Here is a 93,569-nt window from a genome sequence, read left to right on the forward strand (position 1 = left end):
AGAAAGCGGCAAGATCAATAGGATGCACGGCGACAGCAGGGACAGGTGAAGGGTGTGTTTGGCGACTGCCAATTTACCTGCTTCCCTGACTGTCAACTCGCTCTTCCCCCAGACTCCGCGAAGAACCATAAAAAAGCCCCGGTATCAACCGAGGCTTTGAAATTTGGCTCCGCGACCTGGACTCGAACCAGGGACCCAATGATTAACAGTCATTTGCTCTACCGACTGAGCTATCGCGGAACAACGGTGCGTATCCTACTGTTTGCAAAAGAGAAGTCAACCCTTTGCGCCGCTAGGAACGACGCCGCGCCCGGGGTCTGAGAGGGCCCCGGGCGGCTGGAGTCAGAGCACCTGAACGATAGCGTCAGTGACGTGACCGATGTTGTTGCGGTTCAGTGCGGCGGCGCAGATTCGACCGGTGCTGATGGCGTAGACGCCGAACTCGACACGCAGTCGCTCGACCTGCTCGGCCGTGAGGCCGGAGTAGGAGAACATGCCGCGCTGGGCGGCAACGAAACTGAAGTCCGTCTTCGCGCCTTTGGCCGCCAATTGCTCGACCATGCTCAGACGCAGCTCGCGGATGCGGCTGCGCATCTCGCCCAGCTCGGCTTCCCACATGGCGCGCAGTTCCGGGCTGTTGAGCACCGCGGAGACGATCGTGGCGCCGTGGGTCGGCGGGTTGGAATAGTTGGTGCGGATCACGCGCTTGACCTGCGACAGTACGCGAGCCGACTCCTCGCGGCTCTGGGTGACCATCGACAGCGCGCCGACGCGTTCGCCGTACAGCGAGAAGGACTTGGAGAACGAGCTGGAAACGAAGAAGGTCATGCCCGACTCGGCGAAAAGGCGCACGGCGGCGGCGTCCTCTTCGATGCTGTCGCCGAAGCCCTGGTAGGCGATGTCGATGAACGGCACGTGATCCTGGGCACGCAGCACGTCGAGAATCTGCTTCCAGTCATCCAGGTTCAGATCGACGCCGGTCGGGTTGTGGCAGCAGGCGTGCAGCACGACGATGGAGCGGGGTGGCAGGTTCTTCAGGTCCTGCAGTAGGCCGGGGCGATCGATGCCGTGATTGCTCGCGTCATAGTAGCTGTAGTTCTGGACCGGGAAGCCGGCCGACTCGAACAGCGCGCGATGGTTTTCCCAGCTCGGGTTGCTGATGGCTACCACGGCGTCCGGCAGCAGGCGCTTGAGGAAGTCTGCGCCGACTTTGAGTGCGCCGGTTCCGCCGAGCGCCTGGGTAGTTACCACCCGGCCTTCGGCGATCAGCGGAGAATCGTTGCCGAACAGCAGCTTCTGTACGGCAGCATCGTAAGCGGCAATGCCCTCGATCGGCAGATAGCCGCGGGGCGCGTGGGCAGCGATGCGGGCATGCTCCGCTTCGACCACGGCGCGCAGCAGTGGAATGCGACCTTCTTCGTTGTAGTAGACACCGACACCGAGGTTGACCTTGTTCGGCCGCGTGTCGGCGTTGAAGGCTTCATTGAGGCCGAGGATAGGATCGCGCGGCGCCATTTCGACAGCAGAGAACAAACTCATGGTGAGGGGGCTCGAAAGAGAAGAGTGACTAGATTCACCACCCTCGCGTCGGCGCGCAGGGTGATGCGCAAACGGGGCGGTAGTATAGCGGTCAAGCCTGTTGCCTGCGATATGCTACCGAGGTTTTCTGATCACTTTCGGTGCGTTTTGCGTACTGGAAAGATGGGCGGTTTCTCGGCTCTGCGCGCCCATCGCTTGTGGCGGATTTCAGGATCCGCTGGCTGTCGCGCCAAACCGCTGGATGGCTGTTAGAAAGTCCGGCTGCCAAGCTCGCACATGTTACCTAGAGAGGCGAAATGTCCAAGTTCGAACTGGTCACCCGTTTCAAGCCGGCCGGCGATCAACCGGAGGCTATTCGGCAGATGATCGAAGGCATCGAGGCGGGGTTGTCGCACCAGACGCTGCTGGGCGTTACGGGCTCGGGCAAGACCTTCAGCGTCGCCAACGTCATCGCCCATGTGCAGCGGCCTACGCTGGTGCTGGCGCCGAACAAGACGCTGGCCGCGCAGCTCTATGGTGAGTTCAAGGCGTTCTTCCCGAACAATGCGGTCGAGTATTTCGTTTCCTACTACGACTACTATCAGCCGGAAGCCTATGTGCCGTCGTCGGACACCTTCATCGAGAAGGATGCATCGATCAACGATCACATCGAGCAGATGCGTCTGTCGGCAACCAAGGCGCTGCTGGAGCGCCCGGATGCGATCATCGTCACCACTGTGTCGTGCATCTACGGTCTGGGTGATCCGCAGTCATACCTGAAGATGGTCCTGCACGTCGATCGTGGTGATCGGCTCGATCAGCGCGAGCTGCTGCGACGGCTGACTGGCCTGCAGTACACCCGCAACGACATGGATTTCGCTCGTGCGACCTTCCGTGTGCGCGGCGACGTGATCGACATCTTCCCGGCGGAATCGGATCTCGAAGCGGTGCGCATCGAGCTGTTCGATGATGAGGTGGAGAGCCTGTCGGCCTTCGATCCGCTGACTGGGGAGGTGATCCGCAAGCTGCCGCGCTTCACCTTCTATCCCAAGAGCCACTACGTGACGCCGCGGGAAACCCTGCTCGACGCGATAGAGAAGATCAAGGACGAGCTGCGCGAGCGGCTCGATTACCTGCGCAGTCAGAACAAGCTGGTGGAGGCGCAGCGGCTGGAGCAGCGCACGCGTTTCGATCTGGAAATGATCATGGAGCTGGGTTACTGCAACGGCATCGAAAACTACTCGCGCTATCTGTCCGGGCGCGATGCTGGCGAGCCGCCTCCGACGCTGTTCGACTACCTGCCGGCCGATGCCCTGCTGGTGATCGATGAATCCCACGTTTCGGTGCCGCAGGTCGGCGCGATGTACAAGGGCGACCGCTCGCGCAAGGAAACCCTGGTGGAGTATGGCTTCCGCCTGCCATCGGCGCTGGATAACCGGCCGATGCGCTTCGACGAATGGGAGGCGATCTGCCCGCAGACCATCTTCGTCTCCGCGACACCCGGACCTTACGAGGCCGAACATGCTGGCCGCGTGGTGGAGCAGGTTGTGCGTCCGACGGGCCTGGTCGATCCACAGATCGAGGTGCGTCCTGCACTGACCCAGGTCGACGATCTGCTGTCGGAGATTCGCAAGTGCGTGGTCAAGGAGGAGCGGGTGCTGGTCACCACGCTGACCAAGCGCATGGCCGAGGACTTGACCGACTACCTGAGTGATCACGATGTGCGCGTGCGCTACCTGCATTCGGACATCGATACCGTGGAGCGGGTCGAGATCATCCGCGACCTGCGGCTGGGCACTTTCGATGTGCTGGTGGGCATCAACCTGCTGCGCGAAGGCCTGGATATGCCTGAGGTGTCGCTGGTGGCGATCCTCGATGCGGACAAGGAAGGCTTCCTGCGTTCAGAGCGCTCGCTGATCCAGACCATCGGCCGCGCGGCACGCAACCTCAACGGTCGCGCGATTTTGTATGCCGACAACATCACCGGGTCCATGCAGCGCGCCATGGACGAAACCGAGCGGCGGCGCAACAAGCAGATTGCCTTCAACGAGGCCAACGGCATCGTGCCCAAGGGCGTGAAGAAGGACGTGCAGGACATCCTCGAAGGCGCAACCGTGCCGGGCTCGCGCAGCAAGAAGCGGCGCGGCGAGGCGAAAGCGGCGGAGGAGAGTGCGCGTTACGAGAACGAACTGCGTTCGCCGAGCGAGATCACCAAGCGGATTCGTCAGCTGGAAGAGAAGATGCTGAGTCTGGCGCGCGATCTGGAGTTCGAGGCGGCCGCCGAGGCGCGCGACGAGATTCACAAGCTGCGCGAGCGCTTGTTGCAGGTCTAGCAGCTACTGGCGGATCGACCGTTTCGGCCTGTCCCGGAGCGTCTCCTTCGGGACGCTCTCGCTCTGCTTCCCGGTGTTCGGCTGGAGCCGGCTGCGCAGCGCCTGCTAACATTCGTCCCTTTCCGTATGTCCTACCGTCCGAGAGCATTCATGACCACGGTTCGCACCCGCATCGCGCCATCTCCGACCGGCGATCCCCACGTCGGTACTGCCTACATCGCGCTGTTCAACCTGTGCTTCGCCCGACAGCACGGTGGCCAGTTCATCTTGCGCATCGAGGATACCGATCAGGTGCGCTCGACCCGTGAATCCGAGCAGCAGATCTACGATGCGCTGCGCTGGCTGGGCATCGAATGGGACGAGGGTCCGGACGTTGGCGGTCCGCATGGCCCGTACCGGCAGAGCGAGCGCGGCGAGATCTACAGGAAGTACTCGGACGAGCTGGTCAGCAAGGGCCATGCGTTCCCGTGCTTCTGCAGCAGCGAGCGCCTGGATCAGGTGCGTGCCGAGCAGATGGCGAACAAGGAAACGCCGCGTTATGACGGCCATTGCATGCACCTCGATCCCGCCGAGGCTCAGCGTCGCATCGCTGCTGGTGAATCGCATGTGATCCGGATGAAGGTTCCGAGCGAAGGCGTGTGTCAGGTCAACGACATGCTGCGCGGCACCGTCGAGATCGGCTGGGACCGCATGGACATGCAGGTGCTGATGAAGGCCGATGGCCTGCCGACCTACTTCCTCGCCAACGTGGTCGATGACCACCTGATGGGCATCACTCATGTGTTGCGTGGCGAGGAGTGGCTGCCGTCGGCGCCCAAGCTGATCAAGCTGTACGAGTACTTCGGCTGGGAGCAGCCGCAGCTGTGCTACATGCCGCTGCTGCGCAATCCCGACAAGAGCAAGCTCTCCAAGCGCAAGAATCCGACCTCGGTGACCTTCTACGAGCGCATGGGTTTTCTGCCGCAGGCGATGCTCAACTATCTCGGGCGCATGGGTTGGTCGATGCCTGACGAGCGTGAGAAATTCACGCTGAACGAGATGATTGAGCACTTCGACATCAATCGCGTATCGCTCGGCGGACCGATCTTCGATCTGGAGAAGCTTTCCTGGCTGAACGGCCAGTGGTTGCGCGAACTGCCGGTCGAGCAGTTCGCTGCCGAAGTGCAGAAGTGGGCATTCAATCCGCAGTACATGATGCAGATCGCGCCGCACGTGCAGCAGCGCGTGGAAACCTTCAGCCAGATTGCGCCATTGGCTGGCTTCTTCTTCTCCGGTGCATTGCCGCTCGATCCCGCATTGTTCGCGCACAAGAAGCTCGATGCGACGCAGGTGCGCCAGGTCATGCAGCTAATTCTGTGGAAGTTGGAAGCACTGCGCCAGTGGGAAAAGGAGCGCATCACCGCGTGCATCACCCTGGTGGCGGAACATCTTGGCTTCAAGCTGCGCGATGTGATGCCGCTGATGTTCGCCGCCATCACCGGGCAGGCCAGTTCGGTATCGGTACTCGATGCCATGGAGATTCTCGGCCCGGATCTGACGCGCTTCCGCCTGCGCAACGCACTCGAGTTGCTCGGTGGCGCGTCGAAGAAGGAAGCCAAGGAGTGGGAGAAGCTCGCGGCGACGATTGTCTGAGTGCGGGGCAGGGGCGGTGCTTGTGACCAGCATCGCCCCGAGGTGGTGGCGTTACCATTCGTCGGTGGTAAGTAGTTGTTCCTAATGCCAAAAAAACTTCGGCCCGTTCGAAATTGTTGTTGACACTACTTGGGGGCGCCCCTAATATGCGCCCCGTCCTCGAGATGGGGCTATAGCTCAGCTGGGAGAGCGCTTGCATGGCATGCAAGAGGTCGACGGTTCGATCCCGTCTAGCTCCACCAATCTCGAAGAGCAGAATTTGCCACCAGCTTGTATTCGCCGCATAAGCGATACAGGTTGCGCTTGAAGGGTTTGCGTCCCCTTCGTCTAGTGGCCTAGGACACCGCCCTTTCACGGCGGTAACAGGGGTTCGAGTCCCCTAGGGGACGCCATTATTAAGCGATGTTTGACATAGCGCGTCGAGAGACGATAAATCCGGGGCTATAGCTCAGCTGGGAGAGCGCTTGCATGGCATGCAAGAGGTCGACGGTTCGATCCCGTCTAGCTCCACCAATCACGGCTTGTCGCTTGATTGTTCGGCAGGTTTGCGAAGGTTTCGTCCCCTTCGTCTAGTGGCCTAGGACACCGCCCTTTCACGGCGGTAACAGGGGTTCGAGTCCCCTAGGGGACGCCATTTTTATTGCCCGTTTTGGGCTTCAAGGGGTCATCTTTCATGAGATGGCCCTTTTTGTTTTGCGTGGTCGAAAAGTCGGTTGAGTCGCACTGCGCTGAATGTCTTGTCATTGCTCGCAGCAACAGGCGTGACTCGTCGCGGCTGCTGCGGTTTCATAGGTCATCGCAAACGGCCAACGAGGCTTGCAACGAATGAGCTGGGATCAGGCGGACGCGTTTACCATCGACCTGCAGGTGCAGTCCGAGCATATCGACGAGCTGGGCCATGCCAACAATGCGGTCTATGTAACCTGGCTGGAGCGGTGTGCCTGGCAGCATTCACAGAGTCTGGGATTGGGCATCGACGACTATCGCCGCTTGGATCGGGCGATGGCGGTGCTGCGGCATGAGATCGATTATCTGGCCGCGGCCTACGAAGGCGATCTGCTGCAGTTGGGAACCTGGATTTCCGAATCCGATCAGCGTTTGAAGATGAAACGCAATTTCCAGCTGATCCGACCGGCCGACGGCGCGACGCTGCTGCGCGCGCAGACGACTTTCGTTTGCATCGAGCTCTCCAGCGGGAAACCCAAGCGCATGCCGCCTGAGTTCATCGACGGCTACGGCAAAGCGCTGGTGCAGCCGTACCCGCTGGAGCTTTGACGAAGCTGATTGCTCAGCCGCGCTGCTCGGGTTTCATGACGTCGCTCTCGCGGCGTTTCTCGGCATCCTCGCGCCAGTCCTCCTGGATTTCCTCTTTCATCTTCGGGTCGGCGCCGTCATCTTCGTTCTCGCGAACCATTCCCTCGCCTTTCTTTTCCTGCTGGATATTGGTGCCTTGCGGCTGAGTGTTCATCATGTCCTGGTCGGCCAGCGCAACCGCGGAAAACAAGCTGCCCAGTGCGATGATGCCTGCGTACAAGAATTTCATCTGAACCTCCGGCTATCGGGTGATAAAGGACTTAACATCTCAATAACCGACCTGCTGCGCTGAAGATTCGTTCACTCCTGCCCGGTGCCCCGTTTTCCGTGAGTCAGTCCACCCTTCGCAAGATCATCCATATTGATTGCGACTGCTTTTACGCCGCGATCGAGATGCGCGACGACCCCAGTCTGGCTCGGCGGCCGATCGCAGTTGGCGGCGCTGCGGATCGGCGCGGGGTCATTGCCACGTGCAACTACGAGGCGCGTGCATATGGTGTTCGCTCGGCCATGGCGTCCGGGCACGCACTGAAGTTGTGTCCTGATCTGCTGATCCTGCGGCCCCGCATGGATGCCTACCGGGAGGCTTCGCGTGAGATCCATAACATCTTTCGCACCTACACCGAGCAGATCGAGCCGCTGTCGCTGGACGAGGCTTATCTGGACGTCACTGCCTGCGAGCATTTTTCCGGTAGCGCCACGCGTATTGCCGAGGACATCCGGCGTCGGGTCTGGCAGCAGCTGCGCATCACGGTGTCGGCGGGTGTTGCTCCGAACAAGTTTCTCGCCAAGATTGCCAGCGAATGGAATAAGCCCGACGGCCTATTCGTCATTACCCCGGCACAGGTCGACGATTTCGTACAGGCGCTGGAGGTCAAGCGGCTGCATGGTGTGGGTCGCGTCACCGCTGAGAAGCTCGGCCGGCTCGGCATCCGCACCTGTAGCGACCTGCGCGAGTGGCACAGATTGGACCTGGTCCGCGAGTTCGGTGCGTTCGGTGAGCGGCTCTGGGGGCTGGCGCGCGGCGTCGATGAGCGGTCGGTGCAGGTGGAGAGTCGGCGCCAGTCGGTGAGCGTCGAGCAGACCTACGACAAGGATCTGCCGGACCTGGCGGCGTGCCTGGAGCGTCTGCCGGAGCTGCTGCAGCAGTTGGCTACCCGCATGGCGCGCCTCGACAACGGCTATCGACCCGGCAAGCCCTTCGTAAAGCTCAAATTCCATGACTTCACCCAGACCACAATGGAGCAGGCTGGCGCCGGACTCGAAATCGACGACTACGCCGATCTGCTCGCCATCGCCTTCTCCCGTGGTGCGCGGCCGGTTCGGTTGATTGGCGTCGGCGTGCGGTTGGTCGATCTGCGCGGTGGTTTCGAGCAGCTCACTCTGTTCTAAGAGCGCCAGTTTCCTTTTCCTGCATCCATCGCGTGCTCATTCCGCTGACTACCGTTCGTCAGATGCGCAGTTTGTGATGACCTCGCGCGACGAAAGGGCTTAAGCCGATATAGCGCGAGCTAATTAATTAACCCAGAATGCGCGCGATCTTTGACGTCCTTGGATTGACGGTTTTCTGTTGCGCGATTGATTCACGACAATATTTGGACGCACCCATCGGATATTGTTAGAGTCACGCCAGATGGCAATATGCTATCTATTGACGCCCTCAGTATCGATTCTCTGCTTTTTGGCAGTTGAGCACCGACGTCTTGGCGAGGGAGCCAGTGGTGGGTCTGTTTTCCAAAACCAAGAAATCAAAACCAGCCGGCATGCTCGGCATTGAGACTGGTCCGCAAGGTATCGCGTTGGCGCACGTCGTTCGGGTGCCCGGTGCGCGGCCGCTGCTGCCGTACTGCGAACACCTGGAAGGCAGCGTCGACGCGCAGGCCGCTCTGCTGGAGAAGGCCGTGAGCGAGCGTGCCTTGCAGGGCTTGCCGACGAACGTGCTGCTGCATCCTTCCGAATACCAGATGTTCCTTCTCGAAGCGCCTGAGGTGCCATCGCAAGAGCTGCGTGACGCCATGCGCTGGCGCATCAAGGACATGATCAGCCAGCCGCTGGACGATGTGGTGATCGACTGTTTCGCACTGCCCGAGGACGCCTATCGCGGGCGCACGCGCATGGTCTATTGCGTCGTTCTCGAGAAAACCCGGATGCAGCATTACGCCCAGCTCGTGCGTCAGGCCGGTCTGCACATGGCGAGCATCGACATCACCGAGATGGCGTTTCGCAACCTGGGCTCGCTCGCCGGCACCGAAGGCATGAATCTCGCACTGCTGCGCCTGCGCACCAGCGAAGGCCTGATCTGCATCCAGAACGGCGCCGACCTTTACATGGCGCGGCGTATAGAGCAGGGGCTGGCCCGTGCCGCCCAGGATTTGAGCAGTACGACACTGGAGATCCAGCGCTCGCTTGACTACTTCGAGAGCCAACTCGGCAAGGGCTATATCAATCGCTTGATGTTGCTGCCCATGAAGCAAGATGGCGAGCGCGCCTATCAGGGGCTGGCCAGTGGCCTGGCGGTGAACCTGCAACGCCTCGACCTGCGCGAGCTCTTCCCCGGCCAGCCGGGTGCCGAGCTGTCCGAAGCGCAGCAGGCGTTCTGCATTGGCGCCGTCGGTGCCGCCCTGCGTCAGGACGCCGTCTGATGCAGAACGTCAATCTCTATCAGCGCGAACGTCGTCAGCAGGGTGGCCCGCGTCCGCGGCAACTGCTGCTTGGCGCATGTGTACTGGCGCTTGCCCTGGCGTTGCATGCTGCCTGGCAGGGCTGGAACCTCAAGCAGCGCGCCTCGGACCGTCAGTTGGCCGAGGCGCAGGCGGTTTCTGCAGAGGCGCAGCTGGCCGCCTTCAAGGCCAACTACCGGGAACCGACGCTGGATACCCGGCTGCCTGCGCAACTGGCGGAGCGGGAAGCGGAGAACCGCCAGCTGCAACGTCTCGCAACGCATCTGCGCGCGCTCGATGGCCAGCTGCGTAGCGGCTTCGCGCCAGTGCTGACGGCCCTGGCCGATCGGCACCCGCCGCTCGGGCTCTGGCTGACCCGCATCCGCCTGCAGGCTGGCGGCAGCGACATGCTGTTGCGCGGGTTGAGCCAGGATCAGGAACTGCTTCCGCTTTATCTGGAAAGCCTCGGGCGCAGCAAGACGTTGCAGGGGCGCGAGTTCGGCAGCTTCGATCTGCAGCGCGACGACAGTGGCCTGCTGGCGTTCCGCCTGGCATCCCGTGCGGCGGAGGAGGGCGACGATGAATAACGCCATGCAAAGCCTGCGGCAGCGCTGGCAGGCGCTGGCACCGCGCGAACAGTGGCTGAGCGTGCTGGTCGGTGCTTCCCTGCTGGGCATGCTTTATCTGCTGCTGGTGGCTGAGCCGCTCGCCGAGCGCATCGCCCAGCAGGACAGCCAGCTGCGTCTCGCCGAAGCCCGTCAGCTGGAGGCGAACAATGCATTGCTCGAACTTCAGGCCAAGCTCGCGGCCGACCCCAATCGTCCCTATCGAGACGCCCTCGATGTGGCGCGCACCAATCGCGAACAGATTCTGCGCAGCATCGACGAGGAGACCCGCTCACTGGTTTCACCTGCACGCATGAAAGCGCTGCTGCAGGACCTGCTGCGCCGGCAGCCTCATCTGCAGATGGTCGCGCTGCAGAGTTTCAGCGAGCCGCTGGAGTTGCCGGCCAGCGCGACGGATGCGGCGAAGGATGCGCCGCCAGCGGCGGTCAGCTTTTATCGGCACGGTCTGCGTCTGACCCTGCAAGGCGGCTACTTCGACCTGCTCGATTACCTGCAGGCGGTGCAGAACAGTGGCTGGCGTCTGCATTGGGACAGCCTGGACTATCACATCGATGAGGCCGGGCCGGACAAGGCGCGGATCACGCTGGAGCTGCATACCTTGAGTCGCGAAGCGGGGTGGGTTGGTGTCTGATTTTTCTCGTGCGTTTTGCTTGCTCCTTTTGCTGCCCGCTTCGGCCTACGCGCTCGACCCCACGCGCCCGCCCGCGGCGTTCGTGACCGCTGCAGCGGAGCGCCAGGCACCGGCGACGCTGCACCTGCAGGCCATTTTTCGCGGTGCGCAGAGCGCCCGGGCGGTGCTCAACGGCCAATCGCTGAGAGTCGGCGACACCCTGGCCGATGCCAGAGTCCTGGCCATCAACACGAATTCCGTCCTGATCGAGCGCGACGGCCAGCAGCAGACGCTGCGTCTGGTTGCCCCGATCATTACTCCGAGCCAAGTCCGACCATGATGCCGACCCTTTTTCCACGTCTCGGCTTGCTGAGCCTGTTCTGCCTGCTGGCCGCCTGCCAGACATTCGAGGACGGCGACAAGCGCCTCTACGAGCAGAGCAACCGTCTGTTCGAGGAAAGCCTGCAGCAGACCCAGGCCAAGGCGCTGCCGCCGCCGTCGGTGCAGGCTGCGCTGATTCCGCCGCTGAGCGTCGACGGCAGTTCGGCTGTCAGTGGCCCGCGCTTCGATGTGGTCGCCAACGACATGCCGGCCCGCGAATTCTTCCTCAGCCTGATGGACAACGCCGGGCAGAACCTGCTGGTGCACCCAGAGGTGACGGGCAACATCACCTTCAGCCTGCGCAACGTGACGCTGGAAGAGGTGCTCGCTGCAGTGCGCGACAGCTACGGTTACGATTTTCGACGCACCAGCTATGGCTATCAGGTGCTGCCAAATAGGATTTTTGTAAAGACATACGATTTGAATTATTTGGATCTTGAGCGGGAAGGGGTCGCAGAAACTAGAGTTAGTTCTGGACAGGTTATTTCTTCGGAAGATGACATAACAAATAACAGCCGTTCTAGGAGCTCAAGAACTTCAAGTACTCAGGACGCGAGCAGAGTTACCACCCGATCAAGAACGGAACTTTGGAAAAGTGTTCTTGATGCGGTATCTATGATAGTTGGAGTAGATAAGCCGAAGCTTGAGGTGGATGATCTTAAAATTCAGAAGGTTAGCTCTAAAGTAACACCGGCAGCAGTTGACACCGAGATCAAGTACAGGGAGGCGACGTGCCGCTCCGGATATGAAGGGGCCAGCGTTTGTTATAGCTCAATGTCTGGCGTGCTAACTGTAAGGGCTACGTCAGAAGATCATGCAGTAGTTTCTGAGTTTCTCTCGCTCATCCAGCGTAATCTACAGCGTCAGGTCATCTTGGAAGCGAAAATTCTTGAGGTGAATCTGTCTGATGGGTATCAGGCAGGCATCAACTGGTCGCAGCTGGGCAGCTTCGGCAACGCCGACATTACGCTTGGCCTGCAGGGCGATGCACTTGCGGGTGCGCAAGGCATTGGCGGCGTGTTCAGCGCGATCGTTCGGAACGGTGACTTCTCCGGGGTACTGCAATTGCTTGAGACCCAAGGAGATGTGCGGGTGCTATCCAGTCCGCGGGTGTCGACACTGAACAATCAAAAGGCGGTAATCAAAGTCGGTACCGATGAGTTTTTTGTCACCGATGTTTCTACTACCACGACCACTCTAGCCGGCGGCACCACCGCGCCGGATCTGGACATTACGTTGACGCCGTTCTTCTCTGGTATTTCCCTGGACGTCACGCCGCAGATCGACGAACACGACAATGTAACGTTGCACGTGCGCCCGACCGTTAGCCGTGTTCAAGACCAGAACAAAAGCATTCAGCTGGGCGGCTCCGATAACGTCTTCAACCTGCCGCTCGCTCTGTCCACTACTCGCCAATCAGACTCCATCGTGCGCGCGCGCAGCGGCCAGGTGGTGGTGATCGGCGGGCTGATGGAAAATCGAAACACCAACAGTGATGCCAATGTGCCATGGGCGTCAAAGCTGCCGGTGCTCGGTGCCCTGTTTCAACAGCAGCGCAAGTCCCTCCAGCAGACAGAGCTGGTCATCCTTCTGCGGCCGCAGGTGATCGATGAGCGCGTCTGGCTTGATGACTTACGTAAGAGCGCCGATTCGTTCCGGCAGGTCAGGTAGGCGCCGGTATGTACGAAGCATTCTTCGGCCTGCAGGAAAAGCCATTCGCATTGACGCCGAATACCGGCTTCATGGTTCGCCTGCCGCCTTACCAGGCCTGCCTGAACCTGCTGCGCGTGGCTCTGGCCGAAGGCGAGGGCTTCATCAAGGTGACCGGCGAAGTGGGCACCGGCAAGACCCTGCTCTGCCGCGCGCTGCTCAAGCAACTGGATGCCGAACACTACCAGCTCGCCTGGTTGCCGAACCCAGCGCTCGGACCCATGGCGCTGCGCCAGGCGCTGGCCCATGAGCTGCATGTGCCGCGGGTCGAGCAACTGGACAATCACGGGTTGCTGACGGCACTGCATCGCCGGCTGATCGAGCTGGCCGGCCAGGGCAAGAGCACCGTGCTGTTGATCGATGAGGCGCAGGCGCTGCCACCGGCCACGCTGGAGGCCCTGCGACTATTGACCAATCTGGAAACCGAGCAGCGCAAGCTGCTACAGGTGGTGCTGTTCGGCCAGCCTGAGCTGGACGCTACGCTGGCCAGCGAGAATTTCCGGCAATTGCGCCAGCGCATCACGTTCTCCTATCGCCTGCGCCCGCTGGATGTCAGCGATACCAGGCGCTACCTGCATGAACGCCTGGCGGTTGCCGGTTATCAAGGTGAACCGCTGTTCAAGCCGGCCGCGATTCGCCTGCTGGTCAAGGGCAGCGGTGGCATCCCGCGGTTGCTCAACATCCTGGCCAACAAGTGCCTGATGGCGGCGTTTGGCGAAGGCCAGCGACGGGTCGGCCGCCGCCACGTACGCCGTGCCCTGGCCGATACCGAGGGCGCGCGACCGTTCCTGCGTGCAGCCCTTCCGTTGCGTTGGGCATTGCTGGCGGGTGCGGCAACCCTGAGCCTGCTGCTGAGTGCATTGCCGTGGCTGTCGCAGCTGGCCGAGGTGCGGCCATGAGCCTGGTCAACGACATGCTGCGCGATCTCGAAGCGCGCGGCGCGGCATCCGGCGGTCAGAGCCCATTCCTCGACATGCAGGCCGTCGATGAAACAGCCGCAACGCGGCGTCAGCGATCGGCACGGCTGCGGCGCTGGTTGTTGCCGCTGGCTATCGGAGCGTTGGTCGTCGCGGCATCGGTGGTGCTGTTCGAACGTTTCGCGCAAGCCCCCGCTGTGCAGGAGTTACCTGCTGCCGCTCCGGTGGTCGCTGCGGTGCCTGCAACTCAGCTCCTCGACGTCTTGCCGCAGCAAGACGGTGGCCGTTTCGTGCTGCAGTTGCTGCTGGATCGCTCGATCAGCTATCAGCGCACCGACGAAGGCGGCGCGATCAGTCTGCTCCTGCCGGATGTGGCGCTCGCCGGTGGCCCGCGAAACGGCCGTGTGGAGAGCAATGGCCTAAGCCTGTCCTGGCGAGTGGAACAGCAGGGCGACCAGGTGCAGGTGCTGCTGCTTGGCATAACCGATCGCCTCGATGTGCGTGATCGGCTCGAGCCGGCCGCTGGCCATGCGCAGCTCTGGCTGGAAGTCCGCATGGATGGCGCACCAGTCCCCGTCCCTGAAGACTTGGACCTGCCTTTCGCCGAGCCGGCGCTGGACGAAGCGAGCCTGCCGGACTGGGTCACCCGCACCGCGCCAGACGCGCAAACCGCGCCGCCCGTCGCGCCGGATGTGCAACCGGTCGCCGAGCCGGCCCCGGCGCCGGTTGCCAGACCCCAGGTTGCCACCACGCCCACCGTGCAGATCGGCAGTCATCGACCGGACCCGCTGGCCCAGGCGCGCGATGCCCTGCAACAGCAGAACTTCCCCCGTGCCATTGAGCTGCTGCAGGCGCTCCATGCCGCGCAGCCGGACAACGCCGAGGCGGCCCGCTGGTTGGCTCGTGCTTACCTGGCGGCTGGACAGATCGAGCCATTGCTCGAGTGGCTGCCGGCCCAGCTGCAGAGGCGGCCGTTCGATGCCGAGCTGCGTATGCTGCTCGCCCGTGGCCAGCTGCAGGGCGGCGACAAACAGACGGCGCTCGCCACCCTGGTGCAGAACGCGCCGTCGCTGGCCAGCGATCCCGGCTATCACGCGTTGCTGGCAGCTCTGCAGCAGCAGGTCGGCGACTGGGCCGGCAGCGCTGCGGTTTATCGCCAGCTGGTGGCTCTTCAGCCGCAGCAGGCGGCCTGGCAGCTGGGCTTGGCCATCGCGCTGGAACAGATCGATCAACCCGCCCGGGCGGCGCGCCACTACCGTCTGGCCGCGCAAGGGCAGGGGCTCGATGACAACTCGCGGCGCTTCGCCGCCGAACGTGCCGGCGTACTCGGAGGTGCCCGATGACCGCGCAAGACATGCGCCAGCGCAAGATTCGTCTCGGCGATCTGCTGGTCCAGGCCGGCCTGATCAGCGAGGCGCAGCTGCAGCAGGCGTTGCAGGACCAGAAGCGCACCGGCTCCAAGCTCGGACGCACGGTACTCGACCTCGGCTTCATCGACGAAGGCCGCCTGCTGCGTGCGCTGTCCGAGCAGCTGCAGATTCCCTTCGTCGAACTCAAGCACTACAAGTTCGACAACCAGCTGACCCAGAGCCTGCCCGAGGCGGTCGCCCGGCGCTTCCGGGTGATCGTGCTGTCCCGCCAGGGCGATGGTTTGCTGGTGGGCATGACCGACCCGCTGGACATCTTCGCTCAGGACGAGATCGAGCGCCTGCTGGGCAAGCGCGTCCACCCGGCAGTGGTGCGGGAAAGCGAGCTGCTCGGCGCGCTCGATCAGCTCTACCGCCGCACCAGCGAAATCGCCTCGCTGGCCGGCGAGCTGGAAGGTGAGCTGCAGGAAAGTGATTTCGACCTCTCGCGCCTCGGCGAAAGCAACAGCGATGCGCCGGTGGTGCGCCTGCTGCAGACGCTGTTCGAGGACGCCGTGCAGATGAAGGCCTCGGACATTCACATCGAACCGGACGAAGGCGTGGTGCGGATTCGCCAGCGTATCGACGGCGTGCTCAACGAACAGGTGATGAAGGAGCACCGCGTCGCTTCGGCGCTGGTCATGCGCCTGAAGATCATGTCCGGCCTGGATATCTCGGAAAAGCGCCTGCCGCAGGACGGCCGTTTCAACATCCGCGTGAAGAACCGCAACCTCGATGTGCGGGTTTCCACCATGCCGGTGCAGTTCGGCGAGTCGGTGGTCATGCGTCTGCTCGACCAGAGCGGCGCGATGTTCAAGCTCGAAGGCACCGGCATGCCGCCAGCGATGCTCGAGCGCTTCCGACGCCTGTTGCAGCGTCCGCACGGCATGGTGCTGGTCACCGGCCCTACCGGCTCGGGCAAGACCACCACGCTCTACGCCGGGCTTTCCGAGCTGAACAGCCCGGAGAAGAAGATCATCACCGTCGAGGACCCGGTGGAGTACCGCCTGCCGCGGGTCAACCAGGTGCAGGTCAACGCCAAGATCGAGTTGACCTTCGCCCGCGTGCTGCGCGCCGCCTTGCGTCAGGACCCGGACATCGTCCTGGTCGGCGAGATCCGTGATCAGGAAACCGCCGAGATCGGCCTGCGCGCCGCACTGACAGGCCACCTAGTACTCTCGACGCTGCACACCAACGATGCCTTGACCTCGGCCATGCGCCTGATCGACATGGGCGTCGAGCCCTTCCTCGTCGCCACCGCGCTCAATGCGGTGCTGGCCCAGCGTCTGATACGCCGCGTGTGCGAAAACTGCATGGAGGACGATCAGCCCGATCCTCGGCAACTGGCCTGGCTGGAGGCGCTGCACGGCGGCTCGCTGCGCGACAACCGCTTCAAGCGCGGCAGTGGTTGCCATCAATGCCACAACAGTGGCTATGCCGGCCGTGTCGGTGTGTACGAGCTGCTGGAACTGGACGAGCCGATGATCGCCGCCCTGCGCCGCGGCGACCCGCAAGGCTTCGCCGAGGCCGCGCGCCAGCAGGCGCACTATCGACCACTGGCGGCTTGCGCGCTGGATTACGCCATCGCCGGCGTCACCAGTATCGAAGAGGTGCTGAAGGTCTGCGCCACCCTGGCGGACGATGAGGTGATCGCGTGATCGCCGCTAGTCTCCTGCCTATCGCGGCCGTAGGCGCCAGCGCCACGGGCGCCGTCCGGTCGCTTCGCGGGGAGCCTGCCGATGCCTAGCTTCCGCTATACCGGCCGCGATATGCGCGGCGCACGGGTCAGCGGCGCGCTCGATGGCGCCAGCGCTGACGCCGTGGCCAGCGAGCTGGTGTCGCGCCAGATCACCCCGCTGACCATCGATGCGGAGCGTGCCCAGGCCGATAGCGTCGACGTGTTTGCCGTGCTGCGCGAAAAGCTGCGGCGTAAACGTGTCGATCTGGACGAACTGATCATCTTCAGCCGCCAGATGTACAGCCTGAACAAGGCCGGCGTGCCGATCATTCGCGCCATCGGCGGTCTGGCCGAGTCCAATCGCAACCTGTATTTCCGCGGCATCCTGCAGGACGTGCGCGCCAGCCTCGAAAGTGGCCAGTCCATGGCGGTGGCGCTGAATGCGCATCCCAAGGTGTTCAACAATCTGTTTGTCAGTATGGTCAGCGTCGGCGAGAACACCGGCCAGCTCGATCAGGCGTTCAAGCAGCTGTCTGCCTATCTCGAGCTGGAGCGCGAGACCCGCAAGCGCATCAAGCAGGCCACGCGTTATCCGATCTTCGTGCTGGTGGCCATGGGGGTGGCGCTGGGTGTCATCAACCTCCTGGTGATCCCGGCGTTCGCCAAGGTCTTCGCCCAGTTCCACGCGCAACTGCCGTGGGCCACCCGCGTGCTGATCGGCACCTCCAACTTCATGCGCGATTGGTGGTGGCTGCTGTTGCTCGGCATCGTCGGTGGCCTCTACGCCTTCTTCAAATGGGTGGAAACCGACGCCGGCGCGCGCAAGTGGGACCGTATCAAGCTGCGCTTGCCCATCGTCGGCGGCATCTTCGAGCGCATCGCCCTGGCGCGCTTCACCCGCACCTTCGCGATGATGTACCGCGCCGGCGTGCCGCTGCTGCAAACCCTGTCCATCAACAGCGCCAGCGTCGGCAATCGCCATATCGGCGAAGCGATTCTCGCCATCCGCGAAAACGTCGAGCGCGGCGAAGCGCTCACCCGATCGGCTCACAACAGCGGCCTGTTCACTCCCCTGGTGCTGCAGATGATGGCTGTCGGCGAGGAAACCGGCGCGCTGGATGACCTCTTCGTCGAAGTGGCCGATTTCTACGAACAGGAAGTCGACTACGACCTCAAGCAACTGGCCGACGCCATCGAGCCGATCCTCATCGTCTGTATGGGTGTGATGGTGCTGGTCCTCGCGCTGGGCGTGTTCCTGCCCATGTGGGAGCTGGGCAGCGCGGCGCAAGGGAGGGGGTGATGACTGAAGCAGCGAACAACGAAACGCGAAGGGCAGGGCGGTACGCCTGTGCCGACACGAGAGGTGAGCAGATGAATGAAAACCAGCAGCGAGCGCATGTAATGCAGAAGAACCAGGGCTTCACCATGATTGAGCTGGTGGTGGTCATCGCCATCCTCGGCATCCTCGCCGCGGTGGCGCTACCGCACTTCATCGACTCGGCCAAGGACGCCCACCGCGCCACCGTACGCAGCGCCGGCGGCGCCTTCACGTCGGCCGTCTCTCTGGTGCGCGGCCAGTACGAACTCAACCGCAACGGCGGCAGCAACAGTTGCGTGGCCGGCAACTGCCAGATCGACGTCGCCGGTTACGGCAACGGCACGGTCGACGTCAACGCCGCCGGCTGGCCGGTTGGCACCGAACGCAGCGGCAACCCCGGCGCCAGCACCAGCATGAGCCAGCAGGAATGCATGAACCTCTGGGCCAACCTGCTGCAAGCCTCGGCAGCCAGCGTCACCGGCGCCAACCCTACCTTCCGCGCCGAGGCCCAGGGCCACCGCTGCCTCTATCGCTACACCCTTGATGGAAACAACGATTTCATCGAGTACAACAGCAACACCGGCGAAGTCGCCGTCACTTTTGAATAAGGCAAAAAGGAGCAACACCATGAAAAAGCAACAAAGCGGCTTCACCATGATCGAGTTGATTATGGTTATCGTGATTTTGGGGATTTTGGCGGCGTTTGCGTTGCCGAGGTTTGCGGATTTTGGAAGGGATGCCCGTATAGCTGCAGTTGAAGGTTTGGCTGGCTCTATGCGCTCTGCTGCTGCGATTGCTCACTCAGCACAGCTTGCACGGAACTTAGGTGCTGCTGCATCCGTAACGCTTGAAGGAAACGTTACCGTGACAATGGTTGATGGCTACCCAACCGCCAACGATGCAGGTATAGGTGCTGCTATGGAAGTTGAAGGATTTACTTCTGCAGGCGGCGGAACCACCGCCACGAGCACTATTACATACACTCCCAATGGCTTTACTCCGGCTGCTGGGACTCAATGCAATGTAACCTATACACCCGTGCCTGCTACTGGGGAGCGTGTCGTAAGCAACACTGATGGGTGCTGATTGATAGGCATTGTAAGACAGCCCCAACCCACCGCTGCCTGAAATCCACTACCGGGGAATGGCTAGCGGGTCTCACCCGTTCTGGGCTGCATCGCAACCCGGCTTTTGGCCGGGTTGCCACAAATTCCCGGAGGCGGGTCGATTCCCGCCTCCAACCCGCTTCTATAAGAAGGGCAGGCCAATGGTTGAACAACGCGGTTTTACAATCGTCGAGTTGATCATGGTGATCGTCATCATCGGCATCCTCGCCGCCGTTGTTGGGCCGCGCTTCTTTAGCAAAAGCAGTTTCGATGAACGCTTCTATTTTGAAGAGGTTCTTTCGTCTGTTCGTTATGCGCAGAAACTGGCAGTAGCCAGTGGATGTTATATAAAGGTTCAGGTTAGTGCGTCTGGGGCTGTATTGAGTCATTTCAATACTTGTGGTGATAAGGGGGCGGATGAAACTGTATCTGGTGATTATGCAGTTGATAATCCGAAGCAGGTCAAAAAACTTGGCTCTGCTCCATTTACGGCTGTTTTCAATTCTCTAGGCTGTGTTTCTACTACAAAATTTTGCCCAACGCAGGGTGTTGATGAGCTGGAAATTGGTGAATCCGGTTTCAAGATGAAGATCCACGCCGCCACCGGCTTTATCGAGGTCACCCCATGACCGCCCGGCCAATCACCTGCCCAACCAGGCCGACCGGCAAACCAATTGGCCGCAAACCCCGTAGGGTGGATGACGCTTCACCCGTCCACCAACGCACCAACCACCTGAGTCGCAGCGGAAAACCCTGTGCGGCTTTCCACGGGATGGCCATTTACCCTACACAAAGGGCTGGCCGAAGGGGCAGGCAAACCGGCTTCACCCTGATTGAACTGATCATGGTCATCATCATCCTCGGCATCCTCTCGGCCTTCGCCTTGCCACGCTTTTTCGATGTATCGGCAGAAGCTCGCGCCGCACGGGTCAATGCCGGGCTGGGCGCGGCCAAGAGTGCGTTGGCCATCGTCAATGCCAAGGCCCGGCTGTCGGGAATCGGTATGGGTGAAGTGGAGCAGCAAATATTTCTGGAAGGGCAGGCCATAACCGTGAAGTTCGGTTATCCCGCGCAAGCTTATTCCCTGTTGATCGCCGCCGGAATGGAGGCGGATTTTAGCGGGGCGGGGGCTGAGGGAAACATCACGCATATTGACCATATGGGCGTGGTAGGAGGGAAATGCGGATTCAGGTATATCCCTCCCAGCAAACTAGGTGATGCACCGCAGTTTCTCCCGCTGAGCAACAGCGGCAGCCTGCCCGTCACCGCCGCCGACTGCAGAAGGAACTGACCATGCCGCCGCTTGCAGCCCGCCACCCCAGCCCGGCTCTTGCCACGCCCCGCAAGCAGCACGGCATGACCCTCGTCGAACTGGTTATCACCATTGTCATCATCGGCATCGCCGCCGCCGCACTCTTCTCCGCCATGGCCACCATCACCGCCCGCTCCGCCGACCCGATGTTGCGGCAGCAGAGCCTGTCGATTGCCGAGGCCTATATGGAAGAAATCCTGTTGCAGAATTTCATGCAGACGCCTCAACCGGCAGGCTGCGGGCGTGCCTGTTTCAATGATGTGCGTGACTATCATGGCCTCGACCAGAGCCCTCGTGACCCTAACGACAATGCGCTGCAAGCACTTTCGAGCTACCGGGTTGCGGTGGCAGTGAGCGGACCGGCACCGCTCAATGAAGTCAGCATGCTACGAGTGCGCGTAACCGTGGCGGACCCGGCAGGGCAGCCACTGGTGCTTGAAGGTTATCGCAGTTGTTATGGTGAGGCAGGTTGCCCATGAGCGGATATTCCGGCACTAGGGCTCGGTGCATGAATGCATACCGCTACGCCGCATTCACCTTGGTTGAACTGGTGATAGTCATCGCTATCGCGGGTACCGTTGCGGTGATGGTTGGCGTGGTGATGTCCCGCCCGTTACAGGGTTTTGCCGATCTCAGTAGACGGGCCGAACTGGTCGATTTGGCCTCGGGCGCGCTCAATCGCATGGTTCGTGATATCCGCATGGCAGTGCCCAACTCGGTACGGGTGACTGGCGCCGGGCAACTTGAGCTGCTGCGCAGCCCGGTGAGTGGCCGCTACCGAGCCAATTTGAATGACGGTACGCGCAGCGATCCGCCTGTATGCAGCGTCTCGCCGTGTAGCATTCAGGTACTCAACCCACTCAGTTCGCAAGAAAGCGACCGAATCGCAAGTATGAACTGGATGGTGATCTACAACATCGGCGGTACCGGGGCAGGCAACACCATCTGGCCGCTACAGGACAATACCTCTTCGGTTATCACGCCCAGGGCGACCTTCGGTTATGCGGGAGACGACCTGACTCTGACCGGTGCGGCGATCGCCGGCTTCGGTTTCCGTTATGCCTCGCCGCAGCGCCGCTTTTATTTGGCAGATGCGGTGGTTGGCTATCGTTGCGCGAACGGGCGCATCGTGCGCAAGGAGTTCAGCGAGCTCAGCGATGCTGCTGCCTATGACTACAGCGATGCCGCACTGCTGGTGGACAGCGTGCGCTCCTGCACCTTCCGCTACCAGCCTGGCAATGCCATGCGGGGAGGGTTGGTCACCATCGAGCTGGTGCTGGAGCAGGCTGGCGAACGCATCTCCCTCTTGCAACAGGTCCACGTAGACAATGCGCCCTGATCTCTCGCAAAAAATCATCCGCAGGAGCGGGCGATGCCCGCAAGCCAGAGCCGTACAAATGCTTCCCGGCCAAGGCCCGCTCCTACAAAAGCAGCGCGGCTTTGGCCTGGTAGCGGCAATGTTCCTGATCATCGTGATTGCCGCAGCGATCACGGTGATGTGGCGGCTATCCATTACCCAATCGGCGACCAATACGCTTAGCCTTCAGCAGGCCCGTGCCTTCCAGGCGGCACGAGCGGGGCTCGAATACGGTATCGCACGTTCACTGGCCAGCCCATCCCAGACCTGCTCGCCGTTTAATCTGGAGGGCTTCCAAGTGGTCGTCACTTGTGAAAGCAAAACGGTTCTACAGCCACTTGTACCGGAGGAAGGGCGAGATCTGATATTCCATCGGGTGGAGGCTACGGCGACTTATGGAAGTCCGGGTGAACCGGATTATGCGTATCGACAACTGACGGCAGTGGTGGAGCGGCCATGAGTGTGGCATACCGATGGATGCTCCGCGTGTGTAGAAAAACTGCTTCTTTAGGGATGGTCTGAAAAAGACTTCCCGAACCTGGTGAAATACGCCGATCCCGCCAGCCGAGTTTTTCCATGAAGCAGATGACCTTCGCCGACGCCGAGTATGCCGGCAAACGCAAGCAGACCCGCAAGGAGTTGTTCCTGATCGAGATGGATCAGGTGGTGCCGTGGAAGGGGCTGATTGCCCTGATCGATCCGCACTACCCCAAGGGTGAAGGCGGCCGTCCGGCGTATCCGCTGATGGCGATGCTGCGCGTCCATCTGATGCAAAACTGGTTCGGCTACAGCGATCCGGCGATGGAGGAAGCGCTGTACGAGACGACCATCTTGCGCCAGTTTGCCGGGTTGAGCCTGGAGCGCATTCCGGACGAAACCACCATCCTCAACTTCCGTCGCCTATTGGAAAAACATGAACTGGCGGCCGGCATCCTCGGCGTGATCAATGGCTATTTGGGTGACCGTGGCCTGTCGCTGCGTCAGGGCACCATCGTCGATGCCACACTGATCCATGCACCCAGTTCGACCAAGAACCAGGACGGCAAGCGCGACCCGGAGATGCACCAGACCAAGAAGGGCAACCAGTACTGTGTGTCACGAACACAGGTCAGATGACCTGTGCTGCTGTGCCGAAGATGGAAGTAGGCCTTCCGAAGTCGGCTTGCAGGAGCGGACTTCAAACCACCCGGTGCTGCTGCATCCAAAAGGTGTGGTGGTGAGCGACCGAGGAAAAGTCATCCCTGAGGATGGCAGGTGAGTATGGAGAAGATGAGCGAAAGCAAACCGTCCGATGACGCATCGTTATGCCCAAGGTGCTGCCGAAACTGAGGTGGAGTACTGGCTTCAGGACAAGTCGGGGCGTTACCTGCTTACGGACCCGATGGCAGCCGGTGTATAGGCGGCATGATCTTCATACAGGCTTTGGTACGGAACGTGAGAACCTTGTTCCAGATGCGAAGGAAAATGACAAATGGCCAACACCATGAGGAAGAATACCGATGCTGGAACGAGGGGCGGAGCCTCCCGTAGTAGCGATGAAGCCTCTGTAATGGAGGTGGAGCGAAGGGGCGGCGTTATCCGGCCGACGAGCGTTGCCAACCTCCGGGGATGAGTGGCGTGAGCTCGGCGAAACCTTATGACATAGCGAAACGCACGGTATGGGACGCCTACCAGCAGGTCAGGGCCAATCGCGGTGCTGCCGGCATCGACGATGAAACCATCGCCGATTTCGAGCGGGATCTGTCTAAGAATCTCTACAAGCTGTGGAATCGGATGTCGTCGGGGTCGTACTTCCCGCCTCCGGTCAAGCAAGTAGAAATTCCCAAGGCATCGGGAGGCACGCGCAAGCTGGGAGTGCCCACGGTTGGTGATCGTGTCGCGCAAACCGTGGTCAAGCTTCTCATCGAGCCGGAGCTGGACTCGATCTTCCACTCGGACTCCTATGGGTACCGGCCGGGACGATCAGCGAAGCAGGCGGTGGCGATCACGCGTGAGCGCTGCTGGCGATACGACTGGGTGGTGGAGTTTGATATCAAGGCAGCCTTCGATCAGATCAATCATGGATTGCTGATGAAGGCGGTGCGCCTGCACATCAAGGAGGACTGGATACTTCTGTACATCGAGCGGTGGCTGGTTGCGCCGTTCGAAACGGATGACGGCATGCGCGTCCCACGCGAACGCGGCACCCCGCAAGGTGGAGTGATCAGTCCCCTCCTGATGAATCTGTTCATGCACTATGCCTTCGACACCTGGATGCAACGTACCAGCCCCAACTGCCCGTTTGCCCGCTACGCCGATGATGCGGTGGTGCACTGCCGCAGTCGAAAGCAAGCGGAGTACGTGATGCGCTCCATTGCTTCACGGCTGGCTGCCTGTGGCTTGACGATGCACCCGGAGAAATCGAAGGTCGTGTACTGCAAGGACAGTAACCGTCGCGCAGGTTATCCGCATGTGAGCTTTACCTTCCTCGGCTTCACCTTTAGGCCGAGGAAGGCGCTCAGCAAACAAGACCAGCTCTTCACGAGCTTCCTTCCGGGAGCGAGTGCGGATGCCTTAAAGCGGATGCGGCAAGCGGTACGCAGGTGGCGACTCAATCGCCAAACCCACGTGACGCTGGTCGACGTGGCTCGGCTCTACAATCCAGTGATACAGGGGTGGTGGCAATACTATGGCTCGTTCTATCGGACAGCCATGCTTGGCATCTTCCAGCACATTGACCGCGCGCTTGAACGCTGGGCCCGACGAAAATACAAGGCCCTTCATAGGCGCAAGCGGCGCATTAGCCAATGGCTGGACAAGATACGGACTGTGGTACCCCGGCTGTTTCATCACTGGCGAGTGACCGGGCAGCAAGGTTGGATAACGGGAGCCGTATGACGCGAGAGTGTCACGTACGGTTCTGCGAGCGGCTGCGGGGGCAGTTCCCGCGGCCGACTCACCACTTCGGCATGAAGGCCCACATCGGTGTGGATGACGAGTCGGGGCTGGTGCACAGCGTGGTCGGCACGGCGGCAAACGTGGCGGATGTCACCCAGGTCGACAAACTACTGCATGGTGAAGAGAACGTCGTCTGCGCCGATGCCGGCTACACCGGCGTCGAAAAGCGCCCCGAACATGCTGGCCGCGAAGTGATCTGGCAGGTCGCAGCACGCCGCAGCACCTACAAGAAGCTCGATAAACGCAGCGCCCTGTACAAAGCCAAGCGCAAGATCGAGAAGGCCAAGGCACAAGTGCGAGCGAAGGTCGAGCACCCGTTTCGAGTGATCAAGCGCCAGTTCGGTTACGTGAAGGTGCGCTTCCGTGGCCTGGCCAAGAACACCGCTCAGCTGGTGACGCTGTTCGCGCTGTCGAACCTATGGATGGCGCGCCGACATTTGCTGACTACCGCAGGAGAGGTGCGCCTGTAATGCGGAAAATGGCTGCTGCGAGGTGCTCGCGGCGGCCAAAAACGGAGAACTGAGCGGGTTACCTGGTCGATTTTGATCGACGGCCCGCTTTCAAAAGCAGCGAGGGCTGAAGTCGACCGGAAATACAGGGCTACTTCAGACCTTCCTTAGTGCCTGAATATGGATAAATCTTCAAGCAAACAGATGCTGACGAATAAGTAATCTTTTTAAGTAATAATGAAATGCTATCGTGATGGACTGTCTGTTGAGTATTTCGGTGCATGATTATTTGAAAGCTATCGCAGGATTTTTAAAAAAGGCCGATTTTTATTCGGTGCGCCAAGGGGGGAGTATGCAGAGGAGCTACAGATTTGGTGTATGGATTGCCCCGTTGGTGGCGCTGCTTTTTTGTATGTCAGCACAGGCGGCTACCTATATATTAAATGGCGTAGATCGCCCAGCTCTCTGTAATGGTAATATGGGTTCATGGAGTGGTAATACCTATGTTTGTGGCTGGGGGCAGCCATTTAGGGTGGAAGGTGGCGATGAGGTCTTAACAACGCTTCCGCAAATGAAAATCCTGTCCTATAGCGGTTTCAATCTGGTGAATTCTACTGTTGGTGGGGCCGGGAGGCTGATTGATCTGGAGGCTCAAGGAAGTAGTGTTACTAGGCTGAGTGGATCTACCTTGTATGGCTCTATAGTCGGGCAAAGTAATAATGTTGATTTGCTGACTGGTACGACGGTTAATGGTTCTGTTTCTGTAACCGGGACGTTTAAATCTGATGCCTCTACGGTTGCTGGTAATGTTAGTGCAAATAATGGAATTACTGCTGTTAATACAGTTTTCCAAGGGAACCTGACGGCGACATCTGGTGGTGTTAATTTGGTTGGCGGCGAGGTGACTAACAATGTTTTGGTTACCTCAACAACCATAGTTGCAGATGGCACGGTTTTTAAAGGGTCGCTGACGAATACCGCTGGACCTATCAATCTCAAGAATGGCAGCGTAGCCGGTTTGGTAAAGACAAATTGTTGCACTATTACCACTAGTGGCACGGATCTCTCAGCCGGCGCTCAAGCTAATTCTGGAATAACAATTGAAGGAGGTGTGATTGCGGGAAGCTTGGTAATTGCCAGCCAGAATGGCACGTTGGTAAATAATAATATTGTCATAAAAGATGCTGTCATGGTTTCTGGTGACATTAATGCATTTAATATCCAGATATCTAATAGTCAGATTGGTTCCCCGCAGGAATCAATCCAGGTGATCGCGCGAGGGAATTACCTTAATTTGACAGATAATACTGTTGTGTATGGTCATGTTGAAGTGGCTAACACCTATGGAAAGATTAATATAGAGCCGGGAAGTAGAGTCGTAGGGACTTGCCTCGCAGACACTACACGCAATCCAAACGTTAATAATAATGTAAATGGCGAGTGTGGTGGTGCTGGGAACGACACTGTTCATCATTATGAGTTTAATTACGCTGCGCAAGCACTAACCTGCAGCTCGCTGAGTGTGACGATCAGAGCCTGCGTAGATGCTGCCTGCTCTTCAACTGTATCTGCGCCATCGACACTTACGTTAAGCCCAAGCAGCGGCTGGGCTAGTAGCCCTATCACTTTCACCGGTACTACCACAACCACGCTAGTGGTGCGGTCACCCGGCGAGGTTACGCTAGGCATCAGTTCTGCTTCGCCTGCGGCCAGCAATGGCCTAGTGTGCAGTACCAGCGGTTGCAAGGCGAGGTTTCATGACAGCGGCTTTTTGGTCAGCATACCGAACATGATCTCGTCCCGTCCGCAGAGCGCCACTATCGCAGCGGTGCGCAAGGACGATACGAGTCAGGCATGTGTACCTGCTTTTGCCAATGTCACACGTACGCTCAGTTTCACTACCAGCTACCAGAACCCTTCGACCGGCACCCGCAGCATCACCGTCAATGGCTCAAGCTCGGCGGCTCCGCTTTCGTTCAATAGCAACGGCGTCGCTTCGGTGACGGTGAACTACGACGATGCTGGCCAGGTGGCGCTCAACGTCAGCTACAGCGGTAGCGGCGGCAACTCCGATCAGGGCCTGAGCATGCTCGGCAGCGGCTCGTTCATCGCCAAGCCTTACGGCCTGTGCATCACACCAGATACCAACACTTGCAGCGTGGCCGGTGTGAGCAGCAATTGCACGGTGCTGGCCTCTGCCGGCGATCCGGTCCCGATTCGCGTCAAGGCGGTTGGTTGGCAAGGCACCACCGTCAACGGAGTACAGACAGGCGAAGTGCTCGACGGCGAGGCTCTATGCAGGGGAAATGTCGTTACTCCCAATTTCCAGTTATCGAATATCGGTCTAAGCCTTTCGCTGGTGGAGCCATCGGAAGGGGTCGTTGGATCCAATACTTTGCCGTCGAGTTATACCCATGTACTGGGTGAGCAAACCACTCTCAATGGTGATGATGGGGTGTCTTTCTCCGAAGTTGGGGTGTTCCGCATCACCGCCAAGACCAGTACCGAATACATGGGCATGGGGCATGTTGGCGGCGACGGCACTATGTCTGGCAGCAATGCCAACGACCAGAACCGGAGCCGCCTGATCGGTCGCATTGTGCCTGCCTATCTGGATGTCACGCCGAACACACCGTTGCTGCAGCCCAACTGTGTAACCGATTCGGAGACCCAGACTGGGTTCAGCTACCAAGGGGCGGCCATCAGCTTCGCCATTGCGCCCATGCTCAGCATTACTGGCAAAAACCGCGCAAATGGGACTACCACGAACTATGACCGTGGAGACTTCTGGCGCTGGCAATCGAGTAACTTCACTCATACACCGGAGTTCGGTAGCAACGATGACAACTTACACGATGACGCGCGGTTGAGCGGCAACCCAAACTTCACAGTGGATACGAACGATCTGCAATTGGGCGACGGTACTCGAGACGTGACTATCAGGGAGCAGGCGCTGACTTATGTGCGAAACCTTTATGCCCCATTGGCTAGCGACGCCGCCTTCCGCCCTTACTTGGCATTGCGCTTCCCTCTTACTGACCAAGATGGCGTCTGCTACAAGTCAGCCGATACATCGGCTGCTGCGGTCTGCGAGCCATATGTGTTGGATAATCTCAGCTTCCCTGAAGCCAACAGTCAGATTCGTCTAGGTCGCGCTGTTTTGGAGAACGCCAACGGTTCCGAACTTGCGCCGCTTGGCCTGCCGTTGGTGATCGAGAGCTGGCAGGGTAGCTATTTCGCCAAGACCTCCGACGACAGCTGTACTGTGTTTCCTGGAGAGTCGGAACCGGAGCTGAGCAACTACACCGATAATTTGAATGCTGGGGAAACCACAGCCTCAATGAAGGGTGTGGGTGCCAATCGGTTCGTTGAGTTGACGGCACCGGGATTGGGCAATGAGGGGAGCGTTCGGGTTACGCCGATGGTGCCGGAGCTTTTAAGGTACGACTGGGACGGTTCCGGTAGCTTCCAGAACCCCAGCGGCCTCGCCACCTTCGGCATCTATAAAGGGGCCAAACCCCTGATTTTTCGCCGTGAGATCTATCGATGAGAGACATGTGCAATGTGAGCTTTATGGGGGGAAAGGTTTGCTGTTGGTTCGTTGTAGTGGGCTGCGCCATCTGGTCAAGGGAAATGCGAGAGGCAAAGATCGGCCGATTCTATTGAAAAAAACTGTCGCGATTTTACCCACGAAAGAGCGTGCATAACGTTGAATCTAGTTTGCTCAGAAAGCGGAGCTGCCTTGGTTTTACGTAGCACACCAATTTGGGATCGCTGGGCAGACGCCGCCGCCGGTTGGAGGCCTGGGCGGACAGGTCCAGCGCGGACGCGACCCACTCGATTGGAATGTTCTGAGTGAAGGTGCTCAGATCGGCGAAGTTGAACAGTTCACCCAAGTCGAGCAGTTGCTGTTGGAGAGAGATAAAAATCCGATGCCAGAAGCCTGGCATCGGATTTTCGGGGAAGCCCCGCTGGGGCTCAAATGCTTAAGTGAACAGCATTACGCTCAATGAGCGGCCTTTTGTCCGGTGTAAAAGAGGGGAATCCCAGGCCTGCCTGTACCAGGGTCCCCGAAACTGGTTGACTCAGTCTATGCACTGGATGTGCCAGTTTCGTGAAGATCGGTAGGCGGCTTTTGCTAGGACTTGGTCGCAGGTGCTGAGCGCCGAAATTTGTGGGGCGGCGGGGTCCAGGCGTTGTTTCAGGAACGCCTTAGGGAAGGGCCGGCAGATGCTCGCTAGGCGATCTCGCGTAAAAGCAGTGCGCATGCCTTGTTGCATGCGCACATTTGGCGCGCTATTCCTGTTCCGGCCAGAGCCGTAGCGGGGTGCCCTGGGCGGGCCAAAGGCGCAGTTGGTCGATGTTGGAGACATCCCAGCGCTCGACGCGATTGAGCAGATCGAGGAAGTGGTGCTCCTGCTCCATGATTTCCTCCGCGCACATCTTGCGTGTGCTGCCCAGGTTGCTGAAGCGGATCTGCTGGCCATCACGCTCGTAACTGCCGAACCAGTGGTTGCAGCCCGCGTTGCCGTACGCGCGGCCTTCGCTCAGCGTGAGCGAGACGGGCGTGCGGCCGATCACGGCTTCATCGCCGATCCATTCGGCGATGTAGGTGACGTCGCGTTGCAGCTCGAGTTGCTCGGTGGCACAGCCTGTGAGTCCGAGGGCTGCGATGAGTGGCAGGATTCGTGAAGTCATGCCGGTTGCTCCTTCTGGCAGCTGGGGCAGCGGTGCTGGTCGTTCTGACCGGACCAGCCCAGTTCGGTGATGCGCGCCTGGGCGGCGGGCTTGCGTGCGGCCTCGCCGAGCTTGGCGTCCACGGCGAACTCGAAGTCCAGCTGTTTGCCGCAGCTGTCGCAGGCGACCTGCCAGTTGAGGATTTCCAGTTCGCGGAACACCGGTCCGCTGGCCACGGCCATCCATTGCCCCGGTGGGTTGATCAGGTGGCGGACCTTCTCCACTGTCAGGCGCTGGGAAAGGTCGCGGCTACCCTTGAGCGTGACGATCAGTACATCGCCGCTGCGAATCGAGCCGCCATTGCCGGTTACCTGATAGCGGCCCGGCGCCAGCGCACGGCATTCGGTGAGGGTGTGGGCGGGGTTGAGCAGGGTGTAGCGGAAATCGTGTTCGGCCATGACTCGTGATCGACGGTGAGTTGTGCGCGCAATGCTAGCACGCGCCCCGGCGGCAGGCGTGCCGCCGGGACGAATCACGGTCGAGAAGCGAGCCGATCACTGCGCCCGGGCGGTCGCCAACGTGCCAAAGGTGTCTTCGAAGAAGCGCTGCATATCACGCCAGGAACGTTCGTCCGCGGCTTTCTGATAGGCGACATCCAGGCCGTTCTTCTGGTGGGCGTCGGCGCCCGGATTGGTGAAACCGTGCTTGGCGCCGGGCAGGCTGACGAACTGGTAGTCGGCACCGGCCTTGACCATCTCGACGTTCAGCGCGGCGATGTCGTCGGTGCTGATCATGCTGTCCTCGCTGCCATGTTCGACCAGCACACGCGCCTTGACGCTGCCGGGCGCGGCGCGGGTTTCGGTGGCCAGCGCGCCGTGGAAGCTGACCACGCCTTCCAGCGGCACACCCTGGCGCGCCATGTCCAGGACCACCTTGCCGCCGAAGCAGTAGCCCACCGCGCCCAGTTTGGCGGTATCGGTCTGGGCCTGTTCCTTGAGCAGATCGAGGCCGGCATTGAAGCGGCCCTTGGCAGCATCGGCGTCCTTCAGCGCGGCCTGCATGAAGCTCATGGCATCTTTCGGGTGATCGGTGTTCTTGCCTTCGCCGTACATGTCGATGGCCAATGCGCTGTAGCCCAGCTCGGCGAGGTCGCGAGCGCGCTGCTTGGCATAGTCGTTCAGCCCCCACCATTCGTGTACCACGACGATGCCGGGGCGCTTGCCTTCGATGGCGTCGTCATAGGCGTAGTAGCCGATCATCTCGGTGCCATCGGCAGCGGTGTAGGGGATTTCCTGCGTCTGAATCTCGGCATTCGCAGTGACGCTGGCAACCATGAGCAGGCCGAACAGGCAGTGGCGCATCGTGGGATCTCCTTGGTGATCGTTATGTTGGCGAAGGGGGTTCGAAGAAGGATAGCGGTTCTTCGACTGCACGCGCAGCGCCCGGGTTCGGCTGCGCGATGGACACGTATAAGACGAAAAAGCCCTGCCGGTTGGCAGGGCTTTTTCGTTGAGCGTGGTGGCGGCGTCAGCCGCCCAGGTAGGCGTCGCGCACTTTCGGATCGGTCAGCAGGTCCTCGCCGCTGCCCTGCATGACGATATGCCCGTTCTCCAGCACGTAACCGCGGTCGGCCAGCTTGAGCGCCTGGTTGGCGTTCTGCTCGACCAGAAACACCGTCACCCCATCCTCACGCAGCTGTTCGATGATCTCGAAAATCTGCTGGATGATGATCGGCGCCAAGCCCAGCGATGGCTCGTCGAGTAGCAGCAGCTTGGGTTTGCTCATCAGCGCGCGGGCGATGGCGAGCATCTGCTGTTCACCGCCGGACATGGTGCCACCGCGTTGCTGGTAGCGCTCCTTGAGCCGCGGGAACAGGCCGAGCACCTTGTCCAGTTGCTCCTGGAAGTCCGTCTTGCCGGTGAAAAAGCCGCCCATGGAGAGGTTTTCCTCAACCGTCAGGCGGGCGAAGATCCGCCGGCCTTCGGGCACCACGGCGATGGCCTTGCGCATGATGTCGCAGGTTTGCTGGCCGACCAGTTCCTCGCCCTGGAAGCGGATGCTGCCACTGGCCGCCTGCGGCGAGCCGCACAGGGTCATCAGCAGGGTCGACTTGCCGGCACCGTTGGCGCCGATCAGGGTGACGATCTCGCCCTGTTCGACCTGCACGTTGATGTCGTGCAGGGCCTGGATCTTGCCGTAGAAGGTCGAGACGTTTTCGAAAGTCAGCATGCTTACGCCTCCCCCAGATAGGCTTTGATCACGTCCGGATTGTTACGGACTTGCTCGGGTGAACCATTGGCCAGCGGGGTGCCCTGATTGATCACGTAGATGTGGTCGGAAATGCTCATGACCAGCTTCATGTCGTGCTCGATCAGCAGCACGGTGACCCCGTGTTTGTCGCGCAGCATGGCGATCAGGGCCTTGAGGTCCTCGGTTTCTCTGGGGTTCAGGCCGGCCGCCGGCTCGTCGAGCATGAGGATGCGCGGGCGCGTCATCATGCAGCGGGCGATTTCCAGACGGCGCTGCTGACCGTAGGCGAGGGTGCCCGCCGGTCGATTGGCGACATCGGTCAGATTGACCTGTTCCAGCCAGTGAGCAGCGAAGTCCATCGCCTCGCGCTCGCTCTTGCGAAACGCCGGCGTCTTGAACAAGCCGGCAAGGAAGCCGGTGTTCAGGTGACGGTGCTGGGCCACCAACAGGTTTTCCACGGCCGTCATGTCCTTGAACAGGCGGACGTTCTGGAACGTGCGCACCACGCCCTGACGAGCGATCTTGTGGCCAGGCAGGCCGTGGATCGGCGTGCCGTCGAGGAGGATTTCCCCCGCGGTCGGCTGATAGAAGCCGGTCAGGCAGTTGAACACCGTGGTCTTGCCGGCGCCGTTGGGGCCGATCATCGAAACCACTTGCTTGTCATGTACCGTCAGCCCCACCTCGTTGACCGCCAGCAGGCCGCCAAAACGCATCATCAGGCCGCGTACTTCTAGAATCGGGCGGCTCATTGCTTCAGCTCCAGGTGTGGGCGTTGCATCGGCAGCAGGCCTTGCGGACGCCAGATCATCATCAGCACCATCAGGGCGCCGAACATCAACATGCGGTATTCGCTGAATTCGCGCATCAGCTCAGGCAGCAGGATCATCACGATGGCGGCGAGGATCACGCCGAGCTGTGAGCCCATGCCACCCAGCACGACGATGGCGAGGATGATCGCCGACTCGATGAAGGTGAACGACTCCGGCGATACCAACCCCTGGCGTGCGGCGAAGAAGCTGCCGGCGAAACCGGCAAAGGTTGCACCGAGGGTGAAGGCCGAGAGCTTGATCACGGTGGGGTTCATGCCCAGCGCGCGGCAGGCGATCTCGTCTTCGCGCAAGGCTTCCCAGGCGCGGCCGATCGGCATGCGCAGCAGGCGGTTGATCACGAACAATGTCAGCAGCACCAGCAGCAAGGCGATCAGGTAGAGGAAGATCACCTTGTTCACCGAGTTATAGGCCACGCCGAAATACTCGTGGAACGTCTGCATGCCCTCGGCTGCGCGGCGGTCGAAGGACAGGCCGAACAGGGTCGGTTTGTCTATGCCGCTGATGCCGTTCGGGCCGCCGGTGAGGTCGGTCATGTTGCGCAGCAGGATGCGGATGATCTCGCCGAAGCCGAGAGTCACGATGGCCAGATAGTCACCGCGCAGGCGCAACACCGGGAAGCCCAGCAGGAAGCCGAACAGCGCCGCCATCGCGCCGGCGATGGGCAGTGCAGTCCAGAACCCGACCCCGTAATAGTGCGAGAGCAGCGCGTAGGTGTAGGCACCGACGGCGTAGAAACCGACGTAACCCAGGTCGAGCAGGCCGGCCAGGCCGACGACGATGTTCAGGCCGAGGCCGAGCATCACGTAGATCAGGATCAGCGTGGCGATGTCCACCGCGCCACGTGAGCCATAGAACGGCCACGCCAGCGCGACGAGGATCAGAGCGATGATGATCCAGCGTTGGGTCGAGGGCAGGGTAAGGAAGCTGCCTGCACCTGCGGGTACGCTCGGCAGGCTCGGGCTGGCGGCCCAGCCGGCGGCCAGGTGAGTACGGAACAGTTGCCAGACGAACATGGCTACCGCGCAGGCAGCAATGATCCAGAACGTACCGGCTTCGGCGCCATGCACTTCGACGCGAATGCCGACGGTGGTGAGCTTCAGGCCGAATACCGGTACCGCAACGGCGATGACCAGCAGGGCGCTGAAGAAGGCTGTACGGAGATTGCCGGTCATACCTTTTCCACCTCCGGGCGGCCGAGGATGCCGGTGGGGCGGAACAGCAGGACCAGCACCAGCAGGCTGAACGCCACGACGTCCTTGTACTGGTCGCCGAAGATGTCAGCACCGAAGGCCTCGGCCACACCAAGCACCAAGCCGCCGAGCATGGCGCCTGGAATGCTGCCAATGCCGCCGAGTACTGCAGCGGTGAATGCCTTGATGCCGGCGAGAAAGCCGATGTGCGGGTTGATCACGCCGTACTGCATGCTGATCAGCACAGCTGCGATGGCGGCCAGCGCAGCACCGATGACAAAGGTCAGGGCGATGATGCCGTTGGTGTTGATGCCCAGCAGGTTGGCCATCTTCAGGTCTTCTGCGCAGGCGCGGCAGGCGCGCCCCAGACGTGACCGCGAGATGAACATCGTCAGCCCGTACATGGCAACGAAGGTGACCACGAAGATCAGGATCTGCATGTACGAAATCACCACGCCATTCATGGTGCTTTCACCGAACACCAGATTGCCCGGCATCAGGTTGGGAATCGCCTTGTCCTTGGAGTCCTGAGCCAGCAGCACGACGTTCTGCAGGAAGATCGACATGCCGATGGCCGAGATCAGCGGAATCAGGCGATTACTGCCACGCAGCGGGCGGTAGGCGACCCGTTCGATGCTGTAACCGTAGGCGCTGGTGACGATGATGGCGGCGACGAACGCACCCATCATCAAGATAGGTAGCGCATCCAGGCCCATCATGGACAGGCCGACAATGGCGATGAAGGCGACATACGAGCCGATCATGTACACCTCGCCGTGGGCGAAGTTGATCATGCCGATGATGCCGTACACCATCGTGTAGCCGATGGCGATCAGCGCATAGGTGCTGCCAACGGTGAGCCCGTTGATCAGCTGTTGTAGGTAGTGGTAAAGCTCAGGCATCACTGCTCTCCCGAAGTCCCTGCAATTGCGTTTCGGTCTGCTGCGCTGCCCACGTCGAACGCACCGCACACCCTGGCGCGGCGCCACTGCGGTACGGTGCTGTGCGGATCACGCACTGCATCGGTTCGAGGTGGGCCTGCTGTTCAGGCCGCTCGTTGAATTACAGGTACGGCAGGGCGACCCGGGTGCTTTTGGCTGGGCCGCCTGCTTAAAACAAAGCCCACAAGCAAGTGTGGGCTTCGTCAGGCTGATGGAATTTACTTGGCTTCGGTCTTGGTGCCGTCCTGGTGCCATTCGTAGACGACAAAGTTGAAGTCCTTCAGGTCGCCCTTCTCGTCGAAGGAGAGCATGCCGGTCGGAGTGTCGAAGGTATTGCTGCGCAGCGCCTCGGCCACCTTGGCGGTGTCGGTGCTGCCGGCTTTCTCGATACCTTCGGCAATGACCTGCACGGCGGCGTAGGCGGGGAATACGAACGGGCCGCTCGGGTCCTGCTTCTTGGCCTTGAAGCCGTCTACCAGTTCCTTGTTGCGCGGGTCCTGATCGAACGACTTCGGCAGCGTCACGTACATGCCTTCGGAAGCCGGGCCAGCGATGGCGGAGATTTCCGAGTTGCCGACGCCTTCCGGACCCATGAAGCGCACGTTCAGGCCTTTTTCCTTGGACTGACGCAGCAGCAGACCCAGTTCCGGGTGGTAGCCGCCGTAATAGACGAAGTCGACGCCTTCACGCTTGAGCTTGGCGATCAGCGAGGAGAAGTCCTTGTCGCCGGCATTGATGCCTTCGAACAGGCCGACCTTGATGTTCTTGCTTTCCAGGGTCTGCTTGACGGCAGTGGCGATGCCTTCACCGTACTGCTGCTTGTCATGGATGACGGCGACGTTCTTCGGCTTGACGTGGTCGGCAATGAAGTTGCCGGCGGTCGGGCCCTGCAGGCTGTCGAGGCCGATGGTGCGGAAGATCAGCTCGTAACCGCGGGAGGTGATGTCTGGGCTGGTGGAAGCCGCGGTGATCATCAGGATGCCTTCGTCCTCATAGATGTCGGACGCCGGCTGAGTGGAGCTGGAGCAGAGGTGGCCGACAACGAACTGCACTTCGTCATTGACGATCTTGTTGGCCACCGCCACGGCCTGCTTCGGATCGCAGGCGTCGTCGTAGCGCACGCCTTCCAGTTGCTGGCCGTTCACCCCGCCGGCCTTGTTGATCTGCTCGATGGCCATTTCGGCCCCGATGAACTGCATGTCCCCGTACTGCGCCACCGGCCCGGTTACCGGCCCTGCCAATCCGATGCGGATCGTGTCGGCGGCCAGGGTGTAGCTGGCTGCGCCGGTCAGTGCCATTGCCAGAAAAATTTTCGAAAGACGCTGGTTGGTCTTCATAAGTGCTCCACTTGCATCGTTATTGTTTGAATCCTGCGGGCCGGAGTGCCGTTAAGAGGCGAACATCCCGAAACGCTCCGGCAACTGTACCGGCACAGTGTAGAAGTGTCTCCTCCGTTTGCACAGCCGGCAGATTCAACCGTTTGATGGGAATCGGGGCGCGGGTATCATTGCGCCCTTTTCGTATCTGGTGAGTCCCATGGCCGACGACGCAAGCACTCTTTATGCCAAGCTGTTGGGCGAAACCGCAGCGATTACCTGGGAAGAACTGCAGCCGTTCTTCGCTCGCGGAGCGCTGCTGCAGGTGGCTGGCGATGCTGATCTGGTCGAGGTGGCGCTGGCCGTCGCCGAGGACGATCAGACCAAGGTAGCGGCGTGGCTCCACGGCGGACAGCTGTCGAAGATGCAGCCCGAGCAGGCGCAGGACTGGCTGGAGCGTGACCCCGACCTCTGGGCCGTCGTGGTCGCACCCTGGGTGCTGGTGCAGGAGCGCGTCGGCAAACCTGCATTGCACTGAAATGGGGCGAGCTCAGGTTTAAGTCAGCCTCGCACCCAGCGCTGCCTGGCCCAGGCACTCAGGCTGTCGACCGCCAGTACCATCGCCAGCATGGCCAGGATCACCGTCGAGGCTTGGGCTTCCTGGAACAGGCTCAGGCTCATGTAGAGCATCTGGCCCAGGCCGCCGGCGCCAACGAAGCCGAGCACGCTGGCCATGCGAATATTGTTTTCCCAGCGGTACAGCGTGTAGGCCACCAGTTGCGGCCAGAGCGAGGGCAGCGTGCCGTAGCAGAATGCCGCGATGCGTCCGCTACCGGCCAGGCGAAGGGCGTCGGCGGGCTGCGGCGGGGTATTTTCCAGCGCTTCGGCGAACAGGCGCCCCAGCACGCCAGCCGTGTGCAGCGCCAGCGCCAGGGTGCCGGCGTTCGGCCCGAGCCCCGCTGCCAGCACCATCAGCGCGGCCCAAACCAATTCCGGAATCGCCCGTAGCGCATTGAGCAGCAGGCGCGATGCTGCCTGCGCCAGCAGACCGAAACGGCCAGCCGCGGGGAGTGCCAGCAACAAGCCGAACAGGGCTGCGAGCAATGTGCCGACGGCCGACATCGCCAGTGTTTCTAGCGTGCCGCGAGCGATCGCCTGCAGATGCGCGGGCGACAGGTCCGGCGCCATGAATCCCGAAGCGTAGGTGGCCATCTGCGCAAGGCCGTCTCGGCTGAGCAGCGCGGCGCTTTCCAGCTGCAGGAAGGCAAAGGCGGCCACCACGGCCGCGACGAGCCCGGTCGGAATCAGCAGGCGCAACAGCAGACTCATGCGAATCTCCAGCGCAGCATTCGGCTCAGCAGGTCGGCCAGCAGCACCAGCGCGAGGAACGTCAGCAACATGCTGGCGACTTCACCGCCGGCGAACATGCGCATCGACAGGTCCATCTGCTGGCCGAGCCCACCGGCGCCGACGAAACCCATCACCACCGAGGCGCGGATCGCGCATTCCCAGCGGTAGACGCTGTACGACAGCATCTCGCCCGTGGCCTGCGGCAGCACGCCGTAGAGGAAGGCCTGCAGCCGCGAGGCGCCGGCACCGAGCAGTGCGCGGGCGGGTAGCGGGTCGACCGACTCGAAGATCTCCGCGTAGACCTTGCCGAGCATGCCGGCGTAGGTGATGGCGATGGCCAGTACGCCGGCGGTCGGCCCCAGGCCTACGGCGCGGACGAACAACAGCGCCCAGACGATCTCCGGGATGCTGCGCAGCACGATCAGCAGTCCCCGTACCGGCCAGCGCAGCGCTTGCGCCCACCAGGCCGGGCGCCCACCACGGCTGAGCGCCGAGAGCGACAGCGCGCGGGTGGCAAGCAGGGCGCAGGGGAAGGCGACAGCCAGGGCCAGGGTCATGCCGGCAGTGGCGATCGCCAGGGTCTCCAATGTCGCCTGCCAGAGCAGGCCGAGGAATTCGCCACTGTGCTCCGGTGGCCAGAACGCTGAGAGAAACGTGCCCATGGTGTCGGCATTGCTGCCGTCGAACAGCACACCCAGGTCCAGCTCGCTCAGACTTACCCCTGGCCACAGCAGCGCCACGGCCAGCAGGGTCAACATCAGGCGTGGCGCGGCGGCAGGATCGTGTCGGACAGTTGCGGGGTTCAGCATCGCGGAATGTTCAGTGGCGGGGTCGCTGCAGCAGGTGGCGACGGGGCATGCTGAAGCTGCTCATTGGCATACAGCGCCGCCAGCTCGTCGGGGCCGATTTCGCCGGCAGGCTTGTCGAACAGGATGCGGCCGTCACGCACGCCGACGATTCGCGGAAAGTGTTCCAGTGCCAGCTCCACCGCGTGCAGGCTAGCCAGCAGCGTGGCGTTGCGACGTTGCGCCTCGCGGTTGAGCACGCCCAGCGTGTGACTGGCGAGCACCGGGTCCATGGCTGAGACGGGTTCGTCGGCGAGGATCAGCTCCGGCGCCTGGTAAAGCATGCGGGCGATTCCGACCCGCTGCAGCTGGCCGCCGGATAGCTGATCGCAGCGCATGTACAGCTTGTCGGCAAGGTCGAGCCGCCCGAGCGCCTCGGCAGCGCCCTGGCGGTCCAGGGGATAAAGCAGGCTGAGCAGGCTTTTGGGTAGCGACCAGTTGCCGAGACGCCCCGCCAGTACCGCCGTCACCACCCGCTGTCGCGGTGGTAGCGGCGGCGCCTGGTGGATCAGGCCGATCTGGCTGCGCAGGCGTTGGCGAGCTCCCGCCGAGAGCGTCCAGGGGCGCTTGCCGAGCAGCTCGAGATCGCCCTGATCTGGCTTGAGCGACGTGGCTAGCAGACGCAGCAGCGTGGTCTTGCCAGCCCCGGACGGGCCAATGATGGCGACCCGTTCACCCTGCGCAACCTGCAGGTCGAGCCCGCACAGTGCGATCTGGCCGCCAGCGTGGGTGTGGCCCACGCCGGCCAGCTTCAGCGCCGGCTCAGGCTGTGCAGCGAGGCCTGGCGCCGGCGGTGTCTGCAATGTGCTCATTGCTGATGCTTACGTGCCATCACTTGAGCAGGCCGGCGGCGCGCGCGGCTTCTTCGATTCCGGCGTAGTTCTCCGGCTTGGTCTCGATAAAGCGACTGGCGGCCTGCAGATCGAGAATCGCCTTATGCTCCGGGTTGGCCGGATCGAGGGCGAGGAAGGCAGCCTTGATCTTCTCGACCAGCGCCGGCTCGAGGTTGCCGCGCACGGTCCAGTTGTAGTCGTAATAAGGCGGAGTGGTGGAGATCACCCGGACCTTGTCGGTGTCGACCTTGCCGGCCGCGACCAGCTTGTCCCACACCGAGGCGTTGAGCACGCCGGCGTCGGCCTTGCCGGCCTCGACCCAGGCGGCGGTGGCATCGTGGGCGCCGGAGTAGGCGATGCGCTTGAAAAACTGTTCCGGCTGGATGCCGTCCTTCAGCATGAAGTAGCGCGGCATCAGGCTACCTGAGGTCGACGACACGGAGCCGAAGGCGAAGGTCTTGCCCTTCAGGTCGGCCAGCGACTTCACCTCAGGATCGGCGGTGATGAACTTGCTGGTGAACTGCTCGTCTTGCTCGCGCTGCACCAGAGGGATCGCATCGCCGGTCTTCAGGCGCGTCTGGACGAAGGTGAAACCGCCCAGCCAGGCGAGATCGAGGCGGTCGGAAGCCAGGGATTCGACCACGGCCGCATAGTCCGATACCGGGGTGAACTTCACCGGCATGCCCAGCTGCTGTTCCAGGTATTCGCCCAGCGGCTTGAACTTGCGAATCAGCTCGGTCGGGGCTTCGTCGGGGATAGCGGAAACCCGCAGGGTTTCAGCGGCGTGGGTAGTAGCAATAGACAGGGACAGGGCAAGGCCGGCGACGGCTGCCAGGGAGCGCTTCAGCATTGAGGGTTCTCCGGTTCAATAGCGGAAAAAGCGCGCGGATTATAGAGCGTGGTAGGCGTGTGGCGCCAAGGGAAAGCTGAACAGGGACGCTTGGAGCGCCTCTGGCGCATTTCCATTGCAGAAATATCGTGTAACACGACGAACTTTTTTCAGGCCCCAAACCTAAGTGATCTGTAGTGGCCGAATATGTGCAATGTGCCACCCCCGCAGGCAAAGGAAGCGAATGTGAAGTGCGATAAGAAGCGTCGGTCCACCATGGTCTGGGCAGATGGTCACTCGTTCAGAGAGGTAGCGCGAATTCAGGCGCAACCTGTTGGCAGCGCGGAAATACGCAGCGTGCCTTTGACCGAGAAGATGTTCACCGAGGCGCGTATCGCAGCTGTCCTGCTCGGCCCACTGCTGATCGACCTGCCTCAGGGCTGATAGGGCGACCTTGCTCTGGCCAGCGCCGCGGCAGTGCGAGGGATCGCAAGCCGCGGCAAGGCGTACAACGTATCAGCAGGTGCGCTCAGGCGCCGGTGAACAGTACCAGCAGCACCACACCGAGGATCAAGCGGTAGATCACGAACGGCAGCATGCCGACGCGCTCCAGCAACTTCAGGAAGATGTGGATGCACAGGTAGGCGCTCACCGCCGACAGCACCACACCCAGCCCCATCGCCGTCCAGTCAACCGCTACCCCGCCTTCCACCAGGTCGAGTGTGCTCAGCGCGCTGGCAAGCACGATCACCGGGATCGACAGCAGAAAGGAAAAGCGTGCTGCGCCGGAGCGCGACAGGCCCAGCAACAGCCCGGCGGTCATCGTCACGCCCGAGCGCGAGGTGCCGGGAATCAGCGCCAGCGCCTGGGCGCAACCGATCAGCAGGATGTCCTTCCAGTTCAGGCTGTGCTCGTCGCGCGGTTGCGGGATTCGCCGGCTGACCACGTCCGACCACCACAGAAGCAGACCGAAGCCGATGGTCGCCCAGGCGATCACCAGCGGCGAACGCAGCTGGACTTCGATGAAGTCCTTGAACAGCAGCCCGGCGATGCCGACCGGAATCGTTCCAAGGATCACCGCCCAGGCCAGCCGGCTGTCACCGACACGCTCGCGGCGGGCTAGAGATGCGAACCAGTCGCGCGTCATGCCGAAGACTTCCAGGCGGAAGTACCAGACCACTGCGGCCAGGGTGCCGAGGTGCACCGCCACGTCGAATGCCAGTCCCTGGTCGTCCCAACCCACCAGGTGCGGGAAGAGGATCAGATGAGCCGAGCTCGATACCGGCAAGAACTCGGTTAGTCCCTGCACGATGGCCAGGACGATGATCTGAATTAAATCCATTGCTTGTTTCCTGCGATGTCTTCTGATGCACGCGCGTTGCCAAGGGCAGGCGTGCGTTGAGCGGATGGGTCTGCGCGAGGCGATGCCCCGGGGCCTCCTTCAGAGGCGCTCGACGGCGGATCGTTCCGGTTGGTCGGGCAATTTGCTGGATCGGTCACAGTGGCATTGTGGCAGCAGTAAGGGAGCATTGAGCAGTTGAGGGGTAAGGGAGGTACATCGTTTGGCCGTTCCTGGCGGTGCGGCGCTAGAATCACGACCCTAGTTCGTCAAGGAGCCGCCTCATGTCCGACCTGCCAACCCTCGCTTTTGCCGGTATCGGCCTGATGGGCCTGCCGATGTGTCGACGCCTGCTGGCGGCGGGGTATCGCCTGGCGGTGTGGAATCGCTCGCCCGAGAAGTGCCAGCCGCTGGTAGAGCTGGGGGCCAGGGCGGTGGCGACGCCCGCCGAGCTCTGTGCCGAGGCCGACATTGTGCTGTTGTGTCTGGCCGACACCGCCGCTGTGCGCGAGGTGCTTTTCGGCAAGGGCGGCATCGCCGACGGTGGCAAGGCTGGCAAAGTGCTGGTCGATCACTCCAGCCTGGAGCCGACGGCAACCCGCGACATGGCCGCCGAGCTGGAATTTCGCAGTGGCATGCGCTGGGTGGATGCGCCGGTGTCCGGGGGGACCGCAGGAGCGGAGGCTGGCAGCCTGGTGATCATGGCTGGTGGTCGCGTCGAGGATGTCGAACGGGTGCGCCCGGTGCTGATGAACCTGGGGCAGCGTCTTACCCATATGGGCGAGGTCGGCGCCGGCCAGGTGACCAAGGTCTGCAACCAGATGATTGTCGCCTGCAATGCGCTGGTGATCGCCGAGGTGGTGGCTCTGGCCGAACGTGCCGGGGTCGATTCCAGTCTGCTGGCCCCGGCTCTGGCTGGAGGCTTCGCCGACTCCAAGCCGCTGCAGATCCTTGCGCCGCAGATGGCTGCGAGCGAGTTCGAACCGGTGAAATGGCATGTGCGCACCTTGCTCAAGGATCTGGACACTGCGGTGAAACTGTCCCGCGAGCAGGGTTCGGCAACGCCCTTGAGCGGGTTGGCGGCGCAGCTGATGCGCCTGCATGGCAGCCAGGGCAATCTGGAGCGTGATCCCGCCACGCTGGTGCAGGTGTACCGGGAGGGCGGCCAATGAAGATCGCCGCCAACCTGTCGCTGCTGTTCACCGAGCTGCCGCTCACCGAGCGCATTCTCGCCGCCCGCAGCGCCGGTTTCGATGGCGTGGAGATCCAGTTTCCTTATGAAGTCCCAGCCATTCGCCTGAAGGAGCAGCTCGAGCGTGCCGGCATGCCGCTGGTGCTGATCAATCTGCCCGCCGGCGATCTGCTGCAGGGCGGTCCTGGTCTGGCGGCAGTGCCGGACCGGCAGGAGGCATTCGACGCGGCTCTGCAGGAGGCGCTGACCTATGCGCTGATGGTTCGACCGGCCAGTGTCAACGTGCTGCCGGGCCGCCTCGCCGAGGGCGTCGACCGCGAGCTGGCGCTGGAGACGCTTGAGCACAACCTGTGGAAGACCGCCGACGCCTTCGACATGCTCGGCATCCGTGTGCTCTGCGAGGCGATCAACCCGCTCGACATGCCAGGCTTTCTGATCAACAGCGCGGCGGATCTGGAGGCTCTGCTGCAGCGCGTCGATCACCCCAACTGCCTGGCGCAACTGGATTTCTACCATATGGCACGCCAGGAGCTGGACCTGCCCAGCTGCATTACCCGGCTGGGCGAGCGCATCGGTCATGTGCAGTTCGCCGACTGCCCGGGCCGCGGCGCGCCTGGTAGTGGTGAGCTGGACTTCGGCGCAGCGCTGCAGGCCTTGCAGGCCAGCGGCTACCAGGGCTGGCTGAGCGCCGAATACAAACCGGGGGAGCAGGGCACCGAAGCCGACCTGGGCTGGCTGGCCGAGTGGCGCGGGCGCTGAGCCATCGCGGGGCATAAGCGAAGGTGATGTTCGGAGACAGGATCAGGCACAGACTCTAGAGTCATGGTCGAGTCCCGGCTGGTCTGCGGCCGGAATATAAGAACAATCGAGACCGACGTCATGCAGCCTTCCACCCAAGCATCCAACGCCTGGCGCGTGCTGTTTCTGCTCTTTCTGGCGAACCTGTTCAACTTTTTCGATCGCACCATACCGGCGATCATCGCCGAGCCGATCCGCCTGGAGTGGAGCCTCAACGATTTCCAGCTCGGCCTGATCGGCACCGCCTTCACCATCGTCTACGCCATTGCCGGGCTGCCCCTGGGGCGCATGGCGGACCTCGGTTCGCGGCGCAAGATCATGGGCTGGGGGCTCACCGCGTGGAGCGGCCTGACCGCGATTAACGGCCTGGCCTGGAACTTCTGGAGCTTCCTGCTGGTGCGCATGGGCATCGGCATCGGCGAGGCCAGTTACGCGCCCGCCGCCAACTCGCTGATCGGCGACCTGTTTCCGGCGCACAAGCGCTCCCGGGCCATGGGCATCTTCATGCTCGGCCTGCCGTTGGGCCTGTTGCTGGCGTTCTTCACCATCGGTTCCATGGTCGAGGCGTTCGGCAGCTGGCGCGCGCCCTTCTTCATCGCCGCGGTGCCCGGCCTGGTGCTGGCGCTGTTCATCTTTCTGATCAAGGAGCCCAAGCGCGGCGCGGCCGAGACCGTCAAGGTGTCCCAGGAGCCGGTGCAGCAGCCGATCCGCAAGGTGCTGTCGATTCGCACCTTCTGGTGGCTGGTGCTGGCCGGCCTGGCATTCAACTTCGCCACCTATGCCTGCAACGCCTTCATGGTGCCGTTGCTGATGCGTTATCACGGTGTCTCGCTGGTACAGGCGTCGGTCGCCACGGGCGTGATCGTCGGCTTGACCGGCCTGTTCGGGTTGACCCTGGGCGGCTGGGTCGCTGACCGTATCCACCAGCGCTACGCCCGTGGTCGCCTGATCTTCGCCGCTGTGAGCATGTTGATCGCGACCATCGCGACCGGCTATGCGCTGCTGGCCGGCCGCATCGAGGTCGGCATGTTCGTCGCGGTGTTCAGCATTGGCTGGCTGTTCTCCTACAACTTCTATACCTGCGTCTACACGGCGATTCAGGACGTGGTCGAACCACGCCTGCGGGCCACGGCCATGGCGCTGTTCTTCGCCGGCCTGTACCTGCTGGGCGGCGGCATGGGGACAGTAGTGGTGGGGCTGCTCTCGGACCACTTCGCCGAAGGGGCGATGCTGGCAGCGGGCGCCAGCGAGATGGCCGAGGCCTTCCGTGCCGAGGGTCTGCACGGGGCGATGTATCTGATACCGGCGTCGCTGCTGCTGACCATGCTGTTCCTGTTTCAGGCATCGCGGACCTTCTGCGCCGATGCCAAGCGCATGACTGCCGGGATGACGGCCGATGCGCCCGGCGCGGAGGCGGTGCCTGCCTGATACGTTTGCGTTATGGGGTTTGTGCCTGGACCAGCGATGGCCGGGCATTTTTTTTGTCTGGAGAAAGCCATCGAGGGGCTAACCGACGATAGGCCTGCATCGGCGGGCCGCCTCCTTTACACTGCGCGGCCGTTTTTTCAGTACCCGTGGAACACGCCATGCTCAACGCCTCATCCGCCCGCGCCTGCGGCATCGACTTCGGCACCTCGAATTCCACGGTTGGTTGGTGGCGCTCCGGCGTCGATCCGCTGATCGCGCTGGAAGGCGAGCAGCCGACCTTGCCGTCGGTGGTGTTCTTCAATCTCGAAGAGCGCCGGCCGGTCTACGGTCGCCAGGCGCTGAGCGAATATCTGGAGGGCTATGAAGGCCGCCTGATGCGTTCGCTCAAGAGCCTGCTCGGCTCCAAGCTGCTGAAAAGCGAAACCACCGTGCTCGGCAGCGCCATGCCGTTCAAGGAAATCCTCGGCCTGTTCCTCGGCACCCTCAAGCAGCGCGCCGAAACGGCTGCCGGCCGGCCATTCGAGGAAGTCGTGTTGGGGCGGCCGGTGTTTTTCGTCGATGACGACCCGCAGGCCGACCGCGAGGCATCGGACACATTGGCCGCTGCCGCCCGCAAGATCGGCTTCAAGGACGTGTCCTTCCAGTACGAGCCGATCGCTGCGGCCTTCGATTACGAGTCGCGTATCGAACGCGAAGAGCGCGTGCTGATCGTCGATATCGGCGGTGGTACCTCCGACTTCTCGCTGGTGCGGCTGTCGCCCGAGCGTCGGGACGTCGATGATCGACAGGCTGATATTCTCGCCACCGGCGGTGTGCACATCGGCGGTACCGACTTCGACAAGCAGCTCAGCCTAAGCGGGGTGATGCCGTTGTTCGGCTATGGCAGCCGGATGAAGAGCGATGCACCGATGCCGACCAGCACCCACCTCAACCTGGCCACCTGGCACACCATCAATGCGGTCTACGCGCCGGCCTCGCTACGGGCGTTGCAGAGCATGCGCTACGACATCGTCGACCCCACCGGTATCGACCGGCTGTTCCGCCTGATCGAGCAGCGCGCCGGACACTGGCTGGCGATGCAGGTGGAGCAGGGCAAGATCGAGCTGACCGAGGCGGAGCAGTTCGCCATCGACTTCCAGCGTATCGAGCCGCAACTGCAGGTCGAGCTGACCCGCCAGGGCTTCGAAGGCGCCATCGCCGCACTGCTTGACCGCATCGGTGGCAGCATCAATCAGCTGCTGGCGGATGCCGGCGTGCGCCATGATGAGGTCGATACGGTGTTCTTCACCGGTGGCTCGAGCGCCATTCCGGCACTGCGCGACAGCGTTGCCGGGCTGCTGCCCCGTGCACGGCACGTTGAAGGCAATCGCTTCGGGAGCATCGGCAGCGGATTGGCCATCGAGGCGCGCAAGCGCTACGGTTGAAATGGAATCCCGGCGTTGCTGACACAAATCTTCACATTGCTGGGATAACACCCGGCGTGGCGTGCGGGTCTCAATACGGATGCTCCAGCGGAGCGTGTCATTGAGGGATAACGCAAATGGCCTATCGAATACGCCCAGCGCGCAATGCTGCCAAAGAGGTGCGCAAGGCCGCGCTGGGGCGCATCAACAAGGCGATCCAGGCGCTCTGTGTCGAGCCGTCCGAGCGGGCCGAGGGCGTGCACCAGGCGCGCAAGCGCTTCAAGGAATTGCGCGCGTTGCTGCGGCTGGTGCGTGAACCGCTCGGTGCGCGTTTCAGTGTCGACAATCGTCGGCTGCGCGATGCCGGACGACGCCTGGCCGAGTCACGCGATGCCGCCGCCATGCTGGAAAGCTGGGACGCCCTGGCGCGCACCGATCAGCCACTGTTCGTCAGCGATGCGTTCCGCCAGATCCGTCTGCGCTTGCAGCAGCGCGCCGCGCCGGATGGTGAGGTGCATACCGGCTTCGATGTGGAAGTGACGCAGGTGCTGGGTGACCTGCGCGCACTGACTCGAGACGTGCAGCACTGGAAATTGCCGGGCAAAGGCTTCGGCTTACTCTCCGCGGGCTTTCGGCGAACCTATGCCGACGGTGTGCGGGATCTCGCACGTGCGCAAAAGGCGGACTCGGATGAGTTGCTTCACGAATGGCGCAAGCGGGTGAAGGACCACTGGTATCACTGCCAGCTGCTGTCTCCGTGCTGGCCTGATGCGCTGGAAAGTCGCGCGGAGCAGCTCAAGCAGGTCGCCGACGCGCTGGGTGACGAACACGACCTAGCGGTGATGACTGAGCTGATGCAGGGCGAGCCCGAGCTGTTCGGTACACCGGATACCCGTGAAGCGGTGCAGCGCTGTATCGAACAGCGACGGGCGCAATTGCAACAGCGCGCGCTGCGCCTGGGCCGCCGCTTGTATGCCGAACCGCCAAGGGCGCTGGCGGAGCGGGTCGGGGCGTACTGGCGTATCGCACGTAAGGAATCGGAATAATAGGAGCACGCCTCGACGAGGCCGCTCTCGGGGAAGCGCGGACCGCCTCGTTCAGGTCGGGAGCGAGGTGGTCCAACCGCTGGCGCGTTGACCTGAACGGATGGTTTGGACACCGCCTTCAGGACACACGGGCAAAGCGCTGCCGGCTCAGCCGGCGACCAGCACCCGTATTGCCTCCAATCGCAAGGCCGCCTTTTCCAGTGCTGCCAGGCCGTCTTCGCGCTGCTGACGCAGGGCTTCGATCTCGCTGTCGCGCACGCTCGGGTTGACTGCCTGCAGGGCTACCAGTCGCGCCAACTCCTCCTCCAGGCCGGCCTTGAGCTTGCGTTGTGCCTCGGCAACGCGCTCGCTGTGGCGCGGCGCGATCTTGGCTTCGGCGGCGGCGATCTGGGTGGCCAGCACGTCGCGCTGGGCCTGAACGAACTTGTTGGCGCTGGCCCGCGGCACGCTTTCCAGCTGATCGTTGAGCGTATCGAAGGCCACCTTCGAGGCCAGGTCGTTGCCGTTGCCGTCGAGCAGGCAGCGCAGCGCCAGCGGCGGCAAAAAGCGGCTCAGCTGCAGTGCACGCGGCGCCACCACTTCACTGACGAACAGCAACTCGAGCAGTACGGTGCCCGGCTTGAGCGCCTTGTTCTTGATCAGCGCGACCGCGGTGTTGCCCATGGAGCCGGACAGCACCAGGTCCATGCCGCCCTGCACCATGGGGTGTTCCCAGGTGAGGAACTGCATGTCTTCGCGGGCCAGGGCCTGTTCACGGTCGTAGGTGATGGTCACAGCTTCGTCATCGCCCAGCGGGAAGCTGGCATCCAGCATTTTCTCGCTGGGGCGCAGTACCAGGGCGTTTTCCGAGTGGTCTTCGCTGTCGATACCGAACGCGTCGAACAGCTGCTCCATATAGATCGGCAGGGCGAACTGGTCGTCCTGCTCCTCGATGGCTTCGACCAGCGCCTTGCCTTGTTCGCCGCCGCCGGAATTGAGTTCCAGCAGACGGTCGCGACCGCTGTGCAGTTCGGCTTCCAGACGCTCGCGCTCGGCGCGGGCCTCGTCGATCAGCAGCTGATAGGTGTCGTCGTCACCTTCTTCCAGCTGCCCCAGCAGACGCTGACCGAAGCGGTGCTGCAGGGCGTTGCCGGTCGGGCAGGTGTTGAGGAAGGCGTTCAGTGCCTGGTGATACCACTTGAACAGGCGTTCCTGCGGACTGGTTTCCAGATACGGCACGTGCAGCTGGATGGTGTGCTGCTGGCCGATGCGGTCGAGACGGCCGATGCGCTGCTCGAGAAGGTCCGGATGCGCTGGCAGATCGAACAGCACCAGATGGTGGCTGAACTGGAAGTTGCGGCCTTCACTGCCGATTTCCGAGCAGATCAGCACCTGCGCGCCGAACTCCTCGTCGGCGAAGTAGGCCGCGGCGCGGTCGCGCTCGAGGATGCTCATGCCCTCGTGGAACACAGTCGCCGGAATGCCGGAGCGCACGCGCAGCGCGTCTTCCAGATCCAGGGCGGTCTCAGCATGGGCGCAGATGACCAGCACCTTGTACTTCTTCAGCATCTTCAGCGTGTCGATCAGCCATTCCACGCGCGGATCGAACTGCCACCAGCGGTTGCTCGCCTCGCCGTCGTCCTGCTGGCTCTGGAAGGCGACCTCCGGATACAGCTCGGCATGCTCGCCCAGCGGCAGTTCGAGGTATTCGGCCGGGCAGGGCAGCGGATAGGGATGCAGCTGGCGCTCCGGGAAACCCTGCACGGCGGCACGGGTGTTGCGGAACAGCAGACGGCCGGTGCCGTGACGGTCGAGCAGCTCGCGGATCAGCCGGCTGCTGGCCTCGATGTCGCCATCGGTGGCGGCGGCCAGCAGGGCTTCGCCCTCGGCGCCGAGGAAATCGTGGATAGTCTGGTGTGCCTGCTGCGAGAGACGGCCCTCGTCGAGCAGCTCCTGCACGGCTTCGGCCACCGGCTGGTAGCTGGAGCTTTCGGCGCGGAAGGCATCGAGGTCATGGAAACGATTCGGATCGAGCAGACGCAGACGGGCGAAGTGGCTGTCCAGACCGAGCTGTTCCGGAGTTGCAGTCAGCAGCAGCACGCCGGGGATCACTTCGGCCAGCTGTTCGACCAGTTTGTATTCGGCGCTGGCACCTTCCGGGTGCCAGACCAGATGGTGCGCTTCGTCCACTACCAGCACGTCCCAGCCTGCGGCGAAGGCAGCGTCCTGGGCACGCTCGTCTTCCTTCAGCCATTCCAGCGATACCAGTGCCAGCTGGGTGTCTTCGAACGGGTTGCTGGCATCGCTCTCGATGAAGCGCTCGGCATCGAACAGTGCGACTTCCAGGTTGAAGCGGCGGCGCATCTCCACCAGCCACTGGTGCTGGAGGTTTTCCGGAACCAGGATCAGCACCCGGCTGGCGCGGCCTGAGAGCAGTTGGCGATGAATGATCAGGCCGGCTTCGATGGTCTTGCCCAGGCCCACTTCGTCGGCCAGCAGTACGCGGGGGGCGATGCGGTCAGCGACTTCCTTGGCGATGTGCAGCTGGTGCGCGATGGGCTGCGCACGCACGCCACCGAGGCCCCATAGCGAGGACTGCAGCTGGGCGCTCTGGTGCTGCAGGGTGTGGTAGCGCAGGCTGAACCAGGCGAGCGGGTCGATCTGCCCGGCGAAGAGGCGGTCGCTGGCCAGGCGGAACTGAATGAAGTTCGACAGCTGGGTTTCCGGCAGGGTGCGGGCTTCGTTCTGCGCGGTCAGGCCGTGGTAGACCAGCAGGCCGTCGACGTCGTCGACCTCGCGCACGGTCATCTTCCAGCCTTCGAAATGGGTGATCTCGTCACCGGGCACGAAGCGCACCCGCGTCAGTGGGGCGCTGCGTGTCGCGTACTGGCGCGTTTCGCCGGTCGCCGGATAGAGCACGGTGAGCATCCGTCCATCCTGGGTCAGGATGGTTCCGAGGCCGAGTTCTGCCTCGCTGTCGCTGATCCAGCGTTGCCCCGGTAGATACTGCTGCGCCATGCTGCCTCCCGCTGTGAAAAAGCCGGCTATCTTAACGGAACGTCGTCATCAGAGCGACGACCGATGGCGACTGTTCGACGCATGAAGTGTAGCGGTCCTGTTAAAGTTGGCCGGTGCCGCGCCGATTCATCGGTAAAGAGGGATAACGAGCATGCTGCCACCCATCCCATCAGGCGTATTCCCGGTCAACGCCCAGCAGGACGTGGTCAAGCCACGCCCGGAGATCGCACCGGTGGCACCCGTGCAGCCGAGTTCGGATGAAAGTGCGGTTACCCTCGACCGACGTCATCCGCAGGAGAGCGCCGAGATGCTGCGCGACGAGCAGCGGCGGCGTCAGCGCCGGGGTTATACCCCGGAGGAACTGGCGACCGGCGAGACTGATGAGCAGGACCAGGCCGAGCTCGAAGAGCTGCCGCGCCAGGGACTCTGGGTTGACGTCGAGGTCTGAGGTGTTCACGAACGACCCGAGCCACGCTGCATCGATCGAGTTGCTGGACGCCGCACTGGACTACTACCCGGAGTGGGTCGACAGCGAAACCGCCGATGCCTGGCTGGAGGAGCTCGTCAGCGCCACGCCCTGGTCGCAACCCGAAATCCGAATCTATGGCCGTCACGTTGCAGTACCACGCATGGTCGCCTGGTACGGCGACGCGGACGCCGGGTATCGCTATTCTGGCCTGCGACATGATCCGCTGGCCTGGACACCGCTGTTGCGCGACATCCGTGAGCGTCTGCAGCACGAGACCGGTCAGCGCTTCAACGGTGTGTTGCTCAACCTGTATCGCGACGGACGCGACGCCATGGGCTGGCACAGTGACGATGAGCCCGAGCTGGGCGATTGCCCCACTGTCGCTTCGCTGAGCTTGGGCGCTGAGCGGCGCTTCGATCTGCGGCGCAAGGGCAGTGGGCGGATTCAACACTCGCTCGTCCTCGCTCATGGCTCGCTGCTGGTCATGAGGGGCACGACGCAGCATCATTGGCAACACCAGATCGCGCGGACCAGTAAGGTGCTGCAGCCGCGCGTCAACCTGACCTTCCGCCTGATCGAGATGAGGCCGAGCAAATGAGCAGCGACGAGAAGTTGATCGACTTTAGTGCAGAGCGCGCAAAGCGCATTCACGACCTCAACGACAAGCGCCTCGAGGAAATGCGCAAGACCTTCGAGCAGGTCCTGCCGCTGGGCAAGGCGAAGAAGAAGGGCAAACGCTCTCCGAAGAAGCGTTAATCGCGCCCCTTTCAACATTGCACAGATCGATTCGCTATTAGCCGCTCGGCTCTCACCACACTTCTGCTGCTGCCCCTGCGTTTTTCGCCTCAAACACCCCTGTTTTCTTGACCTGGATCAGTCGTTGCTCACGGCTGTGCGCGCTGCTCTGTGGCCATTGACCCGGGTCAATTTTTTTAGGGGGGGAGCGGGTTTAACTTGAACCCATCGAATAGCGAATCAGGTTTCGGAGGTAGGTCTCATGTTTGTCGATGATGTGGTGCTCGCAGGGGTGGTCACGGTCGGCCTGATGGTCGCCTTCCTCGGAGGCTTCGGATATTTCATCTGGAAGGACGCGCACAAGAAGCGCTGAGTTCTTCCAGATTCAAAGAGCACGCAAGGCATTTAGGCGACCTATGGTCGCCTTTTTTTTTTGCGCGCGATTTATCGACGGGTCTGGGGCTGGATGAACACCGTCGTCGTGAACGCCGGGACCTCGAACTCCCCACTGGTGACCTTGGCCTGGCGGCTGATCGGGTCGACCGAACCCTTCAGCACCGGATGCAACTCGTAGCCGTCCGCGCCCGGCAGGCGAACCGGCCTGTCCGAGGCATTGATCACCACCATCAGCGAGCTGTAGCGGCGGTCCAGATCGCGGCCGTCACGCGGGCCATCGGCCAGGCTGAAGGCGATCACGCCGGGCTGCTGTTCGGGGCCAGTGTTGTGAAACTGTAGGCGCCGTTGTACCTCGCGGGCGCTGTCGAGCTGGAACAGTGCGCTGTCGCTACGGATTTTCAGCAGCTCGAGGAAACGTCGTTTCGCCGCGACGATGTCGGTGGTGCCCGGTTTGGCCTGCGGGTCGACAATGATCCTGCGAATCAGCGGCCAGTTGTCGCCGTCCTTGTCCGCGCGCGGCAGGCCCTTGTTCCAGTTGTTGTCCTGGTAGCTGAAATGCACCGCGTTGAACCAGTCGCCCGAGTCGTAGCTGTCGCGCTGCATGGATTTCGAACGCAGGATGTCGGAGCCGAGATGGATGAACGGCACGCCCTGGCTGAACAGCGGCACCGACAGCGCCACCATGTGCAGGCGCACCCTGTCGGCAACCGACAGGCTGCTGGCGAACTTGTACTGGTTGTTGTCCCACAGCGTTTGGTTGTCGTGCTTGGAGACGTAATTGACGGTTTCCTGCGGGTCCAGCGTATAGCCGGCGGGCTGGCCGTTGTAGTCGATCTCGCTGCCTTTGCGCGTGCTGCCGTCGGCGGTCACGAATTGGAAGTCGCGTAGCCCGCCAGCAACGCCGACGCGGATCAAGTCAGTGGCGTGCAGCAGTTGCGCTTTTTCCTGAGCTCCGGCGCCGCTCAGCTCATTGGGTCGCAGATAGAGCCCGTTGGCGAAGCCCTGGTTGCGACGAATACTCTCGCCGCCGTCGAATGGGCTGCCGCCACGGACCGCATCACGTTGCCGGTCGTTGAAGGTACCTACGCCGGTACCAGCCATGTTCAGCTGGTTGGCATTGATGCCGCGTGCATTGCCGGCGACCTCGCCGAACTCCCAGCCTTCGCCGTAGAAATAGGTGTCGCGATCGATGCGGCGAACGGCGCGATACGCGTCGACGATCTGCTCGCGCATATGGTGACCCATGAGATCGAAGCGAAAGCCGGCGATCTTGTAGTCGCGTGCCCAGACCTTCAGCGAGTCGATCATCAGCTTGGCCATCATGCGATGCTCGCTGGCGGTGTTCTCGCAGCAGGTCGAGGTTTCCACCGCGCCGGTAGTCGGGTTGCGGCGGTGGTAGTAGCCGGGTACGACCTTGTCCAGGACGGACTTGTCGGCCAGGCCGGAAGCGTTGGTGTGGTTGTAGACCACGTCCATCACCGTGGCGAGGCCATTGCCGGCCAAGGCCTGCACCATCTGGCGGAACTCGATGATGCGCTGCACGCCTTCGGCATCGCTGGCGTAGCTGCCCTCGGGCGCGGTGAAGTGGAAGGGGTCGTAGCCCCAGTTGAAGTCATCCAGGCCGCGCAGGTCGTTGTACAGCGATTGCGCCTGACCGCTGGCCGGGTCGAAGCCCTCTAGCACCTGACGAATGCTCGCTGCGCCACAGTACTGCGCCCAGCGCTCCCGGGCCGCATCCGACAGGTCGCAGAGCTTGGCGAAGGGATCGTCCAGGTTGATCCGCCGAGCGGGGTCTTCGTTGATGGTCGCGATGTCGAACACCGGCAGCAGCTGCACGTGGGTGAGCCCGGCCTTCTGCAGGTCGCGCAGGTGCCGCATGCCGTTGCTGTTCTGGTGGGTAAACGCTGCGTAGGTACCGCGCAGCGCGGCCGGCAGGCTGGTGTCGCTGGCGCTGAAGTCGCGCAGATGGGTTTCGTAGATCACGCTCGCTTCGGGGCGCCCCGGATGTGGCGGACGCACGGCATCCCAGCCAGCTGGCTTGAGGTCGCCGGCGTTCAGGTCGACGACCTGGGCGTACTGGCTGTTACGCGACAGGCTCAGGGCGTAGGGATCGCTGACGAGCGTCGTCTCGATCCTGCCGCTGCTTGGTCGGTAGGCTGTGACTTCGTACTGGTAGTACTGGCGATCCAGTGAGCGCGGGCCTTCAAGACTCCAGACGCCGAGCCGCTCCCGCATAGGCTTCGGATAGCCGGGTAGCAGTCGTTTGGACGCATCGAAGACGTGCAGGCGAACCCGCTGCGCGGTCGGTGCCCAGAGCTTGAAGGACACACCGCTGGCATTGAGCGTCGCGCCCAGCTCACCGTTGTAGGCGAACAGCATGTCGAGAATGCCGGCGGTCTGCACTTCGGTGGCGTCGATAACGCGGTCGTCTGCGTCATAGGCGATCACCACCAGCTGGCTCATCACCGCGCGGCGGATGTCCTTCACCCCAGCCCTGATTCGGTAAGCGGATGCCTCGGCCAGATGCGGGTGTTGGCGCCTGAGGCCATTGCGCAGGCTGGACGGCTGCATCGCCAGGGCCTGTCCGCCACTCACGGTGCGCGCCTCGCCGTCGACGCGAATGCTGGCATCGTGTGCATAACGCAGTTCGACGCGGCTGGCGCCCGGTGCGCCGCCCACCAGCGCGAGCGTGAACGGATCGAGCCAGTGTGCACGAGCGCCCTTGACCGCCACCGCGCTGCCGCTCAGCGGCGTGCTGGACAATTGCGGGTTGCCGCTGACCGTGAAGACACGGCGGCCCAGTTCGTCGAAGCGCCAGGTCAGATCGCCACCGCCCAGGTCCTTTTCGTCGCCCTTGTGCATGATCAGATTCAGGCAGCTGGCATTGGCGCTCAGTGGAATGCGGTACAAGGCGCCGTACCGCAGGTCGGTATCCACCGCCGCGAGCGGTTGCGCCCAGCTGGTTTCAGTCGCACTTCCGTTGCAGCCGGGGGTATTCCATAGATGTGGTCCCCAACCGTTGTAGTCACCATCGGCGCGCTGATAGTAGAGCAGGGCCTCGTCGGGGCCAGGGTCGAGCGGGGTAGCCGAAGCGGATTGCATGGCCAGTGAGAAGCCGGCAAGGGCGAGCGCCGCCAGGCGCCGATAAGCGATCGAGCGAGTGAGCATGGGTGAGGGTCCCGTTGTTGTTCTTCTTGTACTGCTCGCTGGATGGTCGGCGCGGGGTATCCGATACGCATCCTCCGTTGGGGAACTGCTCGGGGCGTAGGCCAAGGCCGTAATGGCGTTCTGCTTGTCGCCCGTGCCGGGCAGGCGGAGGGATTGCTGGAAATGAAGAGGGCGCCAAACAGGCGCCCTCAGCTTGCCTCCGTCACGCGACGGGACACTGAACGTGGAAGGCTCAACCGATGGTGATCGGCGGCAACTCCTTCAGTTCTACGGTCTCCTGCTTGCGTGGCGCGAGCACTTCCGCCTCGCCATCGACCACCTGCTCATCGTTCTGGTTGAACACGCGGGTGGCGATGCGCACGCGGTTCTTCGGCAGCTTCTCGAGGATTTCCAGGCGCACGGTCAGGGTGTCACCGATCTTCACCGGGCGGGTGAATTTCATGGTCTGGCCGAGATAGATGGTGCCCGGGCCCGGCATGGTGCAAGCCACGGCGGCGCTGATCAGCGCGCCACTGAACATGCCATGGGCGATGCGTTCCTTGAACAGCGTACCAGCCGCGAACTCGGCATCCAGGTGGACCGGGTTGCGGTCGCCGGACATGGCCGCGAACAGCTGGATGTCCTTTTCCTCTACGTGTTTTTCGAAGCTCGCCTGCTGGCCGACTTCCAGTTCGGCGTAGGGCGTGTTGCTGATGGTGCTCATGGACAGTCCTCAGATGCTGGGGCGGGGCGCGTCAACTGCTGCGCCTGATCGAATCAGGTTTCGCGCAACCGGCACAGCCCGGTACTTGCGCGCTGGGGCTGCATTCTAGAGGCATGCAGCACGATTGTCCCGAGTGCAGGCCGTCCCGGCAGCGTGACGAAAGATTCACGGCAGTGATTTGTGCGGCTTGGACTGTTGCGTCGCGACGCTGACCTGATAAGTTCGCCAGAGCCCGCTGTGCGCGGGCCAGACACTCTCAGGTAAAGAGGCCAATAACAATGCAGCCTGAATTCTGGAATGACAAACGCCCTGCTGGCGTGCCCAACGACATCGATCTAGGTGCTTACCGCTCGGTCGTCGAAGTGTTCGAGCGAGCCTGCAAGACCCACGCGGACCGCCCCGCATTCAGCAATATGGGTGTCACCCTCAGCTACTCCGATCTGGAGCGCCACTCCGCCGCTTTCGCCGCCTGGCTGCAGCACCACACCGATCTGCAACCCGGCGACCGCATCGCCATTCAGATGCCCAACCTGCTGCAGTATCCCATCGCGGTGTTCGGTGCGCTGCGTGCCGGCCTCATCGTGGTCAATACCAACCCGCTGTACACCGCGCGGGAGATGCGCCACCAGTTCCAGGATTCCGGCGCGCGGGCGCTGGTGTATCTCAATACCTTCGGCCACCACGTGCAGGAGGTGCTGCCTGATACCGCCATCGAGCACCTGATCGAAGTGCGCATCGGCGACATGTTGCCGCCGCTCAAGGGCGCGCTGGTCAACGCGGCGGTCAAGCACCTGAAGAAAATGGTGCCGGATTACAGCCTGCCGCAAGCCGTTTCCTTCAAGGATGTGCTGCGCGACGGCGCACGCCACAGCCACAAGCCCGCGCCGCTGGAACTCGACCACGTCGCCGTGCTGCAGTACACCGGCGGTACGACCGGTGTGGCCAAGGGCGCGATGCTGACCCACGGCAACCTGGTGGCGAACATGCAGCAGGTGCGGGCCAACATGCAGCAGCTGGACGATCAGGGCCACCCGGTCATCCGTGAAGGTCAGGAAGTGATGATCGCGCCGCTGCCGCTGTATCACATCTACGCCTTCACGGTTAACTGCATGTGCATGACGGTGACCGGCAACCACAACGTGCTGATCACCAACCCGCGGGACATCAATGGCTTCGTCAAGGAACTGCAGCGCTGGCAGTTCTCCGCGTTCCTCGGGCTCAACACGCTGTTCGTCGCGCTGATGGCTCACCCGCAGTTCAAGAAGATCGACTTCTCCCGGCTCAAAGGCACCAATTCCGGCGGTACAGCCCTGGTATCGGCAGTCGCCGAACGCTGGAAGAGCATGACCGGCTGCACCGTTGTCGAAGGCTACGGCCTGACCGAAACCTCGCCGGTCGTCTGCGCCAATCCTCATGGCGAACATTCGCGCCTCGGCACGGTGGGGCTACCGGTGCCCGGTACCACGGTCAAGGTAATCGACGACGAAGGCAACGCCTTGCCGCTCGGCGAGCGCGGTGAGCTGTGCGTCAAGGGGCCGCAAGTGATGAAGGGCTACTGGCAGCGTCCCGAAGCTACGGCTGAGGTGCTGGACGAGGAGGGCTGGCTGAAGACCGGCGACATCGCGGTGATCGACGAGGACGGGTTCGTCAGCATCGTCGACCGCAAGAAGGACCTGATCATCGTCTCCGGTTTCAACGTCTACCCCAACGAGATCGAGGACGTGGTGATGGCCCACCCGAAGGTCGCCGCCTGCGCCGCTATCGGTGTCGCGGACGAGAAATCCGGCGAGGCGGTCAAGCTGTTCGTCGTGCCCAGCGATCCGACCCTCACCCAGCAAGAACTGCAGGCTTATTGCCGGGAGAATTTCACCGGCTACAAGATGCCGCGGCACTACGTTTTCCGCGATGCATTACCGATGACGCCGGTGGGCAAGATCCTGCGCCGCGAGTTGCGTGAAAGCGCCTGATAACGACAGGCGCAGCCCGCAGAGGGCGGCTCAAATTGAGTGACCGGGACATATGTTCCGGTCACTTTATGTCGAATCAACGCGTTCCGGACTCTGTTCGCTCCTGGGCAAAGCTGCTAACCTCGGGCACGCTTTTAGCCCGATTAGTGGTACAAAAGTTAACAAATCACAACAAAACAGCTGCCATCGCGCAGTAATAAAGCTGTTGCTTAGGAGTGGGGTTCATGACCGATAACTTCTGGAAGGATAAGTATCCTGTTGGTGTCTCCAGCGAGATCAATCCCGACGAGTATCAGAACATCCAGGCTGTGCTCAAGCAGTCTTGCGAGCGTTTCGCCGACAAGCCGGCCTTCAGCAATCTTGGCAAGACCCTGACCTATGGTGAGCTGTACAAGCTGTCCGGCGATTTCGCCGCCTATCTGCAGCAGAACACCGATCTTCAGCCCGGCGACCGTATCGCCGTGCAGCTGCCCAACCTGATCCAGTACCCCATCGTGGTGTTCGGGGCCATGCGCGCCGGCCTCATCGTGGTCAACACCAACCCGCTGTATACCGCGCGGGAAATGGAACACCAGTTCAACGACGCCGGCGCCAAGGCGCTGGTCTGCCTCGCCAACATGGCGCATCTGGCCGAGGAAGTGCTGCCCAAGACCGGCATCAAGCACGTGGTCATCACCGAAGTCGCCGACATGCTGCCGCCGCTCAAGCGCATGCTGATCAACGCGGTGGTCAAGCATGTGAAGAAGATGGTTCCGGCCTACAGCCTGCCGAAGGCGGTCAAGCTCAACGACGCGCTGGCCCTGGGCCGTGGCAAGGCAGTGCGGGACGTATCGCCAAGCAGCGATGAAGTCGCCGTGCTGCAGTACACCGGCGGTACCACGGGCGTCGCCAAGGGCGCGATGCTGACCCACCGCAACATTGTGGCCAACATGCTGCAGTGCAAGGCGCTGATGGGGTCGAACCTCAATGACGGCAGCGAGGTGCTGATCGCCCCTCTGCCGCTCTACCACATCTACGCCTTCACCTTTCACTGCATGGCGATGATGCTCAGCGGCAACCACAACATCCTGATCTCCAATCCGCGCGACCTGCCGGCGATGATCAAGGACCTGTCGAAGTATCGCTTCAGCGGCTTCGTCGGCCTCAACACGCTGTTCGTGGCGCTGTGCAACAGCGAAGACTTCCGCAAGCTGGATTTCTCCGCGCTCAAGGTCACCCTGTCGGGCGGCATGGCGCTGCAGCTGGCGACGGCCGAGCGCTGGAAACAGGTGACGGGTTGCCCCATCTGCGAAGGCTACGGCCTGACCGAAACCAGCCCGGTGGCCTCGGTCAATCCGATCGAGCACATCCAGATCGGCACCATCGGCATTCCGGTTCCTTCGACGCAGTTCAAGGTCATCAATGACGATGGCCAGGATCTGGCGCAAGGCGAGATCGGCGAGCTGTGCATCAAGGGCCCGCAGGTGATGAAGGGTTACTGGCAGCGCCCCGAGGCCACTGCCGAAGTGATCGACGCCGAAGGTTGGTTCAAGTCGGGCGACATCGGTGTGGTTCAGGAAGACGGTTACATCCGCATCGTTGACCGCAAGAAGGACATGATTCTGGTCTCCGGTTTCAACGTCTATCCCAACGAGCTGGAAGACGTGCTTGCCGGTCTGCCAGGGGTACTGCAGTGCGCCGCCATTGGCGTGCCGGACGAGAAGTCCGGTGAGGCGATCAAGCTGTTCGTGGTGGTCAAGCCGGGGGAGAGCCTGACCAAGGAGCAGGTCATGCAGCACATGCACGATAACCTGACCGGCTACAAGCGCCCGAAGTCAGTGGAGTTCCGCGACAGCCTGCCGACCACCAACGTCGGCAAGATCCTGCGCCGTGAGTTGCGTGATGAAGAGTTGCGCAAGCTGGGCCACAAGAAGTAGTACTCGTACCTCGACGAAAAAACCCCGCCTCGGCGGGGTTTTTTCGTTTTTGCGAACAGCGTTCATCGGCAGCGGCCGTCACAGTTTGAATTAGCGCTTGGTAGCGTTCTCCTCATTATGTAGTCGGTGGCACAATGGCACTACTTAACCGCGTTTTTCATGGGGGATTTCCAGATGCTGTCATCACTACGATTGCGAGTGAAACTGCTCTTGCTTGCCCTTGGCCCGATTCTGCTGCTCGCTGTCCTGCTCAGCGGCGTTGCGGTGATCGAGCTGCAGGATCTGGCTGACCAGCAGGAAACGCAGACCCGCGCCAGTCTCATCCGCGACCGCCGCGCCGAACTCGAAAGTTACGTGCAGCTCGCCCGCAATGCGATTGCGCCGATCTATGAGCGCTCCGCCGAAGGCGACCTGCAGGCCCGCGATCAGGCCGTGGCGCTGCTGGAAGGGCTGACCTACGGCCGCGAGGGCTACTTCTGGGGTTACGACGGGCAGTCCGTTCGCGTGTTCCAGGGCGCTACCCGCGAGCGTATCGGTGAGAACTTTGCCGACTTCAAGGACCCGAATGGCGTGTATGCGATTCGTGAACTGGTCAAGGCGGGTCAGAACGGTAGCCACTACGTCGACTACAGTTTCGCCGTGCCGGGCAGCAATGCACTGGTGCCCAAGGTCGGCTATGCCGAGTACCTGCCGAAATGGAACCTGGTATTCGGCACTTCGCTGAACCTGGATGACGTCGAGCGCGATGTCGGTGAGGCTCGGGCAGCCTTCCAGGCGCGCATCGACAGTCTCACGCTGATCATGCTTGGGTCCGCGCTGCTGCTGCTCATCCTCGTTGCCGTGCTCGCGGTGCTGATGAGCAATGCCATTCTGCGGCCGCTGCTGCAGATCAAGCAGAACCTCGACGACATGGCCGAGGGCGATGGCGACCTGACTCATCGCCTGCCGGTTACCAGCCGTGACGAGCTGGGTGAGCTGTCGGCATCGTTCAACCGCTTCGTCGAGAAGATCCACGTGCTGGTGCAACAGGTCGCCGGAACCACCGCGCAGCTGACCGGCCTGGTGGGTGAAGTCGCCAGCCAGGCGCAGCGTTCAGAGCACGCCATGGCCGATCAGCGCAGCGAAACCGACCAGGTGGCCACGGCAATCAACGAGATGTCGGCCGCTGCCCACGAAGTGGCGATGAGCGCCCAGCGTGCCGCCGAGGCCGCGCGCGAAACCGATCAGCAGGGCCTTGCGGCCAAGCAGGTCGTAGACCAGAGCATTCACCAGATTCATGAACTGGTGGGCGAGCTGCGCGGCAGCGGCGAGTCGCTGGAGGGACTGCAACAGGACGTGAAAGGCATCGTCGGCGTGCTCGACGTGATTCGTGCCATTGCCGAGCAGACCAATCTGCTGGCGCTCAATGCCGCCATCGAGGCAGCCCGTGCCGGCGAGGCGGGGCGTGGATTCGCGGTGGTGGCTGACGAGGTAAGGGCGCTGGCCAGCCGCACGCAGCAGAGCACCGGCGAGATTCAGGGCATGATCGATCGCCTGCAGAACGCAACTTCGAACACCGTCAGCACCATGCTGCGCGCCGGTGAGAAAGGCGAGGGCACTCGTGATCACGCCAATCAGGCCGGGGAGTCGCTGGATGCCATCTCCGCACTGATCGGCACCATCAATTCGATGAACGCGCAGATCGCCGCCGCCGCCGAAGAGCAGACCGCCGTGGCCGAGGAGATCAACCGCAGCGTGCACCATATCGCCGACGCGGTGGACGGTGTGGCCAGCGATGCCGCCCAGGGCGCGCAAACCGCACGTGAACTCAATGGTCTGGCCGAACAGCTCCAGCGGCTGGTGGGACAGTTCCGCATCTGATCGACAAGCCGCTCTAGGACGGGCCATTGCGAAACCCTGCCAGGCAGGGTTTCGTCGTTCATGGGGTAAAGAAAGCTCCCGCCAGGTCGACAACCCGAAGGTACTTGCGCAATTGGTGCTTAAGTGGCGCCTGTTTTTTGTCGCAATTTCTCTTGCTCCAGGTACCTAAAGGGATCGATCAGAATGCTCTCCAATCTTCGTTTACGAATGAAGCTGCTGTTGCTCACGCTGGGCCCGATTCTACTGCTCTCCATCCTCCTCAGCGGCATCGCCGTCTATGAATTGCGCGCACTGGCCGAACAGCAGGAAGAGCACACCCGCAAGAGCCTCATTCAGGATCGGCGTGCCGAGCTCAAGCATTACGTCGAGCTTGCGCGCAATGCCATCGGGCCGATCCACGAGCGCTCCGCCGAAGGCGACATGCAGGCGCGCGATCAGGCGGTGGCCATTCTCGAGCGGATGTCCTACGGCAAGGACGGCTATTTCTGGGGCTATGACTCCCAGGCCGTGCGCATCCTGCAGGGCAACACCAAGGACAAGATCGGCCAGAGCTTCTACGACTACCGTGACCCGAACGGTGTCTACGCCATTCGCGAGCTGGTGCGCGCCGGCCAGGACGGCAGCCACTACGTCGACTACAGCTTCGTGCTGGGTGACAGCAGTGTGCTGGTGCCCAAGGTCGGCTATGCCGAATTCCTGCCCAAATGGAACATGGTCTTCGGCACATCGTTGAACCTGGATGGCGTCGAGCGCGACGTGCAGGCCGCGCGGGCAGAGTTCCAGGAGCGCATCGACGGGCTGGTAGCCATCATGCTGGTTTCGGCGTTCGCGCTGCTGGCGTTGATGGCGCTGCTAGCCGTCTTCATGAGCAATGCCCTGCTCAGTCCGCTGTTGCTGATCAAGCGCAATCTGGATGACATGGCCCAGGGCGACGGCGACCTGACCCAGCGACTACCGATCACCAGCCAGGATGAACTGGGTGAGCTGGCCATGTCGTTCAACCGCTTCGTCGCGAAGATCCATTCGCTGGTACAGCAGGTCGCCGGCACCACCACGCAATTGAGCGGGCTGGTCGGTGCGGTGGCCAGCCAGGCGCAGCGCTCGGAACAGGCCATGGCCGACCAGCGCAGCGAGACCGATCAGGTCGCCACGGCGATCAACGAGATGTCGGCCGCGGCCCACGAGGTCGCGATGAGCGCCCAGCGTGCCGCCGAAGCGGCGCAGCAGACCGATCAGCAGGGCGTTGCGGCCAAGCAGGTAGTCGATCAGAGCATCCGCCACATTCACGAACTGGTGGGCGAGCTGCGTGGTAGCGGTGAGTCGCTGGAAGGGCTGCAGCAGGACGTGAAAGGCATCGTTGGTGTGCTTGACGTGATCCGCGCCATCGCCGAGCAGACCAACCTGCTGGCGCTCAATGCGGCCATCGAGGCAGCCCGTGCCGGTGAGGCAGGTCGCGGTTTCGCCGTGGTCGCCGACGAAGTACGTGCCCTTGCCAGCCGTACCCAGCAGAGCACCGGTGAAATCCAGGGCATGATCGACCGTCTGCAGAGCGCCACTTCCAACACCGTCGCCACCATGTTGCGCGCTGGCGAGAAAGGCGAGAGCACCCGTGACCAGGCCAACCAGGCCGGTGAGTCACTGGATGCCATCTCCGCACTGATCGGCACCATCAACTCGATGAACGCGCAGATCGCCGCCGCCGCCGAAGAGCAGACCGCCGTGGCCGAGGAGATCAACCGCAGCGTGCACCACATTGCCGATGCGGTGGACGGTGTGGCCAGCGACGCCGCTCAGGGAGCTCAGACCTCCCGCGAGCTGAATGGACTGACCGTGCAACTGCAGCAGCTGGTCGGTCAGTTCCGAATCTGATTCGACGTTCTCCGGCGGCAGGTGCAACGTCTGTCGCCGTTTCTGAACGGCGCTGTTCGCAGCACCGTTCCGTAAGGCGCCACTGAAGCGCCTCGATGAAGTTCCCTGCAACCCGATCAACGGCGCTACCGGCGGGCGGCTGTCTCAGAACCGAGACGGCGGCCGTTCGGTCTAGCTCCCTATGGCCGCGTCCGCTGAAAGCAGTAGGGGACGATGGCGCAAGCCACAGGCGGCCTGCCCAGCAATCCGTTGCAAGGATGAGTTACCCATGCACAAAAAAAACAATGCTGTTCGGGTAGTTGCTTCTCTCGCATTACTTACTGGCAGCGTCGCGTTTGCGGCGCCGCAGGTAGACATCCCGCAATTCAACGACTTCTGGACGCCGGACAAGCCCAACGCGGCGTTGTGCCGTTCGCCGTTGCTGGTTGGTACGCCGGTCGGTTTGCCGCGCTGCATGCAGGCGAGCAACGTCATGAAGCACCTGGAGGCGTTGCAGGACATCGCCACGATGAACGACGGCAATCGTGCGTCAGGTCAGCCCGGTTATCAGGCGTCGATCGACTACGTGCGCAGCCGCCTGCAGCGCGCCGGTTATCGCGTCGAAGTGCAGGCCTTCCCGTTCCTTGCGTTCTATCCGGTCAGCCCCGGCACGCTGAGCGCCGTGGCGCCGCAGCCGGCGCAGTACGTCTGGGAGGAGGATTTCACCTACGCCGATCAGACCGATCCGGGCAGTGTCACCGCACCGGTGGTGCCGGTCGACCTGGCTCTCGGCGCTGGCAACACCTCCACCAGCGGCTGTGAGCCCGAGGACTTCGCCGGCTTCCCGGCCGGTGCCATCGCCTTGATGCAGCGCGGCACCTGTCCGTTCGGGCAGAAGGCGAGCAATGCCGCGGCGGCCGGTGCGGCTGGCGCCATCATCTTCAACCAGGGTGACACCGAGGACCGCAAGGGGCTGCTGGTCGCAACCCTGGGCGAGGACTACAGCGGCGGCATCCCGGTGATGTTCTCGACCTACGATAACGGCGTGGCCTGGTCGCAGACCGCGGGGCTGCAACTGAGCATGAACGTCGACGTGGTGCGCGAGCAGACCGAGACCTACAACCTGCTGGCCGAAACGCGCCGCGGCGATCCGGGCAACGTGGTCATGGTCGGCGCGCACCTGGACTCGGTGTTCGAAGGGGCGGGCATCAACGACAACGGCTCGGGCAGCGCTGCGCTGCTGGAAATGGCCCTGCTGATGAGCAAGGCGCGGCCGGAAAACAAGGTACGCTTTGCCTGGTGGGGGGCCGAGGAGTCGGGGCTGGTGGGTTCGACCTACTACGTCAACCAGCTGCCGGATGAGCAGAAGCAGCGCATCAAGGCCTACCTGAACGTCGACATGATCGGTTCGCCGAACTACGCCAACTTCATCTATGACGGCGATGGTTCCGACTTCGGCCTGCAGGGGCCACCCGGCTCGGCCGCCATCGAACGCCTGCTGCGCACCTACTTCCAGCTGCGCAATGCGCCGTCTGAAGGCACCGAGATCGATTTCCGCTCCGACTACGCACAGTTCTTCGAGGACGGCATTGCCTTCGGCGGTCTGTTCACCGGTGCCGAGGACATCAAGACCGAGGAACAGGCGCAGCGTTACGGCGGCGCAGCCGGCCAGCCGTTCGATCCGTGCTATCACAACGAATGCGACAACCTCGGCAACATCTCCACCGAGGCGCTGGAGTTGCACGGTGATGCGCTGGCCTTCGCCACCAGCTGGCTCTCGTTGTCGACCAAGATGATCGATGACGAGATCGCCGCAGCGGCCGAGCAGAGCATTGGCAGCATGCGCATCCAGCAGGTACAGGAGAAGTCGCGCTGGGGTCACTGGATCCGTTGATCGGCTGAACACCGCGCCGGCATGCCGGCGCGGTCCCTGCACAAACCCTTTCCCTTCGGCCGGCCGGGCAAATCTGCGACAATCGCGCCCTTCTCGAATTGCCCCACGGCTGTCCATGACCGACGCAACGCCCGCTATCGATACCCTGCTGAAGAATCTCGACCAGGCCCTGTTCGCTGATCGCCACCGCCTGCGCCGGCAGCTGCACGAGCTGAGAAAGCAGCCGGACGAGGCCAAACTGGCCCAGTGGCTGGAGCGTTTTCAGGCATCCGCCGCCAAGGTCGAGGCGCGCAGGCAGAGCGTGCCGCGCATTCGCTACGACGATAGCCTGCCAATCGCCGCCAAGCGCGACGAGATCAAGGCCGCGCTGGAAAAGCATCAAGTGCTGGTAATTGCCGGTGAGACCGGCTCCGGCAAGACCACCCAGCTACCGAAGATCTGCCTGGAGATCGGCCGTGGCGTGCACGGGCTGATCGGCCATACTCAGCCGCGCCGGCTTGCGGCACGCAGCGTCGCCACTCGCGTGGCCGAGGAAATCAGCACGCCACTGGGTGAGCTGGTGGGTTATCAGGTGCGCTTCGAGGATCAGAGCAAGGACAGCTCGCTGATCAAGCTGATGACCGACGGCATCCTGCTGGCCGAGACACAGCACGACCGTTTCCTCGAGCGTTACGACACCATCATCGTCGACGAAGCCCACGAGCGTTCGCTGAACATCGATTTCCTGCTGGGCTTCCTCAAGACCCTGCTGCCGCGCCGGCCGGACCTGAAGGTCATCATCACCTCGGCGACCATCGACCTCGAACGTTTCAGTCAGCACTTCGACGGTGCGCCGATCGTCGAGGTATCCGGGCGTACCTATCCGGTGGAAACCTGGTATCGGCCACTGGCGGCCGAGATCGACGAGGACGGCAATCGGGTCGAGGACGACCTCACCGTCGACCAGGGCATCCTCGCCGCGCTGGACGAGATCGCCGCCCACGAGCAGAGCGTCGGCAAGCGCCCCGGCGATGTGCTGGTGTTCCTGCCCGGTGAACGCGAGATTCGCGACGCGGCCGAGGTGCTGCGCAAGGCCAATCTGAAGTTCACCGAGGTGCTGCCGCTGTACGCGCGGCTGACGCCGGCCGAGCAGCAGAAGATCTTCCAGCCGCGACCGGGGCGCAAGATCGTGCTGGCGACCAACGTCGCCGAGACCTCGCTGACCGTGCCCGGTATCCGCTACGTGATCGATTCCGGTACCGCGCGCATCAGCCGCTACAGCTACCGCGCCAAGGTTCAGCGGCTGCCGATCGAGGCGGTGTCCCAGGCCAGCGCCAACCAGCGCAAGGGGCGCTGCGGGCGGGTCGAGCCGGGTATCTGCATTCGGCTTTACAGCGAGGAAGACTTCCTCGGCCGGCCGGAATTCACCGATCCGGAGATCCTGCGCACCAACCTCGCCGCGGTGATCCTGCAGATGCTGCATCTGCGCCTGGGCGACATTCAGGATTTCCCCTTTATCGAGTCGCCCGATGGCAAGGCCATCAGCGACGGCTTCAACCTGTTGCAGGAGCTCTCGGCGGTCAATCGCGAGAACCAGCTGACCCCGCTGGGCCGCCAGCTGGCGCGCCTGCCGATCGACCCGCGACTGGGTCGCATGCTTCTCGAAGCCGCACAGCAGGGCAGCCTGGCCGAGGTGCTTATTGTCGCCAGCGCACTCTCGGTGCAGGACGTGCGCGAACGTCCGGCCGACCGCCAGCAGGCCGCCGATCAGGCCCATGCGCAGTGGAAGGACCCCGACTCGGACTTCGCCGCGCTGATCAATATCTGGCGCGGTTTTGAGGAAAAGCGCCAGGAGCTGGGCTCCAACCCACTACGCACCTGGTGCCGGAAGAACTTCCTCAACTATCTGCGTCTGCGTGAATGGCGCGACGCGCATCGCCAGCTGACGCTTATTGCCCGTGAACTCAAGCTTGGCGCTCCCGCGGAGAATCGCGGTCAAGACCGCTCCCACAAGGGCGGCGATACCCGTGGGAGTGGTCTCGACCGCGAAAAGAACACTGCGGAGCGAGCACCGGAACACGCCGGCGCTCCCGCACCGACCACCGACACCAAGGTCAACGTCATCCTACGCCAGCAGGCCGAAGCCAGCGAGGCGGCGCAGAAGGCCAAGAGCTACGCGGCTGTACACAAGGCGATCCTCGCCGGCCTGCTCAGCCAGATCGGCAACAAGACCGAGGAGGGCGACTTCCTCGGCGCGCGCCAGCGGCGCTTCTGGGTGCATCCCTCCAGCGTGATCGGGCGCAAGAAGCCCAACTGGCTGATGGCCGCCGAGCTGGTGGAAACCACCAAGCTGTTCGCGCGCATGGTCGCCAAGATCGAGCCCGACTGGATCGAGCCACTGGCCGGCCACCTGATCAAGAAGAACCACTTCGAGCCGCACTGGGAGAAGAAGCGCGGACAGGTGGTGGCCTACGAACAGGTAACGCTCTACGGCATGATCGTCGTTGGCCGTCGGCCCGTGCATTACGGCCCCATCGATCCGCCCGCTGCCCGCGAGCTGTTCATCCGCGAAGGGCTGGTACGCGGCGAGATGCACAGCCGTGCGCGAGCGCTCAGCGCCAATCGCGAGCTGCTCGAACGCCTCGACGAGCTGGAAGCCAAGGCGCGGCGACGCGACATCCTCGCCGACGAGGAAACGCTATTCGCCTACTACGCTGCGCGCCTGCCGGCGGACATCTACCAGACCGCCAGCTTCGAGAACTGGTACAAGCGCGAAAGCCAGAAAGACCCGCAGCTGCTGATCATGCGCGAGGAAGACGTGCTCGCCCGCGAGGCCAGCGAAGTCACCGCCGCGCAGTACCCGGACCACCTAAGCATCGGCGAGCTGCAGTTGCCGCTGGAATACCATTTCGAGCCCAACCACCCGCGCGATGGCGTGACCTTGCGCGTCCCGGCGCCGCTGTTGCCGCAATTGCGCAGCGAGCGGCTCGACTGGCTGGTACCGGGGCTGCTGGAAACGAAGGCGGTGGCGCTGGTGCGCAACCTGCCCAAGGCACTGCGCAAGAACTTCGTACCGGTGCCGGATTTCGTCGGCGCCGCGCTGGCCAAGATCACCTTCGGTGAAGGCGCGCTGCCGGAGGCGCTGGGCCGTGAACTGCTGCGCATGACTGGTGCACGCGTATCGGACGACGCCTGGGCCGAGGCGGCAGCCGGTCTGGAAAGCCATCTGAAGATGAACATCGAGGTGGTCGACGCCCGCGGCAAGTTCCTCGGTGAGGGGCGTGATCTGGCTGAGCTCACCGCGCGCTTCGCCGAGGCCAGCCAGGCCGCCCTGGCGCCGCAGCAGCAGAAGGCCGAACAGAAGCCGGTCGAAGCCAAGGGTTTTGCCCAGGTCGCAGAAAAGGCCCAGGCGAAGATGGCCGGGCTGTCGATGACCGTCTACCCGGCGCTGGTGGAAGAGGCAGGGGTGGTCAAGGAAGGCCGTTTCCCGACCCAGGCCGAGGCCGAGTGGCAACATCGTCGCGCGCTGCAGCGCCTGTTGTTGCAGCAGCTGGCGGAGCCGGCCAAGTACCTGCGCAACAAGCTGCCGGGGCTCACCGAACTGGGCCTGCTCTACCGTGACATGGGCAAGGTCGATGCGTTGGTCGAGGACATCCTGCTGGCCAGCCTCGACAGCTGCATCCTCGACGGCGAAGCCCAGCTACCGCGTGACGGCGCCGCACTGGCGTCCCTGGCCGAGCGCAAGCGCGGCGACTGGACCGCGCATGCCGAACGCCTGGCGCGCCTGACACTGGAAATACTCAAGCACTGGCACGGCCTGCAGAAGCGCTTCAAGGGCAAGATCGACCTGGCCCAGGCGGTGGCGCTGAACGACATCAAGGCGCAGCTGGGCAACCTGGTCTATCCGGGCTTTGTTCGCGAAACGCCTGCCGAGTGGCTGAAGGAGTACCCGCGCTACCTCAAGGCCATCGAGCAACGCTTCGAGAAGATCGGTGCGCAGCTGCAGCGTGATCGCGTCTGGTCCGGCGAGCTGGCCGGCTACTGGGAGCAGTACCAGACACGGCTGAAGAAGCACTTGCAGGAAGGCAAGCGCGATGCCGAGCTGGCGCTGTATCGCTGGATGCTCGAGGAATATCGCGTCTCGCTCTGGGCACAGCAGCTTGGCACCAGGATGGCGGTTTCGGACAAGCGCCTGAACAAGCAGTGGAGCCAGGCCGAGCCCTGATGCGGGGTTCTGGCGTTCGATTAGTCACGTTCTGATACGCGGGATACCCCATGGAAAGCCGCAATAGCCTGGTGGGCGTGGCAGGCTCGCTGGGCGCTTCGATGCTCTTCGCGACGCTGTATTACTACACGTCGCTGCTCGAGCCGCTGAGTGGCCAGCAGATCTACGGCTGGCGCATTCTGCTCACCGCACCCTGCCTGGCGTTGCTACTGCTCGCCATCGGTCGCTGGGGCGAGGTCCGCGAGATCCTCGTGCGCGTACCGGCAGAGGCGCGACTGTGGCTAGCGCTGCCACTATCTTCGGCGCTGGTCGGTTTGCAGCTGTGGCTGTTCATGTGGGCGCCGATCAACGGCCACGGGCTGGACGTTTCGCTCGGCTACTTTCTGCTGCCGCTGACACTGGTACTTACCGGGCGCCTGGTTTTCGGCGAAACGATCAGTCGATTGCAACGCCTGGCCTGTCTGCTGGCGGCTGTGGGCGTGGGCAACCAGCTGCTATTGGCTTCGTCACTGTCATGGCCGGTACTCGCCGTTGCCCTGGGCTACCCGTGCTACTTCGTTCTGCGCCGCAAGCTCGGCACCGCCAGTCTTGGCGGGCTCTGGGTCGACCTGGTCATCAGCTTGCCGGTTGCTGCGCTGTTCGTCCTAGGCAGCGGTGAAACGTTGAACCTGCTTGCCGGCAATCCCCGCCTGACATTGCTGATCGCCGGCCTGGGCGCGCTCAGCGCGCTGGCGCTGGGGCTGATGATCAACGCCAGCAAATACCTCAGCCTGACCCTGTTCGGCCTGCTCAGCTATGTCGAGCCGGTACTGTTGGTGGTCGTGGCGCTGCTGCTTGGCGAGAGCATCGCGCCGGACCAGTGGCTGACCTACGGGGCGATCTGGGCGGCGATTGTGGTGTTGGTCCTCGAAGGATTGCGGGCGCTGCGTCGGGGGCGAGGGTAGCGTTGGTAGTCATTGATCAGGTGCCGAGGTTTCATCGGGCAGGCGCCGGCTGCTAGGGCAGAAAGCGGCACTGCATGGCCGCCGCTCAAGCCTGTTAGTTGCTAGATCATCTGCTGCGCAACCAGCCCGGCGACAATGGCCAGCCCCAGCGCGCCGAGCAGCATGCCAAGGCGCCATGCGGATTTACCTGGCTCACGAGCAGGAGCGGCGGCAACAGGTGCCGCCGCGTGCAGCGGGTTCGGCGTGGCAGGGCGGGGGCGGGAAGGTTTCGGCTGGGGGGCGACCGTGGCGGGCAGGTCGGTGGCGCGGACGAATACGGTAGCGTCTTCGTCGACGACTTCCGGGGTGCTGACCTTGGGCCCGATCACCAGCAGTGTGGTATTGCCCAGCTGGATCTGGTCGCCCGGCTGCAGCACAGCGGTCGTGACCTTCTCGCGGTTCACCAGCAGGCCGTTGGCTGAGGCCAGGTCCTTCACTTCCAGCACATCGCCCTTGAGGTAGAACTCCGCGTGGCGGCGGGACAGCTCCGCATCGCTGAAGCAGAGTTCGCATTTCACCGAGCGGCCAAAGGTCATCGAGCCGGTGATGTGGTACTTGTGGCCCTGGTTCTCGCCCTTGACCACCTGCAACAGCCAGCGCGGGGCGCTCGCCAGCTTGGTGCCCGCCTTGGCCGGATCGACGATCTGCAATTCCAGCGCGCCCAGGCGCAGGCGGTCGCCGGAACGAATCTGGTAGCGCTCGCCGACCTTCTCGTCATTGACGTAGGTGCCGCCAGGCGTGCCGAGGTCGGTGAGGTAATAGAAGCGGTTTTCCAGCAGCAGTTCGGCGTGAAATGGCGCGACCCCGGTGTCGTTGGCCACCAGTTTGTTGCTGCGGTCCGAACCGAGGGTGAAGCGTTCATCGGCAAGCCAGACCGGACTTTGGCGATTGTCAGCGAAGTGGATCCTGAGCATGGCGCGGTACCTTTTAGCGGAGCGGGCGACGGTCTGAGCCAAACGGCGCTCGGCGAATTATTGGTTGAATATCCGGTTCCACAGGCGCTTGACCGGGTTGGCCGGCGCTTGCGAGGTCTGCGTGTTGGTCGGCGCGGCGCGTGAGGTGCTGGCCGTTGTGCGTTTCACCGGGCGCGGGGCCCGGGCCTTGGCAACCCGCTGAGCATGCGCGTCGTGCAGCGCGAGCAGGGGCGCATAGTCCGGGGTGGCTTCCAGCCCCTGCTGGATGTACTCCAGCGCAAGGGCGAACTCGCGGCGCCCGTAGGCTGCTTCGGCTAGCTCGACATAACGCTCGCTGACCTGTACCAGCCCGTTGCGGGCCACCTCGTTTTCCGGCAACCAGCCCAGCACCTGCTGGTAGTAGTGCACCGCGCTGTCTTCGGCGGGTTGCAGCAACTGATCGTTTGCCAGCCGTTGCGCCGCCAGTTCCAGTGCCTGGGCGATGCGCGCATCGAGCACGCGGCGTATGCCGTCGAGGGCCTCGACATTGTCCGAATCCAGGCGCAGGGCCTGGCGGTAGTAGTAGTCGGCATTGTCGAACGCCGGTGCAGTCAGTTGCCCCTCATCCAGGCGTGCCTCGGCGCGCGTGAGGTAGTCGTTGATGCGGCTGTATTGCAGCCACTGGTAGCCGCCGGCGGCCAATGCGGCGACTGTCACGATCAGCGCCGCACCGATCACCGCCCAGCGGCCGATGCCACGACGGCGACGGCGGCGTCTGGTCGGCGCCTCGATGAATGCCGCCGGTGCGATGCGGGTCTGGTCCATGTCCGGCTCGGTGAGCGTGTCGATGGCCGCCAGTAGCTCACGGCAATTGCCGAAGCGCTCGTCCGGCTGCTTGGCCAGCATGCGGTCGAGCAATGGCTGGTAGGGCGCGAGCGCTGGCGGCAGTTGCGGCAATGGCATCTGCAGGTGATTGAGCACGGTTTGCGGATAGCTGCTGGCGCGGAACGCGTTGGCCCCGGTGAGCATCTCGGCGAGTATCACGCCGAGGCTGTAGATGTCGCTGCGCGCATCGAGTGGCTGGCACTGCGCCTGCTCCGGGCTGCTGTAGGCAGGGCTGCCGACGGCGATGCCGAAGTGGGTGAGCTCGTTATCCAGCTCTACGGCCTTGGCTACGCCGAAGTCGGTGAGCACCACGCTGCCGTCGTCACGGAAGAGAATATTGGCTGGCTTCACGTCTCTATGGACTAGCCCGCCGTCGTGCACCACCGCCAGGCCGCCGGCCAGCTGACGGATGATGTCCAGCGCGCGCGATGGTGAGAAGACGATGCCGCGGTGTTGCGCCAGGTCGCCCCCGCCGAGGTATTCCATGGCCAGGTAGTGCCGGCCATCGGCGATCTGGCCGATGTCGTGGATGGTGATGATGGCCGGGTGGCGCAGCGAGGCGACGATATGGCCTTCCTGGATGAAGCGCTCGGTGAACGCTGCATCTTCCGTGCGCAACAGCACCTTGACGGCCACCTCGCGATCCAGCGACAGCTGGGTGGCCAGATAGACCTCGGCCATTCCGCCTTTTCCGAGCCGCTTGTGCAGGCGATAGCCCGGTATTTCCAGCATCCGATGCATTGTAGAAACTCGCGCTTGCTTACGACTTGAGGGGTTTTAACAGCATGTTGATGAAGCGCCGCCCGCGGGACTCGGCCGCCGGGAGGGGGGCGGTGCGGCCGATCACGATGCAGGAGATGTTGTCGCGGCCGCCGTGTTCATTGGCCTGGTCGATCAGCTGTTCCACCAGGTTCTCGAGGGTATCGGCAAAGGTGCAGCTGGCATGGATCTGCGCGTCGGTCAGCTCGTTGGTCAGGCCGTCACTGCATAGCAGCAGCAGCTCGCCGGGCTTGAGGGTGCCGCTGTGGGCACCGACCTCCAGCGGCGCCTCGCGTCCCAGGCAGCGCAGGATGATGTTGCGCCAGGCGTGGCCTTGAGCCTCGGCCGGCTTCAGCTCCCCGGCGTCGATCATCATCTGCACCCAGCTATGGTCCCGCGTAAGCTGCTCGATACCGTTGGAGGTGACCAGATAGGCGCGGCTGTCGCCGACCCAGGTGAGTTCGAAGTCGGCACCCTTGAAATGTGCTGCGACCAGCGTGGTGCCCATGCCGTCGTCCACAGCCACGTCAAGTACTGCCTGGTTGGCGTGCTGAACCGCTGTCTGCAGCGAATCGCCGCCCTCGATCGCCTGCTGCAGTGCAGACAGTGCCAGGCTGCTTGCAACCTCCCCGCATTGATGCCCACCCATGCCGTCGGCGATGGCCCAGAGCCCCAGCTCCGGCGCGCAGAGCAGTGCATCTTCATTATGGCTGCGCCTGCGCCCTGGCGAGCTTTGCCCGGCGTAGTCAAGCAATGAATCAGAAAGGGTAGGTTGCATGCGAGGGCCCTGCGGCACGACGTCGAGCGAGCATGATGCGTGGGGCTCGTAGGGCTGTCATCGACCGGCACCGCGACAAGCGCAAAACTGTTAACTCGCGCAAAGGGCAGCTTTATTTTTCGGCTGTTATCCGCGAATGCTGGTAGCCCGATATGAGCAAGCGCGTTCAGGCAAACCGGCCGGCTAAAAGTTACTACTGCTGGCGCTGCTTCCCTGTAGTCTCGGCTTCCGCTCCTCACTGACACACCTGTCGTCGCTACAACCATCCGTTTCAGTCACGAGGAGCAAACCATGCGCTTGGCCGATTTCATTCTGGAAAACATCGAACCCATCCTTCAGCAGTGGGAAGACTTCGCCAAGACGATGACACCCGCCGCCAACGGCATGGATTCGGTGGCGCTGCGGGACCATGCGGAGCAGATGTTGCTGGCGATCGCCGCCGATCTGCGCACGGCCCAATCGGTGAAGGCGCGGATCGCCAAATCCCATGGGAAGGCGTCGCCTTCACGAGATGCCACTCCCGCGGAAACCCACGCCGACATCCGCTATTCCTCGGGCTTCACGATCGCGCAGGTCATCGCCGAGTACCGGGCATTGCGCACCAGTGTGCTGGTCCTGTGGATGTCGTCCGATGCTGCGTCGAAAGAGCACGAGATTTCGGACATCGTCCGTTTCAACGAAGCGATCGATCAGTCCCTCGCCGAGTCTGTGGTCAGCTATGCGGACGCCGTGGATGCCGCGCGAAATGTCTTTCTCGGCATATTGGGCCACGACCTGCGAAGCCCCCTCGGCGCCATATTGCTGAGTGCTGACGTACTGCTACGCACAGGGGATCTGCCCCCAAAGCCGACCATCAACGTGTCGCGTATCTATACGAGCGTGAAACGCTCCATCAAGATCGTCGGCGACCTGTTGGACTTTACCCGCACGCACTCAGGCGTAGGCATCCCGGTGCGCATGGACAGCGAAGATCTGGCGCTCGCGTGTGAAGGCATGGTTGAAGAGGCGAGGGCATACAACCCCGACCGACAGATCGTCCTGCAGTCGGAGCCGAGTCTTCCTGGGCAGTTCGATAAATCGCGAATGGAGCAGGTGATTGCCAATCTGATTGGCAACGCCGTCGAGCATGGCGAGGCGGGGACACCGATCACGGTCAGCCTGAAAAGCGATGAGGGGATCGCCGCGCTGACGGTTCACAACGTCGGCCGGCCCATCGCCGAATCGGCAAAAAGCAGCCTCTTCAATCCGATGGTGCGTCACATCCAGAGCGGCAACGCCGAGTACGGTGCGGGTGCGGGGCTCGGCCTTGGACTGTATATCGCATCCGCCATAGTCGATGCTCACCACGGCAGTATCGAGTTCGAGTCGATGGCCGGTAGCGGCACCACGTTCACGGTGCGCATACCCCTGGGCGGCGAGCAGGCTGCATAGTGCAGCCCACCTCAAGCAGCGGCTATCTGCTCAATTCGTACGCGCACATGTTGACTGTTGCCGCCAGATTCAGCGATTCGATGGCGCCACACCCAGGAATCGTGAATGGCTGGGCTTTGAGTGAGGCCAGCTGTTCGCGTGGCACGCCGCGGGCTTCGTTGCCGAACAGGTAGCAATCGAAGGCGCGGAAACTCGCCGATTGCACCGGCTCGCCGCTCATATCCAGGCAGGCGATGCGCTGGAAGCGGGTGTGCAACGAATCCAGTCCAACATCCAGCTCCATCGGCGCATGAAAGATAGCGCCCATGCTCGAACGCACGACCTTTGGGTTGTACGGGTCGACGCTGCCGGGGCTGAGCAGGCAGCGAAAATTACCGAACCAGGCCAGGGTGCGCAGGATGGTGCCCAGATTGCCCGGGTCCTGGATTTCATGCAGGTAGATGGCGCGCTCGCCCGCGAGGGGCGCAGCAACCGGCGCGCCTGTCGCTGGCATCGGCACCAGCGCAACGATGCCCTGCGGGGTCTTGGTATCGGCGATCTGCGCCATCTGGCGATCGCTGATCAGGTGGGGCTTGAACGGGCTTTGCCAGTGCTCGTAGGCGCTGGTCACATACAGCTCGCTGCGTTGCAGCAGCGGGTTATGCAAGGCCGCCTTCTGCAGCTCCAGCACCAGATGCTCGCCCTCCACCAGAAAATGCCCGAACTCGGCCCGGTACTTTTTCTGGTGCAGCTTCTTGATGTCGTCGAGTTTCATCAGGTCGGCGCTCAGTTGCTCTGCACTTCGGTGTGTTCCACTTCAGCCAGCATCGACTTGGCCAGCGCCTCGGCGACCTTGATGCCATCCACGCCTGCCGAGAGAATGCCGCCGGCGTAACCGGCGCCTTCACCGGCCGGATACAGACCGCGCAGGTTGAGGCTTTGCAACGTCTCGTTGTCACGGGTGATGCGCACCGGCGACGAGGTGCGGGTTTCGATGCCGGTAAGCACCGCATCAGCACGATCGAAGCCGCGGATCTGCTTGCCGAACGCCGGCAGCGCTTCGCGGATGGCCTCGATTGCATACTCGGGCAACGAGGGCGCCAGATCGCCCAGGCGCACGCCCGGTTTGTAGGAGGGTTCGACCTCGCCGAACGCGGTAGATGGCACGCCGCGAATGAAGTCGCCGACCAATTGCGCGGGGGCGCAGTAATCGCTGCCACCCAGCTCATAAGCGCGCGATTCCAGGCGCTCCTGCAGCTCCACGCCGGCCAGCGGGTCGCCGGGGAAATCGTGCTCAGGGTTGATGCCTACCACGATGCCCGCGTTGGCATTGCGTTCGTTGCGCGAGTACTGGCTCATGCCATTGGTCACCACGCGGCCTGGCTCGGAGGTGGCGGCCACCACGGTGCCGCCCGGGCACATGCAGAAGCTGTAGACCGCACGGCCGTTCTTGGCGTGGTACACCAGCTTGTAGTCCGCAGCACCCAGCTCCGGATGGCCGGCGTACTTGCCCAGCCGGGCCTGGTCGATCATGCCCTGCGGGTGTTCGATGCGGAAACCGATGGCAAACGGCTTGGCCTCGATGAACACGCCCTGGCGATGCAGCATGCGCACGGTATCGCGGGAGCTGTGCCCCAGCGCCAGCACCACATGGCGACTCTTGATCGTCTCGCCGCTGGCCAGCACCACGCCTTCGAGCTGGCCATCGTTGATCACGAGATCGGTCACTTTGCTCTCGAAGCGCACTTCGCCGCCGAGGGCGATGATTTCCTCGCGCATGGTCGAGACCACACCGGTGAGCCGGAAGGTGCCGATGTGCGGCTTGCTCACATACATGATCTCGGCCGGTGCGCCGGCACGAACGAACTCGTGCACAACCTTGCGCGCGTAGAACTTGGGGTCCTTTATCTGGCTGTAGAGCTTGCCGTCGGAGAACAGCCCGGCGCCGCCCTCGCCGAACTGCACGTTGGATTCCGGCGTCAGGACCTTCTTGCGCCACAGCGCCCAGGTGTCCTTGGTACGGCTGCGCACATCCTTGCCGCGCTCGAGCACGATGGGTTTGAAGCCCATCTGTGCGAGCAGCAGCGCGGCGAACAGTCCGCAGGGGCCGAAGCCCACCACCAGCGGGCGCTCGCTCAGATTGGCTGGCGCCTGGCCCACAGGGTAGTAATTGGTGTCTGGCGCTGGACGCACGTTGTGGTCATCGGCAAAGCGCGCCAGGATGGCCGCCTCGTCGCGGGCCTCCAGATCGATGATGTAGATGAACAGAATGACGCTGTTCTTCTTGCGCGCATCGTAGCTGCGCTTGAATACGGTGAAATTCAGCAGATCGGCGTCGCTGATGTTCAGGCGTTTGACGATGGCCTGGCGCAACTCATCGGCGGAATGATCAAGGGGCAGGGACAGCTCGTTGATGCGAATCATGGCGGTAATCCTGGCCGGTGACTCCGGCAGAGGAAGAAGAAGGGGCGGGGAGTAGGGCGCGGATTGTACCCGTCGCCGCTCGTGCCTGTCAGGCTGCGCTGATGGCCTTCCACGGCCTGTGTGCTGCGACCAGCGCCCGCGGGGCGGCATTATCGGCTTATAATCGCCGCCACTTTGCGTCCAATGGTTGTACCTTGCTGCGCCTGTTGGTCCGCGTCTTACCTTGATTCTCCGTGGTTGGCTCTATCATGAAACGATCCAAAAGCAGCCGTCGTTGGCTGGATGAACACGTCAACGATCCCTTCGTCAAACGCGCCCAGAAGGACGGCTTGCGCTCGCGCTCCAGCTACAAGCTGATCGAGCTGAACGAGAAGGACAAGTTGATACGCCCCGGCATGCTGGTCATGGACCTCGGCTCGGCCCCCGGTGGTTGGTCGCAGGTGGCAGGCGGTATCGTCGGTGAAAAGGGCAGGGTGCTGGCGACCGACATTCTGCCGATGGGCGGGCTGGACAACGTCGACTTCGTGCAGGGCGACTTCACCGAAGACGCTGTTTTTCAGCAGATCCTCGACATGCTCGATGGCCGGCAGCCCGATCTGATCGTCTCCGACATCGCGCCGAACATCAGTGGCGTCGCCGCCGCCGACCAGGCCGCTTCGATGTACCTGGTCGAGCTGACCCTCGACATGGTTCGCCAGGTGCTCAAGCCCGGCGGCAACTACGTGGTCAAGGTCTTCCAGGGCGAAGGCTCGGACGACTTCCTCAAGGATGTGCGCAGCTCGTTCGAGAAGGTGTCGATCCGCAAACCGGAAGCATCGCGCCCGCGTTCGCGTGAGGTCTATCTGGTGGCGAAGGGGTTCAAGGGCTAAGGGCACTTTCAGTGCCCTGCCGCGCGTTCCGCTCCCGCTACACCCGAGCTGGCTGATACATCGATAGGCAATCAATGCTGACCTACCTCGTGCGTTATCCCTCGGCAGCGCTGCTGTTTGTCCAGCTGCTCGGCATCCTGCTGTATCCCTTCATGGAAAACACCCCGCTCGGCCGCGCTGCCTTTGGTGCATTCGGCGTTGTGGTGCTGGTCCTGGCGTTGCGCATCGTCAACCGGAGCCCGACGCTGCATTCGCTGGCGTTCCTGATGGCCGCTGCAATCCTTGGGCTGACGCTTGCTGTCGAACTGACAGCCGTGCCCGGCCTGCATCTGGCGTTGGTCGTGACCGAGTCGATGTTCTACTTCTATGCGGCGGCTGGCCTGATCGGCTACATGATGGAAGACCAGCGCACGACGACGGACGAACTGTTTGCCGTCGGTGCCACCTTCACGCTGCTGGCGTGGGCGTTCGCCTACGCCTATGCGGCCTGCCAGCTCGTTGCCCCGGGCAGTTTCGTCGCTATCCTGCAGCCGGATGAGCCTCGCTCGTGGATGGAACTGCTGTTTCTCAGCGTCACCGTACTCTCCGGTGTTGGCCTCGGTGACATCCTGCCGCTGCGGCCTGTGGCGCGGGCACTGGTCATGCTCGAGGAAATTGCAGGGCTGATGTACATCGCCCTGGTCGTCTCGCGGGTAATCGGGCTGACCATCCGCCGTTAATGACGCCTCCTGCAACGCCGCCCTTCCGAAGGCCCGGTCGCCGAGAGAAACGCCAGGCAAGGCCTTAGCCGATCGCCCGCAAGAACCGTCCAACCCGCTCCAGCACTACGTCCGGCTGCTCGCGATGCGGCACGTGGCCGACGTCGGGCAGCAGCGCCTGTTCGACATGGCCGCCGGCGTGCCGGGCGATCAGTTGCGGGTGGCGTTCGGAGCCGAATTCGTCGTTGTCGCCATGGATGGCCAGTGCCGGGCAGCGGACTCGAGGCAGGGCGTGGGCGAGGGTCCACGAGGCGAAGTCGGGCGCGAGCCAGGTGTCGATCCACGCGCTGAGTACCCAGTCGCTGCGCTCGCCGTGGTAGCGGCGCAGGCGTTCGCGCTGTGCGGGGTCGGCGAACCAGCTTCTGGCCTGGCGGATGCCTTCCAGCGTGCGGGGTTCGACGAAGGTGACCGCCGACATCGTGATCATCGCCTGGCAGGCTGCGGGATATTGCGCGGCACAATGCACCGCCATGCTGCCGCCGACGCTGTGACCGACCACCACAAAACGCTCGATACCCAGATGGTCCAGCACTTGGGCGAAGCCATGCGCGGCTTCATCCTCGACGAAGGTCGGCGCAGGCGGAGCGGTCAAGCGGTCGGAGCGACCGAAGCCCAGCCGGTCATAGGCGACCACCGTGCGGCCGGTAGCCTGGGCGAGCGCGGCGGGGAAATCCTTCCACTGTTCGATGCAGCCGAGCGACTCGTGCAGCAGCAGGATCGGTGCGCAGTTCGGGCGCAGCGCGCCGGCGTCGGGGAACCAGCTACGGACGAACATCTGCCCATGCGTGCTCTGCACCCAGAGGTCGGTCGGGGCGTTGCCGAGCGTTGCGCTAGTGGTCATGGAGGGCTTTCCTGAGCGGTGCGGACCACATAGCAGTACTGGTCTTTTACGTAAACGTCAACATGCAGTGACGGATGTATCGCCAGTGTGCTGCAGCCTTCGGGCAGGCAATGCAGCCGAAACCCGCACTGCTGCGCGGGACAACGCGCGGGCGTTCTGGAGGCAAATCAGGCCAGCGCAGGGTTGGAGCCTGACGGTATCGCCCGCTACGGCAGTAGCCATCAGCTCAGATAACGCTGGAACCAGGCGATGGTGCGTTGCCAGGCCAGCTCAGCCGCCTGCTCGTCGTAGCGCGGGGTGCTGTCGTTGTGAAAGCCATGCTGTGTGCCCGGGTAGATGTAGGCCTCGTAGTGCTTGCCGGCCGCCTTGAGCGCGGCTTCATAGGCGGGCCAGGTTTCATTGACGCGCTCGTCGTGTTCGGCGAACTGGAACAGCAACGGTGCCTGAATCTTCTCCACATCCGCCGGATTGGCCTGACGGCCATAGAACGGCACTGCCGCCGCCAGTTCCGGGTATGCCACCGCGGCGGCATTGGCCACGCCACCGCCATAGCAGAAGCCGGTGATGCCGACCTTTTCGGTGGTGGCTTCGTGGGCCATCAGCCATTCGATGGCGGCGAAGAAGTCGTTCATCAGTTTCTGCGGATCGACTGCGGCCTGCAGTTCGCGGCCCTTGTCGTCGTTGCCGGGATAGCCGCCGACCGAACTCAGCCCGTCCGGTGCGAGGGAGACGAAACCGGCCTTGGCCACGCGCCGTGCGACGTCTTCGATATAGGGGTTGAGGCCGCGATTCTCGTGGACGACAACGATGCCTGGCACCTTGCCCTCGGCCTTGGCCGGACGGACCAGGTAGGCGCGCACCTCACCGTGGCCGTTGGGCGATGGGTAGCTGACGTATTCGGCGATGATGTCCGGATCGGTGAAGGCGACCTGCTGGGCCAACGCATAGTTGGGCGTGAGCGCATCGAGCACCGCCACGGCGGCCGTGCTGCACAGCGTGAAGGCCGCGGCGCGGTCGAGGAATTCCCGGCGGCTGAGCTTGCCGTGGACGTAGAAGTCGTAGAGCTCGAGCAGTTCGGGGGCGAAGTCTTTCGCGGTAAGACGTTCCATCGGCGGCTCCGTCGAGTATCGAAAGCGATGCTGGGTGTTTGCGCTGACAGCAGATGCAGCAGCCAGTGTAGTCAGCCGGGCTGCAGGCGCTGCGTTTGCAGACGATCTTTACGGTTCAGCGCGGCGGGCGTGGGCGAGGTGGCTCGACGGGCGTCAGCTGGCCGTCCTTGCCGAGGTGCAGGCGCATGAAGTCTTCGGCAAGCAGCAGCTTACCGGCGTAAAGGGTGCTGGCTTCGGCGCACAGGTCGTCGATCGAGTGACCACGCCCGGCATTCTTCTGGTAACGCGCGCTGAAGTGGGTCAACACCAGGTTCGGCAGGCCCACCGTTTGCGCGAAGCGTGCCACCGATGCCGCCGTGCTGTGGCCGAAGTCGTTGCGCGCATCGTTGGCGACTGCTTCGGTGTAGGTCGCCTCGTGCACCAGCAACTGGGCGCCGCGGCAGGCCTCGGCAAGCAGTTCGGGACGATCATTGTCGCCGCCGATGACGATGCGTTGCGGCGCACGGCTGAAGCTCAGGTAGTCGTCGCTGCGCAGTATCCGGCCTTCGTGCTCGACATCGAAGCCGCGTGCCAGCTGGCCCCAGAGTGGGCCGCGGGGCACGCCGTCGCGTTCGAGGCGGTCGATGTCCAGCCGCGGATCAGGCCGGGCCTCGGTGAAGCTGTAGCCGTAGCAGGGCACACGGTGGGACAGGGCGGTGGCCTCGATGCGCATGTTCAGGTTGCGCCACTCGCCCAGCGATTCGACCGCGTGAAAGTCGAGGTCGTAGCCCAGCCAGCTCTGGCTCATCTCCAGCGTGGCGCGCACCCAGGTTTCGATGCCCTGCGGCGCGATGATCGTCAGCGCGGCCTTGCGCCCCATCATCCCGGCGCTGGCGAGCAGACCGGGCAGGCCGTAGCAGTGGTCGCCATGTACATGGGTGATGCAGATGGCGCGCAGGTCGTGCAGAGACAGCGGCGTGCGCAACAGCCGGTGCTGGGTGCCTTCGCCGCAGTCAATCAGGTACCAGCTCTTGCCGGTGTCCTCCAGCAAGGCCAGGGCGGTGACATTGCGCGCGCGGGTGGGGGTGCCGGATGAAGTGCCGAGAAATAACAGATCCACGCCGCCGTTCCTTCCTGCCGTTCAACTGATCCGCGAAAGGTTGAGCCTTTGCCGGCGCCGCTGCAATTGCATTTTTGCGACGCCGCGGCCCTGACCGGCTGGCTGGCCGAGCGCCGCGGACCTCGCACTGTCGCAGGGCCGCTTCAGAGGTACTTCAGCCAGGCAATGTCCCTGCGCCGTGCTTTGAGTTCGGCGAACCAGCGCACCGCCGGGAACAGTAGCACCGCTAGCGCCAGGGTGCACAGCCACAGTGGCCACACCGCATCGAAGCCGAAGTGATTGCCGCGGTTCAGACCCCAGATCGCCACGGCGGCGATGTAGAGCAACTTCAGCACGTACAGGTGCAGCAGGTAGAAGAACATCGGTGCCGCACCGAACACGCTGAGCGGTCGCAGCCAGGCGCGGCCCTGCTTGCGTTCGAAGTAACGCAGGAGCAGCAGGCCGCAACCCAGTGTCAGGCACAGGAACAGCAGCGACGGCGGGTATTTGGTGACGTTGAGCAGGCTCATCAGCGTGCGCAGGCCGTCCTCGCCGACGACCCAGGGCTGTTCGCCGTAGCTGTTGATCAGCCGCAGCAAAACGAAGGTCAGCAGGGTACCTTGAGCCCAGCCGCCCAGGTTGCGCTGGCGTCGCTCGGGGTCGGCGTTCCTGGCGAACCAGGGCCCGACAGCGTAGCCAAGGGCGATCACGCCGATCCACGGCAGCAGCGGATAGGAAGTGCGCAGCCGCAGGTTTTCCGAAACCTCGATCCAGCCGCGGTCGTGCAGGATGGCCCAGGGGACGTGCAATGCTGAGTCTGCGGAGAACTGCAGCGGGTCGAGCAGGTTGTGGCCGCCAATGATCACCAGTCCCAGCACGATCAGCGCAGGGCGCGGCAGCCAAAGCAGCGCCGAGAGCGCCAGCATGCTCAGGCCGATCGCCCAGATCACTTGCAGATAGATCACCTGCGGCGGGAACTGGAACGTCCAGGCGAAGTTGACCAGGGTGAATTCGAGCGCCACCAGGAACAGCCCTCGTTTGAGCAGAAAGCTCGACACTGCACGGCGGTCCTGGTGCTTTTCGCCATAAAGAAAGGCCGACAGGCCGGTCAGGAAGATGAATACCGGCGCGCAGAGATGCGCCAGGGTGCGGCTGAAGAACAACGCCGGCTCGGTGACCGCCACATCCATCGGGTCGGGCACCTGCATATGCAGCAGGAAGGTTTCGCGGACATGGTCCAGCAGCATGAACAGGATCACCAGCCCGCGCAGCGCGTCGATGGATTGCAGACGCGCCGCGGCTGGCGGAGTGAAATCGGGGGAGGGCATGAGCGGCTCACAGCAGGATGATCGCAATGCAGGCGCAGACTCGCTGCGCCCGCCGAAAGGTGCGATACGTTATAACAAAAGTCGCTGCCTCTCCAGATGCGAATCAACCACGATTGTCCCCGGCGTAAAAGGGCTGAATGCTTCAGCCCTGCTCGCAGTTAACCATCCACGACACGCCGAAGCGGTCGGTGAGCATGCCGAAACGCTCCGCCCAGGAGGTTTTCTCCAGCGGCATGATCACCGTGCCGCCCTCGGCCAGTGCGGCGAACAGCTTTTCGCTTTCATCCACGCTGGTCGGATGCAGGGAAACCGAGCAACCCTTGATGCCTTCGTACGGCCCGCCACCACAGGTGTCGGGCAAGGAGTCGGAGGCCATCAGCACACCATCGCCGAGGTTCAGGCAGGCGTGCATGATCCGTTCGCGGTACTCGGCGGGAAACTGCTCGGCATCCGGCGCCTGGGCAAAGGTCATCATTTCCAGCGTGCCGCCCAGCACATCCTTGTAGAAGGTGAACGCTTCGCGGGTGGTGCCGTCGAGGGTGAGGTAGGTGGTGATCTTCATTGCTTGCTCCTTGCGGTCATTGATTGAGTTGCGCGCGCAGGCGGTCTTCCTGCTCGCGCAGTTCGGGGGTGAACTCGGCGCCGAAATCTTCCGCTTCGAATATCTGGCGAATCTCGATTTCCGCATCGCCGATGGCCGACTGCGGGCAACGCTTGACCCAGTCGACGGCCTCCTGCAACGAGGTGGTCTGGAACAGCCAGTAGCCGGCGATCAGCTCGCGGGTTTCGGCGAACGGGCCATCGGTGACGCTGCACTGGCCGTCGTTGAAACGGATGCGCGCGCCCTTGTGGCTGGGGTGCAGGCCCTCGCCGCCGAGCAGCACGCCGGCATTGACCAGGTCTTCGTTGTAGCGGCCCATCGCCGTGAGAACGTCCTCGCTGGGCATCTCTCCGGCTTCGGTTTGTGGGGTGGCCTTGATCATCACCATGAAACGCATCGGTGGACTCCTTCAGTGGAATGGAAAGAGCCTAGACGGGCATACGGCAATTTCCGCCGGCTCCGATCACTGGTCGAACGGGCGCCGGAGGAATCGACAGGTCGTTGAAAAAAATATTGCTTAGCGCAGGGGATAGGTCAGCAACAGCAGGTGCAGGCTGTTGACCGCAGCGTGCAGAAACACCGCAACCCACAGGCGATCACCGGAGTAATGGAAGGCCAGGCCGTAGCCCAGACCGGCCAGCGTGGCGAGTCCGGCGAAACCGAAGCCTGCCGGCAGGTGCGCGGCGCCGAACAGGGCAGTCGCCAGGCCGATGCCGATGGCTGCACCGAAGCGTCCGGCCAGTGCACGCTGCAGCAGGCCGCGAAAGATCAGCTCTTCGGCCAGGCAGGTGATGCCCAGGTTGATCAGCAGCCAAGGCAGGAACAGCGCCGGCCATTTCGGTTGCCAGCCCAGCACGCCAGAGGCCAGCGCCAGCAGCGGGACGAGAATCAGGCAGGCGCCTGACGCAAGCAGGGTGAGTCTGATCGAGCGCCAATCCGTTCGTGGCCGGCCCAGCCACCAGGCCAGCAGCAGTGCCGCGACCATTGCCTTGTCCGGGCTGATGTGCAATTGCCAGGGCGAGGCTCCGCCCAGATCCTGCGGTGGGCCGAGCGGCAGCGGGCTGAAGCCGGGCAGCAGATGTGCGGCGAGCAACAGGGCGCCGAGCAGCGTACCGAACAGCCACGGCGAGTTGGGGATGTGCGGCTGAGCGACAAGCCAGCCAGCGAATAGCAGAACGGCCAGCGCGCCAACCGGCTCGATCATGCCGAGGGCCAGGCCGAGCGATAGCGCGACGACCGGAATGCAGTAGTGCAGCCTGCGAATCACACTATTGCAGCCGATAACGCGCGAGCTCCTTTGGCGTGAGCACGCGCATGCGCCACGGTTCGATCAGCTGCATGTCGTCCGCCAGCCGCGTATTGACGCCCATGTCCCGGAAGTAGATGCGTGGTGCGCGGTGTGGTCGCTGGCTGATGGACTGCGCCGACTCGCCATTGGCGACGTAGGGCCGATGCAGGCCGACATAGCCGCGCACGGTGCGCTGCCGTCCCGCCGCCAGCAGGTAGATGCAACTGCCCTGGCAGACCGCGGTCGCCGGCACCAGGGCGTCGAAGCCCGTCTCGCGCAGCAGATAGCCCATGCGCATGGCTTCCGCTGCGCTGCCGCCGATGTTGTCGAGGATCAGCAGCTTGCGCGCGTGTTTGCCAGGGCGGGCCATGATGCCCTTGAGCAGCGCCTCGTAGTCACCCGGCGCAATCTGTTCGGTAACGCGCGCGACCAGCACCAGGCCCTGATCTTCATGTTCCAGCGGCAGCACCTCGACCTTGGCGTGGGCAGTACAGGCGAACAGCGCCAGTGCGCAGAGGGTGACGAAGCGAAGCATCGAGCGGGCAGTCCTGAAATGGGTGGTGGCGAAGATACCCGCAGCGCTGGCTTTCGCCTACTGCGACCTTCGCCCCTCGCTCGGGCCTGGATAGCGTGTCAGCGTGCGGCGTCTTCGGCGGACAATGCGCGAATCATTGCCGTCGTCAGATACAGCCGCGGCGCGATGCTCGACAGCTCAATGTACTCGTCTTCCGAGTGCAGCCCGGCACCGACCACACCCATGGTTTCCAGCACGGCCGGCTTGTCGCTGTCCGGCACGTAGGCGTAGCCGGCGTCGGTGCCGAAGCGCATGGCGATCGGCTCGATACGCTGGTCGATCTCGCCATACAGGCGCTGTGCGGTTTCGGCCAGGCGCTCCGATGCCGGATTCTTCGCCAGCGGTGGGCGGCCCTTGTCGACGCGCAGCTCGACGCGGGTGTCGTCGATCAGCTTGTTCTCGATGATCTTCTGCGCATCGGCGAGCACGCGTTCGGTCTCGCTGATATCGGAGTAGCGCATGTCTGCTTCGGCGGTAGCCTTGTTCGGGATGATGTTGCGCTTCTCACCGCCGGCGATCATGGTCCAGCTGACCGTGGTGCCCTTGTCCGGGTCGCCCAGGTCCTTGAGCTGCACCAGCTGGTGCGCCAGTTCCAGCACGGCGTTGCGACCCTCCTCAGGTGCGGAACCGGCGTGGGAGGATTTGCCCTTCACCTCCAGCATCACCGCATTGATGCCATTGGTGGCGGTGGTCACCGCATCGCGATCCGGCGGCTCGTAGGAGAAGACGTAATCATGCTTGCGGGCCAGCTCGGCGATGATCTTCTTCGAGCCGGCCGAGCCCATTTCCTCATCCGGGTTGAACAGCACGGTGATCGTGCCGTAGTCGTCGAACTGCTGCGCCTTGAGCAGCTCCAGCGCGTGCAGAATCATCGCCACGCCACCCTTGGCATCGGCCACGCCGGGGCCGTAGGCGCGCTGCTCGTCCATGCGGAACGGGCGCTCCGCGGCGGTGCCGTCGGCGAACACCGTGTCGTAATGCACCATCAGCAGGAAGTCCTTGCCGCCGTTGCCCTTGAGGGTGCCGACGATGTTGTCGCCGGCCGATGGCGTCGCGGGGCTGGTGCTGACCTCCGCACCCAGTGCCTGCAGGCGCTCGACCAGCATCTGGCTGACTGTGGCCAGACCCTCGACCTGGCCGGTGCCGGTATCCACCGCCACCAGCTGCTTCACGGTTGCGATATAGGCGCTCTGTTCGGCCTTGGCCTGTTTGAGCAGCTCGGCAGGTTTGATTTCGGCGGCCATGGCGGACAGCGATGAAAGGCAAAGCGCGACTGCAGCAGCAATCGGGGCGACGGCGCGTACGTGCATCGGAATAACCTCGGATCGCGGGGGTGATGAGCTTGAGAGCGCGGCCAGGCCCGCAACGTTCCGAAGCATCGCCGCACGGGTCGCAGCCGCGCGGAGAATGCTAATGTCTGCCTTTTCCACTTGCCGGAGAACTCCAGGTGTCCCTGACCACGCCCTACGATCCGCAGAACATCTTCGCCCAGATCATTCGCGGCGATGCGCCCTGCTACAAACTCTACGAGGATGACGACGTACTGGCCTTCCTCGACCTGTTCCCGCAGTCCTTCGGCCACACGCTGGTGATTCCCAAGCGCTCGGCGGCCTGCAACATCCTCGATGTGGATACCGAAGCGCTGGCCAAGGTCATGGCCGTGGTGCAGAAGCTCACCCGGGTGATCGTCGACGAGCTGCAGCCGGATGGTGTGCAGGTCGCGCAGTTCAATGGTGCGCCGGCGGGGCAGACGGTGTTCCACATCCACGTGCATATCGTGCCGCGCTACTCGGGCGAGGGGCTCGGCATTCATGCCGCCGGGAAGGCCGATCCGGCCGATCTGGAAAAGCTTCAGGCGCGCTTGCAGCAGCGGATCGCCGCGCAGGGCTGAGCCAGGCTGCGATGTCGTGGCGGGGTCAAGTCCGCTGCGACCATCGCAGCAGCCAACAGGCACCAAAGTACAATTCGTGCCCGGCAGGGGGCTTCGTACCCTGCGGGCATGATGCTTTCATTGCCCTTCCTCACCCCGTTCGTTCTGCGCGCTCGCCGTGCGCTGCTGGCGCTTGTATTGCTGCCCCTGTGGGCACAGGCGCAGGAGCTGCCGGTGCTGACCCTCAGCGTGCTGCAGTTCGGCACGCCGCACTGGGAGCTTGAGCATCTCAAGCGCCAGGGACTGGACCGTGCCAACGGTTTCGAGTTGAAGGTGCGACTGGTGGCCGATGTGCCGGCCTCGCGACTGGCATTGACCAGCGGCAGCGTCGACGGTGCGGTGAGCGATCTGCTCTGGGCGCAGGCGCGTTACGAGGCCGGCACGGCTTATCGCTACGTACCTTTCTCCTCCCAGATCGGTGAGGTGCTGGTGCCCGAAGGCAGTGCCATCCGCACGCTGGCCGACCTGCGCGGCAAGCGCATCGGTGTCGCTGGCGGGCCGCACGGGCTGGGCTGGCAGTTGCTGCAGCATGCCGCGGCCCAGGACGGAATCGATCTGTCCAAACAGGCGACTGTTCAGTACGCCGCACCGCCACTGCTCAGCCAGGCCCTGCGCCGCGGTCAGGTGGATGCGCTGCTGACCTTCTGGCATTTCTCCGCGCGCATGCGTGGCGAGGGTGGTGTGCAGGTGGCGTTCAGTCTCGATGATCTGCTCCGATCATTGGAGCTTGATCCCCACCTGCCGGTGCTCGGCTATCTGTTTCCCGAATCCTGGGCCGTCGAGCATGAGGCGCTGCTGCAGCGCTTCGCCACGGCGTTGGGCCAGACCAAACACGAACTCGCCAGCGAGCCCGCACATTGGCAGGAGCTGCGGCCGCTGATGCGTGCCGACGAGGATGGCGTGTTCGCCGCGCTGCGTCACAGTTTCCTCGCCGGAATCCCGCAGCCGCTGGATGAGCGGCGTATCGCCGACCTGCAGCGACTGCTGACCCTCACCGGTGCCGATCCGGCGAAACTGATGCCGGCCGCGTCGTTCCAGAGCACGCCATGAACGGCTCGCGCTGGGCCTGCTGGATCGCCCTGCCATGCGCGGTGGCACTCTGGACGCTGATTGCGCTGGTCGTGCAGACGCCGCTGCTGCCGAGTCCGGCCGCCGTGCTCGACACCTTCTGGCAGGCCACGCAGAGCGGTGAACTGCCCGAACATCTGCTGGTAACCCTGCGCCGCGTGCTGTTCGCCTTCGTATTGGCGATGGCGCTGGGCACGCTGCTAGGCGTGTGGATGGGCCGCTCGCGGCTGGCCAATGCCGTGCTCGATCCGCTGCTGGTGCTGTTTCTCAACCTGCCGGCGCTGGTCATCATCATCCTGCTCTATGTCTGGTTCGGCCTGGTGGAAGCCGCGGCGGTGCTGGCGGTGGTGATCAACAAGGTGCCGAACGTGGCCGTCACCGTGCGCGAGGGCGCCCGCAGTATCGATCCCAAGCTGGAACAGATGACCCTGGTCTACCGCTTCACGCGCTGGCAGCGGATCAGGCATGTCTGGCTGCCGCAGCTGTTTCCCTACCTGATGGCCGCCACCCGCGGCGGCCTGGCGCTGATCTGGAAGATCGTCCTGGTGGTCGAGCTGCTCGGGCGTTCGGATGGCATCGGCTTTCAGCTGCACATGGCCTTTCAGGTGTTCGACGTGGCCAGCATCCTCGCCTACAGCCTGGCGTTTATCGCCGTGGTCCAGCTGATCGAACTGGCGCTGTTGCAGCCACTGGAGCGTCGCGCATCGTCCTGGCGCGAAGCGGGTGTACGGCATGCTTGAGCTGCGTCTGGATGGCCGTCATCCCGTGCTGGGCGTGATCGATGCGCAGGTGCGCGAAGGCGATCGCATCTGTCTGCTCGGGCCGTCCGGCGTCGGCAAGACCACGCTGCTCAACGGCATCGCCGGGCTCGATCCGCAGCTGCGGCCGATGATCGGGCAGCGCGCCGGCTTGCGCGTCGGCTACCTGTTTCAGGAGCATCGCCTGCTGCCCTGGCGCACAGTGCGACAGAACCTGGCGCTGGTCGGCGCGAGCGCGGCGGACATCGAGCGGCTGCTGGCCGAGGTCGGGCTGAGCGGTGCGGCTGACAGCCTGCCGGATCAGCTCTCGCTGGGCATGGCGCGCAGGGCGGCACTGGCGCGCTGCCTGGCGATCAAGCCGGATCTGTTGCTACTCGACGAACCCTTCGCCTCGCTGGATGCCGAGCGCGCCGCCGAGCTGCGCGGCCTGATTGCCCGCCTGCTGGATCGGCACCCGGACATGGCGATGATCTGCGTGACCCACGATCCGCGCGATGCCGACGATCTGGCCAATCGCCTGTGGTACCTGAGCGGTGTCCCGGCGAAATTGCGCTGCGATAAGCCGCCCGGCAGCCCCGTCGATCTCAGCGAACTGAGCGAGCGCCAGCGCCGCGCCTGAGCGGCATTCAGCCGGCCAGCAGCTGCGTCAGCGCATGCAGCGCCAGACCGACCAGCCCGCCGACCAGGGTGCCGTTGATGCGGATGTACTGCAGGTCCTTGCCGACGCTCTGTTCCAACTGCTCGACCAGCTCACGGCTTTCCCAGTTTTCCACTCGCTGCGCGATATAGGCGCCTATCTGCCCGCGGTAGCGCTCCAGCAGGCCGGGTGCGGCGGCCAGCAGTTGCTCGTTGATCCAGTTGCGCATGGAATCGTCAGCGGCGAGGCCGTCGCCGAGGCCGCGACAGAGGCTGACGATGCGTCGGCCGATGCGTGAGTCGTCGCTGGCCAGGTCGCTCTCCAGCCAGGCCGTGAGTTCCTGCCAGAGATTGCCGAAATAGGCGCTGGTGGCGGGGTGCTCCAAGAGCTGCGCGAGAATGCGCTCGACCTCCAGGGCGTATTGCGGGTCCTGCTCCAGGCGCTCGATGTATTCACTGACGTGTTCGTCGAAGCGCTGGCGGATCAGGTGCTCCGGGTCGGCGGCGATCTCGGCGATCAGCGCTGACAGGCCGTCGACGAACTTGTTCGCCGACCAGCCGCTCACCGGGCGGCTCAGGCCGAGATAGCGCAGGGTGCGGATTTCCCGGCTGATGGCGTCGGCGACCAGCGCGCGGGTTTCCTCATCCTGCATGATCGAATCGAGGCGGATCAGCAACTCGTCGAGCATCGCCTGATGCCGGCCCTGGCTGGTCAGCACGCGCAAGGCCTGGGCCAGCGGGGCGGAGAGGTCGAACTTGCGCAGTCGCGTGGTCACCTTGGCCTCGACGAAGGCGCGCACGCGTTCGTCATGCAGCGCGGCGATGCCGAAATGTGCAACGCCGGTGAGCCTGCGGCCGACCGCCTCGGCATTGCTCGGATGGCGTAGCCAGCCGGCCAGGCGCGAGGCGATGTCGAGTTCCTGCAGCTTGGCCAGCACCAGCGGTGTGGCGAGGAAATGCGTGGTGATGAAGCTGGACAGGTTCTGACCGATGCGTGCCTTGCTGCGCGGGATGATCGCCGTGTGCGGGATCGGCAGACCCAGCGGGTGGCGGAACAGCGCGGTGACGGCGAACCAGTCGGCGATCGCGCCGATCATGGCAGCTTCGGCGAACGAGGCGACGTAGCCCCAGGCCGGATGGCTGGCTTCGAAGCGTGTCGCGACGATGTAGAGCAGGGCGGCCAGTAGCAACAGAAGGCCGGCGACCAGCTTCATGCGCGAAACCGGTGACTGCCAGGCGCTGATCATGGAACGCATGCAGGTCCTCGTCGTGTGGGCGAATGGAATCTCTAGGGGGTAGACAGCGAAGCAGGGCGATGAGGTCGGCGCTTGAATGAAACGCATGATGATGCGGATCGTCAGGCGGTTGGGCTAGCTGGGCTGAAACTTGCCTGCAGGATGGATTCGTACGGCATCCTGGACCAGGCCGGTGCCGCTGCTTGAGACGGCACGGCTGCGCCGAGGTCCACCCGACGGACTCTGCTGAATCGCCGGGTGGATGTCGCTTCGCGCATCCACCGGAACACGCCCGGTGGATGTAATCGCCGGAGGTGGATCAGACCTCGTCGTCCTCTTCCTCGCGGATCAGCACGTACTGGCCTTCGGCATCGTTCAGGCAGTCCCAGACGTAGAACATCGATACCTGGCCCGGGCGTTCCGTGACGGCGGCGTAGTCGCCGGGCACGGCAGTGAAGTAGACGCCGGAGTCGGGCGCTGCCTGGCAGGCGATGCGGGCGACGACGAAGGCTTCCGGCGCGGTGCCGTCGAAGTAGTCGTCACGGTCCTTGGCATCCCATTCGGCTGGCGCTTCAAAGGGGCCGCTGATGACGATGCGCGCGTCACCAAGATCCTGCTCTTCCGCTTCCTCGTCGTATTCGTCGGGGCGGTACAGGGTGCATTCCAGGGCTTCCGGATTTTCGAGAATGGCCGCGCGGGATTGTGGGGTGAGTGTCTGCATGGAATCTCCGACTGCGGTTGGGTGTGAGGGGGCAGTGTGGTGGAGCGGCTCGGGCAGTGCAATCGGTTGCATGGTCGCGCCCGCCGATAGTGGCACGGGATCGGTCGGGCAATCCTGCGGCGGCGCCACGGCAACCTTCGGACCGCCGGTGCCGTGCGGTTCGAACGTCGCGTGGTTTGTCGCCTCCAATCGATATCAGCCATCCACCCGCGACAGCCGAGGCAACCATGAAGGCAGATGACCAGCAGGCAGGCGATGAGCCTGATGTGACCATGACCGATGGAGGCGAAAAGAACGCCGGCGAAGACCCGGACTACGACGACCAGCCTTCGCCGCTGGACGATCCTGACGAGCCTGAGACGCTGCCGGATGATCCGGACATCCAGGGAGAAGACGGTTCCGGCGAGCCGAGCTGACCCATCCGCCCACGACAATCGCCGCCCCAGAGGAGTCACCATGAACATTTATCAGGTCAGGCCCACCGAAATGGGCTGGGAGCTGGAAGACCAGCAAACCCAGAAAACCGTGCTGCGAACCCTCACCAAGGATGAGATGTACAGCGCGCTGGATGCCTACATGGACGGCCGCGCCGCGTCGGTCGAGGTATTCGGTCGCGATGGCGAGCTGGAGGAGGCGCGTCCCTATCCGGGGAGCCATCACCTGTAGACATAGCCGCCTGTTTGGTAAGTTCAGTCGGGCAATTTCGGCGCCCATGGCCCCGACACTGTGTTGCTGCTCCTTGCCATAGCTCGCTATGACTCGCCGCGGCGCCTTGTCTCGGAGCCCTGTTCATCCGAACTTCCTCAACCAACTCACCGCACAGGCCACTAGCAGGCCGTTGAAAAAAGCCAGAGCCCGCGTGGCTCTGGCAAAATGGCGGCCATCCTCTTCTGCCGAAGCCAGCCCAAGCCGATGCGTGGACTCGACCTCAAACAAAACGAGCTGTTCAGTTATA

The 93,569-nt window shown here is 62.9% G+C and carries 83 protein-coding genes, 5 tRNA genes and 3 pseudogenes; 55 read left to right on the forward strand and 36 right to left on the reverse strand.

The genetic code is table 11. The features are described 5' to 3' along the window. Positions 1–164: 164 nt before the first annotated feature. Positions 165–240, reverse strand: a tRNA-Asn gene (locus tag IEG05_RS12945). Between the two features lie 102 nt (positions 241–342). After that, positions 343–1,539, reverse strand: coding sequence for an amino acid aminotransferase (locus tag IEG05_RS12950; protein ID WP_191122177.1), 1,197 nt, complete (start codon positions 1,537–1,539; stop codon positions 343–345). Positions 1,540–1,835: 296 nt separating this feature from the next. Here IEG05_RS12950 and uvrB point away from each other — a divergent pair, with 296 nt between their 5' ends. The 7 genes from uvrB (at position 1,836) to IEG05_RS12985 (ending at position 6,758) form a co-directional block, all read left to right on the forward strand. Then, the gene (uvrB, locus tag IEG05_RS12955) at positions 1,836–3,851 is read left to right on the forward strand and encodes an excinuclease ABC subunit UvrB (protein WP_041013219.1); all 2,016 of its coding nucleotides are present in this window, start codon (positions 1,836–1,838) and stop codon (positions 3,849–3,851) included. Positions 3,852–4,001: 150 nt separating this feature from the next. Then, positions 4,002–5,483 carry a glutamate--tRNA ligase gene (gltX, locus tag IEG05_RS12960; RefSeq protein WP_046622041.1) on the forward strand — a complete coding sequence of 494 codons (1,482 nt, stop codon included), beginning with the start codon at positions 4,002–4,004 and terminating at the stop codon, positions 5,481–5,483. Positions 5,484–5,649: 166 nt separating this feature from the next. Continuing rightward, positions 5,650–5,725, forward strand: a tRNA-Ala gene (locus IEG05_RS12965). Between the two features lie 74 nt (positions 5,726–5,799). After that, positions 5,800–5,875: transfer RNA gene (locus IEG05_RS12970), tRNA-Glu, on the forward strand. Between the two features lie 45 nt (positions 5,876–5,920). Then, positions 5,921–5,996 (forward strand) — tRNA-Ala (locus IEG05_RS12975). Between the two features lie 45 nt (positions 5,997–6,041). Further along, a tRNA-Glu gene (locus IEG05_RS12980) sits at positions 6,042–6,117 on the forward strand. A 191-nt stretch (positions 6,118–6,308) separates the two neighbouring features. Continuing rightward, positions 6,309–6,758 carry an acyl-CoA thioesterase gene (locus IEG05_RS12985; protein ID WP_046622039.1) on the forward strand — a complete coding sequence of 150 codons (450 nt, stop codon included), beginning with the start codon at positions 6,309–6,311 and terminating at the stop codon, positions 6,756–6,758. Between the two features lie 13 nt (positions 6,759–6,771). Here IEG05_RS12985 and IEG05_RS12990 read toward each other — a convergent pair whose 3' ends face one another. Further along, complete coding sequence (locus IEG05_RS12990) at positions 6,772–7,026, reverse strand: hypothetical protein (RefSeq protein ID WP_046622037.1); 255 nt, start codon at positions 7,024–7,026, stop codon at positions 6,772–6,774. Positions 7,027–7,124: 98 nt separating this feature from the next. On the opposite strand from IEG05_RS12990, the gene dinB reads away from it, so the two are divergent. The 21 genes and pseudogenes from dinB to IEG05_RS13095 all read left to right on the forward strand — a co-directional run bounded on the left by dinB (position 7,125) and on the right by IEG05_RS13095 (position 28,814). After that, positions 7,125–8,189 carry a DNA polymerase IV gene (dinB, locus tag IEG05_RS12995; protein WP_191122178.1) on the forward strand — a complete coding sequence of 355 codons (1,065 nt, stop codon included), beginning with the start codon at positions 7,125–7,127 and terminating at the stop codon, positions 8,187–8,189. Between the two features lie 371 nt (positions 8,190–8,560). Then, a complete protein-coding gene (locus tag IEG05_RS13000) occupies positions 8,561–9,439 on the forward strand; it encodes an MSHA biogenesis protein MshI (protein WP_224742812.1) in 879 nt (292 codons plus the stop codon). Continuing rightward, entirely contained in the window at positions 9,439–10,044 is a 606-nt protein-coding gene (locus IEG05_RS13005) for an MSHA biogenesis protein MshI (RefSeq protein ID WP_191122180.1), read from the forward strand. The genes IEG05_RS13000 and IEG05_RS13005 overlap by 1 nt, the downstream gene beginning before the upstream one ends. After that, positions 10,037–10,714: a type II secretion system protein GspM gene (gene gspM / locus IEG05_RS13010; protein WP_101274650.1), complete on the forward strand. Its 678-nt coding sequence runs from the start codon at positions 10,037–10,039 to the stop codon at positions 10,712–10,714. The genes IEG05_RS13005 and gspM overlap by 8 nt, the downstream gene beginning before the upstream one ends. Positions 10,715–10,733: 19 nt before the next feature. Continuing rightward, a complete protein-coding gene (locus tag IEG05_RS13015) occupies positions 10,734–11,033 on the forward strand; it encodes a Type II secretory pathway component (protein WP_224742813.1) in 300 nt (99 codons plus the stop codon). After that, positions 11,030–12,745, forward strand: a complete 1,716-nt coding sequence (gene mshL, locus IEG05_RS13020; protein WP_191122181.1) for a pilus (MSHA type) biogenesis protein MshL — start codon at positions 11,030–11,032, stop codon at positions 12,743–12,745. The genes IEG05_RS13015 and mshL overlap by 4 nt, the downstream gene beginning before the upstream one ends. A gap of 8 nt (positions 12,746–12,753) precedes the next feature. Beyond that, a complete protein-coding gene (locus IEG05_RS13025) occupies positions 12,754–13,683 on the forward strand; it encodes an ExeA family protein (protein ID WP_041013228.1) in 930 nt (309 codons plus the stop codon). Continuing rightward, positions 13,680–15,044, forward strand: coding sequence for a tetratricopeptide repeat protein (locus tag IEG05_RS13030; RefSeq protein WP_191122182.1), 1,365 nt, complete (start codon positions 13,680–13,682; stop codon positions 15,042–15,044). The genes IEG05_RS13025 and IEG05_RS13030 overlap by 4 nt, the downstream gene beginning before the upstream one ends. Beyond that, a complete protein-coding gene (locus tag IEG05_RS13035; protein WP_191122183.1) occupies positions 15,041–16,765 on the forward strand; it encodes a GspE/PulE family protein in 1,725 nt (574 codons plus the stop codon). The genes IEG05_RS13030 and IEG05_RS13035 overlap by 4 nt, the downstream gene beginning before the upstream one ends. 81 nt (positions 16,766–16,846) lie before the next feature. Next, positions 16,847–18,085 carry a type II secretion system F family protein gene (locus IEG05_RS13040; protein WP_191122184.1) on the forward strand — a complete coding sequence of 413 codons (1,239 nt, stop codon included), beginning with the start codon at positions 16,847–16,849 and terminating at the stop codon, positions 18,083–18,085. 71 nt (positions 18,086–18,156) lie between these two features. Continuing rightward, complete coding sequence (locus tag IEG05_RS13045; protein ID WP_191122185.1) at positions 18,157–18,711, forward strand: type II secretion system protein; 555 nt, start codon at positions 18,157–18,159, stop codon at positions 18,709–18,711. Positions 18,712–18,730: 19 nt separating this feature from the next. Continuing rightward, positions 18,731–19,189, forward strand: coding sequence for a pilin (locus IEG05_RS23480; protein WP_191122186.1), 459 nt, complete (start codon positions 18,731–18,733; stop codon positions 19,187–19,189). A 181-nt stretch (positions 19,190–19,370) separates the two neighbouring features. Beyond that, positions 19,371–19,838: a pilus assembly FimT family protein gene (locus IEG05_RS13055; RefSeq protein ID WP_191122187.1), complete on the forward strand. Its 468-nt coding sequence runs from the start codon at positions 19,371–19,373 to the stop codon at positions 19,836–19,838. Positions 19,839–19,981: 143 nt separating this feature from the next. Continuing rightward, entirely contained in the window at positions 19,982–20,500 is a 519-nt protein-coding gene (locus tag IEG05_RS23485) for a pilin (RefSeq protein ID WP_191122188.1), read from the forward strand. A 2-nt stretch (positions 20,501–20,502) separates the two neighbouring features. Continuing rightward, entirely contained in the window at positions 20,503–21,000 is a 498-nt protein-coding gene (locus tag IEG05_RS13065; protein ID WP_224742814.1) for a prepilin-type N-terminal cleavage/methylation domain-containing protein, read from the forward strand. 29 nt (positions 21,001–21,029) lie between these two features. Further along, positions 21,030–21,860 (forward strand): PulJ/GspJ family protein, encoded by an 831-nt coding sequence (locus IEG05_RS13070; protein ID WP_191122189.1) that lies wholly within the window; start codon positions 21,030–21,032, stop codon positions 21,858–21,860. 118 nt (positions 21,861–21,978) lie between these two features. After that, positions 21,979–22,338, forward strand: a complete 360-nt coding sequence (locus tag IEG05_RS13075) for a pilus assembly protein MshP (RefSeq protein WP_224742815.1) — start codon at positions 21,979–21,981, stop codon at positions 22,336–22,338. A gap of 116 nt (positions 22,339–22,454) precedes the next feature. Next, positions 22,455–22,967, forward strand: a pseudogene (locus IEG05_RS13080) (IS5-like element ISPa16 family transposase); the annotation flags it as partial. A gap of 519 nt (positions 22,968–23,486) precedes the next feature. After that, the gene (gene ltrA, locus IEG05_RS13085) at positions 23,487–24,755 is read left to right on the forward strand and encodes a group II intron reverse transcriptase/maturase (RefSeq protein ID WP_191122191.1); all 1,269 of its coding nucleotides are present in this window, start codon (positions 23,487–23,489) and stop codon (positions 24,753–24,755) included. Between the two features lie 59 nt (positions 24,756–24,814). Beyond that, a pseudogene (locus tag IEG05_RS13090) lies at positions 24,815–25,285 on the forward strand (IS5 family transposase); the annotation flags it as partial. 244 nt (positions 25,286–25,529) lie between these two features. Next, complete coding sequence (locus tag IEG05_RS13095) at positions 25,530–28,814, forward strand: DUF6701 domain-containing protein (RefSeq protein ID WP_191122192.1); 3,285 nt, start codon at positions 25,530–25,532, stop codon at positions 28,812–28,814. A 211-nt stretch (positions 28,815–29,025) separates the two neighbouring features. On the opposite strand, the pseudogene IEG05_RS13100 reads toward IEG05_RS13095, so the two are convergent. From IEG05_RS13100 to IEG05_RS13140, 9 genes and pseudogenes are all read right to left on the reverse strand, one after another. Next, positions 29,026–29,214 (reverse strand): annotated as a pseudogene (locus IEG05_RS13100) (transposase domain-containing protein); the annotation flags it as partial. Between the two features lie 346 nt (positions 29,215–29,560). Further along, positions 29,561–29,962 carry an META domain-containing protein gene (locus IEG05_RS13105; RefSeq protein WP_045666418.1) on the reverse strand — a complete coding sequence of 134 codons (402 nt, stop codon included), beginning with the start codon at positions 29,960–29,962 and terminating at the stop codon, positions 29,561–29,563. Beyond that, on the reverse strand, positions 29,959–30,399 hold the full coding sequence (locus IEG05_RS13110) for a hypothetical protein (protein WP_191122193.1): 441 nt from the start codon (positions 30,397–30,399) through the stop codon (positions 29,959–29,961). Before IEG05_RS13110 ends, IEG05_RS13105 begins: the two co-directional genes overlap by 4 nt. Before the next feature lie 96 nt (positions 30,400–30,495). After that, positions 30,496–31,302: a dienelactone hydrolase family protein gene (locus IEG05_RS13115; protein WP_191122194.1), complete on the reverse strand. Its 807-nt coding sequence runs from the start codon at positions 31,300–31,302 to the stop codon at positions 30,496–30,498. 166 nt (positions 31,303–31,468) lie between these two features. Continuing rightward, on the reverse strand, positions 31,469–32,170 hold the full coding sequence (locus IEG05_RS13120) for an ABC transporter ATP-binding protein (protein ID WP_023444303.1): 702 nt from the start codon (positions 32,168–32,170) through the stop codon (positions 31,469–31,471). Between the two features lie 2 nt (positions 32,171–32,172). Beyond that, complete coding sequence (gene livG, locus IEG05_RS13125) at positions 32,173–32,940, reverse strand: high-affinity branched-chain amino acid ABC transporter ATP-binding protein LivG (RefSeq protein WP_023444302.1); 768 nt, start codon at positions 32,938–32,940, stop codon at positions 32,173–32,175. Next, positions 32,937–34,193 carry a high-affinity branched-chain amino acid ABC transporter permease LivM gene (locus IEG05_RS13130; RefSeq protein ID WP_023444301.1) on the reverse strand — a complete coding sequence of 419 codons (1,257 nt, stop codon included), beginning with the start codon at positions 34,191–34,193 and terminating at the stop codon, positions 32,937–32,939. Before IEG05_RS13130 ends, livG begins: the two co-directional genes overlap by 4 nt. After that, positions 34,190–35,113: a high-affinity branched-chain amino acid ABC transporter permease LivH gene (gene livH, locus IEG05_RS13135; RefSeq protein ID WP_003299167.1), complete on the reverse strand. Its 924-nt coding sequence runs from the start codon at positions 35,111–35,113 to the stop codon at positions 34,190–34,192. The genes IEG05_RS13130 and livH overlap by 4 nt, the downstream gene beginning before the upstream one ends. 257 nt (positions 35,114–35,370) lie before the next feature. Then, positions 35,371–36,489, reverse strand: a complete 1,119-nt coding sequence (locus IEG05_RS13140) for a branched-chain amino acid ABC transporter substrate-binding protein (protein WP_041013239.1) — start codon at positions 36,487–36,489, stop codon at positions 35,371–35,373. Positions 36,490–36,688: 199 nt separating this feature from the next. Here IEG05_RS13140 and IEG05_RS13145 point away from each other — a divergent pair, with 199 nt between their 5' ends. Then, positions 36,689–37,006, forward strand: a complete 318-nt coding sequence (locus tag IEG05_RS13145; RefSeq protein WP_014821206.1) for a DUF2288 domain-containing protein — start codon at positions 36,689–36,691, stop codon at positions 37,004–37,006. Between the two features lie 23 nt (positions 37,007–37,029). On the opposite strand, the gene phnE is transcribed toward IEG05_RS13145, so the two are convergent. From phnE to IEG05_RS13165, 4 genes are read right to left on the reverse strand one after another with little or no spacing between them, the layout of a single operon-like run. Beyond that, positions 37,030–37,797, reverse strand: a complete 768-nt coding sequence (gene phnE / locus IEG05_RS13150; protein ID WP_191122195.1) for a phosphonate ABC transporter, permease protein PhnE — start codon at positions 37,795–37,797, stop codon at positions 37,030–37,032. Then, entirely contained in the window at positions 37,794–38,627 is an 834-nt protein-coding gene (locus IEG05_RS13155; RefSeq protein ID WP_191122196.1) for a PhnE/PtxC family ABC transporter permease, read from the reverse strand. Before IEG05_RS13155 ends, phnE begins: the two co-directional genes overlap by 4 nt. Then, the gene (locus tag IEG05_RS13160; RefSeq protein ID WP_191122197.1) at positions 38,621–39,475 is read right to left on the reverse strand and encodes a phosphonate ABC transporter ATP-binding protein; all 855 of its coding nucleotides are present in this window, start codon (positions 39,473–39,475) and stop codon (positions 38,621–38,623) included. Before IEG05_RS13160 ends, IEG05_RS13155 begins: the two co-directional genes overlap by 7 nt. Before the next feature lie 19 nt (positions 39,476–39,494). After that, a complete protein-coding gene (locus IEG05_RS13165) occupies positions 39,495–40,346 on the reverse strand; it encodes a putative selenate ABC transporter substrate-binding protein (protein ID WP_044315067.1) in 852 nt (283 codons plus the stop codon). A 225-nt stretch (positions 40,347–40,571) separates the two neighbouring features. On the opposite strand from IEG05_RS13165, the gene IEG05_RS13170 reads away from it, so the two are divergent. Beyond that, positions 40,572–40,769 carry a hypothetical protein gene (locus tag IEG05_RS13170; RefSeq protein WP_023444482.1) on the forward strand — a complete coding sequence of 66 codons (198 nt, stop codon included), beginning with the start codon at positions 40,572–40,574 and terminating at the stop codon, positions 40,767–40,769. An 85-nt stretch (positions 40,770–40,854) separates the two neighbouring features. Here IEG05_RS13170 and IEG05_RS13175 read toward each other — a convergent pair whose 3' ends face one another. After that, the gene (locus tag IEG05_RS13175) at positions 40,855–41,667 is read right to left on the reverse strand and encodes an undecaprenyl-diphosphate phosphatase (RefSeq protein WP_046621997.1); all 813 of its coding nucleotides are present in this window, start codon (positions 41,665–41,667) and stop codon (positions 40,855–40,857) included. Between the two features lie 281 nt (positions 41,668–41,948). Here IEG05_RS13175 and IEG05_RS13180 point away from each other — a divergent pair, with 281 nt between their 5' ends. The 5 genes from IEG05_RS13180 (at position 41,949) to IEG05_RS13200 (ending at position 47,531) form a co-directional block, all read left to right on the forward strand. Continuing rightward, positions 41,949–42,836 carry an NAD(P)-dependent oxidoreductase gene (locus IEG05_RS13180; RefSeq protein WP_046621995.1) on the forward strand — a complete coding sequence of 296 codons (888 nt, stop codon included), beginning with the start codon at positions 41,949–41,951 and terminating at the stop codon, positions 42,834–42,836. Next, entirely contained in the window at positions 42,833–43,615 is a 783-nt protein-coding gene (locus tag IEG05_RS13185) for a hydroxypyruvate isomerase family protein (RefSeq protein WP_046621994.1), read from the forward strand. The genes IEG05_RS13180 and IEG05_RS13185 overlap by 4 nt, the downstream gene beginning before the upstream one ends. Positions 43,616–43,735: 120 nt before the next feature. Further along, positions 43,736–45,082, forward strand: coding sequence for a spinster family MFS transporter (locus IEG05_RS13190; protein WP_023444478.1), 1,347 nt, complete (start codon positions 43,736–43,738; stop codon positions 45,080–45,082). Positions 45,083–45,240: 158 nt separating this feature from the next. Continuing rightward, positions 45,241–46,506: an Hsp70 family protein gene (locus tag IEG05_RS13195; RefSeq protein WP_046620652.1), complete on the forward strand. Its 1,266-nt coding sequence runs from the start codon at positions 45,241–45,243 to the stop codon at positions 46,504–46,506. A gap of 116 nt (positions 46,507–46,622) precedes the next feature. Beyond that, on the forward strand, positions 46,623–47,531 hold the full coding sequence (locus IEG05_RS13200; RefSeq protein ID WP_046620655.1) for a CHAD domain-containing protein: 909 nt from the start codon (positions 46,623–46,625) through the stop codon (positions 47,529–47,531). A gap of 147 nt (positions 47,532–47,678) precedes the next feature. Here the strand turns inward: IEG05_RS13200 and rapA are convergent, their stop codons facing one another. Beyond that, positions 47,679–50,528 carry an RNA polymerase-associated protein RapA gene (gene rapA / locus IEG05_RS13205; protein ID WP_046620658.1) on the reverse strand — a complete coding sequence of 950 codons (2,850 nt, stop codon included), beginning with the start codon at positions 50,526–50,528 and terminating at the stop codon, positions 47,679–47,681. A gap of 151 nt (positions 50,529–50,679) precedes the next feature. Between rapA and IEG05_RS13210 the strand changes: the two genes are divergently transcribed. The 4 genes from IEG05_RS13210 to ccoM all read left to right on the forward strand — a co-directional run bounded on the left by IEG05_RS13210 (position 50,680) and on the right by ccoM (position 52,105). After that, positions 50,680–50,976, forward strand: a complete 297-nt coding sequence (locus IEG05_RS13210; protein ID WP_014821194.1) for a hypothetical protein — start codon at positions 50,680–50,682, stop codon at positions 50,974–50,976. A gap of 1 nt (position 50,977) precedes the next feature. Continuing rightward, on the forward strand, positions 50,978–51,595 hold the full coding sequence (locus IEG05_RS13215) for an alpha-ketoglutarate-dependent dioxygenase AlkB family protein (protein ID WP_046620660.1): 618 nt from the start codon (positions 50,978–50,980) through the stop codon (positions 51,593–51,595). After that, on the forward strand, positions 51,592–51,753 hold the full coding sequence (locus IEG05_RS13220; protein ID WP_014821192.1) for a hypothetical protein: 162 nt from the start codon (positions 51,592–51,594) through the stop codon (positions 51,751–51,753). The genes IEG05_RS13215 and IEG05_RS13220 overlap by 4 nt, the downstream gene beginning before the upstream one ends. Positions 51,754–51,994: 241 nt before the next feature. Next, positions 51,995–52,105 (forward strand): cytochrome c oxidase subunit CcoM, encoded by a 111-nt coding sequence (gene ccoM, locus IEG05_RS23560; protein ID WP_014821191.1) that lies wholly within the window; start codon positions 51,995–51,997, stop codon positions 52,103–52,105. Between the two features lie 71 nt (positions 52,106–52,176). Here ccoM and pulA read toward each other — a convergent pair whose 3' ends face one another. Further along, positions 52,177–55,296 carry a pullulanase-type alpha-1,6-glucosidase gene (gene pulA, locus IEG05_RS13225; RefSeq protein WP_046620663.1) on the reverse strand — a complete coding sequence of 1,040 codons (3,120 nt, stop codon included), beginning with the start codon at positions 55,294–55,296 and terminating at the stop codon, positions 52,177–52,179. Positions 55,297–55,528: 232 nt separating this feature from the next. After that, positions 55,529–55,999, reverse strand: coding sequence for a MaoC family dehydratase (locus tag IEG05_RS13230; RefSeq protein ID WP_014821189.1), 471 nt, complete (start codon positions 55,997–55,999; stop codon positions 55,529–55,531). A gap of 278 nt (positions 56,000–56,277) precedes the next feature. On the opposite strand from IEG05_RS13230, the gene fadD2 reads away from it, so the two are divergent. The 7 genes from fadD2 (at position 56,278) to rarD (ending at position 70,632) form a co-directional block, all read left to right on the forward strand. Then, positions 56,278–57,966: a long-chain-fatty-acid--CoA ligase FadD2 gene (gene fadD2, locus IEG05_RS13235; RefSeq protein WP_046620665.1), complete on the forward strand. Its 1,689-nt coding sequence runs from the start codon at positions 56,278–56,280 to the stop codon at positions 57,964–57,966. Between the two features lie 224 nt (positions 57,967–58,190). After that, positions 58,191–59,882 (forward strand): long-chain-fatty-acid--CoA ligase FadD1, encoded by a 1,692-nt coding sequence (gene fadD1, locus IEG05_RS13240; RefSeq protein WP_041013253.1) that lies wholly within the window; start codon positions 58,191–58,193, stop codon positions 59,880–59,882. 174 nt (positions 59,883–60,056) lie between these two features. Continuing rightward, complete coding sequence (locus IEG05_RS13245) at positions 60,057–61,742, forward strand: methyl-accepting chemotaxis protein (RefSeq protein ID WP_046620669.1); 1,686 nt, start codon at positions 60,057–60,059, stop codon at positions 61,740–61,742. A gap of 183 nt (positions 61,743–61,925) precedes the next feature. Then, positions 61,926–63,611 (forward strand): methyl-accepting chemotaxis protein, encoded by a 1,686-nt coding sequence (locus tag IEG05_RS13250; RefSeq protein ID WP_046620671.1) that lies wholly within the window; start codon positions 61,926–61,928, stop codon positions 63,609–63,611. Positions 63,612–63,879: 268 nt separating this feature from the next. Next, the gene (locus tag IEG05_RS13255; protein ID WP_046620672.1) at positions 63,880–65,484 is read left to right on the forward strand and encodes a M28 family metallopeptidase; all 1,605 of its coding nucleotides are present in this window, start codon (positions 63,880–63,882) and stop codon (positions 65,482–65,484) included. 115 nt (positions 65,485–65,599) lie between these two features. Continuing rightward, positions 65,600–69,688, forward strand: coding sequence for an ATP-dependent RNA helicase HrpA (gene hrpA, locus IEG05_RS13260; protein WP_046620675.1), 4,089 nt, complete (start codon positions 65,600–65,602; stop codon positions 69,686–69,688). 50 nt (positions 69,689–69,738) lie between these two features. Then, positions 69,739–70,632, forward strand: a complete 894-nt coding sequence (gene rarD, locus IEG05_RS13265) for an EamA family transporter RarD (RefSeq protein ID WP_046620676.1) — start codon at positions 69,739–69,741, stop codon at positions 70,630–70,632. 101 nt (positions 70,633–70,733) lie between these two features. Here the strand turns inward: rarD and IEG05_RS13270 are convergent, their stop codons facing one another. The 3 genes from IEG05_RS13270 to IEG05_RS13280 are packed head-to-tail and all read right to left on the reverse strand — an operon-like array spanning position 70,734 to position 73,986. Then, positions 70,734–71,585: an FHA domain-containing protein gene (locus tag IEG05_RS13270; protein ID WP_046620678.1), complete on the reverse strand. Its 852-nt coding sequence runs from the start codon at positions 71,583–71,585 to the stop codon at positions 70,734–70,736. Between the two features lie 57 nt (positions 71,586–71,642). After that, positions 71,643–73,190, reverse strand: coding sequence for a serine/threonine-protein kinase (locus tag IEG05_RS13275; RefSeq protein WP_046620680.1), 1,548 nt, complete (start codon positions 73,188–73,190; stop codon positions 71,643–71,645). Positions 73,191–73,209: 19 nt separating this feature from the next. After that, on the reverse strand, positions 73,210–73,986 hold the full coding sequence (locus IEG05_RS13280) for a PP2C family protein-serine/threonine phosphatase (protein ID WP_046620681.1): 777 nt from the start codon (positions 73,984–73,986) through the stop codon (positions 73,210–73,212). Positions 73,987–74,277: 291 nt separating this feature from the next. Here IEG05_RS13280 and IEG05_RS13285 point away from each other — a divergent pair, with 291 nt between their 5' ends. Beyond that, positions 74,278–75,417, forward strand: a complete 1,140-nt coding sequence (locus tag IEG05_RS13285; protein WP_046620683.1) for a sensor histidine kinase — start codon at positions 74,278–74,280, stop codon at positions 75,415–75,417. Between the two features lie 22 nt (positions 75,418–75,439). Here the strand turns inward: IEG05_RS13285 and IEG05_RS13290 are convergent, their stop codons facing one another. Together IEG05_RS13290 and IEG05_RS13295 are read right to left on the reverse strand one after the other, a co-directional pair. Next, positions 75,440–76,171 (reverse strand): TrmH family RNA methyltransferase, encoded by a 732-nt coding sequence (locus IEG05_RS13290; RefSeq protein ID WP_046620685.1) that lies wholly within the window; start codon positions 76,169–76,171, stop codon positions 75,440–75,442. An 11-nt stretch (positions 76,172–76,182) separates the two neighbouring features. Further along, entirely contained in the window at positions 76,183–77,820 is a 1,638-nt protein-coding gene (locus IEG05_RS13295; protein WP_046620686.1) for an NAD(P)/FAD-dependent oxidoreductase, read from the reverse strand. Positions 77,821–78,068: 248 nt separating this feature from the next. Here IEG05_RS13295 and rlmE point away from each other — a divergent pair, with 248 nt between their 5' ends. Beyond that, positions 78,069–78,689, forward strand: a complete 621-nt coding sequence (gene rlmE / locus IEG05_RS13300) for a 23S rRNA (uridine(2552)-2'-O)-methyltransferase RlmE (protein WP_003300908.1) — start codon at positions 78,069–78,071, stop codon at positions 78,687–78,689. A gap of 74 nt (positions 78,690–78,763) precedes the next feature. Continuing rightward, on the forward strand, positions 78,764–79,408 hold the full coding sequence (locus tag IEG05_RS13305) for an ion channel (RefSeq protein ID WP_046620689.1): 645 nt from the start codon (positions 78,764–78,766) through the stop codon (positions 79,406–79,408). A 64-nt stretch (positions 79,409–79,472) separates the two neighbouring features. Here IEG05_RS13305 and IEG05_RS13310 read toward each other — a convergent pair whose 3' ends face one another. The 9 genes from IEG05_RS13310 to IEG05_RS13350 all read right to left on the reverse strand — a co-directional run bounded on the left by IEG05_RS13310 (position 79,473) and on the right by IEG05_RS13350 (position 87,576). Then, complete coding sequence (locus IEG05_RS13310) at positions 79,473–80,288, reverse strand: alpha/beta fold hydrolase (protein ID WP_046620692.1); 816 nt, start codon at positions 80,286–80,288, stop codon at positions 79,473–79,475. Positions 80,289–80,509: 221 nt separating this feature from the next. Next, on the reverse strand, positions 80,510–81,397 hold the full coding sequence (yghX, locus tag IEG05_RS13315; protein WP_191122198.1) for a YghX family hydrolase: 888 nt from the start codon (positions 81,395–81,397) through the stop codon (positions 80,510–80,512). Positions 81,398–81,512: 115 nt separating this feature from the next. After that, positions 81,513–82,496 carry a ribonuclease Z gene (locus IEG05_RS13320; RefSeq protein WP_046620693.1) on the reverse strand — a complete coding sequence of 328 codons (984 nt, stop codon included), beginning with the start codon at positions 82,494–82,496 and terminating at the stop codon, positions 81,513–81,515. Positions 82,497–82,639: 143 nt separating this feature from the next. Further along, positions 82,640–83,803: an acetyltransferase domain-containing protein gene (locus IEG05_RS13325; protein ID WP_046620696.1), complete on the reverse strand. Its 1,164-nt coding sequence runs from the start codon at positions 83,801–83,803 to the stop codon at positions 82,640–82,642. A gap of 142 nt (positions 83,804–83,945) precedes the next feature. Beyond that, positions 83,946–84,365: a VOC family protein gene (locus IEG05_RS13330; RefSeq protein ID WP_046620698.1), complete on the reverse strand. Its 420-nt coding sequence runs from the start codon at positions 84,363–84,365 to the stop codon at positions 83,946–83,948. Between the two features lie 16 nt (positions 84,366–84,381). Beyond that, positions 84,382–84,801, reverse strand: coding sequence for a YciI family protein (locus tag IEG05_RS13335; RefSeq protein ID WP_046620700.1), 420 nt, complete (start codon positions 84,799–84,801; stop codon positions 84,382–84,384). 120 nt (positions 84,802–84,921) lie between these two features. Next, entirely contained in the window at positions 84,922–85,671 is a 750-nt protein-coding gene (locus IEG05_RS13340) for a CPBP family intramembrane glutamic endopeptidase (protein ID WP_046620702.1), read from the reverse strand. Position 85,672: 1 nt separating this feature from the next. Continuing rightward, complete coding sequence (locus IEG05_RS13345; protein WP_046620704.1) at positions 85,673–86,227, reverse strand: COG3904 family protein; 555 nt, start codon at positions 86,225–86,227, stop codon at positions 85,673–85,675. A gap of 98 nt (positions 86,228–86,325) precedes the next feature. Further along, positions 86,326–87,576 carry a M20/M25/M40 family metallo-hydrolase gene (locus IEG05_RS13350; protein ID WP_046620706.1) on the reverse strand — a complete coding sequence of 417 codons (1,251 nt, stop codon included), beginning with the start codon at positions 87,574–87,576 and terminating at the stop codon, positions 86,326–86,328. A gap of 137 nt (positions 87,577–87,713) precedes the next feature. On the opposite strand from IEG05_RS13350, the gene IEG05_RS13355 reads away from it, so the two are divergent. The 4 genes from IEG05_RS13355 to IEG05_RS13370 all read left to right on the forward strand — a co-directional run bounded on the left by IEG05_RS13355 (position 87,714) and on the right by IEG05_RS13370 (position 90,641). Beyond that, a complete protein-coding gene (locus tag IEG05_RS13355) occupies positions 87,714–88,157 on the forward strand; it encodes an HIT family protein (protein ID WP_046620707.1) in 444 nt (147 codons plus the stop codon). A 108-nt stretch (positions 88,158–88,265) separates the two neighbouring features. Next, the gene (locus IEG05_RS13360; RefSeq protein ID WP_191122199.1) at positions 88,266–89,246 is read left to right on the forward strand and encodes an ABC transporter substrate-binding protein; all 981 of its coding nucleotides are present in this window, start codon (positions 88,266–88,268) and stop codon (positions 89,244–89,246) included. Next, positions 89,243–90,004 (forward strand): ABC transporter permease, encoded by a 762-nt coding sequence (locus tag IEG05_RS13365; RefSeq protein ID WP_046620712.1) that lies wholly within the window; start codon positions 89,243–89,245, stop codon positions 90,002–90,004. Before IEG05_RS13360 ends, IEG05_RS13365 begins: the two co-directional genes overlap by 4 nt. Beyond that, positions 89,997–90,641, forward strand: a complete 645-nt coding sequence (locus IEG05_RS13370; RefSeq protein ID WP_046620774.1) for an ABC transporter ATP-binding protein — start codon at positions 89,997–89,999, stop codon at positions 90,639–90,641. Before IEG05_RS13365 ends, IEG05_RS13370 begins: the two co-directional genes overlap by 8 nt. Positions 90,642–90,648: 7 nt before the next feature. On the opposite strand, the gene IEG05_RS13375 is transcribed toward IEG05_RS13370, so the two are convergent. Further along, entirely contained in the window at positions 90,649–91,914 is a 1,266-nt protein-coding gene (locus IEG05_RS13375) for a DUF445 domain-containing protein (protein WP_042924723.1), read from the reverse strand. 298 nt (positions 91,915–92,212) lie between these two features. Continuing rightward, complete coding sequence (locus tag IEG05_RS13380; RefSeq protein ID WP_046620717.1) at positions 92,213–92,614, reverse strand: hypothetical protein; 402 nt, start codon at positions 92,612–92,614, stop codon at positions 92,213–92,215. Between the two features lie 227 nt (positions 92,615–92,841). Here IEG05_RS13380 and IEG05_RS13385 point away from each other — a divergent pair, with 227 nt between their 5' ends. Together IEG05_RS13385 and IEG05_RS13390 are read left to right on the forward strand one after the other, a co-directional pair. Then, the gene (locus IEG05_RS13385) at positions 92,842–93,030 is read left to right on the forward strand and encodes a hypothetical protein (RefSeq protein WP_014821158.1); all 189 of its coding nucleotides are present in this window, start codon (positions 92,842–92,844) and stop codon (positions 93,028–93,030) included. A gap of 40 nt (positions 93,031–93,070) precedes the next feature. Beyond that, the gene (locus tag IEG05_RS13390) at positions 93,071–93,280 is read left to right on the forward strand and encodes a hypothetical protein (RefSeq protein ID WP_014821157.1); all 210 of its coding nucleotides are present in this window, start codon (positions 93,071–93,073) and stop codon (positions 93,278–93,280) included. Positions 93,281–93,569 lie beyond the last annotated feature (289 nt).

Source organism: Stutzerimonas kunmingensis (genome assembly GCF_014764705.1).
GTDB lineage: Bacteria > Pseudomonadota > Gammaproteobacteria > Pseudomonadales > Pseudomonadaceae > Stutzerimonas.

Bases quoted from the DNA above. Each gene is read 5' to 3' on its own strand.
- IEG05_RS12950 (WP_191122177.1), bottom strand. From the start codon at position 1,539: ATGAGTTTGTTCTCTGCTGTCGAAATGGCGCCGCGCGATCCTATCCTC.
- uvrB (WP_041013219.1), top strand. From the start codon at position 1,836: ATGTCCAAGTTCGAACTGGTCACCCGTTTCAAGCCGGCCGGCGATCAA.
- gltX (WP_046622041.1), top strand. From the start codon at position 4,002: ATGACCACGGTTCGCACCCGCATCGCGCCATCTCCGACCGGCGATCCC.
- IEG05_RS12985 (WP_046622039.1), top strand. From the start codon at position 6,309: ATGAGCTGGGATCAGGCGGACGCGTTTACCATCGACCTGCAGGTGCAG.
- IEG05_RS12990 (WP_046622037.1), bottom strand. From the start codon at position 7,026: ATGAAATTCTTGTACGCAGGCATCATCGCACTGGGCAGCTTGTTTTCC.
- IEG05_RS13000 (WP_224742812.1), top strand. From the start codon at position 8,561: ATGCTCGGCATTGAGACTGGTCCGCAAGGTATCGCGTTGGCGCACGTC.
- IEG05_RS13005 (WP_191122180.1), top strand. From the start codon at position 9,439: ATGCAGAACGTCAATCTCTATCAGCGCGAACGTCGTCAGCAGGGTGGC.
- gspM (WP_101274650.1), top strand. From the start codon at position 10,037: ATGAATAACGCCATGCAAAGCCTGCGGCAGCGCTGGCAGGCGCTGGCA.
- mshL (WP_191122181.1), top strand. From the start codon at position 11,030: ATGATGCCGACCCTTTTTCCACGTCTCGGCTTGCTGAGCCTGTTCTGC.
- IEG05_RS13025 (WP_041013228.1), top strand. From the start codon at position 12,754: ATGTACGAAGCATTCTTCGGCCTGCAGGAAAAGCCATTCGCATTGACG.
- IEG05_RS13030 (WP_191122182.1), top strand. From the start codon at position 13,680: ATGAGCCTGGTCAACGACATGCTGCGCGATCTCGAAGCGCGCGGCGCG.
- IEG05_RS13035 (WP_191122183.1), top strand. From the start codon at position 15,041: ATGACCGCGCAAGACATGCGCCAGCGCAAGATTCGTCTCGGCGATCTG.
- IEG05_RS13040 (WP_191122184.1), top strand. From the start codon at position 16,847: ATGCCTAGCTTCCGCTATACCGGCCGCGATATGCGCGGCGCACGGGTC.
- IEG05_RS13045 (WP_191122185.1), top strand. From the start codon at position 18,157: ATGAATGAAAACCAGCAGCGAGCGCATGTAATGCAGAAGAACCAGGGC.
- IEG05_RS23480 (WP_191122186.1), top strand. From the start codon at position 18,731: ATGAAAAAGCAACAAAGCGGCTTCACCATGATCGAGTTGATTATGGTT.
- IEG05_RS13055 (WP_191122187.1), top strand. From the start codon at position 19,371: ATGGTTGAACAACGCGGTTTTACAATCGTCGAGTTGATCATGGTGATC.
- IEG05_RS23485 (WP_191122188.1), top strand. From the start codon at position 19,982: ATGGCCATTTACCCTACACAAAGGGCTGGCCGAAGGGGCAGGCAAACC.
- IEG05_RS13065 (WP_224742814.1), top strand. From the start codon at position 20,503: ATGCCGCCGCTTGCAGCCCGCCACCCCAGCCCGGCTCTTGCCACGCCC.
- IEG05_RS13070 (WP_191122189.1), top strand. From the start codon at position 21,030: ATGAATGCATACCGCTACGCCGCATTCACCTTGGTTGAACTGGTGATA.
- IEG05_RS13075 (WP_224742815.1), top strand. From the start codon at position 21,979: ATGTTCCTGATCATCGTGATTGCCGCAGCGATCACGGTGATGTGGCGG.
- ltrA (WP_191122191.1), top strand. From the start codon at position 23,487: ATGAGTGGCGTGAGCTCGGCGAAACCTTATGACATAGCGAAACGCACG.
- IEG05_RS13105 (WP_045666418.1), bottom strand. From the start codon at position 29,962: ATGACTTCACGAATCCTGCCACTCATCGCAGCCCTCGGACTCACAGGC.
- IEG05_RS13110 (WP_191122193.1), bottom strand. From the start codon at position 30,399: ATGGCCGAACACGATTTCCGCTACACCCTGCTCAACCCCGCCCACACC.
- IEG05_RS13115 (WP_191122194.1), bottom strand. From the start codon at position 31,302: ATGCGCCACTGCCTGTTCGGCCTGCTCATGGTTGCCAGCGTCACTGCG.
- IEG05_RS13120 (WP_023444303.1), bottom strand. From the start codon at position 32,170: ATGCTGACTTTCGAAAACGTCTCGACCTTCTACGGCAAGATCCAGGCC.
- livG (WP_023444302.1), bottom strand. From the start codon at position 32,940: ATGAGCCGCCCGATTCTAGAAGTACGCGGCCTGATGATGCGTTTTGGC.
- IEG05_RS13130 (WP_023444301.1), bottom strand. From the start codon at position 34,193: ATGACCGGCAATCTCCGTACAGCCTTCTTCAGCGCCCTGCTGGTCATC.
- livH (WP_003299167.1), bottom strand. From the start codon at position 35,113: ATGCCTGAGCTTTACCACTACCTACAACAGCTGATCAACGGGCTCACC.
- IEG05_RS13140 (WP_041013239.1), bottom strand. From the start codon at position 36,489: ATGAAGACCAACCAGCGTCTTTCGAAAATTTTTCTGGCAATGGCACTG.
- IEG05_RS13145 (WP_014821206.1), top strand. From the start codon at position 36,689: ATGGCCGACGACGCAAGCACTCTTTATGCCAAGCTGTTGGGCGAAACC.
- phnE (WP_191122195.1), bottom strand. From the start codon at position 37,797: ATGAGTCTGCTGTTGCGCCTGCTGATTCCGACCGGGCTCGTCGCGGCC.
- IEG05_RS13155 (WP_191122196.1), bottom strand. From the start codon at position 38,627: ATGCTGAACCCCGCAACTGTCCGACACGATCCTGCCGCCGCGCCACGC.
- IEG05_RS13160 (WP_191122197.1), bottom strand. From the start codon at position 39,475: ATGAGCACATTGCAGACACCGCCGGCGCCAGGCCTCGCTGCACAGCCT.
- IEG05_RS13165 (WP_044315067.1), bottom strand. From the start codon at position 40,346: ATGCTGAAGCGCTCCCTGGCAGCCGTCGCCGGCCTTGCCCTGTCCCTG.
- IEG05_RS13175 (WP_046621997.1), bottom strand. From the start codon at position 41,667: ATGGATTTAATTCAGATCATCGTCCTGGCCATCGTGCAGGGACTAACC.
- IEG05_RS13180 (WP_046621995.1), top strand. From the start codon at position 41,949: ATGTCCGACCTGCCAACCCTCGCTTTTGCCGGTATCGGCCTGATGGGC.
- IEG05_RS13185 (WP_046621994.1), top strand. From the start codon at position 42,833: ATGAAGATCGCCGCCAACCTGTCGCTGCTGTTCACCGAGCTGCCGCTC.
- IEG05_RS13190 (WP_023444478.1), top strand. From the start codon at position 43,736: ATGCAGCCTTCCACCCAAGCATCCAACGCCTGGCGCGTGCTGTTTCTG.
- IEG05_RS13195 (WP_046620652.1), top strand. From the start codon at position 45,241: ATGCTCAACGCCTCATCCGCCCGCGCCTGCGGCATCGACTTCGGCACC.
- IEG05_RS13200 (WP_046620655.1), top strand. From the start codon at position 46,623: ATGGCCTATCGAATACGCCCAGCGCGCAATGCTGCCAAAGAGGTGCGC.
- rapA (WP_046620658.1), bottom strand. From the start codon at position 50,528: ATGGCGCAGCAGTATCTACCGGGGCAACGCTGGATCAGCGACAGCGAG.
- IEG05_RS13210 (WP_014821194.1), top strand. From the start codon at position 50,680: ATGCTGCCACCCATCCCATCAGGCGTATTCCCGGTCAACGCCCAGCAG.
- IEG05_RS13220 (WP_014821192.1), top strand. From the start codon at position 51,592: ATGAGCAGCGACGAGAAGTTGATCGACTTTAGTGCAGAGCGCGCAAAG.
- ccoM (WP_014821191.1), top strand. From the start codon at position 51,995: ATGTTTGTCGATGATGTGGTGCTCGCAGGGGTGGTCACGGTCGGCCTG.
- pulA (WP_046620663.1), bottom strand. From the start codon at position 55,296: ATGCTCACTCGCTCGATCGCTTATCGGCGCCTGGCGGCGCTCGCCCTT.
- IEG05_RS13230 (WP_014821189.1), bottom strand. From the start codon at position 55,999: ATGAGCACCATCAGCAACACGCCCTACGCCGAACTGGAAGTCGGCCAG.
- fadD2 (WP_046620665.1), top strand. From the start codon at position 56,278: ATGCAGCCTGAATTCTGGAATGACAAACGCCCTGCTGGCGTGCCCAAC.
- fadD1 (WP_041013253.1), top strand. From the start codon at position 58,191: ATGACCGATAACTTCTGGAAGGATAAGTATCCTGTTGGTGTCTCCAGC.
- IEG05_RS13245 (WP_046620669.1), top strand. From the start codon at position 60,057: ATGCTGTCATCACTACGATTGCGAGTGAAACTGCTCTTGCTTGCCCTT.
- IEG05_RS13250 (WP_046620671.1), top strand. From the start codon at position 61,926: ATGCTCTCCAATCTTCGTTTACGAATGAAGCTGCTGTTGCTCACGCTG.
- IEG05_RS13255 (WP_046620672.1), top strand. From the start codon at position 63,880: ATGCACAAAAAAAACAATGCTGTTCGGGTAGTTGCTTCTCTCGCATTA.
- hrpA (WP_046620675.1), top strand. From the start codon at position 65,600: ATGACCGACGCAACGCCCGCTATCGATACCCTGCTGAAGAATCTCGAC.
- rarD (WP_046620676.1), top strand. From the start codon at position 69,739: ATGGAAAGCCGCAATAGCCTGGTGGGCGTGGCAGGCTCGCTGGGCGCT.
- IEG05_RS13270 (WP_046620678.1), bottom strand. From the start codon at position 71,585: ATGCTCAGGATCCACTTCGCTGACAATCGCCAAAGTCCGGTCTGGCTT.
- IEG05_RS13275 (WP_046620680.1), bottom strand. From the start codon at position 73,190: ATGCATCGGATGCTGGAAATACCGGGCTATCGCCTGCACAAGCGGCTC.
- IEG05_RS13280 (WP_046620681.1), bottom strand. From the start codon at position 73,986: ATGCAACCTACCCTTTCTGATTCATTGCTTGACTACGCCGGGCAAAGC.
- IEG05_RS13285 (WP_046620683.1), top strand. From the start codon at position 74,278: ATGCGCTTGGCCGATTTCATTCTGGAAAACATCGAACCCATCCTTCAG.
- IEG05_RS13290 (WP_046620685.1), bottom strand. From the start codon at position 76,171: ATGAAACTCGACGACATCAAGAAGCTGCACCAGAAAAAGTACCGGGCC.
- IEG05_RS13295 (WP_046620686.1), bottom strand. From the start codon at position 77,820: ATGATTCGCATCAACGAGCTGTCCCTGCCCCTTGATCATTCCGCCGAT.
- rlmE (WP_003300908.1), top strand. From the start codon at position 78,069: ATGAAACGATCCAAAAGCAGCCGTCGTTGGCTGGATGAACACGTCAAC.
- IEG05_RS13305 (WP_046620689.1), top strand. From the start codon at position 78,764: ATGCTGACCTACCTCGTGCGTTATCCCTCGGCAGCGCTGCTGTTTGTC.
- IEG05_RS13310 (WP_046620692.1), bottom strand. From the start codon at position 80,288: ATGACCACTAGCGCAACGCTCGGCAACGCCCCGACCGACCTCTGGGTG.
- yghX (WP_191122198.1), bottom strand. From the start codon at position 81,397: ATGGAACGTCTTACCGCGAAAGACTTCGCCCCCGAACTGCTCGAGCTC.
- IEG05_RS13325 (WP_046620696.1), bottom strand. From the start codon at position 83,803: ATGCCCTCCCCCGATTTCACTCCGCCAGCCGCGGCGCGTCTGCAATCC.
- IEG05_RS13330 (WP_046620698.1), bottom strand. From the start codon at position 84,365: ATGAAGATCACCACCTACCTCACCCTCGACGGCACCACCCGCGAAGCG.
- IEG05_RS13335 (WP_046620700.1), bottom strand. From the start codon at position 84,801: ATGCGTTTCATGGTGATGATCAAGGCCACCCCACAAACCGAAGCCGGA.
- IEG05_RS13345 (WP_046620704.1), bottom strand. From the start codon at position 86,227: ATGCTTCGCTTCGTCACCCTCTGCGCACTGGCGCTGTTCGCCTGTACT.
- IEG05_RS13350 (WP_046620706.1), bottom strand. From the start codon at position 87,576: ATGCACGTACGCGCCGTCGCCCCGATTGCTGCTGCAGTCGCGCTTTGC.
- IEG05_RS13360 (WP_191122199.1), top strand. From the start codon at position 88,266: ATGATGCTTTCATTGCCCTTCCTCACCCCGTTCGTTCTGCGCGCTCGC.
- IEG05_RS13365 (WP_046620712.1), top strand. From the start codon at position 89,243: ATGAACGGCTCGCGCTGGGCCTGCTGGATCGCCCTGCCATGCGCGGTG.
- IEG05_RS13370 (WP_046620774.1), top strand. From the start codon at position 89,997: ATGCTTGAGCTGCGTCTGGATGGCCGTCATCCCGTGCTGGGCGTGATC.
- IEG05_RS13375 (WP_042924723.1), bottom strand. From the start codon at position 91,914: ATGCGTTCCATGATCAGCGCCTGGCAGTCACCGGTTTCGCGCATGAAG.
- IEG05_RS13380 (WP_046620717.1), bottom strand. From the start codon at position 92,614: ATGCAGACACTCACCCCACAATCCCGCGCGGCCATTCTCGAAAATCCG.
- IEG05_RS13385 (WP_014821158.1), top strand. From the start codon at position 92,842: ATGAAGGCAGATGACCAGCAGGCAGGCGATGAGCCTGATGTGACCATG.
- IEG05_RS13390 (WP_014821157.1), top strand. From the start codon at position 93,071: ATGAACATTTATCAGGTCAGGCCCACCGAAATGGGCTGGGAGCTGGAA.